This is a genomic window from Phenylobacterium sp. Root700 (assembly GCF_001429025.1).
Taxonomy (GTDB): domain Bacteria; phylum Pseudomonadota; class Alphaproteobacteria; order Caulobacterales; family Caulobacteraceae; genus Phenylobacterium.
In genome coordinates this window covers 6,563-120,689 of record NZ_LMHT01000030.1, presented here as the reverse complement: position 1 = coordinate 120,689, position 114,127 = coordinate 6,563, and the positions used below count along the sequence as shown (strand labels likewise).

Below are 114,127 nucleotides of genomic sequence, written 5' to 3'. Positions count from 1 at the left end.
TCACGTCATAAGGCCAAGTCACATCGACGTCGCTCAACTCGAAGGCGCGGAGAATCAAGTGCTCAAACGCCTTGCCCGCCGCCCAGCCCTTGGTGTTGCGCTCCTGGATCTTAGTCCAAAGGGCTTCGAGGCCGTCCCAATTGAGGCGCCGGACCTTTTTCACGTAGTCGACCGGCGTCTTCGTTTTGGGCTTTGGCCGTTGCGCCATCTGCTGTTTCCAAGCGGCGGGCCCCGGATTCGCTCGCGAGCGAAGATCAATAAGGCCGCGGTTGGCCCCTTTCAATCCAGATGGGCTCCGAATTGCGGAGAGATCTATCGGCTTGGAACGCTGCGCCGCTCGTTTCTTGGCCAGTCGCAATCGGCGCGAGGGTCGGAGCCGGCTTCCCTTTGAGATCACGGAATCGACCCGAGGCGCTCTGGAGGAATGGCTCACCGCCCGCGGCTTCCGAGATGATGATTGGTTGTTCCCGAGCCGTAACCGCCCAGGCTGCCACATCACCACGCGTCAATATGCTCGCTTGGTCGATAGCTGGGTGCGGCTGATCGATCTCGAGGTCGCCGCCTATGGCACCCACAGTCTTCGTCGAACCAAGGTGGCGCTGCTATACAAGAAGACCGGAAACCTCAGGGCCTGCCAGTTGCTTCTTGGCCACCGTAAGCTCGAGAGCACGGTCAGATACCTGGGCATCGAGGTGGACGACGCCCTCTCAATCTCTGAGCAGGTCGAACTCTGAGCGACTTGGCGGGTCCGCTAAGCGGACCTGCCAATTGTCAGCGGAGGGTGGGAAGCAGTTTATCGGTTCGCGGCAAAAAGCCGACGTTGGGCTTCGTTGATGCCCCAAGGATCCGCGTCCAAGACGTCTACTTCTCGCTTCGATGTCGGGAGACATTTACGCCTTTCGGACCAGCCGTAATAGATAGTCCCGTGAATGCCGAGCGCGTCACGTTTGAGGATCGGCCGTTCCCAAATCGGTTCGATGATCGCCCTGGCCTTCGCTTCGCCAAGTCGTTCGAAGAAATCCTCAGCAATTTCCATGTCACTACTATCGGGAAAGATGGCTTCGAACTCCGCGTCCGTAGCTTGGAAAATGCTGAATGTCGCGTTGTCGGCGGAATCTATGATTTGGATATTCTTCACTTTGCAGACTTCCGAGCGAAATTGAACAACCTCATAGCATAGCTGCGTAGGGCGGACGTTCTAAATGTCCGACAAGGGTCGGATTCGGTCGAACGCGATGTACCCGGAAACAAACCTTCTGATGAGTCTGCTTCCTGCTCTGCACCCGAGGTCGGGTAATGGCGCGTAGAGGAATGGCCCGCCTCGACGGGAGCGGGCGAAATCGTTCGGCACAGCGACGGCCCGAGCGACAACGCTCGACAATGCCGCCAGATAAGGTGCAGCTTGGTGTTGTGCGCTGGCTGTTGCGCGTAGCGTTCCCTGGAGCAAATTTGGTGGCTGCAGAAGCCGACTGGGTGGCCTACCGCAAACGATACGGCGAACTAAAGCCGCTCTATCGCCGGTTGGCGAGCGAGGTGGTCGAGATGATGCGCTCGCGGCTGAAGGCTGCTGGCATTGACCTTGTCACCGTCTCCAGCCGGGTGAAGAACACCGACAGCGTTATGGAGAAGATCACCCGCAAGCAGTACCAGGATCCCTTCCTGCAGATGACTGACCTGGCCGGTGTCCGCGTGGTTTGCCCGTATGAGGCCGACCTAGTTCGCATCGGCGAAATCGTCGAGGGTGCCTTTGAGGTACGTGAGCGCATAGACAAGGCTGCCGCCCTGGGCACTGACCGGATGGGCTATCAAGGGCGCGCCTTCGTCGTGGAACTCGGCGCAGCCTATGCCGGTGGGCGGTACGAAGGCATCACGGCGCTTCCCTGCGAAATCCAGGTCCGCACCATCCTCCAGGACGCCTGGGCGGTCATCGACCACCAGCTTGTCTACAAGAGCAAGGATGCAACGCCCACACGAGTACGGCGCGACCTGAACAATGTGGGCTCCCTCCTTGAGATTGCCCAGGGGATCTTTGACTCGATCCGCGAGAAGCGTTCCGACTACATCCGTGAGATTGCACAGGTGGAGGACGAGAGCCGGCGGCGGGGGGACCCGACGCGTTTTCTGTCTCAGCCGGTCGACCTTGATACTGTCTTGGCCTACGCGCGCTGGAAGTTTCCCGAGCTGCCCGCCTCCGAGAAGCTGACGCAGTCACTCCTGCGGGATCTCGACGTGCGGGCCTACCCGACGTTGGAGCACCTCAACGCGGCTGTAGACCGAGCCGCGCCCGCGGTGGCGGTCTACCGGAGCGAAATGCCGGGCTGGTTCAAATCAAGCACGGACTTCCTCACCAAGTCACTGGGCTTCGTCGACCAGGACTTTCGGCGACGCCATGGCTTTGCCCAACCAACGCGGGACGCCTTCCAGCGCTTCGGTCACCTCGTGGTGCCGCTGACCTGAGGCCAGCATCTGGGCCGCGGCGGGGAGTATGAAGGCCACGGTATCCAATTGGCCTGCGGCTGATGTGGACTTGGCTTGGGCGGTGACCCGAAGGTCCGCTCTCCGGCTAGATGCTAAGGTCCGTTGCTGGCGCCAACCGGACGCAGTAGGCAGAGATACGCTCGGCTATCGCAGATCAGAGCGCTGTGGCGAACGTGTAGTTCTCGGCGCCTTCCGAGCCGGCGCGCCACTTACTTTCCCCAAGAACTTCGAATACTTGGCGGGGTCGGGATTTCCCGCCCCGGTGAGCTGGCTGGCTCGATTTACATGTGGGTCGACCTGCTTGGCTATGCCTGCCTGTTGGCGACAACCCACCAGATGCGGAAGGCGCTCGACCTGCGGGCCGAGACGCCCGGCGCCGGCGCGCTGCTGTCGGGACGTTGCTGAGCGACGCCGGCGAGCAGGGCATAGCCTTACCGAAGTTTCACTAGCGATTTTTGGCCTGGGCCCTACGTTCTCTTCAACGAGACAAGTCGAGAGCCCGCCACCCAGAGATACTTTTAGATCAACCGACCCTATGTGGCGGTAAATTCTCTTCGTGTCTCCGCCATCGCTTGGCCTCTGCTTCATAAAATTCAATATTCGCGACCGCGTCGGCGCTTGCGTTCTGCACGACTGGAATTTCTATGATCCGTCCGAACTTCCGCATGGCTGCATGCCTGGCTGTCGTCTGCCTGGCAGCGGCGTCTCCGGCGCTCGCGGCGCAGCCCGCCGCGCGCCCCGACAGGAGCGCCGCCCTGGATACGATGATCGACAAGGCGATGGCGGAGAACCCATGCATTCCGGCGATGGCGGTCCTGGTCATTCGCGACGGCAAGGTGGCCGAACAGGCCGTTCGCGGCGTTCGCGCCAGCGACGCCCCCGACAAGGCGCAGGCGAACGACATCTGGCACATCGGCTCGGACGCCAAGGCCATGACGGCGACGATGATCGCGCGCCTGGTCGATCGCGGCGTGCTGTCCTGGTCAGCGCCTCTGAAGACCATGCTGCCCGGCGTGTCGATGCGCCCTGAGTATGAGAGCGTCACCCTGGCCGACCTGTTGTCGCACCGCGCGGGCCTGCGTGACCTGGACGATACGGCCGACGCGGCCATGATCGAGGCGGCCTTTGTCGACACGCGGCCGCTGCCGCAGCAGCGCCTGGCCTTTGCGGGCGTCGTGCTGAACGAGGCCCCCATCGGCCCGGCGCGCGGAGAGTCGGCCTATTCTAACAGCGACTATCTGCTGGCCGCCGCCGTGGCCGAGCAGGCCACGGGCAAGTCGTTCGAGCAACTGATGCAGGACGAGGTCTTCCACCCGCTGGGCATGAGCGTCGTCTACGCCCCGTCGGAACGGGGGCAGGTCCTGGGGCATCGCGAGGGCAAGCCGCTGACCGGGATTCGCGCCGACAATCCGCCGCTGTTCGCGCCGGCCGGCGCGGTCAAGCTGAGCATGGGCGACTGGGCCCGCTTCGCCATCGATCAGATGGCGGGTGAGAAGGGGCGTGGGGCGCTGCTGCCCGCCGCCGCCTATTCCACCCTGCACACGCCACAGGGCGACACCGCGTCGGCCTTGGGCTGGGGCGTGCGCAACACCTGGCCCGCCAAGGCGCCGATCCGCCTCCTGATGCACGCCGGATCCAACGGCTACTGGGACGCCCTGATCGCGCTGGCTCCAGATAGCGAAGGCGGCGTGTTGATCGTCGCCAATGGGGGCGGCGACGAGGTCGAGGGCGTGCAGACCGGGATCCTCATGACCTTGATGGCCGACGTGGCTGCGTCGGCGGCCCGCTAGTCCCGGTCAGAACCGCCGTCGGTGGATGCGCGCCAGGGCGGCCACCGCGGCGGCGGCGAAGTCGCCGCAGCGCTGGGCGCTTTCGGGATCGCCGGCCTCACCCCCGGCGGTGATCGCGCCGTCTTCGCTGAGCGTCCAGCTCCAGCGTTCGGGCCCCTTCTGGACGACGATCTCGTAGGCGGTCTCGACGCGGCGCTCGGTGGTTTGCATGGTTCTCACCCTGTTGGATGGGGCCATCCTGGCGCCGCCGCGTCCACGGCGGTTGACGGCGCCGTGGAGGGCTCTTGCAGACGCCAAGGAGCTTTGGTGCAGACGCGCCCTACGACCGGTCGCGGCCAAGATCGGCGCGCGGCAGGGTGACCACGAACCGCGCCCCGACCGGGGCGTCGAGCAGCTCGATGGTGGCGTTGTCGGCGGCCAGCAACGAGCGGGCGATGGAGAGGCCAAGGCCGGTCCCGCCCTGGGCGCGCTGGGTGGTGAAGAACGGCTCGAACAGCCGGGCGCGGTCGGGCGCCGGGACGCCGGGGCCGTCGTCGACGACCTCCACGACCACGGCGGCCGGCATGGCGCTGGCGCTGATCGTCGCGCGCCCCGCTCCGGCCTGGCGGCTGTTCTGCAGCAAAACGCTCAGCACGGTGTCCAGGCTGGCGGCCGGGACGCCGACGGCCGGCAGGACCGGCGGGCTTTCGACCTCGACCTGGAAGCGGTCGTTCTGGGCGGCGTCGGCCGCTCGGCGGATCGGGCCTGCGACGTCGACATTGAGGTCCGCGCCGGGCCTGGCCATGTCGGCGCGCGCCAGGTCGAGCAGCCGGGTGACCAGCTGCGATAGCCGGCTGTTGTCGGCGGCGATGTTCTCCAGGAACCGCCGACGTTCTTCGGGCTGCATGGTCTCGCCATGGTCCTGCAACAGCTCCACCGCGCCGCCGATGCCGGCCAGCGGGGTCTTGAACTCGTGGCTGACGGCGGCGGCGAAGTCGCGGAGGTAGCCGGAGCGTCGGTCGATGGCCTGGGCCATGACCCGGAAATCCTCATAGAGGGTCTGGATCTCGATGGCGGCGGTGGACGGGGTTTCCGGGACCAGGCCCTTGCCGGCCGCGACGTCGCGCGAGGCTGCGCTCAGCGCCTCGATCGGCCGGGTGACGCCGCGCGACACCAGGCCCGACAGCAGGATCAGCAGGCCGAAGATCCCCGCCGCGCCCAGGGCGATCTTGCCGCGATCCTCATAGATCCCGCGGAACAGGGCGCGCGGCGAACGCGACAACAGGATCACGCCCATCACCTGGTCGCCGACCTGGACCGGGCGGGCGTGGTGCAAGCGGATCCCCGATGCGCGGCTCAGCCATTCAAGGGAATAGGTCGGGTGATAGTCGCCGTTGCGGCGCAACACGCTTTGCGGCCGCCCGCCCAGCGCCGAGCGAACCTCGGGCAGGTCGGCCAGCGATCCGCCGCGCCCCTCGCCGATCACCACTTGGCCGCGACGGTCGAGGAACACCGCCGAGGCCAAGGTGGTCTGGGTGGTCCGATCGAACACCGGGCCCAAGGCGCGGCCCATGACCACGGCGGCGTTGTCGAGCGGCGCAGCGCCGGGACCGGGCGGCGGCCGTTCGGGAAGGATGGGCGAGCCGCGCAGGTCGATGCTGGTCGGCTCGGGGCGGTAGTAGTCCGGCGCTTGGTGATCGCTCGGCCCGGGCCCCGCCGCTCCGCCGCCGCCCGGCCATTGCACCGCGGCGAGCGCGGCGAGAGCCGCGCCCTGGGCCACCAGTTCGGCCTCGGTCTGGCGGACCAGGGTGTTCTCGTAGACCCGCAGGAAGATCGCGCTGATCCCCGGCATGGCGGCGGCGAACAGCAGGATCGCCAGCAGGATCGTGCGCAGCCGCAGGCGCGGCCAGTGACGCTTGGCCAGGTCCTTGAGGGCGCCGATCACGCCGGCGCGCCGAGACAGGCTCCGAGCCGGTAGCCGACCCCGGCGCGGGTCTCGATGATGTCGTGCGCGCCCAGCGCCGTGAACTTGGTGCGCAGGTTGCGGACGTGGCTATCGATGGTCCGGTCGGTGATGGCGAAGCCGGGGCCGCGCAGCCGGTCGATGATCTCGTCACGGCTGAACACCTTGGCCGGGGTCGCGGCCAGGGCCCGCAGGATGCCGAATTCGGTGACGGTCAGGGGCAGCGGCTGGCCGTCCCACGCCGCGATCCAGGCCTCAGGATCGAGGCTGAGGCGGCCATGCAGCACCAGGCCCTGCGGCGGCGCGGGCGGCGCCCCGGCCCGCGCCCGTCGCAGGATCGCGCTCACCCGGGCGACCACCTCGCGGGGGCTGAAGGGCTTGACCACGTAGTCGTCGGCGCCGAGTTCGATGCCCAGCACCCGGTCAATCTCCTCGTCGCGGGACGAGAGGAACAGGATCGGCAGGTCGCTCTTGGCGCGCATTCGGCGGCAGACCTCCAGGCCGTTCAGCCGTGGCATGTTGATGTCCAGCACCACCAGGTCCGGGGGCGAGGTCTCGATCCGCGCCAGGGCCGCCTCGCCGTCGGCGGCCTCGCAGGTCTCCATCCCGGCTTTTTCCAGGGCGAAGGCCAGCAACTGGCGGATATGCGGGTCGTCGTCGACGATCAGGATGTTTGGCGCCATGGGCTCATGTTCCGTCTTGTGGGGGCGCGGTCAACGGCTGGGGTTTGCTGCGCCAGTCGCAGCTGCGCTGATCGGGGGGCGGAAGCGGCGTTGGAAGCTGGCCAAGGCGGCTGGCGGCGGTGTCCAGCCGGCGCTGTCCGCGCCAGGTCCAGCTGCGCCATTGCGACTGTCGATCGGCAAGCTCAGTCATGTTCTCGGACCTGATCCAGGCGACCTGACGGCGCATGTCGGCCGGCAGGGGGCGTTGTTCCAGGTCGACAAGCGGCACGAGGGCGGCGTCGTTCAGCCCTGCGAGGTAGCAGAGGTCCAGTTCTGCGCCGCCGCCGCCGACCTCCCGCGCATGGCGGACGTTCCAGGCGGCCGAGATCGCGCCGACATCGACGATGCTGGCGAGCGTCAGGGTCAGGCCGAGCGCCAGCGCATTGGCGTTGATCAGCCAGCTCGGGCTCTTGCCGGCCAGCAGCCGCACGCAGATCAGCACCAGGCCCACGGCCACCAGCGCCATCCAGGTCAGGGCTGAAATCCGGAGGCCCGTCAGGCCGTAGGCCTCGACATAGTCCAGGGTCCGCAGAACGCTGGAGGCGACCAGCAGGATGTTCTGGGCCACCCAGGCGATCACCAGCCAGCGGATCAGCGGCCGCTCGGCGCTCGGGGTGCCCGGGTGCAGGAAGGCCAGGACGAAGGCCCCGGCCAGTAGGGCGGTGAAGATCAGCATGTAGGCGCCGCGATGGGCGTACTGCGCGAAGCTGACGCCATCGGGCAGCGCCGCGCCGCTCCACAGGAAGGCCATGTCGAGACCGTTCTGCAGGGCGAACAGGCCGTTGAACACCACCAGCGACAGGACCAGCGAAGTCGCCGAGGTCGTCAGGCCCGGGCGGATCGCCAAGGGCAGCGGCCGCCGCAGGGCGCGCGGGCGCATCGCGGCCCAGACGGCGATCGTGACCAGCAGCCAGAACAGGCCGCGCGCGATGGAAAGCTCGGGCAGTCGGAACGCCGCGAAGCCCGCCTCCAGCACAGGGTTGGCGGCGACGAAGAGGCTGAGGAACAGCGCGCCGCCGATCAGGGGAAGGGCGATCAGGGAGATGGTGCGCCGCAGCCGTCCGGGCGCCGCGCCGCGTCCCAGGACGCGCTTGGCGTCGAGGAACGGAGCCGGGACGCCGGCCAGGCCTGCGAAGACCAGGCGTTGGAACCAGCGCCAGACGTCGTCGTGCGTCCCGGCTCGCGCCGACAGGACCGCCACCGCCAGCGCGGTCCAGAACAGCAGCCAGGCCAGCAGGCCAGGATCCTCGATCATCAGCAGGGCGAAGCCCCCGGCGATGGCTAGCGCCCAGGCTCCTCGGCGGTCGCGGCGCAGCGCGGGATGGACCAGCGCCGCGCCCAGGGCCAGGGCGGTGGTGAAGAGCCCCAGGCTGGCGCCCGGCGTATGGTCGTAGAGCAGGAGGTCGGCGAGGGCGACGAGCGCCGCGGCCAGGCCGACCTTGGTCCAGAGCGCCAAGCGCCAGCGGCCAAGCTTGAATTGCATGTGAGGCTCCCGAAGGTGAGGGCCGGTGATGCAGGGGCCGGGTCGAGCGGTGCGGGACGTCCCGTCGAGGGGCCAAGGCGATATCGTGCAGAAGCTGTGCAGGAGCAGGTTTGCAACCGATGACCTTTTGCGCTGGACTGCCGCTACGGCGGGTAGCTGAGTGTTGCGCCTGAAGGTTCGGCGAGGCGCTGCCCGCTCGAGCCGCGGATCATTGAATAATCAAGGAAAAATTCATGCCCGAAGCTCTCATCATCGACGCCTGCCGCACCCCGCGCGGCATCGGCAAGGTCGGCAAAGGCGCGCTCGCCGATTTCCATCCCCAGCACCTGGCCGCCGCCGTGCTGAAGGCCTTGGCCGAGCGTAACAACCTCGACACCGCCCACGTGGACGACATCATCTGGGGCACCTCCAGCCAGCGCGGCAAGCAGGGCGGCGACCTTGGCCGTATGGCGGCGCTGGACGCCGGCTATGACACCAAGGCCAGCGGCATGACGCTGGACCGCTTCTGCGGCTCGGGCATCACCACGGTGAACCTGGCCGCGGCCCAAATCATGTCGGGCATGGAAGATCTGGTGATCGCTGGCGGCACCGAGATGATGTCCTACACCTCCTCGACGGGCGACCCTTCGGTCCCGCCGATGATGGATAGCGGCAACCTGCGCCTGCGCGCGCGTCACCCGCAGACCCAGCAAGGCGTCTGCGCCGACGCCATCGCCACCCTGGAAGGCATCGACCGCCGCGCCCTGGACGAACTGGCCCTGCTGAGCCAGCAGCGCGCCGACCTCGCGATCAAGGGCGGCCACTTCGACAAGTCGCTGATCCCGGTCTATCGCGAGGACGGCAGCCTGGCCCTCGACCGTGAAGAATTCCCGCGTCCGCAGACCACCATGGAAGGCCTCTCGGGCCTGAAGCCGGCGTTCGAGATGCTGGCCAATGTGGCGGTCGACGATAAGGGCACGACCTATGGCGACCTGATCCGCCAGGTCTATCCGGACCTGAAGATCACCCACATGCACCATGCGGGTAACTCCTCGGGCGTGGTCGACGGCGCCGCCGCCATCCTGCTGGCCTCGCCGGCCTACGCCGCTAAGCACGGTCTCAAGGCCCGCGGCCGCGTCGTGGCCATGGCCAATATGGGCGACAGCCCCACCTTGATGCTGAACGCGCCGGTCCCGGCCGCTCAGAAGGTCTTGGCCAAGGCCGGCCTCACCGTGGACGACATCGACCTGTGGGAGATCAACGAGGCCTTCGCGGTGGTGGCCGAGAAGTTCATCCGCGACCTCAAGCTCGACCGCGCCAAGGTCAATGTGAACGGCGGCGCCATGGCGCTGGGTCACCCGATCGGCGCCACCGGCTCGATCCTGATCGGCACCATCCTGGACGAACTGGAACGCCGCGACCTGAAGCGCGGCCTGGTCACCATGTGCGCCGCCGGCGGCATGGCCCCGGCGATCATCGTCGAGCGGATCTAGCGACGCCCAAAAGCCCCGGCCTCACTGGCCGGGGCGATAGGTCCGCTTCGTGTGGCGGGCCACGTCCTCGGGATAGAAGAACACTTCGCGCAGCTTGCCTTGCGAATAGAGCAGTGCCTGGTCGGCGAAGTGCGGCGAAGCCGGATCGCCGCTCTCGCCCCCGGCCGAGACAGCCACCGCCTTGATCCTCGGACCGAACTCGACGGCCGCGACGAAGCTGTTGCCGCTGGTCCCGTAGTAGCGCTTCGTGCCCTCGTAGCGCTTGGCGCCGAACGAGGCGAGCGAGCCCCACTGGGCCGAGGTGAAGGCCACCGGCAGGCTCGGCTTGGCGTCGTCGAACTTCTGCACGATGTCGCCGTTGTTCCGCTGGTAGCGGTTGATCTGGCCCCACGGCGTGCGCCAGTCGCCGAAGTCGGCGGCCAGGCGATCGGCGGCCTCAGTGAGCGCGGTCAGCTTCTGGTCGGGGGGCGAGGTCGCGGTCATGTAGTCATAGACCGAGACGCTGGCGCGCTTGGCCTTCGGCCCGGCGTCGGCCCAGAGCGCCTCGCCCCAGAACACCGCCAGCGAGGTCGGGACCGAGGTCTCCGACCACTTGTAGTCCCAGCCCCGCAGCGCCTCGATGGGGCCGGCCAACTTAGCCCGGCGCGGGTCGGCGGCGGGCAGGGCGTCGTAGGCGCTGGTCAAGGTCGGCAGCAGCCTGGCGAAGGCCGGCAGGTAGGGATCATAGGCGGCGCTCACCAGGCCAGGCAGAGTGAAGTCTTTGCGGTCCTTCAGCACCAGGGTGGCGTGGGTCCCGCGCGGATTGGGGCCGGCTGAGTCCATGTAGCGCGGATAGTCCTGGCGCTTGGGGCTGTACTCGCCCGCCGCCGAATAGGGCCAGTCATTGGTGTTGAAGATCCAGCCGTTGGTGGGGGTCAACAGGTGCGGCGCTTCGTTCAGCGCATGCAGCCCTTGCCAGTCGGTCGCCGGGTTGGAGCCGTCCACCGGCTTGGTGTAGTCGAACTGGTCGTCGCGCCGCGGAATGAACTGCGGGTGCATGTAGGCGATCTGGCCCTTGGTGTCGGCGAAGATGGTGTTGTTCGAGGAGTTGGCGCGCAGCTCGGCGACCTTCAGGAACGAGGCGTAGTCCTTGGTCTTGGTGCGCAGGAACGACTGGCTGAGCGCCTCGACCGGCTTTTGCATCAGCGCCACAGCGATCCACTTGCCATCGGCCTTGCGGACAATCGGGCCGTGGTGGGTGCGGTAGACGGTGAAGCTCTTGCTGGTCATCTCGCCGCTCTTGGCGCGATAGGGCACGGCGATGGTCGAGACGGCGACCGGGCGCTCCTCAGCCCCGTAGCGGTAGAAGAGCTTGCCGTTCTTTTCGACGATGGTTTCGGCGAACTCGTCGACCACGTCGACGCCGCTGGAAGTGTGCATCCAGCCGGCGTGCTCGTTGAAGCCCTGGTAGATGAAGAACTGGCCCCAGGTGACCGCGCCATAGGCGTTCAGCCCCTCGTCGCTGGTCGCCTGCAGTTCGGAGCGGAAGAAGAACGAGGTGTGCGGGTTGATCAGCAGCAGCGCGTGGCCGTCCTTGGTGTTGGACGGCGCGATGGCGAAGCCGTTGGAGCCGGTCGGCTCCTTGAACCGGACGTCGGCGTCGGGGTCGAGCATCGCGGTCTGCGTCGCGCCATAAAAGGCTTCCAGTTCGGGGAGCGACACCCGCTCGATGTCGCCGCCGATGCTGCCCTCGCTGAAGCTGAGCGCCATCCACGGTTCGAACTTGGTGATGACCCGCGGTTTCACCTGCGGGTGGCTGGCCAGATAGAAGTTCAGGCCGTCGGCCCAGGCGTTCATCAGGGTCTTCAGCCAGGCCGGGCTGGCGGCGTACTTGGCCTTCAGGTCCACCGGATCGATGAACAGCTTCATCCGCAGATCGCGGTAGATCGCCGTCTCGCCCTCGGCTTCGGCCAGGCGTCCCAGCGCATTGATGTAGTTGGTCTCGACGCGGTTGAAGTCGTCCTCGGCCTGGGCGTAGGCCATGCCGAACACCGCGTCGGCGTCGGTCTTGCCGTGGATGTGGGCGACGCCCCAGGTGTCGCGGGCGATGCTGACCTTGGCGGCCTGCTGTTTCAGGCGGCCGATCTCGTTAGCCATGGCCGGCGAGGCGGCGAGGGCTCCGCCGATGAGCAGGGTCAGGGCCAGATTCCGCACGTCGATCTCCGTCATATTGGGGCCGCGCCTGGGCGCGCGCCGTCTGCCCGGCCTCTATAGCCAAGCGGCGCGACTTTGACCGCCCGCCTTTTCTTTGCGTCTTCGGCAACCCCGTCCCATGATGGCCCCGTGCTCGTGTGGCGCAGGGACTGCAGGATTGATCGTGAAGCGAAGTGCGTTGGGTCTGGCTTTTGTTCTGGTGTTGACGGCGTGCGCCAGCCCGCGCGGGCCGCATGTGACCTGCCAAGGCGGCTTGAACGGCGCGGTCGCCCGCTCCTACGCCATGACCCGTATCGGCGACGCGCCCGAGCGGGCGCAGATCGAGGCGGCTATCGTTCGCCAATTGACCGCTGACGGTTTCGCGCGCAGCGACCAGCCGGGCTATCTGGTCGAGGTGCTCTATGGCGAGCGCCCGGCCCAGGTTGGGGCCTATGAGAAGTTGGCGCAGGCGGGCGCGCCCGACTGGCGGGTGGCTCCGGTCAAGACCCCCTGGTGGGGGCGGCGCAAGCCGACCATCGCCAAGATGAGCGTCCGTTTCATCGACGCGAAGACCGGGGCGGAAGTCTATCGCGCCAGCGCGTCGGGACGCTCGGACCTGGACAAGACGGCTGCGGACGCCGCAGCGCGGTTCGACGGGCTGGCGCGGGCGGCGTTGTCGGCTCCGGCCTGCCTTCCCGGCTAGGCGCGCGCCGTTTCGTCGTGATCGGCTGGCGGCAGGGTCACGGTGAAGCACGAGCCTTGGTCCAGCACGCTGTCGCAGGTGATCTGGCCGCCGTGCCGCAACACCACGGTCTGCACGAAGGTGAGGCCTAGGCCCACGCCGCTGACCTGCCGGCCGCCGGCTGGAATCACGCGCTGGAAGCGCTCGAACAGGTGGGCGAGGCTGCTTGGCGACATTCCCCGGCCCTGGTCGCGGACGGTGCAGACCACCTTGGCCTCGGGCCCCTCGCCAAGCGTCGCCACCTGGCAGTCGATCCGGGTCTTGGGCTCGCTGTACTTGATCGCATTGTCGATCAGATTGATCAGGGCGCGGGTCATCAGGGTGCGGTCGGCCATGACCAGATGCTCTTCGTCGCCTCCCTCGGCATGGACCTCGATCGACTTGGCGCGCGACTGCGGCCAGAGGTCGTCGATGGCGTCCAGCAGGATGTCGGAGAGGTTGACGACCTCCAGGGCGTAACGCTCGCTCTCGGCCCGGGCGAGGTTCACGAAATTGTCGGCCAGGGCCAGGGTGCGGCGCGCATAGCCCTCGACCCGCTGAACCGTCGGCTGGGAGATCCCCTGACCTCGATCCTCGGCCAGCAGGGCCAGGATCGAGGCCTGCGGCGAGCGCATGTCATGCGACAGCAGTTCCAACACCTGCTCGCGCTGGCGGGCGGCGGTCTTCATGGCGGTGATGTCGGTGAAGCGGGTGATCCAGCCGGTGAACGCCCCGGTGGAGTCGGAGAAAGCCCGATAGCGCATGTGGTAGGTCGCGCCGTCAGGCGCCGCGACCTCACCGTCGGCGTCGTCGCCGTTCTCGGCCGCCGGGACGTTGAAGACGCCGATCACCTCCTCCATCCGCCGCCCCACGGGGGTGGGCTGACCCAGGCGGGCGAAGAGGCGCTCAGCCGTGTCGTTGGCGATCAGGACGCCGCCGTCGGCGTCGGCGACCAGGGTCGGGTCGGGCAGTCCGTCGAGGGTGTCGGACATGAAGCGGCGCAGGTCGCGCATGTTGCGCACGGCCTGCTGCATCAGCGCCACCTGCCGGCCGATGACGTCGTCGGCGAGCGGCGGGGCCTCGAGCGCCGGTTGGGGCAGGATGTGCGGTTCGCGCGCCAGGGCGTCCAGTTCGTCGACCATGTAGGCGCTGGCCGCCTCCAGCCGTCGCCAGCTCCAGATCGGATAGACCAGGGCCAGGCCGGCGATGGCGGCGGCCGGCGGCGCCCAGACACGCAGGAAGATCAGCAGCGCGGCGCTGAGCGCCAGCGTCGCGGCGATCAGCACCAGGCCAAGCACCATATTGGCGCGGGGCCGCAGCCGCAGCAGGCCCGCCATCAGCACCGCCAGCGGCAGCAGGGCCAGGGCCAGGACCCATGCCGTATGGGCCGGCGAGATCGCCCGGCCAGTGAGCAGGGCGTCGAGGATGTTGGCCTGAAGCTCGACCCCGGACATCACCTCGGTCTCGCTGGTCAGCGGCGTCGGGTAACGGTCGCCAAGTCCCTCGCCGGTGGCGCCGATCAGGACGAGACGATTGTGGAACACCGCCTCTGGAACCTCGCCGCGAACCACGTCGACGAAGGAGACGGTTCGGAAGTGCCCCGGCGGCCCGGCGAACGGGATCAGCATGCGCCCGTCGCGCAGGGCCTCATCGGATCTCAGTTCCGGAACGAGCTCGGCCGCGCTTGGCGGCGCAAGGCCCAGCGCGCCGCGCCGCACCAACTCCATTAGGTGCAGCCAGCGACGTTCGCCGTCGCTCTCGCCGATGAACACGCTGCGCGCCGCGCCGTCGCGGTCGAAGTGGAGGTTGACCTGCCCGACCCCGGCCGCCGCCAGCTTCAGCGGTCCAGCCGGTTCGATGGCCAGGGCGGCCGCGCCATTGGGACCGGGAACGTCGATGAGCAGCGGCAGATAGACCGGCCCGGCGGCCTTCATCGCCGCGGCCAGCTTCAGGTCGGCCTGGGGGTTGGCGTCGGGCTCGACGAACAGCACGTCATAGGCCACGGCCTTCGGCTTGGCCTTGGCCAGGATGTTCAGCAGGTCGCTGTGCAGGACGCGCGGCCAGGGCCAGCGACCCAGGGTCTGTAGGCTGTGGTTGTCGATGGCGATGATGACGATGTCGTCGAGCGGCTCGCGCTGGCCGAGCTGCATCAGCGCGTCGTAGATCGCGGTGTCGGCGCGATCCAGGGTCTCGTTCACCACCATGTAGGTGACGATCGAGGCGGCCAGCGCCGCGGTCAGCGCCCATTCGATAAACACGCGGCGCCGGGAGGGGCCGCGGCCGGAACCTCCAGCGCGTTGGGCGGTCGGGGCGCTCAGCCGCCGATCCTGAACTGCTGGGTGGCGGACCATTTCTCATACCGCTGGCCGTCGCGGGCCACGGTCGATTGGACGCGCCAGTAATAGGTCCCGTCCGGCAGGTCGGTGACGGTCATGCGGCCGTCCGCCAGTCCCGCCTCGTCGACCAGCGGGACGCCGTCTGGCTGCGCGGTCAACTGGAAGCGATAGCTATGCTGACCCTCGCCCTCGGCCTCCCATTGGAACAGCCAGTGGTGATCGGTGGCGGTCGGCGCCTGCAGCCTCAGCCCATGGCGGAAGCGCGAGAAGCCGTAGGTGTTGGGCATGCCCTCCAGCCCATCGGCGTCCAGGGCGCTGACCTGCACGAACAGGGCGCCGTTCTTCACGTCCTGGAAGGCGGCGCGCGGTTGGTCGGTGGTGATCTCGTCGATCACGTCCAGCAGCCCGGCGTCCGCGCCCAGCCGGGCGCGATAACGCGCCGCGCCGGGGACTGGGCTCATGTCGAAGACCACCTCGGATTCGTCCTGCAGCCGCCCGGCCATGGTGAGCGTGGTCTGCGGCAACAGCGGCGCGGGCGTCGTGACGCCTGCGCCGGACGCCTTCACCCCGAACGCCGCCGGCGTGATCGAGGCTGAGCGGTCGACCAAGGAGGCGACGTTCACCTGCCCATGCACGACCTCGGTCCAGGCGCGTTGGGTTTGCGCGTCATAGATCACCCGGAACGCCGTGCCGCGCACGGCGGTGACGGAGAGCGGGGTGCGGATGGTGAAGCCGTCGCGCGGTTGCTTCATCGGCGTCACCACAGCTTCGCTGCGGCCGGCCTCCAGGGAAATCACCCGGTCGATCGACCCGGTCAGCGGCGTCAGGCGCAGCCGCTCGAGCCGGATGCGGCTCTGCGAGGGCAAGGCGACCTGCGAGCCGTCAGGCAGTTCCAGGCGGACCGAGGCGTTGGAGCCGGTGGCCACGACGGCGCCTTCCGGCAGGGCCATGCCCTTGGTGACGGGCGCGGTGCGCCCCTGCACAAGCGCGGTGGCCTCGCCGCGATAGCTCGCGACCCGCGCCTCGATGGGCGAGGTCCGCAGCAACGCCACCGGAATGTCGAGGGTCGAGCCGACCCGCATGCGGCGTGGATTGGTGATGCGGTTGCGCCGTTGAATGATGCTGTAATCGCCGGGGCGCAGCAGATAGTTGCTGCCCAGGTCGTAGAGCGTGTCGCCTCGGCGCACGATGTAGCGGACGCTCTCGGCCTTGGCGGCGGGCTTGGGCGCGGGCCACGCTGCGGCGGGCGCGACGGCGGCCGCCGCACCGAGGCTCGCCGCGACGGCGAGACGGCTCCAGTTGCTCATGTGACCGCGTAACCCTCCGTCTCGTCGACCAGCCGCTCCAGGCGATAACCGTAGCTGTAGACCGGAGACAGCCGGAAGCCGTTTTCGGGCCGCAGGCGGAGCTTGGTGCGTACGCGCGAGACGTGCATGTCGAGGGTTCGGGTGGGCAGGTCGGGGTTGCGGCCCCAGACAGCCTCCAGGATGTGGCTCCGCGAGAGAGCCCTATGGGTGTTGCGGAACAGCAGCAGCGCCAGGGTGAATTCCTTGGCCGTCAGGGCGATGATCTCGCCGTGGACGGTCACGGTCTTGGCCGGGACATTGAAGCTGAAGTCGGCGAACTGTTCGATCGGCCCGGCGCCCTGGGCCGGATAGGTCCTGCGCAGCAGCGCATTGACCCGCGCCACCAGCACGGCGGGCTGGACCGGCTTGACGATGTAGTCGTCGGCCCCTGCGTCCAGGCCGGCGACCACGTCCTCCTCCGCCGACCGCGCGGTCAGCAGCAGCATGGGCGGCGGCGGCTCCAGATTCTGGCGCACCCAGTCGATCACCTCCACCCCGGTCAGATCCGGCAGGTTCCAGTCGAGCACCAGGAGATCGAAGGTTTCCTGACGCAACGCGCTGATCAGCGTGCGCGCCACGCGGTACGACCAGCAGACATGGCCTTCATCGGTCAGAAGTCGGGAGATGGCCTGGGTCTGGGCGTCGTCGTCGTCGAGGGTCGCGATTCTCATGGTCGGGGAGTTTCAATTTTTCACTGTTCTCGAACATCTTAGATGTTGTCGGCCGCGAGAGAATATCCAATCGGCCAAAACGCCGGCCGTCGATGTAAACAAATGCAAACTTTACAGTTTGTGGCGTGATTTCCCAGGTGTTTTGGGGCGCCTGCTCCTTGGCGGCCGGTGTGTTTCGGCCGGGTGCGGACGTCGCCAGCCCCCTAGGGTCGAAGCGTCCGCCGGCCATCAAGAGACACGCTGTCGCGTGAGTATCTTATCGGGGGCGCAGCTTGATGTACGCGATCCTTCCAGGCGTGGCGACGCTGGGTGTGGCGGGACTTGTGTCCTGGCTCGCCGCGCATTCATCGGCCCGGCGCCGTCAGGCCGAGTCCGGATTGGCTGGGCTGAGTCCCGCCATGCCGTGGACCGGAATGTCCTGGGCGGCGAGCGAGGACGCCCGGCCGCGGCCGCGGCTGGTCGTGACCCGCTTCGGGAGCGACGCGGCGATGGGGCCGCCGCCTGCGCCGGCCGAGGGCGTGGCCGTGCGGCTCGATCGTCTGCGCCACGCGCTCGACCAACTCACCGCGCTGTTGCTGGTGGCGACGTCGGGCGACGACGGCCAGGCCAGGTTCGTTGCAAATCTGGGCGATGGCGGCGGGCCGGTTGACCGTGAGGTCGCAGCCTCGGCGATGGCCATGCGGCGGCTGGGAACCCTGATGCTCAGCGCGAGCGGAGGGGAAGCGATCCTCGTGGCGCCGTCGAGCGCCTACGGGAGCGCCGATCTCGATCAGCAAGACAGCCGGGCGATCTGGTCGGATTTCCTGGCGGCGCTCGCCTTCCTCACCGGCGCCTGCCGCCGGCACGGCTCGACGATTCATCTGGGCGAGGTGGAGGCGACGGCGCTCGCCATCGAGCACCTGTGCGTGTCGCTCGCCAAGACCGATCTGCTGATGGGGCGGCTGTGGGATCGGGACGGTTCGGGCGCTGGCGGCGCCGGTCGGCCACGTGGCCGCGCCTGGGATTGAACGTATTATACTGTAAAGTTGCAGTCTTTTACTTGCGATAACGTCGTTCTGGCGTCCAAGATCAAGACAAGTTGAAAAGCTACCCGTCGCCGATCCATCGAGTTCGGGTCGGATACATCCTTCGTCGTGGCCATGCCGCGACGCCAGAGCCCCGAGGGGAAACCGGAGACTCGTCGTCAAAGCCCAGCCCCCAGCGCCAGACGGCGTGGCGGCGGGTCTCCGGCGACCCACCCGACCTGAGGTCAGGGGAATAGACATCCTTAATTCTCCCCAGGGGCGCGAACGGGTTTGCTTGCCCGCTAGGGTCGAGTCATTGGGGTGTGGAAGGCGCTTGGCGCCACCCTAGGTTAACCCAATAGGCATCGAGATGACGGGCTTTCGCTTCGACACCATCACGCCGAGCCAAGCCCTTGGCTTCAACGGCGAGACCGACACCTTGGCGCTGGGGGCCGACAGCCGCCACTTCGTCGTGACCTACGACGCCGCGACAGGTCTGGTGACGCTGACGAACGAACTGTCCGGGAAGACCGTGGTCTTCGGCTCCGGGCTTTATAGCGACGCCCCTGAGGCAGGTTCCGCCGCCGCGCCGGAACACGTCCTCGGCGACGCGGAGAGCGCGGTCATTTCCGGCCGGCTTGGCGCCGATCATGCCGCGGCTGGAGCGGCCGGCGGTGGTGCAAGCGGCCAGATCAGCGGCGACATGGACCAGCTGAGCCTCTCCACGCTCTACGGGGCCGATATCGTCAACGACTCCAAGACCAGCCTTACCCTGCTCGCCAGCGGCGCGCGGTTGGACCTGACGGGCACGGGCTTCACCTACGACGCCAATTTCCAGCTCGTCGCCGGGACGACCAGCTCGATCCATTACCAAGGACAGGGCGTGGTGATGGACATCAATGTCAGCACGCCGGTGGCGAACTTCGGCGCCTGGGTGGCGCAAGGCGCCACCCAGCAGGCGCTGTCGACCATCCTGGCGGGCCATGACGTGATCGAGGGCGGCCGAGGTAATGACCTCATCCGGACCTATGCGGGAAATGACGTCATCTACGGCGCTGGCGGGAACGACCAGTTGTTCGGTGGCGACGGCGATGACGCGATCTATGCGTCTGCCCGGCCCGGCGCTGCGCAGGGGGCGGCCGGCTCGGCCTTGCTGCGCGGGGACAATGGCAATGACACCCTCGTGGGCGGCGATCAGTCCGACGACATTCTCGGGGGCCTGGGCGATGACAACGCCCGCGGCGGACTTGGGAACGACACCGCGTTCGGCGGCGACGGGGCCGACCAGCTGCAGGGCGAGGCGGGCGCTGACTATCTGCACGGCAACCGCGGCGCGGACCACCTGGTGGGCGGGGACGGCGCCGACACCCTGCGCGGCGGTCAGAACGACGACATCGTCGAGGGCGGAGCCGGCGCCGACTGGCTGGCGGGCGACCGTGGCGCCGACACCATCTCCGGCGGCGCGGGCGCCGACGTCTTCCATAGCTTCTCTGGGGCCGGTCTCGATCGGATCACGGACTTCGCCTATGGCGAGGGCGACCGTCTGAACTTGGCGCCAGGCACGACCTACCAGATCGCGCAGGTCGGGGCCGACACCGTCGTCACGCTTGGTGGGGCTGATCAGGTGGTGCTGGTCGGGGTTTCTCAGGTCAGCCTCGGCGCAGGCTGGATCTCGGCGGCTTGAGCCGAGAGCCGTCTTCGGCTTCGAAAGGCGCGGTCTCCTAGATCTTTCCCTCCACCGAGCATTGCGTCGACAAGGGAAATCGCCAATTTCTCCCTGTGGACCGACCGCCCCTGGCGGCTTCGGATGTTGGCGTAGGAGTCCTTGAGATCGACGACCTGACGAGCAGTGTGGCGCAGGACGGTTTTGCGCGCGCCACCGCAGCGCAGATGACCAAGCTGGTGGGCGCCGAGGCGCTCGCCGACTGGGCGGCCTACGCCGACACCTGGAACCATCTGGCGCAGGACGCCTACATGGCCGATGGCGGCCGTTACCGCAGCCGGCGGTTCGCCTGCTTCGAGGTGGTGCCGGGCGCCGTATCGCGCGGGCCCCATCAGCCGCACTTTCAAAGCCTGGACTACAACCGCCTGAACGGCGGGGTGGAGCGGTGGTTCGAGCCGGTCACCGATGCGGTGGCCGACAGCCTGCTGACCCGCCGCCTCCTCGACCTGGCGCTCGGCGTGTTCGGGGGGCGGTCGCCGGAGCCGGGCTTTCCCTGGCGCACCGAGTTCCATCAGTTCCGGATCGAGGCGCGGGCCGGCGAGGACGCCCGTCCGACGCCGGAGGGCGTCCATCGCGACGGCGTCGACTGGGTGATCGTCATGCTGGTCGCGCGCGAGAACGTCGCGGCCGGGGTCACCAGCATCTTCGATCCGGCCGGGACCTCGCTCGGCGACTTCACCCTGACCGAGCCGCTGGACGCGGTGTTCATCGATGACAACCGCGTTTTCCACGGGGTGACGGCGATCACGCCCGTCGATCCAGGCAAGCCCGCCTTCCGCGACGTGCTGGTCGTCACCTTCCGACGCCAGGCGGGGTGATCTACGGCTCCGTCCAGCGTTGCTGTGGCTCGCGCTTCGGATGCGATCTCGGCTAAGGCTAGGCGCAATCCTCTCTCTTGATCCGAGAACGCTCCTTGTCGAACAGCATCGCGCTCTACCATCCGTCCGCGGGCGTGCAGCCCAAGACCAATCCCTTCGGCAAGGACGTCGCCAATGTGGAGCTGTTCCGCGCCGTCCTGCGGTACGGCGATTATGAGCAGATCGACTTCCTGGTCGGCGCCGACGTCACGGCCGAGGCCCTGGTCGGCGGGTTGCTGGGCGCCGAGCCCGCTCGCCCGCGGGTCGTGGTCGCCAGCCTCATGGACCAACGCCCGGCGGTGGCTGGCGGCGCGCTGGTCCGAGGCCACCCCGACCTCGCCGACATGGCCTGGTATCGCCGCGGCGCGGGGCTGGACCACAGCTACAGCATGCTCGGCATGGTCCACACGCTCGCCCCGCCGGCCATGCGCGAGATCATCTCCAAGGCGGCGATCTCCCCCATCCAGCCCTGGGACGCCCTGATCTGCACCTCGCCGACCGTGCAGGACGCGTTGGGGACCATGTTCGACGAGTTTACCGACTACCTGGCCGACCGCTATGGCGGCGACGTGAAGGTCCGGCCGCAGCTGCCGCTGCTGCCGCTAGGGGTGGAGGGCAAGGCCTTCGCGGCCCTGGCCGACCGCCCCGACGCGCGGACCTCGGTGCGCGAGGAGCTGGGCGCCGCGCCTGACGACATCGTCGTGCTGTGGGTCGGGCGGTTGTCGTTCTTCGAGAAGGCCTTCCCGCAGCCGATGTTCCGCGCCGCCGAGGAGGCCGCCCGCGCGACCGGCGTGCGGGTGCATTTCGCCATGGTCGGCTGGTTCCCGAACGATGAGCGCGACCGCGCCTGGTATCAGGAAGCCGCACAGGCCTATGGGCCCTCCATCACCACCCATTTCCTGGACGGCAACGACCGCGATCTGGTTGGCCGCATGTGGGCGGGCGGGGATATCTTCCTGTCGCTGGTCGACAACATCCAGGAAACCTTCGGCATCACGCCGCTGGAAGCCATGGCGGCGGGTCTGCCGGTGGTGGTCAGCGACTGGGACGGCTACCGCTACACCGTGCGCGACGGCGTCGACGGGTTCCTGGTCAGGACGTTGGGCGGCCCGATCGCCACCGGCCAGGGCATGATCAACCGCCACCTGTTCGCCGGCCTGGCCTATCAGGCCTATGTGGGCACCGTGGCCCAGCACACCGCCGTCAATGTCGGCGACGCCGCGGCGCGGATCGCCGACCTGATCCGGTCTCCCGAGCTGCGGGCCAAGATGCGCGAGGCCGGTCGTCGCCGCGTGCGCGAGACCTTCGACTGGCCGGTGGTCGTCCGCGGGCTTCAGGACCTGACCCAGGAACTGGCCGCCATCCGCACGGCCAGCGCCCCGGTCGCCGCCAAGCATCAGTACAACCCGGTCAAGCGCGAGCCCTTCGCGGCCTTCGCGGGCTTCCCGACCTCGGTATTGAACACCTCGACCCGGGTCGGGCTCAGGGACGGGGTTTCGCTCGCCGATCTGGAGGCCACCAAGGGTGTGCACCTCGACCAGTTCGCCAGCGGCTGGCATGCGAGCCACGAGGAGAGCGCCACGGTCATGGCCATGTTGGCCGAGCGGGGGCCGCTGACGGTCGGCCAGTTGATCGAACAGGCCGGAAACGGCCGTCGTCAGCTGGTCGCCTTGTCGATCGTCTGGCTCTGCAAGCTGGGCCTGCTGGACTGGAGCCCGAGCTAGGGACTACTCGGCCGCGGTCTTCAGCCCGGCCGGCGCCCGCGAGCGGTGATAGGGGCGGTCGCCCAGCACCGTGGCGCGGTTCATGATCCGGCGGTGGGGCAGGTAGTCGTTGACCGCATAGTGCTGGGTCACGCGGTTGTCCCAGAAGGCGATGGCGTTGTCCTTCCAGCGCCAGCGGACCAGGAACTCCGGCTTCTGGATATGCTCGAACAGCATGTTCAGGATCGCGTCGCTCTCCTTGCGGCGCAGGCCCTTGATCCGGTCGGTGAAGCCGAAATTGACGAACAGGCCGTCCTCGCCGGTCTCCGGATGGGTGCGGATCACCGGGTGCAGGACCGGTGGATTGGCCGCCACGGCCTTGGCGTGCTTCTCCGCCCCGGCGCCGGCCGCCACGATGCCGCGCTGGGGGAACCCGCGCGCGAAGTCGTGGACCGCGTCGAGACCGGACAGGAACTCGCGGAAGGTCGGCGACAGCGCCTCATAGGCCGCCTTCATGTTCGACCAGATGGTGTCGCCGCCCTCCGGCGGCAGCAGCTTGGCGTAGAGGATCGAGGCCATCGGCGGGGTCTCGATGAAGGTGACGTCGGTGTGCCAGCTGTCGTTGTCGGTCGGGTTGTCCTTGTGGTTGTCGAGGATGAACAGCTCCGGGGCCTCGGGCACGCCGGGATAGAGCGGATGGGTGTGCAGGGCCCCGAACCGGGCGGCGAAGTCGCGGTGCTGGACCGGGGTGATGTGCTGGTCCTCGAAGAAGATCACCTGATGCTTCAGCAGCGCCTGGCGGATCTCCTCGAACTGCTCGTCGTCCAGCGGCCGGGCGAGGTCGACGCCCTCGACCACGGCGCCGATGGTGGGCGTCAACGAGGTCACCTGGAACTTGGCCATGTCTAGTTCTCCGCTTGGGTATCGCATCTAAGCGCGGAAACCGCGCGCCCGCCAAGAGGGCGAACGTCGTTCGCGGCGCGCTTACATAAATTGAGGCCGCCGATCCTCCCGAGCCAGGGAGGAATCATGCGATGGGTGCGCCATGCCTAGCTCGCCCGGATTGCCTGAGTTCGATGTACCGATGATCTTCGGGGACAAGATGGCGGGGCTGGGATACCAGGCCGGCGTCGCGCGCCTCGCGTTCACGGCCAACACCGCCGACGAGGCGGGCAAGGAACACATGGTCAAGTCCGGCTATCTGATCCTGACCCCGGGCTGCATGCTCGAGTTGCGCAGCCAGATCGACCAGATCCTGACCGAGCTGGAACGCCAGGGCGTCATCAGCTTCACGCCCGACAAGCTCGACGGCTAACGCGCGCGGTATTGTTCGTAAAAGCCGTCGCCCAGGCGAATTTGGCCCTGACCGGTCAGGTGGACGCCATCCGCCGCCTGGCGGGGGAACGGGTCGGTGTCGACTAGGTCGACGTCTGGGACTGAGGCGGCCGTCGCGGCCTGGGCTTGCCGGACCTGTTCCCAGCCTCTCGAGCCGGGCGGCCTGTCGATCTGGCCGACATAGACGTCGGTCTGTTCATCGCCCCAGCGCGTGCGGATCCGCATGACCAGGTCGGTCAGGTTCTGGCGATAGGCCGCCGCCTTCTCGTCGTCCTGCGCATCGGTCTCGCCCTGCATCCAGAACACCGCGTCGACCCGAAGCGACAGCCCCTCGGTCTTCAGCGCCGTCTTCGCCGCGTCGATCTCGGAGGTGGCCTTGTCCCAGACGTCTCCAGCCGACGCCGGCGACCAGTCGCGATCATCGGGATCGGCGGCCAGGCCGGTTTCGCCGCGCGCGTACTTCACCAGGCGCAGGCCGCCGCAGGCATGCTCTTGGCTCCAGCGGAAAGCGAGTTGGGCCTCAGGCCCCCAGTTGCGCGGATTATTTGGCGCGCCGGTGTTCACGCCGGGCCGCAGCGGCGCGAACGCGCGAGCGGCGGGGTCCCAGATCTGCACCCTGGCGATCGGCGTGCGCAGATGGGGCGGCAGGTCAGCCGAACCGAGCGTATAGCCAAGGGCGTTCGACTGTCCGGCGATGATCACCAGGACCTGAGCGCAATCGGCCGGGCCGCCGTCGTTCGGACTGTCCAAGACCAACTCCCCCGCCTGCGCACCGAACTCGCGTCAAGCCAAACATCATCGCTGGCGCAGGCGTGCGGCTCCAGGTCAGATGCGGCGCTTAAGTTCGGGGGGAATCATAACATGGCCAAGGCCATCGGGGGGCGGCTCGCCCCAGGCTTCATTGTCGCCATCTGTTTTGGGATCGCGGCGCTGGAAGGCTATGACATCCAGGCCTTTGGCGTGGCCGCGCCGCACATGGCGCCGGAACTGGGCCTGGGTCCGGCCGCGCTGGGCTGGGCGGGAAGCGCGGCGATGTTCGGCCTGGTCATTGGGGCGCTGTCGGGCGGCTGGTTGGCCGACCGGTTCGGCCGCCGGCCGGTGCTGACCGTATCGGTGGCGCTGTTCGGGATCTTCTCTGTGGTCACGGCCCTTTCCAACAGCTTCGAGATGCTGACCCTGGCGCGGCTGGCCACCGGCATCGGCTTTGGCGGCGCCATGCCCAACCTGATCGCCATCGCCACCGAGATCAGCCCGCCCAACCGCCGGGCCATGACCACCACCAGCATGTTCTGCGGCCTGCCGGCCGGCGGCGCCGTCGTCGCCTTGCTGGCCCAGGCCGGGGGCGACGCGCTCGACTGGCGGACCATCTTCATGATCGGCGGGGGCTTGCCGCTGCTGCTGGCGCCGGTGGTGTTCTTTTTCCTGCCCGAGACCCGCCCCGCGCCCAGCGAGGACGTCGATCCCCGCGTCATGCGTGGTCTGTTCACCCAGGGACGAGCGACGGCCACCCTGCTGATCTGGATGATCTTCGCGCTCGACCTGCTGGTCACCTATCTGCTGCTGAACTGGCTGCCGACCCTGGTGGTCGCCAAGGGCTTCACCGCCGCCGATGGGGCCTCGGCCTCGTTCTGGATGAACATCGCCAGCGTTGGCGGCGCGCTGTTGCTGGGGTGGACGGCCGACCGTTTCGGCTATCGCTGGCTGCTGGTCGCCGTCTTCGCAGGGCTCGCCGCCGCGCTTTACGTGCTGGCCCAGGCGACCGGCATGGCCGCCGTCATCGCAGGCTCGGCCGCGGCCGGGCTGACCGTGGTGGGCGGGCTCTACGTGCTCTACGCGCTGGCGCCCACCTACTACCCGCCGCACATCCGCGCGGCCGGGGCCGGCGCGGCCATCGCCTTCGGGCGGCTGGGGTCGATCGGCGGGCCGTTGATCGCCGGCGAGCTACGCGCGGCCGGCTATGGTCCAGGCGAGGTGCTGATGACGCTGATCCCGGCGGTGCTGCTGGCGACGGTGGGCATCTGGGCGCTCACCACCTTTTGCAAGCCTCACCCGGAGGCCTGAGCCCGTCTCGCGGCGCGGGTGGCGGCCATCGCCGCCCGCTGCACGCCGTCCGGCAGGGTGGTGAACCAGGCCTGCGGCGACAGCCGCTCGGCCACGCGCCGGCGTCCGGCTTCGGACAGCTGCGCCGCCAGGGCCGGATCATTGCGCAGGCGCCGCAGGCAGGCGGCGGCGGCCTCGACATCGGGATCAGCCCAGCTCTGGCCGCGATAGATGCCCTGCGGATCGTCGACCGCGATCGGCCTGGACGGCACGACCAGGGCGCAGGTGGCGTCCATGAAGTCCATATTGCCCGACCAACCCGTGGCGATCACCGGCGTACCCAGGGCCATGGCCTCGGCGACGGTCAGGCCGAAACCCTCGGCCCGGTGCAGCGAGATCAGCACGTCGGCCGTGGCGATCAGCGACTTCACCTCGGCATAGGGCCAGACCTCGTCGACCACCGTCACATTGGCGGGCGCGGAGGCCTTCAGCTTGGCCAGCAGGTCGGGGAACAGGTCCCCCCTCTGGGTCTTGATGACCAGCCGGGCGGCGGGATCGGCGGGGAAGGCCTGGGCGAAGGCGGCGATCACCGCCTCGGGGTTCTTGCGCGCCGCCGAGGAGTTGAAGTCGAACAGGGTCACGGCCAGGAAGCCCGGACCGCGCGGCGCCGGAACCACGTCGCGATAGTCCTCGGCGAACAGCGGATGAGGCACGACCCGCACCGGCGCGGCGGCGCCGTCCAGCGCCTTCGCCGTGAAGGCGCTGGGCGCCCAGATCCCGTCTAGCAGGGCCGCGTCCTTCAGCCAGGACTTCGGGGCCTGCGGCAGCTCCCAGGCCCAGTAGCCGTAGCGCGGGCCGCGCACGTTCTTGGGGCCGAGGAAGGCCAGGGCGGCCAGGATCTCCGGGGCGTTGACGTGGAAGATCCACGGGCCAGGCGTACGGGCGGCGTCGGTGGCGCCGATCCAGTCCAGCCGTGCGCCGGAGATGTCGACCTGTTCCACCGGCACGCCGAGCGCCTGGAAGGCGCGGACCGCGAGCTTGGCCGAGGCGGCGATGCCGTAGGAGCCGCCGAAGTCGCCGACCACGCGGATCGGTCCGGAGAAGTCGTCGGCCGCATGGGGCCGGCGCGCCTGATGGCGGACATAGGCCTTCAGCGCGGGGCCAAGGATCGGCTGGGCCAGCCGGCGAACCGGCTCGGGCGTCAGGCCGCGCCACAGGCGGCGGGTGGCGGAAAGCAGACTCATGCGCTGGCCGATCTCCAGGTGACGCCCTGGCTGAGCAGGGCCACGGCGTCGGCCGGAAGCAGGCCCGGGCCGGTGCGGAAGACCAGATTGGCGACCTGGGCCGGGGCTCCGGCCGGTGCGCCCTCGGGCGTGCGGAAGCGGCTGGCCGAGGCGTCGAACACCAGGGCGTCGCCGCCCGCCGCGTCAGGCGTCCAACGCTCCACGACTAGCAGGGTATTCACGGCGCCGGTCGCCGGCTGACGAAGCTGGACGCCCGGCTCGCGCCGCACGCTCAACCGCGCCAGCTCGAACATCGGATGGCTGTCGACGCTGGGCGGCAGGGCGCCGACATCGATGCCGTACTCGGCCAAGCCACCGCCGATCAGCCAGCGCAGGAAGGCGAAGCGCTGCGAGAAACCGCCCAGCGGGAACAGCCGCTGCAGGTCGCCGCGGCTCTCCCAGAGCGACAGGAACAGACGCGGGAAGGGATGGCCGCGCGCCAGCTCCCGCACCGGCGAATCGAAGCCGGACCGCAGGGCGGCGGCTACGTTGCGCGGCCAGTCGGCGCGGTGCGCCAGCCCGTAGGCGGCGAACCGCAGCTTGGCCTCGGACATCTCGCCGTTCACATGACGGGCGGCGCGCAGGGCTAGGTCCGGATCGGCGAAGGCGCCCTCCGGGGCCAGCCGGGCGGAGAATCGGCCCTCGAGCGACTCAGGTCCCAGCAGCCAGGCTTTCAGGCCCGCCTCGTCGCCGCCGAAGCGGTCGCGCAGGTCGCGGCGGGCGGTGAGCAGCGCGGTGACGGCGGGCGCGGTCTGGTCGGCGATCAGCCAGCGGGCGAGCTCGCCCGAACTGGCCAGCCAGGCGCCTTCCGGCGGCTCGACGGGATCGCGGATCACCTCGCCGGGACGCACGTCCGACCAGGCCTCGGCGGCCGGGGTGAGCCCGCCGCCGAAGTCGTCGCCGGCCCGCGCCGCCGCCAGCATCCGCCGCCGGACTTCGTGGGTGATCGGGCGGCCGGAAGGGAAGGCGCGGTGGCCATAGGGAATGGTCGAGGCCTCGGCATGACCGTTGCGCAGCAGCGCGCCGGCATAATCGCGCATCAGGTCGGCCAGGGGCGAGCCGGGCTGCACGCGCACCCGGTCCTGGTGCTTGGACAATAGCTCGGGCCGGCTGGGATCGAAGCCGGAGAAATGGAAGAAGGTTAGCGGCTCGCCATCGACGCTCCATCCATCCTGCGACTTGGCGACCTCGCGGCCCTCCAGGTTCCAGTAGGCCAGGTTGAGGCTAGGGCTGCGCAGCAGCGCCAGGTCGCTGACGAAGCCTGGCGCGAGGTCCATCCACTTCTGGTCGGTGAACAGGCCGTTGGCGAAATCGACCCGGCAGTCGAAGCGCAGCTTCTCGGCCCACCAGTCCAGCAGGGCCATGATCTGCGGCTCGGCGCGGGCGGCCATGAAGCCGAGGTTGTAGGCGCCCGAGGTCAGGATCACGTGGTCGTTGGGATTGGCCTGTCCAAGCAGCGGCCGGGTGGTGTGCGGCGTCAGCGCCAACGGCGCGCGGGCCAGGCCCTCGCGCACCATGTCCAGCGGGCGATAGACCCAGATGTCGGGGTCGAGATAGACGCCCGAGGTCACGCCCTCCTCGGCCAGCAACGCCTTGAAGGCGTGCGGCTTGACCGCGGTGTTCAGCTCCAGGGCGTCGTAATAGGCGCACATGGCCGCGAAGTCGGGGACCAGGGTCGCGGCGTCGATGGTCCGCACGCCGGGGTCCTTGAAGGCGATCGGGCCGTCGGTGGTCACCACCACCCGGCGGACGCCGGGCTCCACGGCGCGGAGGCTCTCCATCAGGCTGGCGGCCTGGGCGCCGTAGTTGCGCGATACGATGGTGAAGATGACGTCCACTGGCGCCCCGGCGCTCCTAGTTTGGCTTAAGTCTCCGACTTGGTTTTCGCCCGGTCAGGCGGCGTCAGCGTCGGAGGCGTCGGCGAGCAGTTCGTCCAGCTTCTTGACGTCCATGATCGGCGAGGCGACCCCGCCCTCCATCCGCATGACCTTGTTGCAGTAGAGGCGGATCAGCTCGACGTCGTGTGAGGCCAGCACGAGGATGCCGGCACGTTCCATGAGCTCCAGGATCCGCTTGTGGGCGATCTTGCGGAAATCGGCGTCACCGACAGCGATCCATTCGTCCATCAGGATGACATCGGCGTGCACGGCGGTGGCGACCGCGAAGGCCAGGCGCGCCTGCATGCCGGCCGAATAGGTCTTCAGCGGCATGGCCAGGAATTGGCCCAGGCCGGTGAACTCGGCGATCTCGTCCAGTCGGTCGTCGATCTCCTTGGCCGAGAGGCCAGCGATGCGGCCGCGCAGCCGAATGTTGTCCAGACCGGTTGCCGAGGGGTCGATCCCAAGGCTGAGATCCAGCATGGCGGCGATCTGGCCATGGACGTCGATGGTGCCTTCGTCGGGTTCGTAGGCGCCGGCCAGAGCGCGCAGCAGGGTTGTCTTGCCTGAGCCGTTGTGGCCGATCAGTCCCAGGCGATCGCCTGAGCGGAGCTCCATATTGACCTTCGACACGGCGGTGACCTCAGTCGCCCCCATGCTGTTGCGGCCAAGTTGTCCGCCCACGGTGATGCGCGCCAGGTGCTTCTTCAGCGACTTGGAATCGACCCCATAGACGGGGAAGCGCAGGGTCAGGTCAGTGACCTTAATCGAAACCTCGGGACCCTTCATAGGTAGTGCACAATCCTGCGGCGAATGAGGGCGAAGGTGGCGAAGGTGGCGGCCCAACCGACGACCGCCAGCACGCTGAGGAAGATGTAGGTCGGGGCGCTGACGGCCTGGCCCAGCAGCGGGGCGCGGACCACTTCGAGCATGTGGAAGAACGGATTGTACAGCAGGACCGCGTGGTCCAGCAGTCTTCCGCCCGGCAGCCAGAAGACCGGGGTCATGAACATCGCGAACTGGATGACGGAGCCGACGATCTGCGGAATGTCGCGGAACCGGGCCGAGGCCATGCCGGCGGCGAGGCTGATCCAGGAGATGTTCAGCATCAGCAGGAACAGGCCGATCAGGCCCATCGGCACGTTGGTTTGGCGCCAGTGGTCGTAGAAGATCAGCACCCCGACGATGATCACCGCGTGGTGCGCCAGGTTGATCACATTGCGCATGATCGTGCGCCACACGAAGGTGAACATCGGCAGCGAGGTCTGGCTGAGGATGCCGGACGCCTGGACGAAGGTGCCGCAGCCCTCGAGGATCACATTGGAGATCAGCCCCCAGAACACGATGCCGAGGGCGACATAGGGGATGAACTCGTTGACCGGGATCTTGAAGAGGTTGGCGTAGAGGAAGCCGATCCCGGCCACCATCAGGCCCATGGACAGGGTGATCCAGAACGGGCCCAGCATCGAGCCGCGGTAGCGCGAAACGATGTCGTGCCAGGCCAGCGACCAGGCCAGGCCGATCCGCTGGAGCGACGCGCCCAGATCGCTGAACGCCATGCTGAATTCGTGCATGGGCCCGCGCCGTCCGGTGCGCACCATGTGTTGTACGGATTGCATCTAGTCTCCCGACCCAGAGCTTGAAGGCGGAAAAAGGCGGTCCCGCCGAAGTCGCTCGCGCCGGTGGGTAACAGGTCGCATTTTACGGCGCAAGCATGGCGCCAGCCCAGTAATCCAAAGGAAAATTGGAGCCAGCGCCGTGATCGGCGTTATCAGAGCGGGCTCTCGTCCTCGAACGGCGGGGCGCTGGTCTTCATGTGCGCGTGGTCGGCCCGGTACTGGTTAAAGTGCCTGCGGTCGGCGGGCGAGGGCTGCACGGTCTCGCGCACCAGGCCGCCGGCGGCCAGTTCGCGCGCGGTCCGCTTGCGGATCACGAACTCGATGCCGCACTCCCCGATCGGGGTCAGGGTCTGGTCGAAACGCGGCAGGTCGTAGCGGAAGGTCGAGTTGAGCAGCGCCACCTTCTCGACGTCGGCCGCGGGGCCGAGGTTCGACAGCAGCTCCAGCACGTTCAGCGAACGCTCGCTCCAGGAGCGGGCCTTCAGCATGGTGAAGGTCCACTTGTGGTCGCGGTTGTGCGTCGAGGGGAAGACGCCCTGCTCGTAGAGGTCCTCGTCCGGCACGGTGACGATCAGGAAGCCGCCGGGCTTGATGGCACCGAACCAGGCGGCCAGCCCTTCGCGCGGATCGACCAGGTGCTCCAGGCAGTGGCTGGAGTGCACGAAGTCCAGGCTCTCGGGCTCAAGTCCCGCTAGTTGCTGGGCGTCGCCGTCCTCCCAGTCCCAGACCCGCACGCTGGCGAGACCCGGGAAGAACGGGATGTAGAGCGACAGCGGATCGGGCTTGCCGCCGATGTCCAGGCCTTCTCCGACGAACCAGCGGCGGGTGAAGTTGGGGTCGGCCATGCGGCGGACGATGGATTTCGAAAGTTCTTTCACGGGCGCGTCCTAGCGGGTTTTGGCGGCTATTTCACGTCCCAGGATTCAGCCCCGGTGTTGGTGAAGCGCGCGGCCTGGGCCGTGCCGCCGAAGGTGGAGAGCAGGCGCTTGAGCCCCTCGCGCCGGGTCGGGTCGACCAGGAACATCATAAAGCCGCCGCCGCCGGCGCCGGAAACCTTGCCGCCGAACACGCCGAACGCCTTGGCCGCCTCGTAGACCTGGTCGATCTGGGTCGAGGAGATGTTGTGGGCGAGCTGCTTCTTCGACGACCATCCGGCGTCCAGCAGCGCGCCGAACCTTTGCAGGTCGCCGGCGACCAGGGCGTCGCGCATCTCGAAGGCGCCGGCCTTCAGGGCGTGCAGTCCCTCAAGCGGCCGGGCCGAATGGCTTTTCATATTGGCGCGCTGCTCGTCGATGATCGCCGCGGACTCGCGGCTGACCCCGGTGAAGTAGAGCACCAGCGAGGCTTCCAGCTCCTTCATCACCCGTTCGGGCACGGTCACCGGATTGACGGTGGCTACGGCGTCGGCCTCGAAGTGCATCATGTTGAGGCCGCCGAACGCCGCGGCGTACTGGTCTTGCGCGCCGCCGGCCAGGCCAAGGTCCCGGCGCTCGATGTCGAAGGCCAGCCGCGCCACGGTCTGGGCGTCCATCTCCAGGCCCATGAACCGGCGCATCGCCTCGACCATGGCGACCACCAGGGCCGAGGACGACCCCAGGCCCGAGCCGGGCGGGCAATCGGCGTAGGACACCAGCGTCAGCGGCAGGGCGCGGCCGCCGGCGTAGTCGGCCATGAAGCGGTTGTAGACGCCCTTCAGCAGCCGCAGCGGCTCGTCGGTCGGCAGCGGCGCGCTCGCGCTCGCCTGCCAGGCCTGATCGCGGTCGGCGGCGACCAAGCGCACCTGATCGTCGTCGCGCTTCTGGACGGTGACATGGGCGAAGAGGTCGATGGCGGCGTTCAGCACCACGCCGCCGTACTCGTCGCAATAGGGCGAGACATCCGTCCCGCCGCCGCCGAAGCCTAGCCGTAGGGGGGCGCGGGCGCGCACCAGCTCATGACGCATTGTGGGCGCAGGGTCCTCGGCCTGGTTTCCGATTTCACGCGGGGTTAGTCGGCGCCGCCGTGGTTGGCAACCTTGATCAGGACCGCGTGGCGATAGTGCGGCCTGATCGTAATTTTCGCCACCGCAACCTAGCGGCGGCGCCTTGGCCTATCTATTTGGCTCAAGCGCCCCGGCTTCCGACAGGGCGTTTTGGCTGTCCGGAGCGTACGTATGTCGGTGGACCTGCTTCGCGTGGGCGTTATCTCGTTGCTATTGACGCTCGCGGCCTGCGACGAGCCGGCCCCCTGGGCGCGCGCGGCTGTCCAGCCCGCCCTGACCCAGGTTCCCGGCGCCCCGCGGCCGCAGTCCATCGCGTGGAACGAGGCCAAGGGCGCCTTCGAGATCGCCGGGGTCCCTCTGAAGGCCGGCCGGCTGTGGACGTTCGACGGCTCGACCGAGGGCTTCGTCGTGACCGGCGGCGCGGCCTTGCCGGGCGCGCCCGTGGGGCTGGAGATTTCCAATGACGGCGCCGATCCGGTGCTGCGCTCGCCCATGGGACTGGCGCTCGACGGCGGCCGCTACTCGCTGGTGCTGGTGCGCATGACCCGCACTCGGGCCGGGGCGGCGTGGGACGGCGCGATCTTCTACCGCACGGCCGCCCACGGCGAGTCCGGCGACTTCCAGGCCCGGCCGATCGACGGCGACGATCCGGCGGTCAACGAGACCGTGGTGGTGGTCTACGACATGGCGCGGCTGAAGAAGGGCGGCGATGACTGGAAGACCTCGCTGATCGACCAGATCCGTCTCGACACCGACAATCAGCCCGGTGGCGGCTTCGTGGTCCACCAGATCGCGGTGACCGAGAACCCCGGCCCCGAGGCGCTGATGACGGCGGCGCTCAGCTCCACCGCCATCGCCGCGCGTTAGTCGGTCGATCAGGCCGCGCGGAAGACGGCCGAACGCCGCCGGATCGTGGCGCCGGCCAGGCCAAAGCCCATGATCATCATCGCCCAGGTGGCCGGTTCGGGAACGCCCGAGGCGACGACTTCGCGGTCGAAGACGCGGAACTCGTCCAGCGTGGCGACGCCGGCGGGGGTGAGCGGGCTCAGGTACAGCTGGATATAGCGATACTTCTCGGCGCCGCTGATCTTGAAGCTCTGGGCGGTGAGGGTCTGCCCGCCGTCGACGCTCATCGTGCCGGTCGTGGGCGTGTTGGTCTGGCCGTTGAGGTGCCAGCTGCCCCAGCCGTTGTAGGCGACGGAGTTGCCGGCCAGGAAGCTGAACCCGCCTAGGCCGCTGGTGAACAGGTCGATCCGTCCCAGGTCGTAGGCCTGACCCAGATCGAAGGTCAGCAGTCCGGTGAAGCCAGGCTTGTAGGTTCCAAGTCCGGTGGCGACCGCGCCGGTCTGTTGGTTGACGACGTTGGCGCCGTTGGCGCCGGCCGAGTTCGTATTGCCGATGATCATGCTCGAATTGAGGATGATCTGGGCCGCTGAAGCCGGCGTGGCGGCGAGGGCGGCGGTCAGGATCGCGCCCGCCAGGGCGGTGGATATCTTCTTCATGGTCTAGGCTTTCTGAACAGCGAAGAGCGCCGTCGGCGCCCGGGATAGGCTGCGCAGGTCGCGCGATCGCTCGCGCTGGGCGAGGCGTTTGTGCTCAAGCCCGCCGTTGTCACGACGAAGTGGGCGGCTATCGCCTAGGCGGCGAGTTCTTCCAGCCGCGAGACGTAGCGCAGGCCGATGGCCCGGGCGCTGAAGTGGGTGCGGATATGGCGGCGCGCGCGGGCGCCGAGCGCCCGGGCCCATTCCGGATCGTCCAGCAGGCCGCCGATCAGTTCGACCGCGTGATCCACCGACGGGTCGGCCCAGACCTGGCCCTCGCCGAACAGATAGGCGCCCTCGGCGACCGGAATGATCTCGCAGTCGACCAGCAGGCTGGTCTCCGGGGTCATGAAGTCGAGGTTGCCCGAATAGTTGGTGGCCACCGCCGCGCGGCCCATGATCATCGCCTCGGCCGGTCCGCGCCCGAAGCCTTCGGACCGGTGCAGCGACACGAAGGCGTCGGCGCAGCGCACCAGGTTCTTGATCTCGTTGTCGGAGAGCTGCCGGGTGATCGCCTGGATCTGGCCGCCCATGGCGCGGATCCGCGCCTCCAGCGCCTTGCGGGCCGGATTGCCGTCGTCGCCGCCCTTGTACTTCACCACCGCATGCAGCGGGGCGTGCGGCCGCTGGGCCACCAGCTTCTCGAACGCCTCCAGCATCGCGAAGGGGTTCTTGCGCTCCGAGTAGGAGGAGAAGTCGAAGAAGAACAGGCAGACGAAGGCGTTCTCGGGGATGCCGAAGTGCCGCCGCCCCAGCAGGGACGAGACGGTCAGCTCCACCGCCAGCGGCATGTGCACCACCGGCCGCTTTGTCGTCGGCGCGACAGCCTTGGCGATGAAGTCGGACGGCGCCCAGACCTCGTCGAACCGGTCGAGGATCTTGGCCCAGGGCTCGGGGTACTTCGCCAGCTCCCAGGCCGGATAGATGATGTTGTAGGCCTTCTGGAAGGCGGGGCCGGAGCCCAGGTGCTCCAGCACGCCCATGGCCTGCTCCACCTCGTCGGCGTTGATGCAGAAGAGGTTGGTCTTCTCGCTCAAGGTCGGAACGATGTGGCCCGCGAACTCGCGTTCGAAGTCGGCGTCGTCGCCGCGATGCATGCCGTAGATGTCGATCAGGCCAGGCGTGGTTCCGGCCGCCTTGAAGGCGCGCCAGGCCGAACGCACGTGCTCGGCCATGCCGATGGCCGAGAACGGATGACCGACGAGGACGAGGTCGGAATTGCTCATGACTTGTCCACCAGGTCGGCGTCGGCGGCGTTCTTCACCGCTTCCAGCCAGGCGTGGCCGAAGCGCTGGTCGGGCTCCAGGTGGGCGCCTTCGCCCCACTCGTTCCAGGCGTTGATGAAGACGATGCGCTCCTCGCCGAAGTTCTGGCGGCGGGTGTCTTCGAACATCGCCTGGGTCCAGGCCTGGAAGGCGCCGGGCGTGGCGTGCTGGTAGACCCAGCCGCCGTCCTGGCGCCGCGCGGTGTTGTCCCACGAGGGCATGACCCCCCGGAACCGCTTGTGGCCCGGCGTCGCGGCGGCGAGGTAGTGGCGGACCATCTGGCGATAGTCGTTCACGCGGCCCTCGAAGCGGGCGTTGTAGAGCGGACCTGGCGGGTGGATCAGCGCGCCGGCGCCGGCTGGCGGGAACTCCACCGAAGCGTCGAAGCCCAGGCTCTGCGGATCGACCTTGCCGCCGGCCTTCTCGAAGCTCTCGACGAAGGCCAGGTAGATCTCGCCGACGCCGGCCTCGCGGCAATGCTTGCGCCAGGCGTCGGCCCAGGCCTTGGCGTCGGGCAGCAGGCCCGGCCGATAGATCACCACCAGCGGCTTGCCGTTGATGCGGATGTAGTTGGGCTGGAGCAGATAGGGCTCCATCTCGGCGATGGAGGCTTCCGCGTCGCCCGGCTCATAGGTCTGGGCCAGCAGCACGTCGCGTTCCTGGCCGTCCCAGGTGCGGGTCCAGTTCTCGTTGGCCCAGCACAGGCAGAACGGGAAGTCGCCCTTGGCGCTGTCCAGCAACGGCTCCAGCGGCTTTTCCAGGATCCGCCGCCCGCCGGTGAACCAGTAGAAGTAATGGCAGAAGCCGCCGATCCCGTAGCGGGCGGCCAGTTCGGCTTGCCGCTTCATCGCCTCGGGATTGGACAGGTCGTAGAAGCCGAGATCGGCCGGCACGTGCGGCTGATAGTGGCCGCGATAATTGGGCAGGGCGCGGCTGACATTGGTCCACTCGGTGAAGCCCGGGCCCCACCAGCGATCGTTCTCCGCCACGGTGTGGAACTGCGGCAGGTGGAAGGCGATGGTCCGCACGGTGTTCAGCGCGTCCAGCCGCTCGCTCCAGCGCTCGACAAAGGCCTGCTGGTTCTTGGTCGCCAGCCGCTGCTTGTAGCCGGCGTTGATCGAGTTGGCGGTGATGCTCAGGTGGTGGACGATCTCCGAGGTCGGCTCGTAGATGATCCGCAGGCCGCGCTCGCGCAGCCGGAAGCACAGATCGGCGTCCTCGCAATAGGCCGGGGCGAAGGCGACATCGAAACCGCCCAGTTCGGCGAACACCTCGCGGCGCACCGCCAGGCAGGCGCCCGAGGCGTAGTCGACCTCGCGCCGCACGTTCCAGCGCGGCAGGCTTGGGTCCTCGAACAGGCCGATCATCTCGGCCGTGCCGTCGACGGCGATCCGCGCGCCGGCTTCCTGCAGCCGTCCATCGGGGAACAGCATCTTCGGCGCGGTGGCCCCCACGTCCTTCTCCTGGGCGAAGGGCGCCAGCAGGGCGGGCAGCCAGCCGGCGCGGACCTGGACGTCGTTGTTCAGGAAGATCAGGAACTCGCCCCGCGCGGCCTGCGCCGCCCGGTTGCAGGTGCGGATGAAGTTCAGGTTCTGCGGGTTGGTGATCAGGGTCAGGCCCGCGATCTTGCCCAGCACCGCGCTGGTGGCGTCGGTCGAGGCGTCGTCGATGACGATGATCTCGGCGTCTTGCAGATCGCCGGCCGCCTTCAGCGCCGCAAGACATTCCAGCGTGAAGGTCAGGTTGTTGAAGGCCGGGATGACGATAGAGACGTTCGGCTTGGCCACGGCCTCGAAGGCGAGCCCGCCCGCGGCCTTCTCGATATCGCGCTCTTCAACCTTGATCAGGTCGAGGGGCTTGACCTTCACCCCGCCGATCTCGCGTTCGCGAATGCGCAGCTTGGCGGCGGTCAGGTCGCGATAGGCCTGGTGGCCATAGGCCCCCGGATCCCTGGCGCGGCCGGCGCTGCGCAACTGTTCGAACAGCCCGGCGTCGCCGGAGGTGCGCGTCCCGGCCGGCGTCGGCTCGGGCTTGGGCGTGCGCGACAGCACCCAATGCTCCAGGGACGAGATCGGCTGCTCGGCGGCGTCCGGATGCTCGACCAGATAGCTCAGCTCGTTGAAGTCCGCCGCCGGCGAGACGCCCTCGAAGGCGCCTTCTGTCAGGTAGTGGATCACCGGATGCACGCCTTCCGGCGCCTCGGCCAGCTGCTCCAGATAGAAGGCGGTGTCGAAGTGGATGCTGGGGTCGCGGCGTTCCTCGGCCCCATAGGCCAGGAAGTGGGACAGCGCCGTCGAGCCGAGCGGGGCCGCGTCGCGATAGCGATCCATGTACCAGCCGGCGTCGAACAGAGGGTGCGGGCTGCGGCCCTCGGCGGCGCCGCTGACGGCGTAGTGCAGCAGGGGCGCGGCGTCGGTGTCGACGACGTCGGGATTGGTCGCCAGATACCAGCGGCCCGAGAACAGCGGATGGGGCTCGTAGCCCTTGCGCCAGCCCTCGCGCAGATAGTGGGTCAGCGGGTTCTCGCCTGAGTCGGCGACTTCCTCGGCCTGGCCGACATAGTAGCGCACGTCGAACAGCGGATGCGGATCGAAGCCCTCGATCGCGCCCTTATGGATGAAGTGCTGCAGGGCCGAGAGGCCGGTCGCGGCGATCTTCACCGCGTGGCGGCCGCGGTAGTCCTTCAGATCAAACAGCGGGTGCGGATCGCGGCCTTCCTTGTCGCCGGCCACTAGGTAGTGGGCCAGCGGCGCCCAGCGGGTCCCGGCCAGGTCGTCGTTCTTTTCCAGATACCAGGCCTGGTCGAACAGCGCCTTGGGATTGGCCGAGCCGTCCGGTCCAGCGCGGACGTAAGAGACAAGGCCCCTGACCCCGCCGCCGTCGCGGCCCACGGCTCGGTTCAGTCGGAAGTCCCAGAGGCCCGAGCGGGCGATCAACGCCGCGCGCCCCGGCCATTTGGCACGGGCCAGCATCAGGTCGAAGCGCTGCTCGGAGGGGCCCTTCTCGGATACGCCGACCCGGCGGGCGGCGGCCTTGCGGAAGCGGTTCCAGCGGTCGTCGGCGACCACGCGGCGGGCGCGGTGCAGGTCGCGCCGTTTCGCCAGCAGGCTGTCGGCGAGCAGGTCCTGCTCGGGAGTTTGGGTGTCGTTTGCCAAGGCTCTAAATCTCGGGGGCGCTGATTAGCGGCCGTCCAGGGCCGTGTCGACCACGGCCTCGATACGCGCGCGTTCCTGACGCAGGAGCGCGAGCTCGCTTTCCAGGGCCGCCATCCGCTTGCGTTCGACCTCGGCGAGCTGGCGCTCATAGAGGAGTTCGGCGCGCGTGGTGTCGAGCGTGCTGGTCACGGGGGAGACGAAGACGCCCATCTGGGCCTTCATCTCGGCGATCTTGGCGGCGGCGCGATCTAGCACCGCCCGGTCAGGCGATTGGCCGGCGGCCGAGGCCGTGAACCAGTCCAGGACGCCCTGCGCCAGCGCCCCGACCAGCGGAACCGAGGCGAGATCGCCCTCGCCGTCGTTGTGGCGCAGGTCCTTGGTCAGGAACCCGTCGATCTTTTCGGCCGCCCGCTCGCTCATGCGCGGCAGCGGCGCGCCGTGGGCCTTCTCGATGGCGGCGACTTGCCCGCGCCAATCGGTCAGCAGCCCGTCATAGGAGACAAAGGCCCGGGGCAGGTCGCGGGTGTGGGCCTCGGCGGCCAGCATGTAGACCGTCCAGAGCAGGACGGATTTTTCGACCGGGAAGGCGTCGCGGCGCGACAGCGATCCGGCGACCGCCAGCGGGCTGCGCACCGGGATCACCACGCGGGCCTTCATCTGGGCGGCCTCCAGCACCTCGCGCCACAGGGGCAGCAGCACCGAGACGCGGGGATCTTTCAGCAGCGGATGCAGCGCCTCGCCGAACTCGGCGCGGAACAGCGCCACCGCGCGCTCGCGCCAGGCGGCTTCGTCGTCGGCCGCCAGCGGGGCGTAGGGCAGGTTGAAGGGGTCGTCCCAGGCGGTCCCGGCGGCGCGCAGGCGCTGGTCGTTGAAGACCGAGATCTTCCAGGGCTCGAAGTAGCCCTTGGCGTTGTGCTCGTCGCCCGGCATCACGTTGTCAGGCAGTTCGGCGCCCGCCAGGGCCAGCAGCTGAGCCGTCGCCGAGGTGCCGGACCGGTGCATGCCCAGCACGAGGTAGGCTGATCGCTCGGAGGTGGTTTGCATCTTCGCTGCTCTCGCCGTCCCGCCCCCGCGGCCCATCCGCGTCCCGCTGTATGGCTGCTCGCGCCCTGCCGCAAGGGCGGCGCCATTGATTGGACGGTTCTTCTGTAGCACACCACGCCACGGGCTTGGCGTCGCACGGGAATATCGCAACATGGCCGCCGTGGCCTCACCAGATCGCCTGAATTACGTGCTGGCCCTCGCGGTCGACGCCGATTTCTACAGGCGAACCAATCCGGGCCTCGGCCTGGCCGACATCGATCCTGTCCTGCATTACGCCGAGACGGGCTGGCGCGAAGGCCGCGATCCGGCGCCCTGGTTCTCGACCTGCGACTATCTGGCGCTGAACCCCGATGTCGCCGCCGCCGAGGTCAATCCGCTCGTTCACTACCTGACGACGGGCGCCCGCGAGGGCCGCGAGATCCTCGCCTCCATCCACGCCGCGGCCTACCACGCGATGACCGACACTGAGCGCCGCGCCATCGAGGCTGGGGTGATCAGCCACAAGGATCGCCTGGAGGCGGCGGAAGCCTTCGATCCGAAATTCTATCTCGCCATGAACCACGACGTCGCCGCCTCCGGCGCCGATCCGCTGGAGCACTTCCTCAGCCACGGCTGGCGTGAAGGCCGCGATCCCAGCAACGACTTCTCGGTCGCCGATTATCTGGAGCTGAACCCGGACGTGGCGGCCAGCGGCGTCCATCCGTTCCTGCACTATGTGCAAACCGGTCGCGGCGAAGGTCGCCAGGCCAAGGCCAGGCTCGGCTTCCGGCACGATGTGCTGGCGACCCTGAAACCGTTCGAGGCCCGCCTGGCCGACTCCACCGCCTGGGCCCGGCCGGTCGAGGCGCTGGCCGCCGACCGGCTGATCGCGGCGATGGCCCAGGCGCGTCCGCGCGGTCTGCACGTGACCTTCAGCCAGGACGACTACAGCCGCTCGGTCGGCGGCTCGCAGCTCTGCGTGCAGCGCGAGGCGGCCGAGTTCGCCGTGCTGGGACGCAATCACTTGCATGTCCACCCGGCCAACGGCTGGCCGACCGTGCGCAGCGGCCCGACGCAGACGCCGATGGGCGTGCTGTGGAACGGCGAAAGCGTCGGGGTCTTCACCCCCGCCGCCATCGTCGAGGCGCTGAAGGCGTTCGAACTGTCGCGTGAGGCCCCGCGCAGCTTTGCGATCCACAACATGCTCGGCCATTCCAGCCGCGACGTGATCGACATCGTCCGCGCCGCCGGCATGAACGCCGGCTTCTTCTGGCTGCACGACATGGGCAGCCTCTGCGCCGGCATCCACCTGCTCCGCAACGACGTCGAGAACTGCGGCGCGCCGCCGGCCGGCAGCCCGGCCTGCTCGATCTGCGTCTATGGCGACTGGCGCCAGGCCCAGGTGCGCGAGCACCAACTGCTGTTCGACCGCCTGGAGCTGACGCTGGCCGCGCCGTCGGCTGTGGCCCTGGGGGCCTGGCGCGCCGGCGGCTCGCTGGACGCTCAGGCGCAGGTGGTGTTGCCGCACGCCGGGCTTGTTCCGGCCGTTCGGGCCAGGCCGCAGGCCGCGCCGGACGCCCCGTTCCGCTTTGCCTTCCCCGGCACGCCGTCGGTCCACAAGGGCTGGCCGATCTTCCGCGACCTGGCGGCCCGGTTCGCCCACGATCCACGCTACGCCTTCATCCATCTGGCCAGCACGCCGGTGGCCGGATCGCTGGCCCAGCACCACGCCGTGACCGTCACCGCCGAGCGGCCCTTCGCCATGCGTGAGGCGATGGAGGAGCTTTCCATCGACGCGGCCATGGTCTGGTCGTTGTGCCTGGAGACCTTCTCGTTCGTGGCCTATGAGGCGGCCTCGGCCGGGGCGGCGGTGGTGACCGGTCCCGACAGCGGCAATGTCGCGGTGTTCGCGGCCGACGATGAACATGGCGTCGTCCTGCCCGACGAGCACCAGTTGCAGGCCTGGTTCGAGAGCGGCGAAATCCTGAAGCTGGCGCGCGCGCGCCGGAACCCGAAGACCTACGACCTGAGCTTCAGCAAACTCACGGCCGAACTTGTGGAGGCCGCGTGAAGGTCACCTGCTTTTCCAGTTTCACCTTCGCCTATCTGAACCGGGCGCGGGTGCTCTATTCCACCCTGCGCAAGTTCCACCCGGACTGGAATCTCGTCGCCCTGATCACTGACGAGCCGCCAGCCGGCTTCCGCTTCGATCCGGCCAACGAGCCGTTCGACCAGGTGGTCTACGCCCAGGATCTCGGCATCCCCGATTTCAAGGCCTGGCTGTTCAAGCACGACGTGGTCGAGGTCTGCACCGCGGTGAAAGGCCCGTTCCTGCATCAGGCCTGCGCCTCGGACGCCGAGGCGGTGATCTATCTCGACCCTGACACCGCGCTGTTCTCCAGCCTGTCGCCGTTGTTGGGTCTGCTGGAAGCGGACGACATCCTGCTGACCCCGCACTTGGTCGACGCCAACACCGAGCGCCAGGCGATCTTCGACAACGACCTGTCGGCGTCGCGGACCGGCATCTTCAACCTCGGTTTCGTCGCGGTGAAGGCGGGCGGGGAGGGCGCGCGCTTCGGCCAGTGGTGGAACGATCGGCTGCTGGAGTACTGCTACGACGACATGCCCCAGGGCCTGTTCGTGGACCAGAAGTGGTGCGACCACGTCCCGGCCCTGTTCAACAAGGTCAAGGTGGTCCGCGACCCGGGCTACAATGTCGCCAGCTGGAACCTCAGCCGGCGCGAGGTCGCCATCGGCCAGGACGGGGCCATCACGGTCAACGGCTCGCCGCTGCGCTTCTGGCACTTCACCAAGCTCGGCCCCACCGGCGATGCGATGACCAAGCGCTACGCCGGCGACAACCACGCGGTCTACGAGATCTGGCGCTGGTACAAGGAACAGGTGAGCGCGGCGAGCGAGCCCGCGATCCCTGAGCGCTACTGGGCCTACGGCGTCTATGGCGACGGCACGCCCATCGCCAAGGCCCATCGGCTGATCTGGCGCGACCGCGCCGACCTGCGCCAGCGCTTCCCCGATCCTTTCTGCGTGGAGGGCGGCGGCTACCTCGGCTGGCTGATGGACGAGGGGCTGACCGAGCGTCCGGCGGCTTGACACCGCCCGGGCCGCGCCCGACACGAGGGGCGTGAAATCACGGAGGGCCCGGCCATCATGGCGGCCGACAACGTCGATCTGGTCGGCAAGCTCGAAGTTCTCGCGCGGCGCTATGGCGCGGCGCGGGGAGCGTTCCAGCGGGCGGAGGTCGATGAGGCCCTGAGCCGGACCCGGCTGGGCGTGGCCCTGGCCGACGCCCTGCGCGCGCGCGCCGATGTCGAGCGTGAGGCGCGCGAGATCGCGCTCACCGGCTATCGCGTCACGGCGGCCAGGTTCATGCGTCCCCGGCGGCGCAACCGCGTGGCCCGGCTGATCGACCGTGGCCTGGACATGCTGCGCTCCTGCGGCCGCGCCCTGGTGATCGCACGGTCCGGCGTCTGGGAGACTGGCGGCCTGCGCGCCATGGCCGCCTATGCGCGGCGCGGCGCCGACCCCGCGGTGCAGCCGGCGGCGCTGTTCGACCAGGCCTGGTACCTCAAGGGCCGTCCCGATCTGGCCGGATCGCGGGCCAGTCCGCTGGTCCACTATCTGCTGCATGGCGGCGCGGAAGGGGCGAGCCCGCATCCGCTGTTCGACTCCGAATTCTACGCCGGCCATAGCGCCGCTGAGCTCGCCGCCGGCGGCCTCACCCCGCTGGAGCACTTCATCCGGGTGGGCGCCGCCCAGGGCCGCGATCCGCACCCGCTGTTCAGCATCGAGCACTATGTCCGCCAGGCGCCCGACCTGATCGCCTCGGGCTCGGACCCGGTCACCCACTACCTGCAGACCGGTTGGCGGCGGGGGCTGAGCCCGCACCCGCTGTTCGCGGCGGATTTCTACGGCGCCCAGGCGCCGGCGGCCGACATCGCGCCGCTGGTCCACTACCTGACCACGGGCGCGGCGGCCGGGCTCAAGCCGCACCCGCTGTTCGATCCCGACTGGTATCGCGGCCAATATCAAGACGTGGTCGACGGTGGCTTCGAACCCTTGAGCCATTACGTCGCTTCGGGCGGGGCTGAGGGACGCCATCCCAGCCCGTGGTTCGATGCGGCGCGCTACATCACGCTACGCGGCGGCGATCTCGCGCCCGGCCGCAATCCGTTGGTCGACTACCTGCAGGGCGGCGCCTGGAGCATCGGCGAGCCGTGGCCGGGAAAGACCACGACGGCCTTCCTGGCCTCAGCCTCGGACCTCGCCGTCAGCGGGATGACGCCGCTGGAGCACTGGGCCCGCCGCGGAGAGCTTCAGACGCCCAGCGCCTGAAGGCCGCGCCACACCTCGCGGTAGTAGTCGTCGACATAGTGGAAGGGGCTCAGGCCCCAGCGATGGCGGCAATCGGCCAGATGCAGCTCCGGCGGCGCGGCCACCCTGGCGGCGTCCGGGACGCGCTGGAGGAAGGCCGGCTGGTAGAGATCCAGCATGGCGTTGTGGTCGGCGATCACGGCCGGCTTGCCCTGGAAGATCTCCACCTCGTCGGCGAAGGCCTGCGTCCGCCCTGCCTCGTCGAGATAGTGCGTCGCCCAGCGGGCCTCATGGACGATCAAGGTCGCATCCCGCAGCGGGGTGGCCTGGAGGAAGGCCGCCATCTCGTCGGCCGCCTGCAGCCACAGCAGGTCGCAGGCCGGCGACGTCCGGCCGATCGTCCGGGCGCCGTCGAAGGCCGGCTGCTCCAGGTATCCGCTGACATCCAGCTCCCAGCTGTGGGTGACGATCGTGTCGCCGACCGCCAGCAGGTCGAGGCGCTCGTCGATGAAGTCGAAGATGATGTGGCTGGGCTGATGGGCGACCAGGGCGGCCAGGGCGCGCTTCTTCAGATCGTTGACCATCGCCCGGTGTGGAAACGCGCCCAGGCTGGGCGGCGGCTCCTCGCCTGGCTGTACGCCGTCCAGCGGCCTGGCGAACAGGCTAGGCAGGCTGGTCCGCGAAATATAGAGCAGGTCGGAGGGCTCGGCGCCCACGATCGGCCACAAGTCTCTGGTTATGCAGCTGCCGATAATGGCGACCTTGGACAAGACGGGTTCCTTGCGGCACGGATCAGGTAGGCTGTCGATGTCTAACACGCGGCGCGCGAATCGGCGCGCTTGCGTGCGCCATTGACATCGTTAAGAGGCCCGATCATGTCTCGCGCGTTTTCGGCGGACATCGCCTCTGACTTCGAGCAGCAACATCGGCGGCGGTCGCTAGGCAGTCGCTATCGAGCATCCACGGAACAGTGCGGCGCATGAAGATCTTTAATCCGCTTGCGGATCAGCCCGACAATCCGCTGACTCGCGCGATCAAGGAGGGGTACACGCCCCTGGCCTTCGCGGGTCTGTTCAGCCTGGTCTCGAACCTGCTGTACCTGGCGTTGCCGATCTACACCTTCCAGATCTACGGCCGGGTTATGACCAGCTACAGCGTGCCGACGCTGCTGGTGATCACCTTCGGGGTGTTGCTCGCCTTCGTCATTTCCGGCGTGATCGACGACTACCGGGCCAAGGTCCTGGTGAACTTCGGCGTGGTCATGGACCAGCGGGTTTCCGGGCGGGTGTTCTCGGCTCTGTTCGACAGCGTCATCCGCGGCAACCCTGCGGCGCGTTCGCAGGCGCTGCGCGACCTGGACGGCTTCCGCCAGATGCTGACCGGGCCGGCCTTCGGCACCTTCTTCGACCTGCCCTGGATGCCGGTCTTCATGGCCGTGCTGTTCGTCATCGATCCGATCATCGGCCTCGTCACCGTCGTCGGCGCCGGCCTGCTGTTTGGGATCGCCATGATCCAGGACCGTGCGACGCGGCCCCCGCTCCAGGAGGCCAACGAGGCGGCGCTCCGCAGCTACGCCTTCACCGATGCGGCGCTCCGCAACGGTGAAGTGGTTCGCGCGATGGGGATGATCGAGCCGCTCGGCGCCCGCTGGGCCACCTTCCGCTCGATCACCATGGAGCGCAGCGCCGCGGCCAGCGAACGCGCCAGCGTGCTCAGCAACATCAGCAAGTTCACCCGCCAGGGCATCCAGGTGTTGATCATCGCGATCGGCGCCTACCTGGTGGTGAAGGGCAAGATCCACTCCGGCCTGCTGTTCGCCAACATGATCCTGGCGGCGCGCGCGCTGCAGCCGATCGAACGGCTCGTCAGCTCCTGGGACTCGCTGACCAACGGCTATCGCGCCTATGAGCGCCTGAATTCGCTCTTCGCCGACTACAAGCCCGCCAAGGCGCTGACCACCCTGCCCAAGCCGCTCGGCCAGCTCTCCGTCGAGGGTGTGAACTTTGCGCCGGTCGGCGCCACCCGGTTCGTGCTGCAAGGCATCAGCCTGAAGATCGAGCCGGGCGAGATGCTTGGCGTCATCGGTCCGTCCGGCGCCGGCAAGTCCTCGCTGGCCCGGCTAATGGTCGGCATCTGGCAGCCCAACAACGGCCACGTCCGCCTCGACGGGGCCGATGTCTACAGCTGGGATCGCAGCGATTTCGGCCGCCATGTCGGCTATCTGCCGCAGGACACCGAACTGTTCTCCGGCAGCATCCGTGACAACATCGCCCGGTTCCGCTCCGACGTGGACGACGAGCAGGTGGTTCGCGCCGCCCAGGTCGCCGGCGTGCACCAGCTGATCCTGCGCCTGCCCAACGGCTACGACACCGAGCTTGGCGAGACCGGCCACGTGCTTTCCGCCGGACAGCGACAGCGGGTCGGCCTGGCGCGCGCCCTGCTGGGCGCCCCGCGGCTGCTGGTGCTCGACGAACCGAACGCGGCCCTGGACGCCGAGGGCGAAGAGGCCCTGGTCACGGCGCTGGACGCCCTGAAGGCCGGCGGTTCGACCATCGTCATCGTCTCCCACAAGCCGAGCGTCTTCCGGTCGGCCGACAAGATGCTGATGCTGCGCGACGGCCGGATCGAGATGTTCGGGCCGCGTGAACAGGTCATGGCCCGGGTCGTTCAACCCGCCACTCCGCGCGTGATCGAGGCCGGCCGATGAAACTGGATTTCAAAGCCCCCAAGCCCTACGAGTCGCCGACCTTTGGCGAGAAGGACCTGGTTCCGCTCGACGGAACCATGGACCGTCGCATCAAGCGGCCGATCATTATCGGCACCGCCGTGGTCGGCGTCTTCGTGGTCGGCCTGACGCTGTTCGCTGCGGTCGCCAGGATCGACAGCGCCGTCGTCGCGCCGGGCATGGTGCGGGTTGAAGACAACCGCAAGACGATTCGCCACCGTGAAGGCGGCACCGTCAGGACGATCCAGGTCCGCGAGGGGCAGCACGTCCGCCTGAACCAGGTGCTGCTGACCTTCGACGAGGTTCAGTCCAAGGCCATGACCGACGTCCTGCAGAGCCAGTACGACGTGTTCCTGGCGCAGGTCTCCAGGTTCCAGGCCGAGGCGACGGGCCAGAAGGCGATGGTGTTCCCGGCTGAGCTGACGGCGCGCGTGAACGATCCTCGGGTGGCGGGCGTCCTTCGCGACCAGGAGTTGTTGTTCTCCTCGCGCCTCCAGTTCTTCGACGGGCAGAGCGCGGTTCTCGCCCAGAAGCTTCAGCAGCTGGAAACCCAGATCAGCGGGGTTCAAGCCCAGGTCGACGCGGTGAAGGAATCCGACGCCCTGACCCGCGAAGAGCTGGCCGGTTATCAGACCCTCTATGAAAAGGGCTACGCGCCCAAGACCTTGATCCTGCGCTACAAGCGCACCCTGGCCGATCTCGCCGGGCGCCGGGGGCAACTGGTCGCCGAGATCACCCGCCTGCATGAGCAGATCGGCGAGACGCGCCTGCAGATCGCGACGCTTCGGGAGCAACGCATCAGCCAGGCCGCCGAAGGGCTGCGCCAGATGCAGAGCGGCTTGGCCGAGGTCACGCCGAAACTTACGGCTGCGAGCCAGACGCTGAGATCGGCCACGGTCAGGTCGCCGGCCGACGGCTACGTGCTTGACCTGACCCAGTTCACGATCGGCGGCATCGTGGCTCCCGGCGAGCGGCTGATGAGCGTGGTTCCGGCCAACGCCCCGTTGATCGTCACCGCCCGAATCAGGCCCCAGGATATCGACAGCGTCCATGATGGGATGAGGGCGCGGGTGCGCCTTTCGGCGCTCAATTCGCGGACCGTGCCGCCGGTCAACGCCGAAGTGGTCACGGTCTCGGCCGACCAGCTCGTCGACGAGAAGACCGGGGTGGGCTACTTCCGCGCTGATCTGCGCATCCCGCCGCCCGAGCTCGCCAAGCTCCCCAAGGGCTCGAAACTGAGCCCTGGCATGCCGGCGGAGGCGATGATCGTAACCGGACGGCGTTCGATTCTGTCCTACATCGTCAGTCCCTTGACCGATACCGTTCGCGACGCGCTGCGCGAAGACTAGATTAACGATTTTCTTACCCTTCAAACCTCCGCGCCAGCCCGTCTTTCCTGCCTTTTTTGCTGTTGCGCATTATCGGCGGTTCCGATACGTCTTCCTCGGGCTCGTTTAACCTTCGCCACGACCCTGTGGTGGTGAGGGATAGGACCGCTGGGACCGCTCCATTGGAAAATGGTGGCCAGGCGTTTCGGGGGTCCATGTGACACAGACTGGAGAGAAACATGGCTAGTTTATATTTTGACACCGTCACCGCGGCGCAGGCGCTTGCCTTCACCGGTGCCGACCAACTGATCTTCACGGCTGCCGGGGCGACTGCCTCTGCGGTCACCACGACGATCAACCCCGCGACCGTGTCGCAGCCGCAAGAAACCGTCTCCATGACGTTCGGCGGCAAGACCGTCGTGTTCGGCGCTGGCATTCTCGGCGCCACCAACACGGCCTTCCCCGATCAATCGAAGCTGTTCGTCGGCACCGCTGGTAACGACGCCGGCATCGTTGGGTCGGATGCTGCTGACGTGCTCATGGGCAACGACGGCGCGGACAACCTCACGGGCGGCAAGGGCAACGATTACCTGCACGGCAACAAGGGTAACGACACCCTCGATGGTGGCGACGGCAATGACACCCTGCTGGGCGGACAAAACGACGACGTCATCAGCGATGTCGGCGGCTCCAACTACATCCATGGCAACATGGGTAACGACAGCATTACTGCCGGTTCGTCCGCCGAACTGATCTATGGCGGCGCGGGCAACGACACCATCCTGGCCGGTTCTGGCGACGATATCGTTTATGCTGACAAGGATAACGACAGCGTCGACGGCGGTTCGGGCAACGACGTGATCTATGGCGGTCAAGGCAACGACACTGTCGACGGCAACGCCGGTAACGACAGCATCGACGGCGGCGACGGCGCCGACAGCCTCGTGGGCGGCGCTGGAAACGACACCATCGTTGGCGGCGAGGGTTCGGACAACGATACGATCACCGGCGGTCTCGGCGACGACTGGCTGCACGGCAACCAGGGCGACGACAACCTGAACGGCGGCGATGGCAACGACACCATTTCCGGCGGCCAAGGCGTCGATACCATCGTGACCGGCGACGGTGTGAACTGGGCCCATGGTAACATGGGCAACGACAACATCACCGGTGGCACCGCCAGCGACACTCTGCTGGGCGGTCAAGGTAACGACACCATCACTGACGCCAATGGCGGCGCCAACTACATCAGCGGTGACCTCGGCAACGACAGCCTGACTGGTGGTTCGGGTAACGACGCGATCTACGGTGGCGAAGGCAACGACACCCTGGTTGGGGCTGCTGGCGACAACACCCTCGACGGCGGCGCTGGCGACGACAACATCTCTGCCACTACCGGCAACAACACCGTGGTTGATAGCGCGGGCGCCAACACCATCAACGTGCTCGGCGCTGGCAACAACACGGTCACCGGCGGCTCGGATGTTGACACGATCACCGTTGGCGACGGTAAGAACGTCGTCGACGGCGGCGCTGGTAATGACGTGATCGGCGCCGGCAGCGGCGCGAACACCATCTTTGGTGGCGCTGGCAACGACGGTATCACCACCGGCAACGGCAACGACACCATCGATGGCGGTGACGGCAACGACACCATTGGTGCTGCTGATGGTGCCAACTCCGTCATCGGCGGCGCTGGTAACGACCAGATCACCACCGGTGCCGGCAACGACACCATCTCTGGCGGTGACGGCAACGACACCCTGGTCGGTGGCGCTGGCAATGACGTGATCGGCGGCGGTCCGGGTGATGACATCATCACCGGCGGCCTTGGCGTTGACACGCTGACGGGCGGTCTCGGTAACGACACCTTCGTGTTCGGTAGCGCGTCGGACTCGGGCCTGGCCCTTGGTTCGGTCGACCAGATCAATGGCTGGGAAGCTGGCGACAAGCTGGACTTCGGCGTCCAGGGCACGAACGTCAACTACACGGAAATCTCGTCGGCGACCTACGCCAGCGCGCTGACCGATGCGAACCTCCAGATCGCGGCTGGTCGTGAGATTGTCGCGGTTCAGGTTGGCGGTGACGTGGTTGTCTTCGTGGATATGGGTAGCGGGGCAGCTGATACGTCCATTGCTCTCGTTGGCGCGAACCTCAGCACGATCGACTTTGGTAACTTCGTCCCCTAAGGTCTTCGGACATTAGGTGATTAGGGCCGCCCTTCGGGGCGGCCCTTTTTATTTGGGCTTTGACCTAGCCGGGGCGGCGAGCACACGCTCCTGCGATGGCCCAGGCCCTGACGGGCAAGGTCCGCCCATGCAAAAACGAACCCGCGCGGGCGTGTCCGGCGATCTCAAGTCAGATGTGATTTTGGGGTGCTGAACGATAATCGGGCGGCGAAGCCGCGAGCTTCGCCGCCCGATCGAAGCGACACAGCCATGGAGAGCAAGGCTGAAATGAAACTGTAGCCGATTGGGAGTTTCGGTCAAAGAAACTCTCGCCCAAACTGGGGGCGCTAACGGTTTTGTGAGGTCAAGCTTTGGGGCCGCTATCCCTTTTTGCGTAACGGCTTGCGGGCTAGAGGGTGATTGAGAAAGTCCGCGTGACCACAGCCTCTCCGGCCCGTCGAACGGTGTAGGTCGCGGAGTAGGCGCCTGGCGCCCATTTCCCCTGCGACGCGCGCTTGCCGGTGAACATCATGTACTGGGCCTTGGCGCGATCCAGCGCCGGTTGGTAGCCTTGGGCCACGACAGATCCGTCGGGTCCCTTCACCACTAACTCCTGCACGTCGCCGCCCTGCAGATTGATGGCGCGGACATAGGCGATCAATGCTGTGGACGTCGTGGTCGGCCCGGCGATCCCGCCAGCCTCGATCGTTTCCATGGTCACGGGAGCGGCGGCGAACCCTGCATTCAGCACCGCTCCGGGCTTGTAGGCCATGGCGCTCGCCGCGTCTGGCCGCCAGAGGCCGTCGCCCGCGCCTCTCGCTGCGCAGGCCCCGGCCGCCAGGTTCGGGGCGAAGGCGTCGACCGTGGTTCCAGCTCGGCGCGTCGTAATGTGCAGATGCGGATACTCGGTATTGCCCGAGAGCCCGACACGGGCGATCGGCTGGCCAGTTGTCGTCGTGTCGCCGACCTTCACCACCACGCTGCCATTGGCTAGGTGGCAGTACTGGGTCTCCCAGCCGCCGCCGTGGTCGATCACCACCCCGTTGCCGCATTCCTGGCCGGAAACCGCGGCGGACCCTACGGTCTTGACGGAGATGTCGGCCACGCCGTCCCGTAGGCGTGACACCCGTCCAGGAGCCGCGGCCAGCACGTTCACGCCGGCCTGCTGAGCCGCCATGTCCAGCAGGCGGATATCGACGCCGCCATGGCTCTCATAGGTCTCGGTTCCGCAGCGATAGTCCTTCGCCCCCGGACCAGGGTCGCGGTCCATATAGTTCTGCACCTCGCAGGTCTTGCCGATCTGGCAGTCGACCGGAAAGGCGAGTGCGAGGCCCGCGGCGGTCGAAGCGGCGGCCGGCGTCCTTGCCGGCGGGGCGGGCGCTCTCGAAGCTTGGGCGCTGGAATCGGCGGCGGGCGCGCATCCTGCGATCAGGCCAACGAGAACCAATGGGGCGAATTTCATCGAGAGCTCCTTACGCGCCAATCCTGCTCAAAACGGTCGCCGGAAATGTGGCCGATCACCAGAAGGCTATGCCGGTGAGCGCCTTGAGGCGCGCCATATCCCGCTCATAGAGGCCCCGCAGAAACCCAATGTCCGCCGCATCGAGATCACCGCCGACATCGCGGCCGACATGGACATCACGATGCTCGACCGCGCCGCGCCTGGGAACGTCCAGGAAGTCGCTGACCCTCCCGAGCGCGCCGCTGGGATCGTCACGCAGAGCGTCGGCCTTCAGGATCAGCACCTGCTCGCGTGGGAAGAGTGCGAAGAGCCGCTCGATCTGCTCGCCATAGAAGCCGCGTTCCACATAGGAGAATTCGCGGTGCACGCCCCAGGGCTTCGCCTCGAACAGCCGCTGGCGGCCTTGCCGGATGCACCACGAGAACGGCCCCGTCTCCACGCCGCGTGAATACTCCATCCGCCAGTGGGACCAGGCGCGTTCCACCGGATCACGCAGCATGACGATCAACCGGACGTCGGGATTGTAGGCCGCGATCCGCTTGAGGCTCCCTGGCCAATAGAGATAGATCGGCGTCGCCTCGCCGCGAATCGCTGGGCCGTCGGCCGCGAACTGCGCGTGATAGGGGCCATAGTCCGGCGCGGACCAGTTCACGCTCTCGTCGTCGAAGAAGTGAACTTCCTTGATCTTCGACAAGCTGAGCGCCGGATCATCGGCCAGATAGTCGTAGAGCGCCGTCGTGCCGGCCTTCTGCGCCCCTGCGACAATGAAATTCACCAGCGGCTGCACCGCGCCCGCTCCATTTTCTGGTGGCTTTACGGCGCCTGGCCGCTTTGCCCACTGGATACGGCTTCATCGCGCAAACAACACGCGATAATAGAGAGGCCAATTCGTCGGCGGGGGCGAGGCGAACGCCGCACCCCGCCGTATCCATCTAAAGGGCGAGATCCTTGATCACCACCATCGACGAAGAGCGCGGCGAAGTCATCGTGCGGGACGGCGAAACCGAAACCCGTCACAGCTTGGCGAGCGCCGAGGGCTTCGCCGCGGCCTCCAAGGCCTGGCTGCGCGCCACCTGGGATTCGAAATACGTCTATTCCTTCGCCTGGATGGGCCGCCCGATCATTCAGCTCCCGGAGGACATGGTCCGCCTGCAGGAGGTGATCTACGCCCTGAAGCCTGACGTTCTGGTCGAAACCGGCGTCGCCCACGGCGGCAGCCTGATCTTCTACGCCTCGCTGTTCGAGGCCATGGGCAAGGGCCGGGTGATCGGCGTCGATATCGAGATCCGCGAACACAACCGCCAGGCCATCGAAGCCCACGAGATGAAGAAGCGCATCGAGCTGATCGTCGGGTCCTCGACCGCGCCGGACGTGCTCGACCAGGTGAAGGCCCAGATCAAGCCGGGGGAGAAGGTGCTGGTGGTGCTGGACTCCAACCACACCCGCGACCACGTGCTGGACGAGCTGCGGGCCTATGGCGAGCTGATCGAGGTCGGGTCCTATGTGGTCGCCACCGACGGCATCATGGCCCAGGTCAAGGGCGGCCCGCGCACCGGCGAGGACTGGGACTGGAATAATCCGCAGCGCGCGGTCCATGATTTCGTGGCCGAGGACAAACGCTTCATCGTCGAAGAGCCGGCCTTCCCGTTCAACGAAGGCGTGGTGAAGGAGCGGGTGACCTACTGGCCTGACGCCTTCGTCAAGCGGATCGCCTAGATGAAGGTCGTCCTGCTCTGCGGCGGTCTCGGCACGCGGATTTCAGAGGAAAGCCATCTGAAGCCCAAGCCGATGATCGAGATCGGCGGACGGCCGATCGTCTGGCACATCATGAAGCTGTTCTCGCACTACGGCTTCAACGACTTCGTCCTGTGCCTTGGCTACAAGGGCTATGTGGTGAAGGAGTACTTCGCCAACTACGTGCTGCACAACGCCGATCTGACCGTCGATCTGGCCAAGGGCGCGGTCGAGTACCACGCCACCAACCACGAGCCGTGGCGCGTGACCCTGGTCGACACCGGCGCCGACAGCATGACCGGCGGGCGGCTGAAGCGGGTCGCACAATATCTCGACCCGAACGAGCCGTTCTTCATGAGCTATGGCGACGGCGTCGCCGACATCGACCTTCAGGCCCTGCTGGAGTTCCACAAGGCCCACGGCAAGCAGGCGACGGTGAGCGCGGTCTCGCCGCCCGGCCGGTTCGGCGCCCTGGACATCGTCGATGGCGCGGTGAAGCGCTTCATCGAGAAACCTCCCGGCGACAATGGCCTGATCAACGGCGGCTTCTTCGTGCTGCAGCCGGACGTGATCGACCGGATCGCCGATGATTCGACCGTCTGGGAACTGGAGCCGCTGGAAGGCCTGGCGCGTGAAGGGCAGCTGATGGCGCGCCCACATGACGGCTTCTGGGCCGCCATGGACACCTTGCGCGACAAGAACGCTCTGGAGGCGCTCTGGGCCTCCGGCGAGGCGCCTTGGCACGTCTGGAAATGAGCCGGCCCGACCCCGCCTTCTGGTCGGGCAAGCGCGTCCTGCTGACCGGGCATACCGGGTTCAAGGGCTCGTGGGCCGCGATCTGGCTGTCGGCCCTGGGCGCCAAGGTGACTGGCCTGGCGCTCGCGCCGGACCAGGCGCCGGCATTGTTCGACCTTGCCGGTGTCGGCGGGGTGGTGCAATCGCGCATCGCCGACCTGCGCGATCAGGCCGCGGTCGAGCGGGCGCTGAAGGGGCAGAGCTTCGACCTGGTCCTGCATATGGCCGCTCAGCCGATCGTGCGGACCTCGATCGAGGACCCGGTCGCGACCTTCGCGGCCAATGTTCTGGGTACGGCGCATCTGTTGCAGACGCTGCGCGGCCAGCCGGCCTTGCAGGCGGTTCTCGTGATCACCTCGGACAAGGTCTACGCCAACAACGAACAGGGCCGCGCCTTCCAGGAAGGCGACGCGCTGGGCGGTAAGGATCCCTATTCGGCCTCCAAGGCCGCCGCCGAGATCGTTACCCAGAGCTTCGCCCGCAGCTTCTTCGACAAGGCCGGCGTGCCGGTCGCCACGGCCCGCGGCGGCAACGTGATCGGGGGCGGCGACTTCTCCCGCGACCGGCTGGTCGCCGACATCGTCCGGGCCGGCAAGGCCCAGGGCGTCACCGTCCTGCGCCATCCCGAGGCGACCCGGCCCTGGCAACACGTGCTCGACTGCGTGGCCGGCTATCTCGTCTATCTCGAACGACTGGCCAGCGATCCAGCCGCGCCGCGCGCGCTGAACTTCGGGCCCAAGCCGGGCGGGGCGGAGGTCACGGTCGGCGAGCTCGCCACCCGCGCCACCCAGGCGCTGGGCGCCAAGCCCTGGTGCCATGAACCCGATCCCAACTCGTTGGAGGCCAAGGCGTTGGGCATCGACGCCAGCCTGGCCCGCCAGGTGCTGGGCTTCGAGAGCCGTCTCGACGCTCCCGCCGCCGTCGAATGGACCATGGATTGGTACCGCGCCCAGGCCGATGGGGACGAGGCCCTGGTCCTCGTCCAAGACCAGATCAAGCGATACGAAAGCCTTTGATGACCGTGCCCGCCTGCCGTTTCTGCCGCGCCCCGCTCACCCAGACTTTCCTGGACCTGGGCGATCAGCCGCTGGCCAACTCGTACCTGACCAAGCCCCAGTTGGACGCCGGGGCGGAGGGCTTCTATCCGCTGCACACCCGGGTCTGCGGAACCTGCTTCCTGGTGCAGGCCGATGATCCGGTGGCGGCCGACGCGATCTTCGACGACGGCTACGCCTATTTCTCGGCCTATTCGGAAAGCTGGGTGGCGCACGCCAAGCGTTACGCCGAAGCCATGGCCGGACGCTTTGGCCTGGGGCCGGACTCGCTGGTGATCGAGGTGGCCTCCAACGACGGCTATCTGCTGCAACACTTCAAGGCGATGGGCGTGCCGGTTCTGGGCATCGAGCCGACCGCTAACACAGCCGAAGTGGCGATCAAGGAGCGGGGGATCCCGACCGAGGTCACCTTCTTCAACGACGCCACCGGCCGCGACCTGGCCGCGCGTGGGATCGCCGCCGACCTGATGGCCGGCAACAACGTCCTGGCCCACGTCCCTGCCATCGGTGACTTCGTGGCCGGCTTCCAGCACGTGCTGAAGCCGCAGGGCGTGCTGACCTTCGAGTTCCCGCACCTGCTGAACCTGATCGAGAAGGTCCAGTTCGACACCATCTATCACGAGCACTATTCGTACCTGTCGCTGCTGGCGGTGGAGAAGGTGCTGCTGGCCAACGGTCTGAGACCGTTCGACGTCGAACTATTGCCGACTCACGGCGGGTCGCTGCGCCTGTTCTGCGCGCACCAGGCCTCCAGCCATCAGGAGACGCCAGCGCTGACGGCCCTGCGCGCCCGCGAGCAGGCCGCCGATCTCGACAAGCTCTCGGGTTATGAGGGCTTCACCGCCCGGGTCGAAGAGGTCCGTCGCGGCTTCCTCGATTTCCTCGCCAAGGCCAAGGCCGACGGCAAGAGCGTCGCGGCCTATGGTGCGGCGGCCAAGGGCAACACCTTCCTGAACTATGCCGGCGTCACGCCGGGCGACATCGTGGCGGTGTTCGACGCCAACCCGCACAAGCAGGACCGGTTCCTGCCCGGCACCCACATCCCGACCTACGCGCCGGCGGCGATCACCCAGTTCAAGCCGGACTATCTGGTCATCCTGCCGTGGAATCTGAAGGACGAGATCATGGGGCAGCTGGCCCATATCGCCGAGTGGGGCGGCCAGTTCGTCACCGCCGCGCCGGACACGAAGGTCGTGCGCTGATGCGGTTCACGGCGACCGACATCGAAGGCGTCGTGATCGTCGACCTGGACGTGATCAGCGACGAGCGCGGCTCGTTCTCGCGCCTGCATTGCCCCGACGAATTCGCCGCGGCCTGCCATCCGTTCACGCCCGTGCAGACCAGCCTGTCGCGCAACGCCAAGGCGCGCACTCTGCGAGGCATGCACTATGAAGCCGCCCCGCACGCCGAGACCAAACTGGTCCGCGTGACCCGCGGCGCGATCTTCGACGTCGCCGTCGACCTGCGGCCAGGCAGCCCGACCTATCTGCGCTGGACCGGAACCGAGCTCTCAGCGGCGAACGGCCGCGCCCTGCTGATCGGCCAGGGCATGGCCCACGGCTTCATCACCCTTGAGGACGACACCGACGTCCTCTACCAAATCGATCGCATGTTCGAGCCCGGTCACGGGCGCGGCGTGCGTTGGAACGACCCGGCCTTCGGGATCACGTGGCCATCGGCGCCCTTGGTCATATCCGAGCGCGATGGCGCCTATCTAGACCACCAAGGCGACGACTAGACATGACGTCATGCTGGACATAGATCCGACTGCGAAAATCTCGAGCCTAGCCGACATCGAGGTGTCGGCGCGGGGAACCCTGATGAAGATCGGGGCGCGGACGATGGTCGACGCCTTTGTGAAGATCAAGCCGGCCGGGGGGATGGGCGCTTTGGTGATTGGCGCCGATTGCGCGATCAACTCCGGGACCGTCATCTATACCGGCAACGGGATTAAGGTGGGCGACGCGGTGCTGATCGCCGCGAACTGCACGCTGGCCCCCACCAACCACGCCTTCGGCGACACCACGCGGCGAATTCGCGACCAAGGCTTCTTGGAGTCCAAGGGCGGGATCGTGATCGGCGACGATGTCTGGCTGGGCGCTAACGTCGTGGTGCTGGATGGCGCGGTGATCGGCCAGGGTTGCGTCGTCGCGGCAGGCTCTGTGGTCCGCGGCGAACTTGAACCCTATTCGGTCTATGCCGGCGTTCCCGCCAAGCGAGTGGGCGCCCGGGGCCAATGAGCCGATACACGGTGATAGGGGCCAGCGGCTTCATCGGTTCGCGGCTGGTCGAGTTGCTTCGCCAGCGTGGCGAAGACGTCTACGCGCCGAGCCGAGGGGAGCCCGATCTCTTCAGTCGCGATCTGGGCCGGGTGTTCTACTGCGCGGGCCTGACCGGCGACTTCATGGTTCGTCCCTTCGATACCGTCGAGGCCCATGTTGGTTTGTTGACGCAGGTGCTGCGCGACGCGCGGTTCGAGCGCCTGATCTATCTTTCGTCGACCCGTCTCTATGACAGTCTTGGCGCGCGCGGCGGTCACGAAAGCGATGTTCTAGAGTTCGACGTCACCGCACCGCGCAATGTCTACGATCTCTCCAAGGCGTTGGGCGAGAACCTTTGCCTGGCGCGGTCGGACGGCCGGGCGGCCGTCGCGCGGCTGGCCAACGTCTTCGACTGGAGCGATGCGGCGGGCGGGTTTCTGTCGGATCTATTGAAGCGCGCACGTCGCGAGCGGGAAATCACCCTGGCCTCGTCGCCGCAGTCGGGCAGGGACTACATCCACGCCGACGACGTGATCGACGGCCTGCTGGCGATGGACGCTCAAGACGCTCCAGGCATCGTCAATCTGGCGCGGGGCGAGGCGGTGTCCAACGCCGAGATCGCCCAGGTGTTCACAAGCGCCGGCTGGACGCTCACCCTGACCGGCGAGCAAGCGCCGCCCCATGGACCGGTCTGCGACATCAGCCGCCTTCGTGCGCTAGGCGTAAGCCCGCGCGACGCTCGCGAGGTCATCGCACGCGTGCTGCGCGCGCCGGACTTCTTTGACGCTTAGGCAGGACCGGCGTTGCCGTTCGACGCCGGCGACGCAATCGCTCCAGGAACGTCTACGCGATGGCCGGGCTCTTGCCGGGGATGGCGGCTCGTGCCACTGCCCCCTCGATCATTTCGTAGAAGTCCGTGGCGAACTGCTTGGTCTGGCCTAGCGGGCTGGCCTTCAGCATATCGCGCAACTCGGTCCGCAGGGCCAGGCGGCGTTCCGGATCGGCGGCGAGCTTGACGGCGATCTGCGTGAACTCTTCCTGGGTCGTGGCGCAGAGATCGCCGAGGCCGGCGTTGGTGAGGATCGAGTAGCTAAGCCGCTCGAACATGGCGTCGCCCACCAGCGTGACGGTGGGCACGCCCATCCAAAGAGATTCACAGGTCGTCGTGCCACCGGTCTGGGGGAAGGTGTCCAGCGAGATGTCGATGTCATTGTAGAACGGCATGTGCGCGCCGCGAATGTCCTCGAAACGTACCCGGTCCTCGGCGATCCCCTCGGCGGCGAACAGCGCCAGAATGTTCTTCTTGAAGGGCGGCGCGCCCCCTTCGGGCCGGACGAACATGAACCTTGCATTGGGAACCGCGGCGGTCGTGCGCGCCCAAGTCCGGATCATGTCACGGCTGTACTTGTACGGGTTGTTCGCGGTGCCGAAGGTCAGGAAGCCATTGCGCTGTTCGGGTGTTCCCTCGGTGATCGGACGATCAGGGAAGGCCATCTCGCCCATGGCGATCCAGCTCTTTGGCATGAGCAGCGCCTTCTCCACGAGGAGTTCGTCGCGCGGCGCCACATAGGGATCGAGGATCAGGTGGTCGATAGTCTCAAGACCGGCCGAGTGCGGATAGCCGAGCCAGCTGGCCTGCAGCAGCGCGGGCCTGAAGGCCATGACCGAGAGCTTGTTCATATGCGTGGAACCGCCCAGCTCGATCAGCATGTCGAGCTGGTCGTCGGCGATCATCTGAGCGGCGTCCTGGCTGCTGATGTCTTTCTTCCAGCGGAAGGCGTCGACCAGTTCGGTGATCCGCAGCTGGGTTGGATCGGCGTTGTCGCCTTCGAAGTAGGAGTAGCAATAGATCTCGAAGCGGCTGCGATCGACGTGCTCGAATAGGGGCATGGCGAAGTAAGCCACCGGATGATTGCGCAAGTCTGACGACATGAAGCCGAGACGGATCTTCCCGTTCGGCGCGCGCGGCGGCGGGCGGCGCAGCGGCCAGCGCTCGGCGCCCTTGACGGCCTTACGCCCCCAGACGCGATGCATCTCGAGGAGGCTCAGCCGGTCCTCCGGTGTCTGCACGCGCGCCAGATGCCCAAGCAAGGCGGTGTGCTTTCCAGCCTCGACCCAGGCGTGGCCAATTTGCGAGAATGACCCCAGGCTGTCGGCCGTGTCGTAGTCGGCCATGCGGATCAGGACCTCCAGCGCCACCTTGAGCGGCGCGGCGTCCAATTTCTGATCGGGCGACAGGGTCTCCATCAGGAGCGTATAGGCGCGCTCCAGATGGGCGGACTCATCGCCGTAGCGCGATCGCCCGAGGCTCTCGATCAGCGCCATTCGATAATCGAGATTGTCGGGGACCAGTTCGATCGCCTTCTCGAGGTGCACGTTGCCGCGCCGACGGTCGTAGTCCCCGATGATCCCGCCGAGCTGATAGTGCAGCCAGCCCTTGTCGCCGTACTCTGGCATGAGTGCGATGAGAAAGGACTCGGCGTCCCGCAGGCGCCCGGAACGGCGTAGCGCCATGGCCTTGGCCTCGTGCAGCCGCATCGAGGGTGGCAGGACGGCGCTGGCCTGGTCGAGAATGGCATGGGTCTCGGAGTAGCCCTTCATCTCCGCCGTCACGGCGGTCAGATCCAGCCAGGCGTCGAGGTAGTCGGCCTGCAGCTTGATGGCCAGGTTCAGGCGCATCACCGCCTTGTCGAGCGCGCCCGAGTACCAGTAGCCGCGGCCGAGGGAGCGCTGGAATTCCGCCGACTTTGGCTGCAGCCGCACCAGCTTGGTGAAGATCTCCACCGAGGCCGGGCCGTTCTTCACGTCGTTGTAGATATTCCCGCGGTTCTGCAGCGCCGAGGTGTTCTTCGGGTTCAGCTTCTCAGCCTGCTTCAGCGACTTGATGGCGCTGTCGAACTTCTTCTGGCGGCGTTGGGCCACGCCCATGACGTTCCAGAGGTCGTAGTCCTTAGGATAGAGCGCCGCGCCGGCGCCGGCCCACTTCTCGGCCTGCACGTAGTCGTCCCGGCGGAACAGCATCGAGGCGAAGTTGCGGTAGATGTGCACAGGAGCCTTGGGATCGCTCTCCAGCTCCGCTGCGATCAGGCGAATTCCTTCGTCGGTGTCACCAGCCTTCAGGGCGGCTTCGGCGGCGGCGAATCTGTCGATCGACATCAAGACATCCTGTCACGCGCCGGGGTTGGGCCGGGCCGTGGTTCCACGCGCGTGGGGTTTATGGGCGCGCGGGGCCGCGCGGATCGGCGGCAATCTAGTGGCGCCCTGCGGCGGCGCCAACTATGCCGCGCTTATCCGTCGCGGAAGCGCCGCTTGAGGCCAAGGATCACGCCGGAAAGCACCAGGCACACGGCGTTGGAGCCGATCACCGGCCAGCTATGGGTGAGCGCGCCATAGGCGATCCAGAGCGTGAAGCCGGTCACCGTCACCACATACATCCGCAGGCTGACGGACGAGGCGTCGCGCTCGCGCCAAATCTTGGCGATCTGCGGCGTGAAACTGGCCATCGAGCACAGGGCCGCCGCCGTCCCCACGATATCGGCCGTCGAAAGGGTCATGGGCCCAAAACGGGTCCTGGCGGCGCAGGTTGCTGCGCTCAAGAAAAAGGGCGCGGAGCCTTAGCTTCGCGCCCTTGGTTCGCCGTGCGCCCTAGAGGACTAGCGCGGCTTGTAGATCCGGTCGAACACTCCGCCGTCGCCGAAGTGATAGGCCTGGGCCTTCTTCCAGCCGCCGAAGGTGTCGTCGATGGTGACCAGCGGGATCTTCGGGAACTTCTTGGCCCATTTGGCCGCCGCCTCGGGATTGCGCGGGCGGTAGTGGTTCTTGCCGATCAGGTCCTGGGCGATAGGGCTGTAGAGGAAGTTGAGATAGCCCTCCGCCACCGTGCGGGTCTTCTTGCGGTCGACGACCTTGTCGACCAGGGCGACGGGCGGTTCGGCCAGGATCGAGACCGACGGATAGACGATGTCGACCTTGCCCGGCCCCAGTTCCTCGATCGCCAGGTGCGCCTCGTTCTCCCAGGACAGCAGGACGTCGCCGATCCCGCGCTGGACGAAGGTGGTGGTCGAGCCGCGCGCGCCGGTGTCGAGCACCGGCACGTGCTTGAAGAGTTCGCCGACGAAGGCCTCGGCCTTGGCCGCGTCGCCGCCCGGCTGGCGCAGCGCCCAGGCCCAGGCCGCCAGATAGTTCCAACGCGCGCCGCCCGAGGTCTTCGGGTTGGGCGTGATCACGTCGATGCCGGGTTTGACCAGGTCGCCCCAGTCCTTGATCTTCCAGGGATTGCCCTTGCGGACCAGGAACACGATGGTCGAGGTGTAGGGCGTCGAATTGTTGGGCAGGCGCGACTGCCAGTTGGCCGGCAGCAGCTTGGCCTTGGCGGCGATCTCGTCGATGTCGCTGGCCAGGGCCAGGGTGACGACATCGGCCTGCAGGCCGTCGATCACCGAGCGGGCCTGTTTGCCCGAGCCGCCATGGCTCTGATTGATCACGATGTCCTGGCCGACCTTTTCCTTCCAGTACTTGGCGTAGGCCAGGTTGATATCCTTGTAGAGCTCCCGCGTCGGGTCATAGCTGACGTTCAACAGGGTCAAGGCCTTGGCCTGGGCGGCGGCCGGGCCGGCCAGAAGCGCCGGCGCGGCCACGGCCGCGGCGCCGGCGGTCCCCGCGGCGAGCACGCCGCGGCGGGACGGGGTCTTCAGGTTCTGGCTCATGGTTCGAGATCCTTGTTCTCAGGCTCGGTTGTCTTGGAAGCTCAGGTCGGGGGAACGCAAAGGGTCGGGGCGGCCGACCGGGGCCGCCCCGCCGTCGTCAGAACGCGTACTGGGTGCGCAACGAGTAGATCTTGAAGTCCTGGCCGACCTGCGCGCCGGCCGGCGGTGTCGCCGTTCCGGTCCCGAAGGCTGTGCCGCCGGGCGACAGGCGGTCGACGGAGACGTCCTGATAGGCCGCCTGGAACCGCAGCACGTTGTTGACGTACCAGTTGAGGCCCACGGTGAAGATCTCCTGCTCGCCGCCGCGGATGGCCGAGGCGACCGGAGCGGTCCCGGCGGCGCCCGCGAGGTAGTTGAGGTCTAGCTTGGAATAACGCAGGCCGAGCTCCCAGGCTCCCCAGGTCCCCTTCTTCAGGTCGAAGGGATGGGCGGGGCGGGGGGCGTCGAAGGTGCCGGCGGTGTAGCGGCGCGCCTCGCCGGTGATCGTCCAACCGGCCTGGGCGTACCAGCCGGTGAAGTCCGGATCGCTGAGCGGCCCCTTACGATTGACGTCGATGTCGAAGTATTCGGTCTGGACGTAGAGGTTGTTCCATTGGGCGCCGAACTCGGCCCCGATGGCGGTCAGGCCGTCGGCGTCGATATTGCCGGTGTCGATCAGGCGCGCGCCGTCGACCCGGATTTCCGGCCGATCACGCAGGCGGATGTTGGTGGCGGCGGTTCCGGCCACGTCGGGGCCGCTGGCGGCGGGATTGAACACGATCGAGGTGTTCACCCCCACATGCACCAGGGCGTTGTCGCGGCGGAACGGCACATAGGTCAGGCGGCCGACGAAGGCGGTCTGCTCGTCGAAGCTCGACGTACCGATGATATTGCCGGTGATGGCGGCGGTGCCGGTCCAGTTGTCGCCGCTGGCCAGCAGGGCGACCGAGGTGCGGCCGTCGCCCGCGGCGATGGCGCGAACCGTCTCGGAGGGCGAGGCGCGCTCGGCGAACAGCGAGCCGTTGGTGGAGACCGCTTCTTCCAGGCCGCTCGGCGGGGAGAAGGCGCCGATCCGCAGCTTCAGATTGGCGACCGGGAAGCCGTACTGCACCCAGGCGGCGCTGATCTTGCCGGCTTCCTCGGTCCCGGACCCGCCGAAATCGTAGAGGAAGTTGTAGTCGAAGGCGCCAAAGGCCTTGCCCTCGATGCCGATGCGGGCGCGGCGGAAATTGGCGCCGTCCGACAGGTCGCGGGCGTGGTCGTTCTCGGCGGCGTCGCCAAGCGAGCCACGGCGGAAGTCGGTTCCCAGCGGCCCGGCCGAGGCCTGATCGTAGTGCGCGGCGTCCAACTGGAACACGCCGCGGAACGAGGCGCTGAATTGTCCGTCATCAGATTCTATGGTCGGGCGACCATTGTTGATCGAGACCTTCGTCGCTGTGGAGTCCTTGCGCACCGCGGCGATGTTGTTGGCGGTCGATTGCTTCAGGTCGGCGATCTGGCCCTGCAGCAGGCCCAGCTGTTCTTCCAGCTGCTTGATCCGCGCATCGGTCGCCTCGTCGGCGGCCGCCAGTCCAGGCCAGGCGAAAGCGATCGCCGCCGCCCCTGTGATGAGTTTGGTTTTCCACGACATGTGGTCTTGCCCCTCGATTTGTTGGAGTTCGCTACAAACTCGACCGCATGAAGACCCGATAAATCCTATCGGGAAAATGGAGATTGACTTCAAGCGGTCGTAGATTTCCTGACAGCGGGCATATTGCGCGGGCTCGCGCTTGGGTCGCTGTCATCCCAGTGACATAAGGGTCGGGCTTGGTCGGAGTTCGTTGTTCAGGATAGATTCGCCTTGGCGCCATGGCAGCCGTCTTCACCGCACAGCCCGCCTGATTGGCTTGGTCACATCGGCCCGGTGCTTGTCGCCGGGGGCGCCGGCGTCGTGGCCATTCTGGGCTTTGGCCTGTTGGGGCAGGCTGATCCGCAGGCGATCTCATGGATGGTGCTCGTCGCGGCCGGGGTGACCGGCCTGGCCGCCTGGCACGTGGCCGAGCGCGCGGGCGTCGCCCTGCCGGCCCTCGAAGCGGCCCGCCCCGCGCACGAGGATGCGCCGCCCTATGCGAGCCTCATCAACGCCTTGCCGGACCCAGTGTTGGTGATCGCCGCCCATGAACTAGATGACCTCACAGGGCGGCGTTTCGTGCTGGTTAATGAGGCCGCCCGGCAGACCCTGAGGATACAATATGACGCAGGGCTGCTGGTCACGGTGATCCGCGATCCCGACGTGCTGGAAGCCGTCGACGAGGCGTTGTTCGGCGGCAAGGAAGCCGAAGCTATCTACGAACTGGGCGGGGCGCAGGAGCGGGTGATGCGCGCCTTCGCCAAGCCCCTGGGCGTCGCGCCGGACGGCGCGCCCCTGGCCCTGCTGGTGCTGCGCGACGAGACCGACATCCGCCGCGCCGAACGCACCCGCGCCGACTTCCTGGCCAACGCCAGCCATGAGTTGCGCACGCCGCTGGCCTCGTTGTCAGGCTTCATCGAGACCCTGCGCGGCCATGCCAAGGACGACGTGAACGCGCGCGAGAAGTTCCTCAGCATCATGGCGACCCAGGCCGAGCGGATGTCGCGTCTGATCGACGATCTGCTGTCGCTCAGCCGCATCGAGCTCAACGAGCATATCGCGCCGGAAGGCGAGGCCGATCTGGTGATGGCGGTCATGGACGTGCTGGACGCGCTGGGCCCGCTGGCCCGCGACCGGTGCGTACGGCTGGAGGCCGAGGATCTGCCCCCGCGTGGTCAGGTGATCGTCGCCGGCGACCGCGACCAGATCATCCAGGTGGTGCAGAACTTGGTCGACAACGCGCTGAAGTACACGCCCAAGGGCGCAGCGGTGAAGATCTCGCTGCGGTCGGGACTGTCGGCCACAGCGGCCGCAGCGCCGGGCGATCCGCGGGCCGCACGGCTGTCGCTGCTGACCCCGGACCGGGCCGCCGATCTCTACGCCGCCCTGCGGGTCACCGACTCAGGCGTGGGCCTAGCCCGCGAACACCTGCCGCGCCTGACCGAGCGGTTCTACCGCGTCGAGGGCCAGAAGAGCGGCGAGCGGTCCGGCACGGGCCTTGGCCTGGCCATCGTGAAGCACATCGTCAACCGCCACCGTGGCGGCCTGGCGGTGGAGAGCGTGCTGGGCGAAGGCGCCACCTTCACCGCCTACTTCCCGCTCGCGCGGGCCGAGGTGTCGGCGGCCGAACCGGCGACGCCCGGCTAGAGCGCTTTCAGACGCCTACGGTTGGGGGACGACGGCGTCGATCACCGTCAGCTTTCGCCCCATCACGTCCTCGCCGACGCTGGACTGTGTGACTAGTATGGTGGCGCCGGGCTGCACCAAGGGGCGGACGGCGCGATAGAAGTCCTTAGGGACGCGCACGCGATTGATCGTCGCCTGGTCCAGCTCGCGGCCGCGATCGTCTTCGTGGCCCGGCAGGCCCATATAGATGAAATGGGGTTCTCCATCCGCGCCACGCGTTACGCTGATGACGTGCGTGCCGGGGTCGTCATCATCGATCTGCGCCACGCTGCGACCGATCTCCACCCCATTGCGCATCACCACGATAGTTTGGTCCAGCTTTGAGATGATGATGCTCAGCGGGCCGGTGGGGGAGAGGCTCGGGGTCCACCGGAAAGGCTCCTTGTCCAGCTTGCGTTGGGCCGCTGCGGCGCCGCGCATATTGACCGGGGCGAGCACGCTCTGGTTGGTCGACTGCACCCGCCCGGCCGCATCTCCGGCGATCACCACGGTGACGCCAAGGCTGGTGACCGCGAAAAGTTCACGGGAGAATTCCAGCGGGAGATGGACGCACCCGTGGCTCTCCGGGAAGCCCGGGAGTCCGCCGGCATGGAGCGCGATTCCGTCCCAGGTCAGCCGCTCCTGAAATGGCATGGGGGCGTTGTTGTAGAGGCTGGAATGGTGGGTCGCATCCTTCTGCAGGATGGTGAACACGCCTGTCGGGGTTTCGTGACCAGACTTGCCGGTCGAGACGGTGCTGACCCCGATCCGCACGCCGTTGCGGTAGACGCTAGCCAGCTGGCGCGACAAGTCGACGTATATCAGGAGCGGTCCAGCTTGGGCCACATTGGGAGCCCAGACCCATTGACCGGGCTTAAGCTGATCGGCCTGACGGGCGAACTCGGCGGCGGAACTGGCCTTGGCCCCTTGGGCGCTTGCATGGTCGGCGTAGAAGGCGAGCGCCAGGCAAAGCGTGAGTGCTGGCAGCGTGGGGCGTCTTGGCATGGTCTCCGAACGCAGCTGGTGGAGTTGGGCGCGCAGGCCCCTGCGCAGAGATTCTAGGAGTCAGGGCTTGGACGCAATGTTTTCCCGGCGGCGGATTTTGACCGCGGCCCTGGTCGGAAGCGCCGGCGCGGTTGCGCCGGGTCTGGCGCGGGCCGGGGCTCCGCCGGCCGGCCCAAGTTCGGCGCTGATGGCGCGCGCCTTGTCGGCGTTCGAACGCCACCCCGGCGCCTTTGCACGGGACCTGATCGCCATCGCCGATTTTGACGCCGCTTCATCGGTTCCGCGCTTTCATTTTGTGAACCTCGTAAGCGGCGGGGTGACCAGCCTGCTTGTCGCGCATGGGCGAGGATCAGATCCCGATCATAGCGGCTGGGTGAAGCGCTTCTCCAATGCTCCCGGCTCCGCCGCCTCGTCAGCAGGCGCCTACCGGACTGGTCCGCTCTATGTCGGCAAACATGGGCCTTCCCGACGCATCGCCGGTCTTGATCCGACCAACAGCAATGCCGAGCCCCGCGCGATCGTCGTCCATGGCGCGTGGTACGTCAGCCAGGACATGGTCAAGGAGCATGGCAAGCTAGGGCGCAGCGAGGGTTGTTTCGCGGTCGCGGAGCGCGCGCTCCCAGAAGTCCTCGCGCGGCTAGGCGAAGGACGCCTCATCTATGCAGATCGACTACACGCCTAACTGACAAACGTGATGGGGAAAGGAGCGGCCGCGCCATCGGCCGCTCCTCCCGTCCAGTCTTAGAAGGTGGTGTTCAGCGAGATACCGACCGAACGGCGGGCGCTCTCGGTCACCATCTGGCTATAGCCGGCCTTGGCGAGCGGGCCGCCGGAGTCGAGGGTGGCTGCGAAGATCCCGTTCGAGAACCGCTGGTCGAGCAGGTTCTTGGCGAAGACGCTGACCTTCCAGCGTTGATCCTGGGTCTGGACGCCGAGGTTCAGGTTCACCAGGCCATAGGCCTTCTGGACGGTCTGGGGATCCTGGCTCAGGCCGAAGTTCACCTTGTCGCGATAGACGTAGCCCAGGTTGAACAGGCCGGTGAAGCCGGTGTCGGCGATCGGCCGCTGGTAGTTGACCCCCAGCGTGTAGGCCCACTCCGGCGCGTTGTTGAGGTTCTTGCCGGCGAGGTCCTGGATGTAGGTCCCGTTCACGTTCCGGCAGGCCGGGTCCACCAGGGCTTGGCCCGGATAGCAGGGGCCGTTCGGGAATTCGCGGAAGGTGGCGTCGGTATAGGCGACGTTGGCCGAGAGGGTCAGGCCGACCACCGGCGAGGCCAGGGCTTCAACCTCGATCCCCTTGCTGCGCAGCTTGCCCGCGGAGGTCAGGATGTTGGCGTTAGCGTTGGGGTCGAAGGCCGTGGTCTGGAAGCCGTCGAAGTCGGTGAGGAACGCGGTCAGGTTAAGCTGTGCGCGCCGCTCGAACAGCGACAGACGCACGCCGGCCTCGTAGTTGGTCGGGATCTCCGGCGGGACGAGATAGCCGCCGCCGGTGACCAGCGACTGGGTCAGCGTGTTGAGCAGGTTGATCGCGCCGCCCTTGAAGCCCTTGGCGTAGCTGGCGTAGGCCATGGCGTCGTCGTTGATGTCGTATTGGACGCCGAGGCGGTAGGAGAGCTTGGCCTCGTCGGACTTGAGATCGTTGGTGTTCAGCGGCGGCCCGCCGACACCGACCGGGGCGCTCGGCAGACCGGGCAGGTTGGTGCGCATGAAGCGGGCGTCCAGCTTCTCGCTGGTGTAGCGGGCGCCGACGATCACCGAGAACTGGTCGGTGACGTGGCCGGTCAGCTGGCCGAACACCGCGGCGTTCTTCGTCTCGATGCCGCGATCGATGACGCTGCCGGCGATCACATTCGACGCCAGGCTGTAGCGGCCTTGCAGCATGGTGACCGTGTCCAGGTCCTGGCCGAAATAGTACAGCCCGACGACGTACTCGATCGGCTTGCCCTGCGGCGAGGTCAGCCGCAGTTCCTGGCTGAACTGGCTCTGCTTCTGGTCGGCGTTGTTCAGGTTGAACAGGTTCACCGGCAGCAGGTCGGGGTCGTTGTTGTCGCGGACCTGGAACTGCCGATAGGCGGTGATCGAGGTCAACGTGTGGTCGCCGATCTCGTGGTCGACCTGCACCGACAGGCCCGAGGTGTCCTGCTTCAGATAGTAGAGGCCGTCGACGTTAATCTGGTTGTTGTCACGGCCGGGAACCACCGGGCCCATCAGCGCCAGGCGCGCGGCCCCGGCCGCCGTGGGTGAAACCGAGATGGAGGTCGGCGCGCAGCAATTGCGGTCGATCTTCGAATAGTCGCCGATGAAGGTGACGCTGGTCGCCTCGGTCGGGGTCCAGAGGATCTTGCCGCGGACGCCCCACTGGTTCTGATCGTTCAGCTTCTTGCCGTTGTAGACATTGGTCACATAGCCGTCGCGCGTCGTGTAGTAGCCGGTCAGCCGGGCGCTCAGGGTGTCCGAGAGCGGGCCGGTGACGCTGCCGCGCAGCTTGGTTTCGTTAAGGCTGGCGTAGCTCGCCTCGAACTTGCCGCCCAGGGTCTGGCGCGGGGCCTCGGTGACGATGTTCAGCACGCCGGCCGAGGAGTTCTTGCCAAACAGCGTGCCCTGCGGCCCGCGCAGGATCTCGACCCGCTCGATGTCGATCAGTTCGAACACCGACATCGCCTGGCGGCCGAGCACGACGCCGTCGATCACGGTGCTGACGCTCGGCTCGACGCCGTCGCTGAAGTTCAGGGTGCCGACGCCGCGGATGCTGAGGCCCTGGCCGCGAGTGTTCGACGAGGCGGTGAACGAAACGTTCGGCGAGACCATCGGCAGCTCGTCCGGGCTGGAGATGTGCAGACGCTCGAGGTTGGTCCCGGACACCACGGCGACCGACAGCGGCACGTCCTGCAGGCGTTCCGACCGCTTCTGGGCCGTGACGACCACTTCCTCCAGCGCTGCGCCCTCCTGGGCGTAGGCGGTGGTGGCCATGCCCATGCAAAGGCCCAACATGCTCGCACCGGCTAACCAGCCTCGTGCGCTCCGTCCGCTCATGATCTGCATTGTAGTTTCCCCGTATCCGACGTTCGTCGTTTTGTTCCGGACCCGGCCACGCCGTGGTCCGCTCTGCACGACCGCCAGGGTGAGCCGCTCGGCTTCACGCGCGGGCAATCGCGAGGTAGAAAAATTTCACATGGAATAATTTTGTCAATGAAATGGTTTTCATCCCGTCAAAAGTGGGGATATTGACTAACTCTCATAAAAGATAATTTCGAAGGACGATCAGGGATGGCGACCGGGAAAATGCGTTGGATGGGCGTGGCCGCGGCGGCGCTGCTGACCAGCACCACGGCCCAGGCGGGGGATGTGACCGGGCGCGTCGTCGCCCCGAACGGCCGTCCGATGGCGGGCGCGCGCGTGGCCATCGATGATCTGATGCGCGGCGCGGTGACCGGCACCGACGGTGGTTTCCGTATCCCCGGCGTGCCTGCCGGAACCTATGAGATCGGCGGCGCCTCGTTCGGGATGTCGACGGCTCACCAGCAGATCACCGTCCCGGAGACGGGGGCCGTCGAGGCGTCCTTCGCCCTGCAGCCGAACATGGCCCTGGCGAAGGCGGCCGCGGCCTATGTCGCCCCGCCGCTCGAGCATCTGTCGGAAAAGGCGGCCTATCTGGACCGTGTCGCGGCGACCAAGCCCGGCGATCGTCCGAACGTCGTGGTCATCCTGTTCGACGACCTCGGCTACGGCGACCTCTCCGGCTACGGCAACCGCCTGATCAAGACCCCCAATATCGACGCCCTGTCGAAGCGGGGCGCGACCCTGTCGCAGTTCTATTCCAGCTCGCCGGTCTGCACCCCCTCGCGCGCGGCGCTGCTCACCGGGCGCTACCCGACCCGGTCCTACGCCGCCAACCACGTCTTCTTCCCGACGGGCCATCCGATCGCCGGCCTGCGCCGGGCGATGGGCTACGCCAACGCGCTGCCGACCGACGAGATCCTGCTGCCGGAGATCCTGTCCAAGGCCGGCTATGCGACCGGCGCGTTCGGCAAGTGGCACCTGGGCGACACGCAGGGCCATCGCCCGACCGAGCGCGGCTTCTCGACCTATTTCGGCGTGCCCTACAGCAACGACATGGCGCCGCTGGCCATGTATCGCGGCACGACCGTCGACACCCCGCCGGACAAGCTTGTGCAGGGGACCCTGACCGAGCGCTTCACCGACGAAGCGGTGAGCTTCATGCGTGACAACGCCAAGCGCCCGTTCTTCCTCTATCTGCCCTACACCGCGCCCCACCTTCCGCATCACCCGAACCCCAAACACTCGGGCGTGTCGGACGGCGGCCCCTACGGCGACGTGATCGAGGACCTGGACGCCAATGTCGGCCGCGTGATGCGCACGCTCGACGAGCTGGGCCTGTCGAAGAACACCATCGTCATCGTCACCAGCGACAACGGCGGCGACTTCGGCGGCAGCGCCGGCGAGCTTCGCGGCCGCAAGGGTGAGACTTTCGAGGGCGGCATGCGCGTGCCGGCCTTCGTGATCTGGCCGGGCAAGGTTCGTCCCGGCTCGAAGTCCGACCAGATGGCGATGAACATCGACCTGCTGCCGACGGTGCTGACGGCCGCTGGCCTGCCGCTGCCGTCCGACCGCCTGATCGATGGTCGCGACATCGCCCCGATGCTGGCGGGCAAGGCTTCCACGCCGCACGACCACCTGTTCTACGTGACGATGTGGACCGGCGAGTACGAGGCGGTGCGCGGCAAGGACTACAAATATCGCGACCGGGTCCAGAAGCCGGCGACCAACCCGTTCTACCCGGCGGCGTCGCCGCTGGGTTCGTTCGCCGAGCCGGCCCTCTATGACCTCAATCGCGACAATGAGAGCCACGACGTGACCCTCAAGCATCCGCAGATCGCCGCCGATCTCAAGGCGACGCTGCAGACCTTCCGCGAGAGCCTAGCCAGCAACCCCCGTGGCTGGCTTCCCGAAGGGCGCTAGGTCTGTCCCTGGTCACCCGCCCTTAGGCGCTGGGTGACCATCTCGGGGATCAGGCGGGCGACCTCGGCGATGATGTCGGTCTGATCGCGCTCGATCGCCGCAATCGCCAGGCCGCGCAGCGTGGCGGCCATGATCGCACGGAGGGCGACGATCTCGCCCTCCGGCAGGCCGGTCTCCCGGACCGCGCGCAGGAAACGATTGTCGGCGCGCTCCTCATAGGCGCGGATCTTGGGGCCGATCGCGCGGCGCAGGTCCGGATCGCCGCGAATAGCCATCTTGAGCTCCAGCATCGCCATGTGCTGGGGCGAGCCGACATTGCTCAGCGAGGCGAGGAACTGCGCTCTCAAGCGTGACTGCAGGTCGCCCTGGTCGGTGATGGCGGCGGCGATGTTCGCCTGGTTCGTCGTGTGGATCTCGTCGACCACGGCGGCGAACAGATCGGCTGGATTAGGGAAATAGTATCGCCGAGGCCCCGCGCTGATTCCCGCCGCCTTGGCGACCCGCGCCATGGTGGTCGCGGCGTAGCCGTGGGTCGCCAGCAGCTCGATCGCGGTCGCCACCAGCTTCTGGCGCGTCTCCAGGCTTCGCGCCTGTTTGCCGATCCTGGCGGGCGTCGATGGGCCGAGCGACATGTCGGGAAAAACCTCCGCACCCGTGATTGGGACGGTCTTTCCTATACATCGCCTTGTCGAGGAGTCGCTCATAACCGGCGTTACGTAGGCGACGTCCAGACGGCCTCGTTTCCGCACATCGTAATGAAAGTGTCACGGAACTGTCGTGGGCCGACAGCATAAGGCGGGCAACTTCCAGCCCGGGCGGGGAGCAGGGCCTTGGCGGCCTTCATCCCCGGCTCGCGCAACGGCATGGACCTCCGATGCTCACCTGGATCGCCCTTACCGCGCTGCTGCTGTTCTCGCTGGCCACCTATATGGCCGGCCGGCGCAAGGCGTTGGCCACCACCGGCGGCAAGTCTGTCCTCCTGCACTCGCTGCCCGGCTACTACGGCAGCTACGCCGCCCTCTGGGTGGGCGTGCCCGCCGCCCTGCTGATCTTGCTGTTCGCCATGTTCGGCGGCCGGCTGGAGGCGGGCCTGCTGCGCGCCGATCCGCCCGCCGCGGTCGCGGCCCTGACCGCCCCCCAGCAGGACGTCTTCTATGACGACGCCCGCGCCATCGCCCACGGCGGCCAGCCCAGCGAGACCATCTACGCCGGCGACCTGAAGACCGCGCTCGACGCCAAGGCCGCCAAGTCCACCCAGCTCGGCGATCTGATCCAATTCGGCTCGCTGGCGCTCGGCGCGGTGCTGGCCCTCGTCGGTATCCTGATCGCCTATCCCCGCATCGGTCCGCAGTTCCGCGCCCGCAACAAGGTCGAGGGTTGGGTCGCGGGCCTGTTTATCGTCTGCTCGGTGACGGCCATCCTGACCACGGCGGGCATCGTCGCCTCGCTGGTCTGGGAAAGCTGGCGCTTCTTCCAGGCGGTGCCGATCCACGAGTTCCTGTTCGGGACCGAGTGGAACCCGCAGATCGCCATGCGCGCCGACCAATATGCCGGCACGGGCGCGTTCGGCGCCGTGCCGCTGTTCATCGGCACCTTCCTGATCATGATGATCGCCATGGTCGTGGCCGCCCCCATCGGCCTCTACTCGGCGATCTACCTCTCGGAATACGCCAACCCGCTGACCCGCTCGGTGGTCAAGCCGCTGCTGGAGATCCTCGCGGGGGTCCCGACCGTGGTCTACGGCTTCTTCGCCGCCCTGACGGTGGGGCCGATCTTCCGCTCGTTCTTCAACTGGATCGGCGCCCAGCTCGCCGGCGGGTCGCTCGACGGCCTCGCCCAGTACCTGATGCAGGTGCAGAACCAGATGGCCCTGGTGGCCGGCGCGGTGATGGGGATCATGCTGATCCCCTTCGTCTCCTCGCTGTCGGACGACATCATCAACGCCGTGCCCCAGTCGCTGCGCGACGGCAGCCTGGCCATGGGCGCGACCCGCTCCGAGACGGTGAAGAAAGTAGTGCTGCCCGCCGCCCTGCCGGGGATTATGGCCGCCATGCTGCTGGCCGTCTCCCGCGCGGTCGGCGAGACCATGATCGTCACCATGGCCGCCGGCCTCCAGGCCAAGACTACGCTCAACCCGCTCGACACCGTCACCACGGTGACCGTTCAGATCGTCACCCTGCTCACCGGCGACCAGGAGTTCGACAGCCCCAAGACGCTGTCGGCCTTCGGCCTGGGCCTCACCCTCTTCGTGGTGACCCTGATGCTCAACATCGTCGCCCTGCGCATCGTGCAGAAATATCGGGAACAGTATGACTGACGCCGCCCTCCCGAACGCCGCCGCCAACCTGCGCCAGGTTGTCGAGGCGCGCCTGAAGAAGCGCCACGCCCAGGAGATGCGCTTCCGCCTCTATGGCCGCATGGCCATCATCGTGGCGCTCAGCTTCCTGGCGCTCCTGCTCGGCCGGATCGTCACCCAGGGCTACTCGACCTTCATCGACTACCAGATCGCCGTGCCGGTCCATCTGGACGCCAGCCGTATCGACAAGGCCGACCCGACCGGCGCGAACTACGACCTGCTGGTCGCCGAGTCGGTCCTCGCCAAGCTGGGCGAGAAGGACGACGAGTTCGGCGAGAAGTCCGGCAAGGTCATGGAGATCATGTCCAACGACCTGGGCTTCCAGCTGCTGAAGATGGTCCGCGAGGACCCGACCCTGATCGGCAAGACCATCACCGTCACCGGCCCGGTCAAGTCGGACGCCGCCCTCTACTTCAAGGGCCAGATCAAGCGCTCGACCCCGCAGGACAGCCGCAAGCTGGACGACCAGCAACTGGACTGGATGGACAAGCTCAAGGCCTCGGGCGCGGTCACCAGCGGCTTCAATGTCAGCTTCCTGACCAACTCAGACTCCACCGAACCAGAGCAGGCCGGCGTGCTCGGCGCCATCGTCGGCTCGGCGATGATGCTGCTGGTCACCGCCTGCCTGGCGGTGCCGATCGGGGTGCTGGCGGCGACCTATCTCGAAGAGTTCGCGCCCAAGAACCGCTGGACCGACATCATCGAGGTCAACATCAACAACCTCGCGGCCGTGCCCTCCATCGTCTATGGCCTGCTGGGCCTGGCGGTGTTCATCAACTGGCTGGCCGTGCCGCGCTCCTCGCCGCTGCTCGGCGGGATGGTGCTGGCGCTGATGGCCCTGCCGACCATCATCATCGCCACCCGCTCGGCCCTGAAGGCGGTGCCGCCCTCGATCCGCGAAGCCGCGCTCGGTGTCGGCGCTTCGCGCACTCAGACGGTGTTCCACCACGTCCTGCCGCTGGCCATGCCCGGCGTGATGACCGGCGCGATCCTGTCGCTGGCCCACGCGCTGGGCGAGACCGCGCCGCTGTTGATGATCGGCATGATCTCCTTCGTGCCCGGCGTGCCGGAAGGCTTCACCGGCGCCGCCACCGTCCTGCCCGTCCAGGTGTTCATCTGGGAGAACGCGTCCGAACGCGGCTTCCACGAGCGCACCGCCGCGGCGATCATCGTGCTGCTGGTCTTCATGATCGTCATGAACCTGGCCGCCATTCTAGTGAGGCGCCGCTTCGAGCGGCGGTGGTAGCGTCCATGCGCCAGACCCCGAGGTTCCCCATGCCCAGCCAGCGAGATGACGCCATGGCGCACGACACCGCCTCCGCTCCGGTCCACATCGCCGTCGACCGCGCGCACGCCAGCCAGCCGGCCGGCGCGATCAAGATCCGCGCCCGGGACGTGAACGTCTTCTACGGCGACAAGCAGGCCCTGTTCGACGTGTCGCTGGACGTGCCGGAAAACTCCGTCACCGCCCTGATCGGCCCGTCCGGCTGCGGCAAGTCCACCTTCCTGCGCTCGATCAACCGGATGAACGACACGATCGCCGGCTGCAAGGTGGTCGGCCGCATCGAGCTGGACGGCGAGGACGTCAACGACCGCTCCATCGACCCGGTGGTGCTGCGCGCCCGGGTCGGCATGGTGTTCCAAAAGCCGAACCCGTTCCCCAAGACGATCTTCGAGAACGTCGCCTACGGTCCGCGCATCCACGGCATCGCCACCGGCAAGGCCGAGTTGGAAGCCATCGTCGAATCCTCGCTGAAGCGCGCCGGCCTCTGGGCCGAGGTCGCCGACCGCCTGCACCAGCCCGGCACCGGCCTCTCCGGCGGCCAGCAGCAGCGCCTGGTCATCGCCCGCGCCATCGCCGTCAGCCCCGAAGTGATCCTGATGGACGAGCCTTGCTCGGCGCTCGACCCGATCGCCACGGCGCGGATCGAGGAACTGATCGACGAACTGCGCAACCAGTACTGCATCGTCATCGTCACCCACTCGATGGCCCAGGCCGCGCGGGTGTCGCAGAAGACCGCGTTCTTCCACCTGGGCAAGCTGGTGGAGGCCGGGCCGACCGGCGAGATCTTCACCAACCCGCGGGACAGCCGCACCCAGGACTACATCACCGGCCGGTTCGGTTAGGGGCGAGCGACATGAACGAGCACATCGTCAAATCCTACGAAGACGAACTGAACGCCCTGACCGCCGACTGCGCGCGGATGGGCGGCCTGACCGAGGCCCAGGTCGGCGACGCCATCGACGCGGTGGTCAAGCGCGACCAGTCCTTGGCCGAGGCCGTGGTCGGCCGCGACGAGCGGCTGGACCTGTTGGAGGCCGACATCGAGCGCAAGGCCATCCGCCTGATCGCCCTGCGCCAGCCGATGGCCAACGACCTGCGCAAGACCGTGGCGGCGATGAAGATCGCCTCGAACCTCGAACGCTGCGGCGACCTGGCCAAGAACATCGCCAAGCGCACCCTGGTGCTCAACGAGGCCGAACCGATCACGCCGCTGACCCGCTCCATCGAGCGCATGGGCCGGCTGGTGCTGGGCCGGCTGAAGGACGTGCTGGACGCCTATACGGGGTCGGATCTCGACCGCGCCCTGGCCGTCTGGTCACGCGACGACGAGGTGGACGAGCACTACAATAGCCTGTTCCGCGAACTGCTGACCTACATGATGGGCGACCCGCGCACGATCACCGCCTGCGCCCACCTGCTGTTCGTGGCCAAGAACCTCGAGCGGATCGGCGATCACGCCACCAACATCGCCGAGATCATCCATTACGAAATCACCGGCGAGGAGATGATCTCCGCTGACCGGCCCAAGACGGATGCGCTGCGCGCATAGTGGCGCGCCCGCCGAAGGAGTGACGATTTGACCCCCCATATCCTGGTGGTCGAGGACGAAGACGCCCTGTCGACCTTGCTGCAATACAACCTCGACAAGGAGGGCTACGACGTCGTCGTCGCCGCCGACGGCGAGGAAGCCCTGACCCTGGTCTCCGAGCGCCTGCCCGACATCATCGTGCTGGACTGGATGCTGCCCAAGATCTCCGGCATCGAGGTTTGCCGGCGCCTGCGCCAGCGCTCCGAGAGCCGCAACGTGCCGATCATCATGCTGACGGCGCGCGGCGAGGAGAGCGACCGGATCCGCGGCCTCGACACCGGCGCCGACGACTACATCGTCAAGCCGTTCGCTATGAGCGAGCTGTCGGCCCGCATCCGCGCGGTGCTGCGCCGCATCCGTCCGGGCCTGGCCGAGGACCGCGTGCACATCGGCGATCTGACCATCGACCGCGTCGCCCACCGGGTGAAGCGGGCGGGCAAGGAGATCCACCTTGGCCCGACCGAGTTCCGCCTGCTGGACTATCTGATGCAGCACCCGGGCCGGGTGTTCTCCCGCGAGCAACTTCTGGACGCGGTCTGGGGCTCGGACGTCTATGTCGAGGCCCGCACCGTCGACGTCCACGTCGGGCGCCTGCGCAAGGCGCTCAACCGCGAAGACGCCATGGCCGACCCGATCCGCACCGTGCGCTCGGCCGGCTACTCGCTGGATATGGACGCCTAGGAGGCCGCCGCGCCTCCACCGCTAGGATCCTCATCCCCGGGCTTGTCCCGGGGATCCATACACACGAGCCGTTCAGGCAAATCCTCACCTGCTCGTCATGGCCGGCACAAGGCCGGCCATGACGAGCAGGTGAGGGGGAGCCCCTAAGCCGCCTCGCGCTTGTAGATCGACCGCTTCGGTGCGGCGAGCACTCGGCGCAGCATCGGCTCGAAGGCCTCCAGCGGCATCGACTCATAGGCCGGGTCGAAGCTGTTCTGGTCGTACAGGTGGCAGAACTGGGCGGTGTATTCGAAGTCCGGATGGTCGCGGAACTGATCGCGCATGTCGCGGTCCAGGCCCAGGTGGTGGAAGAAATAGTACCCCTGGAAGATCCCGTGCTTGTCCATCATCCAGAAGTTCCGCTCTGAGACGTACGGCTTCATGATGATCGCGCCGATCTCGGCGTGGTTGGACGGGCCGAGCAGGTCGCCGACGTCGTGCATCAGCGCGCAGACCACGTATTCCTCGTCCTTGCCGTCCTTGAACGCCCGCGTGGCGGTCTGCAGCGAGTGCTCCAGCCGGTCGACGGGATAGCCGCCGAAATCGCCGCCCAGCATCTTCAGATGGCTGAGCAGCCGGTCGGGCAGTTCGCGGTTGAACGGGCCGGCGGCCCGCACGATGGCCATCCAGTCTTCCTGGGTGCCGTCGGTCATGGCGGTGAATTGCGCCTGCGACTGAACTTCGCCGTCGGCCATGGCGGCCTCCCTCAAACATTTGTTTCGAGCATCGTGCGGGCAAGGCCGGGGGAGGTCAACGCGAGCCGCAAAACAAAAGGGCCCGCCAGCGATGCTGGCGGGCCCGATCGTCAGGTCGGTATCAAGTCCTAGGCGAAGGTCGCCGAGGTTTCGCGACGGCGGCGACGGATCGCCACGCCAGCGCTCGAGAAGCCGATGATCATCATCGCCCAGGTCGCCGGTTCCGGAACCGCCGAGATGCTCACATTGTCGAGCGCGGGGCCGTACGGGGTGTTGGTCTTCGAGTTGAAGGCCAAGGTCGCCGTGGGGTCATAAGCGGTGAAGGTGTAGCTGTATTCCTTCCAGCCCATGTCGCTGTGGGTGTTGCCCGCGCCGACCAGGAACTCGAAGTCGTTGGTTTGGTCGCCGCTCACCGAGGTGGCCACCAGCTTGTTGCCGAGGCCGCCGTCCGGGTTGCCGGCCAGCCAGAAGCTGACCTTGTAGGTCTTGCCGACCGTGACCGCGATGGTCTGTTGGATGGTGCCGCCCAGCAGCGCCGACAGGTCGATGCTGCGAACGCCGCCCTTGGCCTGCCAGTAGGAACCGACGTAGTCGACGCCGGCGCCGCGAACCAGCCAGCCGTCGACGGCCGTGCTGTTGTTACCCAGGGTGGTGAAGACGCCCGGGTTGACGCCGTCTTCAAAGCTGCCGTTGACAACCGTCGCGGCGTTGGCGGCCGAACCGGCCACCAGGATCGAAGCCGCCACGGCGGCTCCGGCGATTAGCTTCTTCATGTCTCACTCCAGTTTGGATGCGCCGCAGCCTGATCTCAAGCCTAGTGACCTGGAGTGCGCCGTTTGGAAGTTGCAATTAAGCTGCGCCTTATTGTTCGTGCAACCATGTTCTCGCATTGGGGGAAACGCGAAATGTAAAATATCTCTAAACGGGCAGGTTGTGGTTAAGAACCGCCCGTGTTGCAGTGCAACTCGACCCTAGGGCGTGGTGTAGCCGACATTGGCCGTTCGTTGATAGGCCGACTCGCCGACGGGGCCTTGAGCGGCCAGTCCAGACCAGCTAATGACCCGCTACTAGGCCTGGAGAGCCCGACCCCGTCGGTCTCTGACTCCACAGGCCCTGTCGCCCTAGGGCGCATGCGGGCGTAGCTCAGGGGTAGAGCGTCAGCTTCCCAAGCTGAATGTCGTGGGTTCGAATCCCATCGCCCGCTCCAATGCCTCTTGGAAAATATAGGCTGCTTCGCGAAGTTCTCTTTGGGGGCGCTGTTCCCGTGTGGATCCGGGGGACCGCCTTCGGCCAGAAGCGGACCTGGTGGTTCTCCAGGCCAGATGACTAGCTTCCCGCGACATGTTGCGCCGCGCTGGAAAAGGCCCGTCCGGACGGGATAAAGCAACTCGACCGTCGCCCGATTTTGGGCGATACGAGGCGGCCTTGCGGGCGCTGAAACGGTGGGACATTAGCCTTGGAATTTAACGAGCTTCGCCAGCTGATGGCTGACGTATTCGAGTGCGATGCGGAAAAAATCACCATCGACTCCACGCCTGACACTCTTGAGGCTTGGGACTCTCTGCGTCTTCTCGATCTGATCCTCGCGATCGAGCAACAAGCCGATATCGAAATTTCCCCCGACCGTCTTGAAGACATGATGAGCGTTCCCGCAATTCTGGGCATTATCAAGGAAACGCAGGCCGGTCGTTAAGACGCTGGCCCGCTGAACCCGGTATGGAAGCCACAGGATACGGACATCTGGATGCGTTGATGGCCGCCGTGATCGGCGCCTGGCCGCAGCACGAGCGATTTCTGCGCAACAGCCTTTCGGACTACGGAAGCCAGGAGCTTGCGATGGTCGACGATCTGGCGCGACGGATCACCGTTCTTGCCGGAGATCGAATGGCTGAAGTCGTCCAAAGCTATCGCTGGATGTGCGGCGAGCTTACGAAGGAAACCTTGTACTTCAAGAAGCACGACGCCTATCGACTTTCGACGTTCGCCGACGCTGACAGGCTGGTCTATTCAAACCGGCCTTACATGAAGCAATACATGGAAGGGCTGCTCTGCTCCCAGGCGCTTTGGCGAAATCATAGCGCCGCCTTCCTGTTCTTCCGCACGAACTTCCTGTCGCGGTTGCGCGAGGGTTTCAGCTACCTGGAGGTGGGGCCGGGGCACGGGCTCTTCCTGTCGGTCGCCGCTGAACAACAAGCCTGCGCGCAGGCCCGGGGCTGGGATGTCAGTGAAGAGAGCCTGCGCCAAACCGCCTTGGCGCTGGAGGCCCTTGGGTCGGCCCACGGGGTCGCCCTCGAGCAGCGAGATGTCCTGGCGTCCGCCGCCGTCGATGGCGAACTCTTCGACGGGATCGCCGTGAGCGAGGTGCTGGAGCATCTTGAGCAACCCCGTGAGGCGTTAGTCTCTCTTCGGAGGCGCTTGGCGCCCGAAGGGCTGATCTTCATCAACGTGCCGCTCAACAGCCCCGCCCCCGACCACATCTACCTGCTCCGCACGGCGCAAGACGCGCGCGCGCTGGTCGAGGCCGCCGGCCTTGAGGTGGTCGACCTGCAATTGGCCCCTATGACCGGCTACAGCGTCGCGGAGGCCGAACGCCAGAAGGCCACCGTCTCATGTCTGATCATCGCGAAATGAGCGACCAGGTCGCACCGCCGGCTGATCCACGAGCCGCTATCGACGCCGCCCTGAAGGCGGAGGATCGGCCCGGCGCCCGGCGCCTGGCGACCGCGTACTGGCGCGACAACTCGAACAGCTCGGTCGCGCGCTATCTGCTCGCTCGCTTGGAGCAGTTCTGGCCCGCTGATCGCGTGGTCGAGCATCGTGTGGCGTTCCTGCGCTCCTACACCGTCGAGCCGGTTCTGCCGCTGCTGCAGGCGACCGCCGCGCTCGCCGGGTGCCGCCTCGTCCCCTGGGTCGGCGAGTTCAACGCCTACGGCCAGGAGATCCTGAGCCCGCAAAGCGGCCTCTACGCCCACAATCCTGACACCGTCGTGATGGCGGTCCAGACCCGCGATATCTCCCCGAGCCTATGGTTCGACTTCGCCGGCCTGAGCGACGATACGGTCGCCGAGGAAGTGACGGCCGCCGCCGCGCGCCTCGGAAAACTCGTGGAGGCGCTACGTGGCCGGACGTCCGCCCATATCATCGTTCACGGACTAGAACCGCCGTTGCACCCCAACGACGGCTTGCTCGGGCAACGTCGCCGCTTGACCCAGGCCGAGGCGATCGCCGCCGCCAACCGTGCATTGCGCGAGCGGCTGGCGGGGCTGCCCGACGTGCACCTGTTGGACTTCGACGCGCTGCAGGCCCGCCATGGCCGGGAACGATTCTACAGCGCAAAGAAATGGGCCGCCGCCAAGCTGCCGTTGTCGGTCGAAGCCCTGGGTTGGCTGGCGGCGGAGTGGTGGCGACACCTCAGCATGCTTGCTCTTCCACAGGCTAAGGTCCTAGTACTGGATCTCGACAACACCCTGTGGGGCGGCACCATCGGCGAGGACGGGATGACCGGGATCGCGTTGAGCGACGAACACCCCGGCGTCTTCCACAAGGATCTGCAGCGGGCGATCCTCGATGTCGCGCGCCGAGGCGTGATCCTGGCGATCGCCAGCAAGAACAATCTCGATGACGCGATGCAGGTGCTCAACGAACACCCCGACATGCTTCTGCGGCGCGAGCACTTCGCCGCCATGCGAGTGAATTGGGACGCCAAATCCACGAACCTCGCATCCATGGCGGCGGAGCTGAACCTGGGTTTGGAGTCCTTCGTCTTCCTGGATGATAACCCGGTCGAGCGCGACGCGGTCCGCCGCAGTTTGCCCGAGGTGATCGTGCCGGAGCTGGGGCGCGACCCGTCGACCTACGCCGGCGTCTTGCGTGACCTGCCCGCTCTGGAAAGGCTGCAGACCTCCGCCGAGGATGCGGAACGGACGCGGTACTACGTCGAGCAACGCGCGCGCCGGGAAGTCGAGACGAGCGCTGAGAGCGTCGAGGACTTCCTCGCCTCGCTCGAGGTCCAGGCCGAGATCACCCCCATCGACGCGATGTCGCTGGGGCGTGCGGCTCAGCTCACTCAGAAGACCAACCAACTCAACCTGACCACCCGCCGCTTCAGCGAAGCCCAGCTTGCCGAGCGATTGGCGACGCCGGGCTGGAACGGCTACGTGCTGCGCGCCTCGGACCGTTTTGGCGACAACGGCATTGTCGGCGTGGCGCTGACCCATTCGGGCGATGAGATCTGCGAGGTCGACGCCCTGCTGCTCAGCTGCCGGGTCATCGGCCGTCAGATCGAGACGGCCTTCCTGTCTTTCCTGGCGGCGACCGCTCGGGCGGGAGGACAGACCACGCTGCGCGGCTGGTACATTCCGACCGCGAAGAATGCGCCGGCTCGCGGCATCTACGAACAGGCGGGGTTCACCCGACTTGAAGCGCGCGACGGCGCGGAGCTGTGGCATGTCGATGTGACCGCGACCGACATCCGTCGACCCGAATGGCTGGCCCTGCGGACCCCGTCCACGGCCAGTGGGAGCTGAGTTGGTGCGCATAGAATTGGAATCGGCGACAGCAGCGCAAACGGCCTATCGATCGGGCAAGCCGGACGACGCCATCGCCGCGGCGAACCGTGTGATCGCCGGCAACCCGTTCGCCGCCGAAGCGCATCTGGTCAAGGCGCTGCTGGCGATACGGCGCAACCAGATTCCTGAAACGATCGAGAGCCTCAAGCACTGCGTCGCCGTGCGGCCCGGCGAGTGGATCGTTGAGCGCATCCGGCAGGACTTCCAGGCTCACGGCATGCCGCCGCTTCAGAAGGACATGGCTTTTCGGCTGGGCGCGTTCTTCCGTTCGCACCTGAGCGCCCTGGGGCCGCCCGTGCCCGTCGCGCATCGGCGCGCATGCGGCGAGTTCATCAATATCGTCGGCAGCAGCTATGTGCGCAGCTTCGGTGGCGACCCGGCGTTCTTCCCGCTATTCATCGGCATGGGCCCGACCATGCTCCTGCTCAATGACGAGCAGGAGGTGGTCACTCGCCGGAAGTTCTTTGAGAACCTCAAGCGGGTCGATCTAAGCCGCGACACCATGCTGATCGCCGGCAGCGACCCCTACTATTATGTCGTGCAGCTTCAGAAGGACGGGGGGCTGCGACCCGACGGGGCGACCGCAGAAGACTATGCGCAGATGGATGCGGTCGCCGAGCGCCATCGGGGCATCCTCGCCGACGCCAAGGCGATGGTCGCCGGCCGATCCATGCTGCTTGGCCTTACGCCGACGTTCAACGATCATATGAACCAACTCTGCCGTCACTTGAACGTGCGGCTGAAAGCAATCTGCGAGGAGGCGGGCGTCCTGTTCCTCGATTGGTGGGACGAGTTGGTCGACCCCGTGACGGGGCATCTGCGGGTCGACTACGGCGCGAACGCCTATCCGGGCGATATCCATTTCTCGCTGGCCTGCACCAAGCGGTTCATGGAGCTTCTGAAAGAGGGCGGCCTGCTGAGCGAGGCGATCACCCCCGGCGCCGATTACCAGTGGAGTCACGTCTTCGAGACGATGGTCGAGGCCACCGAGAAGACGCGCATCTGGTGCGAACCGAGCGTCACCCCGCGGAACGCCTTCCAGTCGAACAAGGTCGCCGCCTCGCATCTCGGCAATCTGATGGCCGACCTACTCATTTCGCTGAGCGTCCGGGCGCACGATCAGTCCTATTTGATGGTCAATGTCCGCGAGGCGTTCTTGCCGGTGGCCATGCCGCCGCAGATCGTCGCCGGATGCCTGGCCTTCACCGACACCCCGGCGAATGTCCAGGTGGGCCAACAGGTGCTGGACTTCTATGGTCGGCTGGACGTGCATCTGAAGTCGAGCGACGAGTTCGCTGTCCTGAACGGGCATAGCTTCGCCAAGCTCGTCCTGCTTATCCACCCCGACACCGTCGAGGCGGACGAGCAACGCTGCAATGCGGTGTTGGGACGGCTCGGTGCCTCGACCTCGGTCATTGTCGGAACGCCGCGCCCAGACCGTATCGGCCTGCTGAATCTCGGCGGTCGCCAGCCCAAGATCCTGAACATCTCCAACCGCCACATCCCCGAGCAGTGGCGCGACTATTCCATCGGTCTCGTCGGGGTCTGATCAAGCCGGGCGCTCGTCCCGCAGCAAGGGCAGCATGGCCGCCGCCGCGTCCAGGGCGCGTACCGGGATCGCCACGGCCGTCTGGTCTGTCAGGACGCGCGGCAGGCGCGGCGTTGAGATCGCCATTCTCGGATAGGCCCGACGCAGATCGGCGCAGAGCAGCTCGGCCGCGGCCTTGCTCATGGCGTACTCGGTCATGCCCTTCGGGCGCGCCGTTATCGCCTCCGACGAGGGGACGAGAACGTTCAGATCCCTATCGCCCGCGATATTGGCGGCCAGGACGCAGAGCGCGTTGAAGCGTTCGACGAAGGTCTTGGTGAAGTCGGCGAAGATCTCGGGATTGAACACGCCCGCGCTTTGGCGGGTGATGCGCGGCGTTGCGAAATAATAGACGTGGGTCGCCCAGGCGAGATGGCCGCAAACCGCGGTGTCGAAGGGTTCCGAAACGTCACAGCGCAACTTGGTCGCGCTCTCCGCTCCCCGAACCGCGCGGATGTCGGCGACCACCGCCTCGGCCTCGGCCTCCGCCGACGCGTAGGTCAGGACCACGTCGGCCCCGCCGGCCGCCAGAAGCTTTGCGCTGGCCGCGCCCAGGCCGCGTGAGCCGCCGATAACCAGCGCCCGGCGGCCCGTGAATTCTCCGGCCTGCACCTGGCTGGCGAGGGTCGCGACGGACGGCGTATCGACGGGGGGCGGGCGCACCAGCGCCCGGATGTCGGCGCGAAGACCAGCTCCCGCCGCGGTCAACTCAACCCGCTTGTAGCGTGGGTCCGGCAGGCGTGCGCTCCAGCCCAGACCCGGCCGGGCGGCGGTCGTCTGCGTCACAATCGCGCTCAGGCTGGAGAAGATGGAGTGGAGGCCTGGGCACGCCATCCCCACGAGCGTCGAGGTCTGGGCCAGGGCGATGACGCGGCGATCTTCCAGAAGCACGCAAAGCGTGGGGAAGAGGCTCGTGGCCGCGTCCGCGCCGTCCGGCAGCGTTAGCCAGCCGGTGGCGCCGTTCATCGCCTCGATTGACGACTCCAACGGCGTCGTTCCGAGGATGGTGTCGGCCCGTTCGAGGCTGGGGAGGGGCGCGGGAGGCTCGGAGGGGCCGATGGCGACGGTCAGGGTGGTGACCGCGAGACCCTCCACGACGAGTTCGGCGGTCACCGACGCTGCAGTTCGCTCGACGAGCCGCAAGTCGACGGGGCGGTCTAGGTAGATGAACTTGTGAAACTGCGCGCGCAGGCTGGCGATCGGCCTAGCTGCAAGCTCGCCGGCCGCCAGGACTTCCAACGCCCACAGCAGCGCATGCACGCCATGTACGACCACGTCGCCGGCCTGGGTTCTCCGCGCGGCCGCGACGTCCAGGTGCATGGGATTGTAGTCGCCGGACATGGCGGCGAACGCGCGTTGTTCGGCCATGGCGAAGCGGCGGCTCGCCAGGACCGCCTTGGTCATGACAGCGCCGGGGCGTTGAGATGCTCGGCCAGCATGCGCCGAACGATGTCCAGGCACGCCGACGGCGCATCGACCAGCAGCAGGTGGCCGCAGTTGGCGATCAACTCGATCTCGGTCTTGCCCGGATAAAGTGTGCGCGCGACAAACTGATCAACGGGATCGAAGAGACATGTGACCCCGGAGAGCTGGCGTGGCGGCAGCAGCGGGATGTCTCCGGTTGCGATGACCGTTGGCACTCGCAGGCCGCCGATCAAGGGGTAATAGATCAGCTCCTCGACCCCGTTCGGGGTGATGCCGAAGGTCTCGCGCCCCAGGCGATCGACAAACGTCTCCTCCGCCGAGTTGCCCATGTGGCGTCTGAACGCGTTGGCCACGGTCCATAGCTTGCCGGTCGTGACGGGAGGATCAGCTGCGAACACCGCCCGGATGGGCCCCAGCTCCGCCATGCCGCCAAGCGACAAGGCGATGGTCCCGCCGAGCGACTCCCCCATTATCAGAACACGGCGCCCCGCCAGCCCGGCGCAAATCGCTTCATGCAAGGTCGCCGCCATCCCGCTGATCGAGGCGGCGCCGGCCGTCGTGCTCCGACCATGGCCTGGCAGATCCATCAGCATGACATCGGCATGCTCGGCGAGCAGGTCTGCCCAATGGGTCAGCACGCCTGAGTGCCGCAACGCGCCGTGAAGAAGGAGCACGACTGGCCGCTGAGGATCGCTCGAATGAGCCGCGGAATAGGAAGCGACGTCGCCGCTCTTTGTCGGCCAGTAACGCACTGTGAACTGCGGCATCGACGAAAGCGGCCTCGATTGGACGGAACCTGGCGGCGTCAGGCGCCGCCCACGCTGTAGTACAATAAGGCGGCGGCGACACAACCGCCTGGAGGCGGCGCGCGCCCTAGGCGAGCGCCCTTCCGTCGTGACGACGCGCCGCCGATCACCGGCCCCCTGGACCGGGAAGATCCGGTCCCAGGCCAAATTGAAGGGCGCGATGACGGCCTCTTCGCCTCAAACGTCATGTTGAACCGCGCGGCGATCCGTCTAGATGGTGTGCAGCCCATGGCGTCCGGCTAAAGCCAGCGGTTCAAGCAAACATCATTCCTGCCCTAGACGCTCCGGCGGCCTGACTGGGGAAGGCGCCCTAGGAGGACAAACCCATTCTCAAGATCCTGCCGCATCCCTCCGCCACAGCGCCGGGCGCCCGCGCCGCCCTGTTGGAAAATCCCGGCTTCGGCAAGGTGTTCACCGACCACATGGTGACCATCCAATGGACAGCCGAGTTGGGCTGGCACGACGCGCGGGTGCGCGCCCGCGAAGCCTTCTCGCTCGATCCGGCCGCCGCGGTGCTGCACTACGCCCAGGAAATCTTCGAGGGCATGAAGGCCTATCGCACGCGGGATGGCGGCGTGGCGCTGTTCCGCCCGCTGGAGAACGCCCGGCGCTTCGCGCGCTCGGCGCAGCGGATGGCCATGCCGGTCCTGCCTGACGAGATGTTCCTGCAGGCGGTGGAGGCCCTGGTCGACATCGACGCCGACTGGATTCCGGGCGGCGAGGGCAGCCTCTATCTGCGGCCGTTCATGTTCGCCAGCGAGGCCTTCCTGGGGGTTCGCCCGGCGGCCGAATACACCTTCTGTGTGATCGCCTGCCCGGTCGGGGCCTATTTCAAGGGCGGCTCGACGGCGGTGACCGTCTGGGTGTCCGACGACTACAGCCGCGCGGCGGCCGGCGGGACCGGCGACGCCAAGTGCGGCGGCAACTACGCGGCCAGCCTGCTGGCCCAGGCCGAGGCGGTTCGCCATGGCTGCGACCAGGTGGTGTTCCTCGACGCGGTGGAGCATCGCTGGATCGAGGAGCTGGGCGGCATGAACATCTTCTTTGTCATGGACGACGACGTGCTGGTGACGCCGCCGCTGGGGGGCACGATCCTGCCGGGCATCACCCGCGACTCGATCATCGCCCTGGCGCGCGACGCGGGCCTGACCGTGCAGGAGGCGCCCTACGCCTTCGATCAATGGCGCGCCGACGCCGCCAGCGGGCGCCTGCGCGAGGTGTTCGCCTGCGGAACCGCCGCCGTGGTGGCCGCGGTCGGCAAGGTTCGCCATACCGGCGGCGAGTTCGTGATCGGATCGGGCGCCGACGGCGCCATCACCGAGCGGCTCCGCGCGCAGCTCACCGGCATCCAACGCGGTGAACGCGCCGATCCGCAGGGCTGGCGACACCCGGTCAGCAGCAAGGCCTGACCTCGCGGGGCGCGGCCTCGGGCATGCGCCTGGGGCTGGCTCGCGTATCACGGGTCGACGCAGCTTCGCGCGGCGGTCATGCTGCCCATGGTCGCGGCCGGCTCCGGTAGGGAGCCGTCGCGCAGGCGCGGGGGCGTGAATGGGTTTGGAGACCTCGACACCATCGGTTCGCTTCCGGCTCCCCGACCCGGCGCTGCGCCGCTTCATCACCGCCTATTATTTCGTCGAGGTGCCGGACGGCCCGATGGGCGCGGTGGCCGATCTGCTGCATCCCGAATGGGCCAACATCAGGTTCGTCCTGGGCGGTCATTGGGCGATGGAGCTCGACGGGACGACCTATGACCCGGCGCCCGGGGCGGCGCTGTTCGGGCCGACCAGCGTCACCGGAACCGTACGCGGCGAGGCCGGGAGCGTGCTGGGGATCGGCCTGTTGCCGCTGGGCTGGGCGCAGTTCTTCACCGAACCGGCGGCGGCGTTCGCCGACCGCGTGACGCCGCTGGTCCAGGTGTTCGGCGACCGCGCCGAGGCGGTCTACGCCGCCTTGAACGCCGCCGGCTCCGACGACGCGCAGGTGGCGATCCTCGATGAGTTTTTCCTAACCCTGGCCGCGGCCGGCGGCGCGCCCGACAGCTTGCTGACCCGGGCCCACGACCTGCTGATCGATCCGGCCATCGGCTCGGTCGAGGCGCTGGCCAAGGCGCTGGGGGTGTCGTCGCGCCACCTAGCCCGCCTGTCGCTGCGGATGTTCGGGTTCGCGCCGAAGCTGCTGCTGCGCCGCCAGCGGTTCCTGCGCACCCTGCAGGAACTTCGCGAGCATCCGGGGGAGGGATCGGCCAGCCTGATCGACGCCTGGTACTATGACCAGTCCCACTTCGTGCGCGACTTCCACCGGTTCATGGGCATGTCGCCCTCGGCCTATTTCGCCCTGCCGCACCAACTGTTGGGTCCGGCCGCACGCGCGCGTATGGCGGCGCTCGGCGCCTCGCTCCAGGGGTTGCACGCCGCCGAGTGAGCCACGTCCGTTTTATCCAATCCGCCGGTTTAATCTTCCCCTAGTCCCAATGGATCGGCGTCATGACCGGCGCCTTCGGGGGAGGGTGACGACATGGGGCTGAAACTTTCGGGCGGCTTGGCCGCGACGTTCCTGGCGCTGCTGCTGGCCTCGGCCGGGACGGGCCAGGCCCACGCCGCCAAGCCGCTCATCAATCTTGGGCCGAAGACCGCGCCGGTGAGCGCCCCAGTGGCCTTCGTGGCCGGGGACGATCTCTCGACCCAGGGCGGCTCGCTGATCTGGCAGAACGAGCGCGAAGCCGCCCGCGGTCTTCGCCAGGTGGTTATCCCGTCCTTCCAGGTGGAGTTCGTCACCAATTCGGGCGCGACCTCGACCGGCGCGGGCCTGTCGCAATCCCAGGTCAGCTACACGCTGAACGGTCCCACGGCCGAGGACATGCAGGCGATCACCGACGCCTACTACGCCAAGTTCGTCGCCGATCTCGAAGCCGCCGGGATCAAGGTCATTCCGCTGGCGGAGGCCCAGGCCCGCAGTCCGGGGCTGGTGCGGTTGATGAACATGGCCAAGCCGACGCCCTATGTTCGCGGCAGGGCCAACCGCAGCGCCTTCTATTCGCCGCCCGGCATGAAGTTCTACTTCACCCCCAATGACGGCCGCGCCAAGGCGTTCGGCGATACCATGACCACCACCGGTTCGCAGGTCCCCGAGGAGATGGCGATGCGCGAGCTCGACGCCGGGGTCATGGGCGTACGGATGGTCGTCGACTTCGCCGAGATCCAGGCCCGCGGCCGCGGCGTGCTGGGCATGCGCACGATGAACGCCAAGGTGACCAGCAAGGCCAATGTCGCCCTGCTGCCCACCGACACTCAGCTGTGGGTGCTCACGCCCAAAGCCAAGTCGACCACCATGGATCTGGGCCACCGGCTCCGCTACGCCCTCACCGGCCCGGTGGTGATGCCCGACAGCGTGGTCTCGGCCAGCGACACCACGACCGGCGCCAGCAAGATGGGCGACGCCTTGGGCAGCGCCATCGGCGTCCTGGCCGGCGCGGGCGGCATGCAGAAGACCCGCACCTACGAGGTGACGGTCGATCCGGTGATCTGGCGCCGAGACGTCTCGGCGGCGATCGAACAGGTCGGGGCTCTGATGATCGCGCGGTTGAAGCAGGACCTCTGACGAGGCCAGCCGCGGAGGTTAAACCCTTCCGCGGCAGCGGCAGGCCGGCCAGTCCCCGCCACCACCCCGGTCGGCCGCCGCGGCCACCCTTCGATGACTAGGCCCACTCAGCCCTTCAGCGTCATCGGCAGCCCGGCGATCACCATGACCACCTGGTCGGCGGCCCTGGCCACGGCCTGGTGCATCCAGCCGGCTTCGTCGCGGAATCGGCGGGCCAGGGCGTTGTCGGGCACGATGCCCTGGCCGACCTCGTTGGAGATGACCACCAGCGCCGCTGGACTTGCGGCGAACGCCTCGACCAGTTCGGCTACGGCGGGCGCGATCTCGGTCTCCGCCAAAATCTGGTTGGTCAGCCACAGGGTCAGGCAGTCGATCACCGCGACATCGCCGGGCCCAAGGTTCCGCACCGCCCCGGCCAGGTCCAGCGGCGCCTCGACCGTGGTCCAGGCCTCGCTCCGCTCGGCCTGATGGCGGGCGATGCGCGCGGCCATCTCGGCGTCCAGCGCCTGGGCCGTGGCGATCATGGTCAGCCGCCCTTGCGAGCGCCTCTCGGCTTGCCCCAGGGCGTAGGCGGTCTTGCCCGATCGGGCGCCGCCCAGGATGAAGGTCAGGCTCATCGGGATTGACGCTCCGCATGGCAAAGCCTAGTCGAGGCCCCGCGACAGGTTCCCCGCAAGGGGATTAATAGGGAACTCAGGTGAAACACCTGGGCTGCCCCCGCAACTGTAAGCGGCGAGCCCGCGCGTCATAAGCCACTGGACGATGGTCGTAAAAGACCGGGTTCTGGGAAGGCGGCGCGCACCGGCTGTGACCCGTGAGCCAGGAGACCTGCCTGACGCAGTCGTCCTTCGGACGGTCGGTGGGACCGGACGAACGGGTATTTTCCCGAGAGACGACGTCCGTCACCTGCGTGCAAGCGCGGGTTCGTCGTCACACGTCTGGGGGATACCCGATGAAGACCGTTCTATACGCCACCACCGCCGTCCTATGCGGCCTCTCCACCCATGCCCTGGCCCAGGGCGCGAGCCCCGTCGCCGTGGCCAGCGTCAGCGAACTGGTGGTCACCGCCAACCGCTCGCCGCAGGAAGCCGACCGCGTCGGCCAAAGCATCACCGTCGTCAGCGGCGAGGCCATCAAGGCCGCCCAGAGCGTCGACGTCTCCACCCTGCTGGCCCAGACGCCTGGCGTCTCCTTCTCCCGCAACGGCGGCGTCGGCGGCTCGACCTCGCTGCGCATCCGCGGCGCCGAGAGCGACCAGACCGTGGTGGTGATCGACGGCGTGAAGCTCAATGACCCCTCGACCTCGGGCGGCGGCTACAACTTCTCCAACCTGCTGTCGGGCGACATCGGCCGCATCGAGATCCTGCGCGGCGCCCAGTCGACCCTGTGGGGCAGCCAGGCCATCGGCGGCGTCGTCAACATCATCACCCAGGAAGCCGAGACCCCCTTCGAGGCAAACCTCACCGCCGAGGGCGGATCGATGGGCACGGGCTATCTGCGCGCGGCGGCCGGCGGCAAGACCGACCGCGTCACCTGGCGCCTGGCCGGCGGCCGTTACGAAACCGACGGCGTCTCCTCCTATCGCCTGGGCAAGGAAAAGGACGGCTACGAGAACACCGGCTTCAGCGGCCGCGCCGTGGTCCGCGCCACCGACGCGATCTCGCTGGACCTGCGCGGCGTCTATTCCAAGGGCAAGAACAACTTCGACGGCTTCCCGCCCCCGAACTTCTCCTTCGGCGACACCCCGGAATACGGCGAGACCGAGGAGTTCGTCGGCTACGCGGCGGTCAATTTCGACCTCTTCGACGGCACCCTGCAAAACCGCGTCGCCTATGGCTACACCCGCACCAACCGCCAGAACTTCAACCCCAACCAGGCGATGACCGACGTCACCTTCGACGCGCGCGGCGAGAACAAGCGCTGGGAGTACCAAGGCGTCTGGACGATCAGCGACGCCTGGACCGCCACCTTCGGCGGGGAGAGCGAGAACTCCGACATGCGGACGGCCTCGCCCAATTCCCTCACCCCCAACCCAAAGCCGACCACCGCCAAGACCGGGATCGACGGCCTCTACGCCCAGGTCCAGGGCGAGGTCCTCACCGGCCTGACCCTGACCGCGGGCCTGCGCCGCGACAGCCACGACACCTTCGGCGACAAGACGCTCGGCCAGCTCGCCGCCGCCTGGTCGCTCAATGACGGGAATACGGTCCTGCGCGCCAGCTTCGGCCAGGGCTTCAAGGCCCCGACCCTCTACCAACTCTACAGCGAGTACGGGAACGCCGCCCTCGCCCCGGAAGAGGCCGACGGCTGGGACGCCGGGATCGAGCAGCATGTCCTCGACCGCTTCATGGTTCGCGCGACCTATTTCGACCGCGACACCACTAACCAGATCGACTTCGTCTCCTGCACCTCCACCACCACCAATCCGCTGTGCTTCGTAAGGGGCGTTCGTCGCTCGGGCGCCTACGCCAACACCGCCAGCACCAAGGCTCATGGGCTGGAGCTGGAAGGCTCGGCCGATCTTGGCCCGCTGCGGGTCCTGGCCAACTACACCTGGACCGACACGACGAACGACTCGGTCGGTAACGCCAATCGCGGCAAGCATCTGACCCGCCGGCCCGAGCATCAGGCCAACATCCAGGCGACCTACACCTGGACCAACGACGCCTCGCTCGGCGCGGCGATCCGTTATGTCGGCGCCAGCTTCGACAACGCCGCGAACTCCTACGTCCTGCAGAGCTACACCCTGGTCGATCTGCGGGCGTCCTATCCGGTCAACGAGACGTTCGAGGTCTATGGCCGTGTCGAGAACGCCTTCGACGATAGCTACGAGACCACCCGCAACTACGGTTCGCCGGGACGTGGGGCCCATGTCGGTGTCCGCGCCAAGTTCTGATCCGAACCTGGAGGACTTCCTCCGTCACGGCGGCCGGCTGGCCGCGGCGCGGCGCGCGTTTCCCGACGCGCCCGCCCCGTGGCTCGACCTGTCGACGGGTATCAACCCGCGTCCCTGGAAAGGGGCGCGGGCCACCGCCGCCAGCCTGACGCGGCTGCCTGATCCGGACGAGATCGCCGCCTTGGAGGCCGCCGCCGCGGCCGCCTTCGGCGTCACCCCCGACCGTGTCGCCGCCGTGCCGGGCGCCGAGGCCGCCCTGCGCGCCTTGCCCCGCCTGCTGGGCGCGCGTTCGGTCGCCATCGCCTCGCCGACCTATGGCGCTCACGCCGAGGCCTGGCGGCTGGCCGGCGCCAAGGTCCAGTGCGTGGCGCCGGGTGAGCTCGCCGGCGTGGCGAGCGAGGCCGTGGTCATGGTCAATCCGAACAATCCCGACGGCGCCCGCCACGATGATCTGGAGCCGGGCGATCGCTGGCTGATCGTCGATGAATCCTTCGTCGAGACCGCGCCCGAACTGAGCGTCGCGGCCCGCGCCGGCCACCGGCTGATCGTGCTGCGCTCGTTCGGCAAATTCTATGGCCTGGCCGGGGTGCGGCTGGGCTTTGTGATCGCCGAGCCTGGGCTGGCCGCGCGGATCGGCGCCCAGTTCGGCGACTGGCCGGTCAGCGCCGAGGCCATCGCCGCCGGCACGGCCGCCTACGCCGACAGCGCCTGGCGCGAGGCCGCCGCCGCGCGACTGACCAAGGACGCCGCGCGCCTGGACGCGATGCTGACGAGGGCCGGCTTCGACATTCTCGGCGGGACCTCGCTGTTCCGCCTGGCCGCCACGCCCGACGCCGCGCGCCGCTTCACCGCCCTGGCGCGAGGCGGCGTGCTGACCAGGCCCTTTCCCGATCAGCCGACCTGGCTCAGGTTCGGCCTGCCGAAACCTAAAGACTGGCCCAGACTGCAAGCCGCCCTGGAGGGCTCCCGCCGATGAGCGATCAAGAAGACGCCAAGAACGCCGAGCACAAGGCCGCCATGCAGGCGCTGAAGGCCGAACGCGACGAGCTGATGGCCACCAAGACCGACGAGGCGCCTGGCCTGCTGCTGGTCCACACCGGCGACGGCAAGGGCAAGTCGACGGCCGCCTTCGGCATGGTCGCCCGCGCCCTGGGCTGGAACCAGAAGGTCGGCATCGTCCAGTACATCAAGGGCAAGTGGATCACTGGCGAGCGGCAGTTCTTCAAGAAGTTCCCCGATCAGGTCCGCTACGAGATCATGGGCCAGGGCTTCACCTGGGACACCCAGGACCGCGCCCAGGACATCGCGGCCGCCGAAGCGGCCTGGGCTACCTCGGTCGAGATGCTGCACGATCCCGAGCTGGACCTGGTGATCCTGGACGAGCTGAACATCGCCCTGCGTTACGACTATCTCGACATCGCCAAGGTGGTCGCTGACCTCAACGCCCGGCCGCGCGACAAGCACGTGGTCATCACCGGCCGCAACGCCAAGCCGGAGCTGCTGGCCATCGCCGATCTCGTCACCGAGATGACCCTGGTCAAGCATCCGTTCGAGCAGGGCATCAAGGCCCAGCGCGGGATCGACTTTTGAGCTGGAGGATCACCCGGCGCTCAGTGCTCGCTTCGGGCGCCGTGGTGGGGCTTGGCGGGGCTGCGGGGAGCGATCCTCACCGCATCGTCTCGCTCAATCCCTGCCTGGACGTGATCCTTGTCCACCTGGCCGACCGCGCCCAGATCGCCGCGCTCAGCCACTATTCGCACGAACCCTCCAGCTCCAGCCTCGGTGAGCTGGGGCGGAGCTTCCCGTTCACCCATGAGAGCGCCGAGGAGGTGCTGGCCCTGCGGCCCGACCTGGTGCTGACCGGCCGCCACTCCTCGCCCGCCACCCGCGCGGCGCTGAAGCGCCTGAACATTCGCGCCGAGCTGTTCGGCGTGCCCAATACGGTCGATGAGAGCCTGGAGCAGGTGCGCCAGGTGGCCCGCGCCGTCCATCGTCCGGCGCGCGGCGAGGCCCTGGTCGCCAGGATCGAGGCCGCAGTCGCCGCCGCCGCGCCGCCGCCGGGGACCCCGAAACTGACCGCATTGATCTACCAGTCCGGCGGTTTCGCCTCGGCCCAGGGAACCCTGATGGACGACATGATGCGCCGCGCCGGGTTCGAGAACGCCGCCTCGCGCTATGGCCTCAAGCGCACCGGCAACGTGCCGTTGGAAAACCTGATCGCCGATCCGCCCGACGTGCTGCTGGCCGGCGAAACCAAGCCCGGCGCGCCCACCTGGGCCGACCGGGTCCTGAACCATCCGGCCCTGTCGCGTGTCGCCCACCGCATGCACCGCGCCAGCTTCCCGCAGCAGCTGACCTTCTGCGGCGGGCCGGTGCTGATCCAGACCGCGCAGATGCTGGTCCGCGCCCGGCAAGGCGCCCTGGCCGTTCGCGCTAAGGAGGCCCGCGCATGAGCCGCCGCCAGACCACCATCGCCGCCCTGATCGGGCTGACGCTCCTGCTGTCGATGGTCAGCATGGCCGCTGGCCGGGTCTGGGCGCCATTCAGCGCGTGGACGGATCACAGCGACCCGCGCTGGGCGATCATCTTCGAACTGCGCCTGCCGCGCACCATCCTGGCCATCGGCGTCGGCGCTGCGCTCGGCATGTCGGGCGCGGCCATGCAGGGCTACACCCGCAACCCGCTGGCCGATCCGGGCGCGCTCGGCGTCTCCTCGATGGCGGCCCTGGGCGCGGTGCTGACCCTTTATCTAGGAGCCGGCGCGGCCGAGCCCTGGGTGATCGCCGGCGCCGCCATGATCGGCGCCCTGATCGCCGTCATGCTGCTGCTGGCCCTGTCGGGCCAGGCCTCCAGCATCGTCACCTTCATCCTGGCCGGCGTGATCCTCCAGACCATGGCCGGGGCGGGCGTCGCCCTGGCGCTCAGCCTCGCGCCCAACCCTTGGGCGGTGAACGAGATCATCAACTGGCTGATGGGCTCGCTGGCCGACCGCAGCCTCGGCGAGGTGCAGATGGCCCTGCCGCTGATCGCGGCGGGCTGCGTGATGCTGATGTTCATCGGCCGGGGCCTGGACGCCCTGACCCTGGGTGAGACCGGCGCCCGCTCGCTCGGCGTCAACATGACCGCCACCCGCTGGACATTGGCGATCGGCGTCGCCCTGACCGCCGGCGCCAGCGTCGCCGTCACCGGGGTTATCGGCTTCGTCGGCCTGATCGTGCCGCACCTGCTGCGCCCGCTGGTCGGCGCCAGGCCGGGCGGCCTGCTGATCCCCAGCGCCATCGGCGGCGCGGTGCTGGTGCTGGCCGCCGACATCGCCGTGCGCCTGACCCCCGCCGCCGGCGAGGTGAAGCTGGGCGTGGCCATGGCCGTGCTCGGTGGGCCGTTCTTCTTCGCCCTGCTGCTGTCGCTTCGCCGGAGGATCGCATGAGCACGCTCAGCGCCCACGACATCCAGGTTCGTCTCGGCGGCAAGCCGGTGGTGGCCGGCGTGGCGGCGACCTTCCAGTCGGGCACGGTCACCGCGATCCTGGGTCCCAACGGCGCCGGCAAGTCGACCCTGCTCGCCTGCCTGGCGGGACTGCGCAAACCCGGCGCCGGCCATGTCCGCCTGGACGCCGTCGACGTGCTGTCGATGCACGCCCGCGCCCGCGCCCGCCGCATCGGCTTCATTCCGCAGACCCCGGAGGTCGCCTGGGCGGTGGAGGCCCGCATCCTCGTGGGTCTTGGCCGCACGCCCTTCATCGGCTCCAGCGGGCTGTCGCTGGAGGACGGCGCGGCCATCGACCGCGCCATGGAGGCGGCGGGCGTCACCGAACTCGCCGACCGCGACGTCACCACGCTGTCGGGCGGCGAGCGCGGCCGGGTGCTGATCGCCCGCGCCCTGGCCGGCGACCCCGAATGGCTGCTGGCCGATGAACCGCTGACCGGCCTCGACCCCGGCCACCAGCTCGACGCCGGAGACCTCTTCCGCGCCATGGCCCATGAGCAGGGCAGGGGGGTGATCGTCACCCTGCACGACCTGTCGCTGGCCGCGCGCATCGCCGACCGGATCATCGTGATGGCGGCCGGCAAGGTGCTGGCCGATGGACCGCCGGCGGAGGCTCTCTCGCCCGAAGTGATGGCGCTCGCCTACGGCGTCCGCGCCCGCGTCATCGAGGGCGCCGGCGGCCCGCTGATCGAGATCGTCGGGCGTGGCGGCTGATCCCTGGCTGGTCCTCGCCGCCGCGGCGGTGGAGGGCGTGGCCGGCTATCCGCGCAGGCTGCACGCCATCGTGCCCCATCCGGTCGCCTGGATCGGCCGGCAGCTGCACGCGCTTGAGCGGCGGTTGAACAACGGTGGCGACCTGCCGCGCCGCATCGCGGGCCTCGCCACCCTGCTGATCGTCGCCGGATCGGCGGCGGGCGCTGGTCTGCTGCTCGACCACCTGCTCGCCGGCCCGGCCGTGATCCTCGCCGCGCTGCTCGGCTCTCTCGGCCTCGCCGCCCGCAGCCTCTACGACCACGTCGCCGCCGTCAGCCGCGCGCTCGGGGCCGCCGATCTCCCCGCCGCCCGCGCCGCCGTCGCTATGATCGTCGGCCGCGACACCGAGACCCTCGACCGCGAGGGCGTCGCCGCCGCCGCCCTGGAGAGCCTGGCCGAGAGCTTCAACGACGGGGTGGTCGCGCCGCTGTTCTGGTTCCTGCTCGGCGGCCTCGCGGGCCTGTTCGCCTACAAGGCCGTCAACACCGCCGACAGCATCATCGGCCACCGCGAAGAGCCCTATCGCTGCTTCGGCTGGGCCGCCGCCCGCACCGACGACCTGATGAACCTGATTCCGGCCCGCATCGCCGGCGCCCTGATCGCCCTGGTCGCCGGACGCGGCTGGGCGACCATGCTGCGCGACGCGGGCAAGCACGCCTCGCCCAACTCCGGCTGGCCCGAGGCCGCCATGGCCGGGGCGCTGCGCGTCCAACTCGGCGGCCCGGCCAGCTATGACGGCGTGGCCCACGACCGCCCCACCTTCGGGGACGGCCCGCGCCCATCGCCTCTGGACCTGCACCAGGGGCTTAGGCTCTATCTGCGCGCCTGCGCGATCCTCGCCGCAGCACTTATCCTGGGAGGCCTGGCATGGCCGCGTTGATGATCCAGGGCTGCGGCTCCGATGTCGGTAAGTCGGTGCTGGTCGCCGGGCTCTGCCGATTGTTCACCAATCGCGGCCTGAGCGTGCGGCCGTTCAAGCCGCAGAACATGTCCAACAACGCCGCCGTCACCATCGATGGGGGCGAGATCGGCCGCGCCCAGGCGCTGCAGGCCATCGCCTGCCGCACGCCGGCCACCGTCCATATGAACCCGGTGCTGCTCAAGCCCCAGAGCGATGTCGGCGCCCAGCTGGTGGTGCGCGGCCAGATGGCCGGGACCTGGAAGGCCGCCGCCTACCAGGACCGCAAGGCCAGCCTGCTGGATGTGGTGGTGGAGAGCTTCCGCATCCTGGAAGCGCAAAGCGACCTGGTCATCGTCGAGGGGGCCGGCAGCCCGGCCGAGATCAATCTGCGGGCCGGCGACATCGCCAATATGGGCTTCGCCCGTGCGGCAGGCGTGCCGGTGGTGCTGGTCGGCGACATTGACCGTGGCCACGTGATCGCGGCCCTAGTCGGCGCCTATGAGGTGCTGGAGCCGGAAGATCGCGACATGATCGCCGGCTTCCTGATCAACAAGTTCCGCGGCGATCCGGCTCTGTTCGACGACGGCCGGACCGAGATCGTGCGCCGCACCGGCTGGCCCGACTGCGGCATGGCCACCTGGCTCGCCGCCGCCCGCCGCCTGCCCGCCGAGGATGCGGTGGTGCTGGACCAGCTTGGCGGCCGTGAGCGGCGCAAGGTGAAGATCGTCGCGCCCTTGCTCTCGCGCATCGCCAATTTCGACGACTTCGATCCGTTGCGGTCAGAGCCGGAGGTCGACTTCGGTTTCGTGCCGCCGGGTACGCCGCTGCCCGGCGACGCCGACCTAGTCATCCTGCCCGGCACCAAGGCGACGCTCGGAGACCTGGCCTTCCTGCGCGCCCAGGGTTGGGACATCGACATCGCCGCCCATGTCCGGCGCGGCGGCCGGGTGCTGGGGATCTGCGGCGGCTTCCAGATGCTGGGCGCCACGATCAGCGATCCTGACGGTGTCGAGGGCCCGCCCGGCCAGGCCGCAGGCCTTGGCCTGCTCGACCTCGCCACCGTGCTGACCGGCGACAAGGTGCTGCGCCCAACTTCGGGTCGCCTCGCCTCGGGCGGCGCCTTCGAAGGCTACGAGATCCATGTCGGCCGCACCGAAGGTCCCGCCCTGCAACGCCCGCTGCTGATCCGTGACGACGGGGCCGGCGAGGGCGCGATATCCGCCGACGGGCGGGTGTCGGGCGCCTATGTCCACGGCCTGTTTGGCCTGGCCTCGGCGCGCGCCGCTTTCCTCGCTGAACTCGGCGCGGCCTCCGACGGCGTCGACGAGGCGGTCCGCGTCGATGCGGCGCTGGACGAGATCGCCGAACGGCTGGAACAGCAATTCGACATCCCCCTCCTGGCGTCGATCGCCGGTCTGGAGCCACGACCATGACGTCGCGACCTGCCATCGCTCCGCTCGACCGTACCGACGAGGCCGCCTACCGCGCCCTGGTCGACGGCAAGGCCAAGCCGCTCGGCGCGCTGGGCCGCATTGAGGACCTCGCCGTCCGTCTGGCCCTGATCGCCGGCCGCCCGAACCCCAGCTACGAGCGCGCCCTGCTGCTGGTCTTCGCCGGCGATCACGGCCTGACGGAGTCCGGGGTCTCGGCCTATCCCTCGGCCGTCACCACCGCCATGGTCGCCACCCTGCTGGCCGGCCGGGCCAGCGCCAACGCCTTCGCCCGCGCGGTCGGGGCCGAGGTCAAGGTCGTGGACGCCGGCGTCGCCGCCGACCTCGCCCCCCATCCGCTGCTGATCGACGCCAAGGTGCGCAAGGGCACGCGCAACGCCGCCCTCGGCCCGGCCATGACCGCGCAAGAAGTGGAGTCCGCCCTGGCTCGCGGCGCGGCTGTCGCCCGCCGCGCCCAGGACGACGGCTTTGACATCCTGGCGCTGGGCGAGATGGGCATCGGCAACAGCGCCTCGGCCGCCTTGCTGCTGCATCGCCTCGGCCCCGCGCCGCTCGCTGAGAGCATCGGGGCCGGCGCCGGTCATGACGCCGAAGGCATGGCCCGCAAACGCGCGGTGCTGGAAACCGCCGCCGCCCGCACGCCGGTTACCGATCCCCTGGAGGTCCTGGCGCAGTTCGGCGGGCTGGAGATCGCCATGATCGCCGGCGCCATCCTCGGCGCGGCCGCCGCGCGCCTGCCGGTCCTGGTCGACGGTTTCATCGTCAGCGCCGCGGCCCTGGTCGCCATCCGCCTCGACCCCGCCTGCGCCGACTACTGCATCTTCGCGCACCGCTCGGCCGAGCGCGGCCACGAGGTGATGCTGGCGGCGCTCGGCGCCGAGCCCCTGCTCGACCTCTCCCTGCGCCTGGGCGAGGGGACCGGCGCGCTGCTGGCCCTGCCGTTGGTCCGCGCCGCCGCCGGCCTGCTCACCGAGGTGGCCAGTCTCGACGACGTCCTGGCCGGACGGCTCTGATGCTGCGCCAGCTCCAGCTCTTCCTCTGCGCGGTCCAGTTCCTGACCCGCATCCCCACCCCGGCCCTGAACGGGTTCGAACCGGACTGGATTTCGCGCAGCGCCCGCTACTTCCCGCTGGTCGGCCTGTTGGTCGGCGGCGCCTGCGCGGCGGTGTTCTGGGCCGCCTCGCAGATCTGGAGCGGTTGGCTCCCGGCCCTGCTGGCCATCGCCGCCGGCGTGCTGATCACCGGCGCCTTCCATGAGGACGGCCTGGCCGACACCGCCGACGGCCTGGGCGGCGGCACGACCGTGGCCAAGCGCCTGACCATCATGAAGGACAGCCGGATCGGGACCTACGGCGCCCTGGCGCTGGGCCTGACGCTCGCCGTCAAGGCTGCGGCGCTCGCCACCCTGCCGGCTGGGCTCGGCGCCTGGGCCCTGGTCGCCGCCCACGGCGCCGGGCGCGGCGCCTCGGTGCTGGCCATGCGGGCCTTGCCCTATGTCGGCGACGCCAAGACCGGCAAGTGGAAGCCCTCGCCTAGCGATCTCAGCCTGGCCGAGGTGCTGACCGCGCTGGCTGTCGCCGGCCTGCCGCTGGCCCTCTCGCCCGATGGCGTGGTGATCTTGGCGGTGCTGGTCGGCGCGGTCCTGGCCGTGGCCCTGGCGCTGACCGCGCGGCGCCTGCTCGGCGGCTACACCGGCGACGTGCTGGGCGGGGTCGAGCAAGTCTTCGAGCTGGGCTTCATCCTCGGGGTGGCCGCCAGCCTCGCGCTCGCCGCCCCCAAGGGCGCATGAGCGTAAGCGGCGGCGCGATGTGGGTTAAGTCGTTCATCTTAAAAGAGTAGTATTCAACTTTCGCGGCGCGAATTCGCCGCCTACTGTGTGAATTCCTGAGACATCTGTTGTGTCTCCGACCGACGGTGAGCGTTGGCGGCGATCTACTTGATCTCAGTGTGCGTGGCGTGGGGCGGCTACAGCGATGACGGACGATTGCCGGGACGATGCGCGCGCCGAGGAGCTGCGCCACCGCACCGCCAACACCTTTCAGCTCATGTCGGCCCTGGCGCGGATGCGCAGCCAGCGCGCCGGCGAACCTGAAGCCCGCCGTCAACTGGTGTGGATGGCCGACGCGATCGGCTCGCTCGGCGCGCTCGAGCGCCACCGCCGCGACGGCGGCGTCGATTTCTGCAGCTATCTGGACGAGATGACCCCGGTCTGGCGGCGCCGCGCCGGCGCCGAGCAGGCCGAAATCTCCATTGAGGTCGCCCCCATCCTGGCGCCCGATCAGTCCGCCTCGACGCTAGCCTTGATCATTCAGGAACTGGTCGGCAACGCCCTGGCCCACGGCTATGTCGGCGGCCGTCAGGGCGTGGTGCGCATCTGCCTGGCCGTAGCCGAGGCCGGGCGCTACGAGCTGGCGGTGATCGACGACGGGCATGGGTTCGACCCGGCCTCGCCCGCCGCCCGCGAGCGTTTCGGCCTATGGTTCGTCCGCAGCCTGGCCGCCCAGGTGCGCGGCGACTTCAAGCTCGACACCAGCTCCGGCGTCACCGCGCGGCTCACCTTCTCGCTTTAAGGCGCGCCCCCGATGTCATCCCGGACAAGCCCTGCGGCGTTCCGGGATGACATCGGCGGGGGGTGTCGCGCCGCCTCAGCCCGCCTCGGGCAGCAGGCGCTCATAGTGTCGGCGCACGACCTCGTAACACTCGCAGCTCAGCGTCTTCAGGCCGTCGCGGTCGACGATGTCCACCACCCCGCGCCGATAGCGGATCAGGCCGCGCTTCTGCAGGGTGCGGGCCACGGCGGTGACGGTGGTGCGCTGCACCCCCAGCATGTCGGCCAGGAACTCCTGGGTCAGGGCCACGGTGTTGGTGGAGATTCGGTCCTGGCAGGTCAGCAGCCAGCGGCAGAACCGCGCCTCCACCGAATGCAGGGCGTTGCAGGCGACCGACTGGTTGGCGTGGCTGAACAGGGCCTCGGTGTGCAAGTCGATCAGTTCGCGAATACGCGGGCTCCTGGCCCAGGCTTCATGCAGCTGGCTGGCGCCGATCCGCGCGCAGCGGCACGGCGTCTGCACGATCGCCCGCGACAGCGATTGCCGAGGGGCCACCGCGGCGCGGAGTCCCAGCGCGCCCTCGCGGCCGATGGTGGCGCTCTCGATCGCCGCGCCGTTCTCCATCAAGGTCATCAGCGAGATCACGCCGTCGTGCGGGAAGTACACGACATCGACCCGGTCGCCCGGTTCGTACAACATCCTCCCCCGCTCTAGGTCGATGTGTGTCAGGTGCGGCGCGACCAGCCCGTAATCTTCGGGGGGGAGCGCCGCCAGTAAGCGATTTTGCACCGAACGACCGGGCCTTTGCATCGGGGAATCGAAACGTCGCCTTATGGGCTTCCCATCCAACCTATCGGCGCTCGCCCTCCAAGACTGTCGAGAAGACGACACATCTTCGCGAGGTCAGTCGCAAAATAAAAATCGGGCGATGAACAACGCGTGATGACTGGCGTCAGGCCGCTTCGGTTCTGCGGTTTAACCAATCGAATGAAGTATAGGCTTTGCGAATCCCAGCGGCCTTGCAGCCGACTCCAATCCCATCACCGGGTTCCCTGGCGGCGACCGGCCACAGGGGCGCGGTCAGTGGAAGTGCAGGTTCGCCTTCCCGCCGATGTGGGGCTGATGCTTGGTCGCGTTGGCCTTGGCGATCTCCCAGGCGAAGCGCGCCGGTCCGACCTGCGAGATCCAGACCTCGGCGTCCGTGCAGTTCAGCCGCATCATGGTCAGGCTGGGATCGTCCTTGCCCTGCGGGTACCAGGCGGCGACCACGGCGTTCCAGTATTTGGCGATCCGCAGCACATCGTGCTGCAGCGACAGCTCGCCGGCGATGCAGGCCTGCAATTCCCTTTGCTGGAAGACGAACATCGCCGGATGGCCATCGCCCGCCTGCCGGGCCAGATCGGCGCCGACGCGGGTGAAGAACCAGATCTGTTCGCGGTCGGGCTCGACGAAGGCGGTCATCGGCTGGGTGTGATGTTCGGGCCCGCCGACCACGCCCAGCATGCCGACCTGATGGCGTTCGATCTCGTCCCACAGTCGCCGTTCGACGGCGGTTCGGTCGCTCATATCGATATTCATCACGGCCTCCCGGGTTAGGGTGCTGTGGTTTCAACCCCGGACAAGCGTGGCGGTTCCACGGTGAAGGCAGGTCTTTCCCCTGCGTCACGCTTCCCTCACGGCCCGTGCTTGGGCCATGATGNCCCCGCCAATTTCGCGGGCCTCCTTTCACCGCCAATGGCGGCTATATCTGCGGCGTGTTGTCCAACGCCGTCGGCGGACGTGGCGTGGCCATGCTCCGCTCGGGCGTCCCGCTCGACACCGCCGTGACCCTGCAACCGGGCGAGGACGGCGCGGTGACGCTGGTCAACGCCGAGGGCGTGGTCATGGGCTCGGCCCGTCCGGCCGACGACAGCCAGATCCCGACCCCGCCGCCCGCGACGCCGAGCATCGAGGAGGCCCGGGCCTTCGCCGCCGCCGGCCAGTTCGCGGCGAAGTCCCTGCATCGCGGCTGCTTCTCCTGCTGCATCGAACGTGAGGCCGGCGAGGGGCTGGGCGTTCATGTGGGCCAGATCGACGGCGCGCCGCTCGGCCACTGCGCCGGGATCTGGACCCCGCACGCCAATTTCGCCGACGCCGACGGGACCATTCCCGACGAGATCACCTGGGGCGCGCTCGACTGCTCGGGCTCGATGGCCTGGTGGATCAAGGCCGGGGCGCCGGTGGGCCTGCTGGGCACCATGGCCGGCGAGGTCCTGAAAAAGCCGAAGGCCGGCGAGACCTATGTCGTCGTCGCCTGGGCGCGTGAGGTCGAGGGCCGCAAGCACTTCGCCGGCGTCGCCCTGTTCGACGGTGCGGGGCAGGTCATGGCCCGCTCCGGCCAGATCTGGATCGGCCGCCCCCCGGGCTCGCCGATGCCGATGCCGGCCTCCGCCGCGACCACCGCCTAGGGCCACGTCGCCGTCCGCCGTCTGATCGCAGGGCTTTCGCCTGCGCGTCAGACGGGCAGGGCGCGCACGTTTCTCAAGCTATAGAGACTGATCAACGAACGTTGTTCAGCTAACTCGGTATATTTTAAGGTCTCGCTAACTATCGAGGGCCACCCTGTGCGTACGGGATCGTACGGAAGGGCCGGCGATGTTCAGAGTGGAACACCATTATCTAGGGGCGGGGCTTTGGAACCGAGGCGCGCCGCCCATGACGGAGCAGGGCGCGACCTTCTACGCCCAGGCCCTGCGGGACACCGGGCTCGCCGACGACGCCCGTGTCGTGCTCTCGCAGCCGCTCGACGGCGACCCCGGCCCAGGCGTCGATCTTCGGGTCTGATCGGCCCAGATAGTTAACACCCCGCTGCCAATTGTTGTGTAAAGCGAGGACTGCGCCGCAGTAGAGCGGTTTCAGGGGATTTGTACGCGTGGCGCGGGACCGTTCGTATCGCAGTCTCGAGTTCCTGAAGAAGAGCGCCGCCACCTCCCGCGTGCTGAACCTCTGGCAGATTTCCCTGCGCGAGGCGGGCAAGCAGGAATACGAAGCCAACCCCTTCTTCAAGAACGCGCTGCTGAACCGCTGCATCGTGGTCAAGCACCGGATCCGCGGCGGCGAGGCCGACCTCTTCGACTATCCGGTCCAGAACGCCACCAAGATCCTGTTGCCGATCGCCGAGCGCGAACTGCGCTACGGCGCCCGCTTCGTGTTTGTCGGTCAGAAGAACTTCGAGGAGGTGGTCTCCGTCTCGTTCGGCGACGACCTGCAGGTCGGCCGGCGCGACCGCAACGTCCTGGAGGTCATCGACCGCCTGCCATCGCTGGACCCGTTCCTGATGCGCGAAATCCTGAAGACCAACGGATTTACGCCGGCGTCCTGCTACTTCAACGTCTCCGACGCCGACCTGCAGCGGATGTTCGAATCCGCTCGCGCCGAGTTGGAGCCGCTGGTCCAGATGTCCTTCGGCACCGACCTGGCCTTCTCCACCCACGCCGCGACCTTTCTCAACAAGATCCTGTCGGACTCCAACAGCGTCGAGTTGGAGCCCCTGCGCCGGGTGATGAGCATGGACGCCCGCCAGTTCCAGGAGGGCGTCTTCTGCTGGAAGGCGTTCCTCTATTACAAATGGCAGCTGCGCGACCTGCTTCCGCGTATCCGCGAGGTGCTGAACGAGATCGCGGTCATCCGGCCAATGGGCAATGTCGACTATGAGGACAAGGCCTATATCGCCAAGATCAAGGTCGACCTGCGCGGCTGGATCTTCAACGCCGTCGAGAGCGTGACCGAGTCGCTGGCCGTTTACGACAAGGCCTATGCGTCGATGACCATGCAGAGCGAGGCGGCCGCTTTCCGCGAGTTCCTGCTGCGCGCGCCGGCCATGTTCTACAGCCTGGGCGAACGGCTCAGCGGCATCGAGCATGTGGCCAGCTTCTGGCGCTACCGCTTCCCGCCCCAGCAGCTCCAGCGCGTGCCGGTGGACGAACTGGTCGACATCTTCATGGACTTCGAACAGAGCCTGAACTCGACGGTCGTGCAGAACGTCTGACGCCGCGCGGCCGGGCCGCGCCATAGGCGCTTGTCGCCTCGCCAATATCGCCGTCCTATAGCCCAGGTTGTGTCTTGGGGATCAGGATGTCGCACGAACAACAAGGCTCGCGCCTTATTCAAAGCCGCCGCACGCTGCTGACCACGGGCGCCGCCGCGGCCACCCTCTTCAGCCCGGGCCTGGCCTTCGCCGCCAGCGGCGACATGAGCGCCATCCGCAAGGCGGCCGAGCAGGGCTACGGCGCCTCGGTCAAGCGCATCCAGGACTGGATCGCCCTGCCGTCCATCGCCGCCGAGGACCGCGACATGGACAAGGGCGCCGACTACATGATGGCCCTGGCCCGCGACGCCGGTTTCCAGCAGATCGAGAAGGTCCCCACCGACGGCTATCCCGGCGTGTTCGCCACCCTCGACGTCGGCGCCAAGCGCTGGATGGGCATCTACTTCATGTACGACGTGAAGCAGTACGACCCGGCCGAATGGAGCTCGCCGCCGCTGGAGGCGCAGGTCGTCGACAAGCCAGGCTTCGGCAAGGTGATCGTCGGCCGCGGCGCGGTGAACCAGAAGGGACCGGAAGCCACCTTCCTGGCCGCCCTGCACGCCATTCGCGCGGCGGGCCGCAAGCTGCCGGTGAACCTGGTGCTGATCTGCGAAGGCGAGGAGGAGATCGGCAGTCCCCATTTCCGTCAGATCGTCACCCGGCCGAACGTGCTGGCCGCCCTGAAGAAATGCGAAGGCGTAGTCATTCCGGCCGGCTGGCAGAGCCCCAGCGACGGCGGCGTCACCGTCAACCTGGGCGCCAAGGGGGTGATCGAGTTCGAGCTGATCGCCAGCGGCGCCAAGTGGGGCCGTGGTCCCAAGACCGACATTCACTCCAGCGAGAAGGCGCGGGTCGACAGTCCCGCGTGGCGCCTGGTCCAGGCCCTCCAGAGCCTGGTCTCGCCGGATGGCAACACGCCCGTCGTCGACGGCTATTTCGAAAAGGTCCGGCCGCTGACCGCCCGCGAGAAGGAACTTCTGGCGCTCGCCGGCCGGCAGTTGAGCGAGGCCGACGCCAAGAAGGCGCTGGGGGTCGAGCACTGGATCGACGACCTCTCCTGGGACAAGGCCCTGGAGCGACTCGCCTCGCAGCCGACGATGAATATCGAGGGGCTGGTCGCCGGCTATACCGGGCCGGGCGGCAAGACCGTCTTGCCGGGCCGCGCGGTGGCCAAGATCGACAGCCGCCTGGTGCCCAACCAGACCATGGAGGACTCGGTCGCCAAGATCCGCGCCCATCTCGACAAGCGCGGTTTCCAGGACGTCGAGGTCAAGGTCAGCGGCGGCTATGACCCCACCGAGACCGACGAGAACAGCCGCCTGATCAAGGCCGAGCTCAACACCTATAAGCGGCTGGGCGCCAAGACGACGATCTATCCGCGTCTGGCCGGGTCGTGGCCCGGCGCGGTGTTCACCTCCGCCCCGGTCAACCTGCCGGCCGGCCAGTTCGGCCTCGGCCACGGCAGCGGCGCCCATGCGCCGAACGAGTACTACGTGATCGAGTCCTCCAACCCCAAGGTCGAGGGGCTGGTCGGCGCGACCATGAGCTATGTGGACTTCCTCTACGAGATCGCCGCGATCCGCTAGCGCTCCCTAGATCCTCCCCCGTTGGGGGAGGTGGCGCGCCAAGCGCGACNATGCTGAAGGAGTCAAAGTCCCCCTCACCCGGCCAAAGAGGCCAGGAGCTCCCCCAGCGGGGGAGCATCTGAGGCCCTAAGCCTTCTTCACGAATTCGGTCTTTAGGACCAGGTCGCGGACCTTCTCGACCCGGCACTCGATCTCGCCCTCGTCGCCGGTCAGGCGGATGTTCTTGACCATGGTCCCGCGCTTCAGGGTGACCGAGGTGCCCTTCACCTTCAGGTCCTTGATCAGGGTGACGGAGTCGCCGTCGGCCAGGAGCGCGCCGTTGCTGTCTCTGACGTCCATCTTGCTCTCCTGATCGCCAATCTAGAGGGGGCGGGGTGTAGGCCCCACGGCCTTTCGCGGCAAGTGGGCACGAAAAAGCGCCCCCGGCCGGAAAGCCGGGGGCGCTCTTGTCGATCTAGACGATCAGACGGACGTTCTTAGAACGCGCCGACCGCGGCGATCACGCCTTGGCCCAGCGAACCGCCGAACAGGTTCGAGGCCGAGCCGAGCGAGGCGCCCGACTGGTCGCGATCACGCAGGGTGCCGCCGAAGGTGTAGCGCAGGCCGACGCGGAAGGTGTCGGACTTCAGGTCGAGGTCGTCGATCTCGCCGTGCTCGTAGCCGCCGGTGATGCTCCACGGGGTGCTGGCGAACTGGTATTCGGCGTCGGCGCCGATGTTCCAGATGTCGAAGTCGGCGCCCTTGGTGTCGGCCTTCGTGTAGCCGGCGGCGCCTTGAACCTTGAAGTTGTCGGTGAAGAAGTGACGCACTTCACCCTTCACAGCCCACAGGTCGGCGTCGGCAAGGTCTTCGGCTTGGCCGTAGCCAACTTGACCGTACAGGGTGGTCGAGGGGGCGACGTTGAATTGAGCTTCGGCGCCGACGGCCCACAGGGTCACGTCGTCGCTGGTGCTCACGCCGGCGAAGCCGCCGATCAGGCCGCCGTCGAGCTTCTTGTTCAGGTGGCCCGTGGCCGACCAGACGGTGGCGTCGCCGCCATCGGCGTCGAAGTTCTGGACCGAACCGTCGACTTGCGCGCCGAGCGAGCCGGCGTCGAAGCGCACGGCGCCTTCGAGTTGCAGGGCGTCAGCGTCGGTGTCGCCCAGGGCGCCGGCGTCGAGTTCAACGCGGCCGTAGTTGGCGCCGACGTGGCCGACGGTTTGGGCTTGGGCGGCGCCGGCGACGGCGAACAGGGCGACGGCGGCGGCCGAAGCGATCAGTTGAGTTCTCATTTTCTTGTCCTTGGGTACTGAAGAGGCAGCGGACCTATGCCTGTCGCGCCACTGTCACAATGGTTTGGGCCTTCGCATTTCGCCGGTCGGCGAAAGGGTGTGACCGGTCAGTCACACCTCGTCTTAGTGGCCTTGAAAAAGCCTCGCGGTGGCCTAAAGGCGCCGGCGAATCGCAAGATCCGGCCTTCGAGGCGCTGCATTTCAACGGTTTTGGGCAAGTTCGGCCATCGCGGCGACGCGATTGGCGGCGGTCGCCAGGGCCATTTGTCATCGCCTGATGACAAAAGTCATCGCCCGATGACAAAATTCGACACCGGCGTGATTTGGCGCCTTTCACCCCTTGAATGCGCCCAACCGGGTGTCCGGAGCCGTCGCCCTTCTCCCGGCCTTAGCCAAGGACTATCTAGGCGGCATGTCTGTTGAAGCGCCCGCCCTCACCCCCGCCTCGATCCGTGAGCTGGTCGGCCGGTTCTACGCCCGCGCTCGGCAGGACGCCGAGCTTGGCCCTGTGTTCGAGGCGGCCGTTCAGGACTGGGACCACCACCTCGACCATATCGCCCTGTTCTGGTCGAGCGCCCTGCTGGGCGTTGGGCGGTTCACCGGCAGTCCGATGATCGCCCACCGCCGCAACCCGATCACCCCGTCGATGTTCGACCGCTGGCTGGTCCTGTGGGGCCAGACCACCGACGAGATGTTCCCCGGCGAGATCGCCCAGGCGCTTCAGGCCCGCGCCGCGCGTATCGGCGAGAGCCTGAAGCTGGGTCTCTTCTACAATCCCGCCGACCACGCGACGCCGGCGGTAGGGCGCGCCTAGGCCGAAGCCTTGGCCTTGGCCGCCATCTTGGCGATCAGCTCGCGCCGCTCCACCAGGCCCCGATGCAGTTCGACCAGCACCTTGGCGGCGTGCTCGTTCTGCTGGATAGCCGCCCAATAGGCGGCGACCTTGGGCGAGTTCGGGATCGGGTTCTCGACGCCCACCGTCGGCAGCACGTTCTCGATCAGGAACAGCGCCGGGACCAGGGTGCAGTCGGCCATGGTCAGCCGTCCCGACACGGCGAAGCCATCGACGCCGATATAGTGCTCCAGCGCCTTAACCCCGCGGATCACCTGGCCGCTCAGCAGGGCGACGACGGCGGCGTCGCGGGTCGATTTGCGCGTCTGGCCGCCGAGCATGAACATGTTGTTCATCAGGTAGATGTCGGCGATCCGCGACACCGTGCGGATCTGCGCGGTCTCCCTGGGGCTGGCCCCCAGCAGGCGCGGCTGCGGATAGAGCTCTTCCAGATATTCCGAGATCACCTCGGACTCCGGGATGATGTCGCCGCCCAGGTCCAGCACCGGGATGCGGGCCAGGGGCGAGGTCTTGTGGAACTCGCCGGTCAGGAAGCCCTGCGGCAGTTCGATATCGATGTCAGAAATGGCCTTGGCGTAGATCTGCATCCGCACCTTGGCGGAGTAGGGGCTGAGGTCGCCCGAATAGAGTTTCATCTTGAAATCCGTCCCTTTGAAAATGGGCAGGTCCGCGACGACTCTCGCCGCCGCGGCCGGCTCTGGGACGATGACGCGCAGATTTAGGCGTAGTTCGCCAGCGCATTGCCCGAGGCGTCGCCCGCCCCGCTGCCGCCGTCGACGGGCACGATCGCGCCGTTGACGTAGGCGGCCTGGTCCGACGACAGGAACAGCGCCATGTCGGCGATCTCGTCCTTGGTGCCGTAGCGGCGCATGGGGTTGCGCTCCTTCACCCGCGCCTCGGCCTCCGGCGTGGTGGCCAGCCGCGCCATGCCCTCGGTGTCGGCGATGGGGCCCGGCGAGATGGCGTTGACCCGCACCCCGGCCGGTCCCCACTCCAGCGCCAGGCACTTGGTCAGCATGTTGATCCCGGCCTTGGCGGCGCAGACATGGGCCTGGAACAGCGAGGCGCGCTCGGCCTGGCCGGCGGTGATCGAGATCAGCGAGGCGCCCGGCCGGCGCAGGAACTCGAACGAGGCGCGCAGCACGTTGAAGGTGCCGATCAGGTCGATGTCGACCACGGTCTTGAAGCCGTTGGCGCTCATGCCCAGCGCCGGGGCCACGAAGTTGCCCGCCGCGCCCGACAGCACGATGTCGATGGGGCCGAACTCGTCGAAGGTCCGCTTCAGCGCGGCCTCGACGGCGGCGTAGTCGCGCACGTCGGCGGCGATGCCGATGGCCGGCTTGCCGAAGGTGGAGACCTCCTTGGCCGCCGCCTCGATCTTCTCTTGGCTACGGCTGATCAGCACGACATTGGCGCCCGCCGCGGCGAACCGCTTGGCGATGCCCAGGTTGATGCCGCTGGAGCCGCCGGCCACGAACGCGGTCTTGCCGGCCAGCTGGGTGTCTTGAGCCATGATGTTCTCTCCCTGTTGTTGCCCATAGTCTTAGACCTCGCGGCCCAGGCAGAGGAAGATTGACCCAGCGTCGCCCTCTAGACGGACGCGCCAAGCCGGGCGGCCTTCAGGTTGAGGTAGTTCCGTTCCGGCAGGCTGGTCGTGCGCCCCGCCGCCGTCAGGTAGTGGGCGACAGCCGCCTCCCGCTCCCCGGCCATCTCCAGCAGGTGAGCGCGGACGGCGGCCAGCCGGTGGTGCCCCGCCAGCGCCCCGTCCAGGGCGGCCAGCTGCTCCAGCCCGGCGCGCGGACCCTCCACCATCGCCACGGCGACGGCGTGGTTGAGCGCCGCCATCGGATTGTCCGACATCTGCGTGAGGAGGCCGTAGAGCGCCAGGATCTGCGGCCAGTCGGTGTCCTGCGCCCTGGCCGCCTCGTCGTGCACGGCGGCGATCGCCGCCTGGATCTGATAGGGACCGACCATCCCGCGCGGCAGGGTTTCGGAGATCAGCGCCACCCCCTCGGCGACAGCCCGCCCGTCCCACAGCGTCCGGTCCTGTTCGGCCAGCGGGACCAGCGCGCCCTCGGGCGTGGTCCGGGCCGGCCGCCGCGCGTCGGTCAGCAGCATCAGCGCCAGCAGGCCCGCCGCCTCGCCGTCATCGGGCGCCAGGCGGCGCACCGCGCGGGCCAGCCGGATCGCCTCATTGGCCAGGTCGCTGCGCTGCAGGTCCGGGCCGATGCTGGAGGCGTAGCCCTCGTTGAAGATCAGGTAGAGTACCTGCAGCACCGACCCCATCCGCTGGTCGCGGTCCCGCGCATCGGGGGTATCGAACGGCGTGCCGGAGGCCTTCAGCGCCTGCTTCGCGCGGCTGATCCGCTGGGCCATCGTCGCCTCGGGAACCAGGAAGGCGTTGGCGATCTCGGCGGTGGTCAGGCCGCCCACCGCGCGCAGGGTCAGGGCGATGGCCGAGGATGGGGTCAGGGCCGGATGGCAGCACATGAACAGCAGGACCAGGGTGTCGTCCTGGTTCGGGTCGGTCTCGTCCTGCATGACCTGCTGGTCGCTCTCCTGCGCGACCGCCGCCTCGCGACGGCGCCGCGCGGTCTCGCTGCGCAGGTGATCTTTCATGCGGCGGCAGGCGACCTGGATCAGCCAGCCGCGCGGGTTCTGCGGCGTCCCGTCCCTCGGCCACTGTCCGGCCGCGGCCAGCAGCGCTTCCTGCACCGCGTCCTCGCAGGCCGCGAAGTCGCGATAGCGCCGCATCACCGCGCCCAGCACCTGGGGCGCTAGTTCGCGCAGCAGGCTGGTCACATCTCCTCACCCGGCGCGCCCATCACCGGCCGCACCTCGATCGGCATGTTCATCGGCGCGCCGTCGGGGCCGGGCGCAGTCGAGGCGACAGCCGCGATCTGCAGGGCGCGTTCGTGGCTGTCGACGTCGACGATCCAGTAGCCGGCCAGGAACTCCTTGGCCTCCGGGAACGGCCCATCGGTGATCGCCGGCTGGCCGCCTGGCCCGGCGCGCACGATCCGGGAGTCCTCGGGACTGGTCAGGGCCACGACCGAGGCCAGTTCGCCGCTCTCGGTCAGCGTCTTGTTGAGGGAGATCAGGAAATCGATATGGGCCTGGAAGGCGCCCGGCGGCCAGGTCGTGCTGTTCTGGGCCTTCCAGTCGGCGATCTTGCCCTGCATCATCAGGATGTACTTCATGGTCCTGGTTCCTTCGCTGCGGCGCGCGAAATGCGCGCCTTCAGGGTTAGGTCGGAACAGGCGGCGCGTTCTCGACATCGGGCCAGAAAATTTCCGACCTGGCGAGGCTGGATAAACGCCGGCGCTCGCCGTCTAGTCGGGGGGCTCCAGAGTTCGAGGTTCTCCATGCGCCGCGCCACAACCGCCCTAAAGACCGCAAAAGCCTCGGCGGTCCAGGCGCCCGGCAGTTGTGTCTGCGGCCAGGTGCGGTTGGAGATCGACGTCCCGGCCCGCTGGGCCTGGCACGACCATTCCGCCGCCAGCCGCCACGCCCAGGGCAGCGCCTACGCCACCTATGTCGGCAGCTGGCGCAGCCGCTTTCGCGTCGTGCAGGGGGCCGAGCACATCACCCGGTTCGAGGATGTCGAGGCCGGGACCACCCGCAGCTTCTGCGCCCGCTGCGGAACCCCGCTGTTCTACGAACGCGCCCGCTCGCCGCAGATGGTCAACATCCCCCGCGCCCTGTTCAGCGCGCGCACCGGCCGCGAGCCGCGCTATCACATGTCGATCCACGAGCAGGCCGACTGGACCTATGACGGCGCGCCGCTCGCGCCCCTGAAGGGCTATCCCGGCGTCATGTGGGAACGCCCCCGCCGCAAGCCGCGCCGCGAACCTGACGACATGTTCTGACCGCCTCAGCGGCAGCGCGTCACCGTATCGGTCTGGCCCTTCGAGCGGATCGCGCCGCCGCGCAGCACCAGCGTCTGCTCGGTGTTCGCGCAGACCTTCCGCGTCCGCCCGCCGGTCTGGATGGTGGAGATCTCGCGGCCGGTGAGCTTGGCGCTGGCGCCGCCGGGCGCGATCGCCACCGTGTCGACCACCCCGCGCTCGACCGAGGTCGCGGTCGCCAGGAACTTGCGGGTCTGGGCCTTGGCCTTGGCCAGGTCGGACTGGCCATAGGGGATCAACTCGCCCTTCGGCGTCCGCGTCTGGTCGATGAACACCGCGTCGGGCGTGAACATCGCGAAGAAGCTCGTCAGGTCGCGGGCGTTCCAGGCGTTCTCCTGACGCCGGGCGAAGTCCCGCGCCTGAGTCTCCGTCAGCCCCGCCGCATAGGCCGGCGAGGCGGCGAGCCACCCGGCCAGCAGCAAGTATCCCCAGATGC

101 protein-coding genes, 1 tRNA gene, 1 pseudogene and 1 riboswitch (1 of these 104 only partly in view) are annotated in these 114,127 nt (G+C 67.8%); of the genes and pseudogenes, 58 read left to right on the top strand and 45 right to left on the bottom strand.

All coding sequences use genetic code 11. From position 1 onward, the window contains the following. A protein-coding gene (locus ASE02_RS15490; protein ID WP_056735441.1) for a restriction endonuclease crosses the window boundary here: on the bottom strand, positions 1–208 show its 5' end (the start). 368 nt of this gene lie to the left of the window's left edge; 208 of the gene's 576 nt are visible here — the first part of the coding sequence; the start codon lies at positions 206–208; the stop codon falls past the left edge of the window. A gap of 172 nt (positions 209–380) precedes the next feature. On the opposite strand from ASE02_RS15490, the pseudogene ASE02_RS22690 reads away from it, so the two are divergent. Next, positions 381–734 (top strand): annotated as a pseudogene (locus ASE02_RS22690) (tyrosine-type recombinase/integrase); the annotation flags it as partial. Positions 735–793: 59 nt separating this feature from the next. Here the strand turns inward: ASE02_RS22690 and ASE02_RS15480 are convergent. Beyond that, positions 794–1,138 carry a hypothetical protein gene (locus tag ASE02_RS15480; RefSeq protein ID WP_056735440.1) on the bottom strand — a complete coding sequence of 115 codons (345 nt, stop codon included), beginning with the start codon at positions 1,136–1,138 and terminating at the stop codon, positions 794–796. Positions 1,139–1,452: 314 nt separating this feature from the next. Between ASE02_RS15480 and ASE02_RS15475 the strand changes: the two genes are divergently transcribed. Both ASE02_RS15475 and ASE02_RS15470 read left to right on the top strand, forming a co-directional pair. Further along, complete coding sequence (locus ASE02_RS15475) at positions 1,453–2,457, top strand: GTP pyrophosphokinase family protein (protein WP_162257187.1); 1,005 nt, start codon at positions 1,453–1,455, stop codon at positions 2,455–2,457. Between the two features lie 665 nt (positions 2,458–3,122). Then, entirely contained in the window at positions 3,123–4,268 is a 1,146-nt protein-coding gene (locus ASE02_RS15470) for a serine hydrolase (RefSeq protein WP_082602130.1), read from the top strand. Positions 4,269–4,274: 6 nt separating this feature from the next. Here the strand turns inward: ASE02_RS15470 and ASE02_RS15465 are convergent, their stop codons facing one another. From ASE02_RS15465 to ASE02_RS15450, 4 genes are all read right to left on the bottom strand, one after another. Further along, the gene (locus ASE02_RS15465) at positions 4,275–4,478 is read right to left on the bottom strand and encodes a hypothetical protein (protein WP_056735437.1); all 204 of its coding nucleotides are present in this window, start codon (positions 4,476–4,478) and stop codon (positions 4,275–4,277) included. Positions 4,479–4,587: 109 nt separating this feature from the next. Next, positions 4,588–6,192, bottom strand: coding sequence for a HAMP domain-containing sensor histidine kinase (locus ASE02_RS15460; protein WP_056735436.1), 1,605 nt, complete (start codon positions 6,190–6,192; stop codon positions 4,588–4,590). Beyond that, positions 6,189–6,893 carry a response regulator transcription factor gene (locus ASE02_RS15455; protein WP_056735435.1) on the bottom strand — a complete coding sequence of 235 codons (705 nt, stop codon included), beginning with the start codon at positions 6,891–6,893 and terminating at the stop codon, positions 6,189–6,191. Before ASE02_RS15455 ends, ASE02_RS15460 begins: the two co-directional genes overlap by 4 nt. 4 nt (positions 6,894–6,897) lie before the next feature. Further along, positions 6,898–8,415 (bottom strand): DUF4173 domain-containing protein, encoded by a 1,518-nt coding sequence (locus ASE02_RS15450; RefSeq protein ID WP_056735434.1) that lies wholly within the window; start codon positions 8,413–8,415, stop codon positions 6,898–6,900. A 233-nt stretch (positions 8,416–8,648) separates the two neighbouring features. On the opposite strand from ASE02_RS15450, the gene ASE02_RS15445 reads away from it, so the two are divergent. After that, positions 8,649–9,887, top strand: coding sequence for an acetyl-CoA C-acetyltransferase (locus ASE02_RS15445; protein WP_056735433.1), 1,239 nt, complete (start codon positions 8,649–8,651; stop codon positions 9,885–9,887). A 21-nt stretch (positions 9,888–9,908) separates the two neighbouring features. Here ASE02_RS15445 and ASE02_RS15440 read toward each other — a convergent pair whose 3' ends face one another. Further along, complete coding sequence (locus tag ASE02_RS15440) at positions 9,909–12,095, bottom strand: penicillin acylase family protein (protein WP_056735432.1); 2,187 nt, start codon at positions 12,093–12,095, stop codon at positions 9,909–9,911. 184 nt (positions 12,096–12,279) lie between these two features. On the opposite strand from ASE02_RS15440, the gene ASE02_RS15435 reads away from it, so the two are divergent. Continuing rightward, positions 12,280–12,762, top strand: coding sequence for a DUF4136 domain-containing protein (locus ASE02_RS15435; protein ID WP_162257186.1), 483 nt, complete (start codon positions 12,280–12,282; stop codon positions 12,760–12,762). Here the strand turns inward: ASE02_RS15435 and ASE02_RS15430 are convergent. From ASE02_RS15430 to ASE02_RS15420, 3 genes are read right to left on the bottom strand one after another with little or no spacing between them, the layout of a single operon-like run. After that, the gene (locus tag ASE02_RS15430) at positions 12,759–15,038 is read right to left on the bottom strand and encodes a CHASE2 domain-containing protein (RefSeq protein WP_056735430.1); all 2,280 of its coding nucleotides are present in this window, start codon (positions 15,036–15,038) and stop codon (positions 12,759–12,761) included. The genes ASE02_RS15435 and ASE02_RS15430 overlap by 4 nt on opposite strands. A gap of 56 nt (positions 15,039–15,094) precedes the next feature. Next, complete coding sequence (locus tag ASE02_RS15425) at positions 15,095–16,423, bottom strand: FecR domain-containing protein (protein WP_056735429.1); 1,329 nt, start codon at positions 16,421–16,423, stop codon at positions 15,095–15,097. Then, positions 16,420–17,133, bottom strand: a complete 714-nt coding sequence (locus ASE02_RS15420; RefSeq protein WP_056735428.1) for a response regulator transcription factor — start codon at positions 17,131–17,133, stop codon at positions 16,420–16,422. Before ASE02_RS15420 ends, ASE02_RS15425 begins: the two co-directional genes overlap by 4 nt. Positions 17,134–17,408: 275 nt before the next feature. Between ASE02_RS15420 and ASE02_RS15415 the strand changes: the two genes are divergently transcribed. From ASE02_RS15415 to ASE02_RS15400, 4 genes are all read left to right on the top strand, one after another. Further along, positions 17,409–18,140 carry a hypothetical protein gene (locus tag ASE02_RS15415; RefSeq protein ID WP_056735427.1) on the top strand — a complete coding sequence of 244 codons (732 nt, stop codon included), beginning with the start codon at positions 17,409–17,411 and terminating at the stop codon, positions 18,138–18,140. A 367-nt stretch (positions 18,141–18,507) separates the two neighbouring features. Beyond that, on the top strand, positions 18,508–19,821 hold the full coding sequence (locus ASE02_RS15410; protein WP_056735426.1) for a calcium-binding protein: 1,314 nt from the start codon (positions 18,508–18,510) through the stop codon (positions 19,819–19,821). 167 nt (positions 19,822–19,988) lie between these two features. Then, the gene (locus ASE02_RS15405) at positions 19,989–20,678 is read left to right on the top strand and encodes a 2OG-Fe dioxygenase family protein (protein ID WP_369818569.1); all 690 of its coding nucleotides are present in this window, start codon (positions 19,989–19,991) and stop codon (positions 20,676–20,678) included. Between the two features lie 95 nt (positions 20,679–20,773). Beyond that, the gene (locus ASE02_RS15400) at positions 20,774–22,441 is read left to right on the top strand and encodes a glycosyltransferase family 4 protein (protein ID WP_056735425.1); all 1,668 of its coding nucleotides are present in this window, start codon (positions 20,774–20,776) and stop codon (positions 22,439–22,441) included. 3 nt (positions 22,442–22,444) lie between these two features. Here ASE02_RS15400 and tauD read toward each other — a convergent pair whose 3' ends face one another. Continuing rightward, positions 22,445–23,323 (bottom strand): taurine dioxygenase, encoded by an 879-nt coding sequence (tauD, locus tag ASE02_RS15395; RefSeq protein WP_056735424.1) that lies wholly within the window; start codon positions 23,321–23,323, stop codon positions 22,445–22,447. Positions 23,324–23,504: 181 nt separating this feature from the next. Here tauD and ASE02_RS15390 point away from each other — a divergent pair, with 181 nt between their 5' ends. Further along, a complete protein-coding gene (locus ASE02_RS15390; protein WP_162257185.1) occupies positions 23,505–23,735 on the top strand; it encodes a hypothetical protein in 231 nt (76 codons plus the stop codon). Here ASE02_RS15390 and ASE02_RS15385 read toward each other — a convergent pair. Beyond that, the gene (locus ASE02_RS15385; RefSeq protein WP_162257184.1) at positions 23,732–24,505 is read right to left on the bottom strand and encodes a sialate O-acetylesterase; all 774 of its coding nucleotides are present in this window, start codon (positions 24,503–24,505) and stop codon (positions 23,732–23,734) included. The genes ASE02_RS15390 and ASE02_RS15385 overlap by 4 nt on opposite strands. 111 nt (positions 24,506–24,616) lie before the next feature. Between ASE02_RS15385 and ASE02_RS15380 the strand changes: the two genes are divergently transcribed. Beyond that, the gene (locus tag ASE02_RS15380; protein ID WP_056735421.1) at positions 24,617–25,816 is read left to right on the top strand and encodes an MFS transporter; all 1,200 of its coding nucleotides are present in this window, start codon (positions 24,617–24,619) and stop codon (positions 25,814–25,816) included. Here the strand turns inward: ASE02_RS15380 and ASE02_RS15375 are convergent. The 6 genes from ASE02_RS15375 to ASE02_RS15350 form a co-directional block, all read right to left on the bottom strand. Beyond that, positions 25,801–27,039 carry a glycosyltransferase family 4 protein gene (locus tag ASE02_RS15375; protein WP_056735420.1) on the bottom strand — a complete coding sequence of 413 codons (1,239 nt, stop codon included), beginning with the start codon at positions 27,037–27,039 and terminating at the stop codon, positions 25,801–25,803. The two genes, ASE02_RS15380 and ASE02_RS15375, sit on opposite strands and share 16 nt — an antisense overlap. Then, positions 27,036–28,916, bottom strand: coding sequence for a hypothetical protein (locus tag ASE02_RS15370; protein WP_056735419.1), 1,881 nt, complete (start codon positions 28,914–28,916; stop codon positions 27,036–27,038). Before ASE02_RS15370 ends, ASE02_RS15375 begins: the two co-directional genes overlap by 4 nt. A 54-nt stretch (positions 28,917–28,970) precedes the next feature. Then, positions 28,971–29,744 carry an ABC transporter ATP-binding protein gene (locus tag ASE02_RS15365; RefSeq protein ID WP_056735418.1) on the bottom strand — a complete coding sequence of 258 codons (774 nt, stop codon included), beginning with the start codon at positions 29,742–29,744 and terminating at the stop codon, positions 28,971–28,973. Next, on the bottom strand, positions 29,741–30,574 hold the full coding sequence (locus tag ASE02_RS15360; protein WP_082602126.1) for an ABC transporter permease: 834 nt from the start codon (positions 30,572–30,574) through the stop codon (positions 29,741–29,743). The genes ASE02_RS15365 and ASE02_RS15360 overlap by 4 nt, the downstream gene beginning before the upstream one ends. A 152-nt stretch (positions 30,575–30,726) precedes the next feature. Next, entirely contained in the window at positions 30,727–31,452 is a 726-nt protein-coding gene (locus tag ASE02_RS15355) for a methyltransferase domain-containing protein (RefSeq protein ID WP_056735416.1), read from the bottom strand. Positions 31,453–31,478: 26 nt separating this feature from the next. Next, the gene (locus ASE02_RS15350) at positions 31,479–32,516 is read right to left on the bottom strand and encodes a dehydrogenase (RefSeq protein ID WP_056735415.1); all 1,038 of its coding nucleotides are present in this window, start codon (positions 32,514–32,516) and stop codon (positions 31,479–31,481) included. Positions 32,517–32,726: 210 nt separating this feature from the next. Between ASE02_RS15350 and ASE02_RS15345 the strand changes: the two genes are divergently transcribed. Beyond that, a complete protein-coding gene (locus ASE02_RS15345; protein WP_056735414.1) occupies positions 32,727–33,422 on the top strand; it encodes a hypothetical protein in 696 nt (231 codons plus the stop codon). 8 nt (positions 33,423–33,430) lie between these two features. Here the strand turns inward: ASE02_RS15345 and ASE02_RS15340 are convergent, their stop codons facing one another. From ASE02_RS15340 to ASE02_RS15325, 4 genes are all read right to left on the bottom strand, one after another. Next, positions 33,431–34,057 (bottom strand): PEPxxWA-CTERM sorting domain-containing protein, encoded by a 627-nt coding sequence (locus ASE02_RS15340; RefSeq protein ID WP_056735413.1) that lies wholly within the window; start codon positions 34,055–34,057, stop codon positions 33,431–33,433. A gap of 134 nt (positions 34,058–34,191) precedes the next feature. After that, positions 34,192–35,322, bottom strand: a complete 1,131-nt coding sequence (locus ASE02_RS15335) for a glycosyltransferase family 4 protein (RefSeq protein ID WP_056735412.1) — start codon at positions 35,320–35,322, stop codon at positions 34,192–34,194. Continuing rightward, positions 35,319–38,516: a glycoside hydrolase family 99-like domain-containing protein gene (locus tag ASE02_RS15330; protein WP_056735411.1), complete on the bottom strand. Its 3,198-nt coding sequence runs from the start codon at positions 38,514–38,516 to the stop codon at positions 35,319–35,321. The genes ASE02_RS15335 and ASE02_RS15330 overlap by 4 nt, the downstream gene beginning before the upstream one ends. Before the next feature lie 24 nt (positions 38,517–38,540). After that, positions 38,541–39,560: a sulfotransferase family protein gene (locus ASE02_RS15325; RefSeq protein WP_056735410.1), complete on the bottom strand. Its 1,020-nt coding sequence runs from the start codon at positions 39,558–39,560 to the stop codon at positions 38,541–38,543. A gap of 151 nt (positions 39,561–39,711) precedes the next feature. On the opposite strand from ASE02_RS15325, the gene ASE02_RS15320 reads away from it, so the two are divergent. Genes ASE02_RS15320 through ASE02_RS15310 form a run of 3 tightly spaced genes read left to right on the top strand, consistent with a single transcriptional unit; the run spans position 39,712 to position 43,892 of the window. Beyond that, a complete protein-coding gene (locus ASE02_RS15320) occupies positions 39,712–41,610 on the top strand; it encodes a hypothetical protein (protein ID WP_056735409.1) in 1,899 nt (632 codons plus the stop codon). Beyond that, entirely contained in the window at positions 41,607–42,650 is a 1,044-nt protein-coding gene (locus ASE02_RS15315) for a hypothetical protein (RefSeq protein ID WP_056735408.1), read from the top strand. The genes ASE02_RS15320 and ASE02_RS15315 overlap by 4 nt, the downstream gene beginning before the upstream one ends. 57 nt (positions 42,651–42,707) lie before the next feature. Next, a complete protein-coding gene (locus tag ASE02_RS15310; protein ID WP_056735407.1) occupies positions 42,708–43,892 on the top strand; it encodes a hypothetical protein in 1,185 nt (394 codons plus the stop codon). Here the strand turns inward: ASE02_RS15310 and ASE02_RS15305 are convergent. Beyond that, on the bottom strand, positions 43,874–44,689 hold the full coding sequence (locus ASE02_RS15305) for a DUF6270 domain-containing protein (RefSeq protein WP_255354052.1): 816 nt from the start codon (positions 44,687–44,689) through the stop codon (positions 43,874–43,876). The genes ASE02_RS15310 and ASE02_RS15305 overlap by 19 nt on opposite strands. A gap of 161 nt (positions 44,690–44,850) precedes the next feature. Between ASE02_RS15305 and ASE02_RS15300 the strand changes: the two genes are divergently transcribed. The 3 genes from ASE02_RS15300 to ASE02_RS15290 all read left to right on the top strand — a co-directional run bounded on the left by ASE02_RS15300 (position 44,851) and on the right by ASE02_RS15290 (position 50,113). Beyond that, complete coding sequence (locus ASE02_RS15300; RefSeq protein WP_200957697.1) at positions 44,851–46,578, top strand: type I secretion system permease/ATPase; 1,728 nt, start codon at positions 44,851–44,853, stop codon at positions 46,576–46,578. Next, positions 46,575–47,945, top strand: coding sequence for an HlyD family type I secretion periplasmic adaptor subunit (locus tag ASE02_RS15295; protein WP_235536717.1), 1,371 nt, complete (start codon positions 46,575–46,577; stop codon positions 47,943–47,945). The genes ASE02_RS15300 and ASE02_RS15295 overlap by 4 nt, the downstream gene beginning before the upstream one ends. 218 nt (positions 47,946–48,163) lie before the next feature. Next, positions 48,164–50,113: a calcium-binding protein gene (locus ASE02_RS15290; protein ID WP_056735405.1), complete on the top strand. Its 1,950-nt coding sequence runs from the start codon at positions 48,164–48,166 to the stop codon at positions 50,111–50,113. Positions 50,114–50,501: 388 nt separating this feature from the next. On the opposite strand, the gene ASE02_RS15285 is transcribed toward ASE02_RS15290, so the two are convergent. Both ASE02_RS15285 and ASE02_RS15280 read right to left on the bottom strand, forming a co-directional pair. Next, complete coding sequence (locus ASE02_RS15285) at positions 50,502–51,554, bottom strand: M23 family metallopeptidase (RefSeq protein ID WP_056735404.1); 1,053 nt, start codon at positions 51,552–51,554, stop codon at positions 50,502–50,504. Between the two features lie 55 nt (positions 51,555–51,609). After that, a complete protein-coding gene (locus ASE02_RS15280; protein ID WP_056735403.1) occupies positions 51,610–52,341 on the bottom strand; it encodes a sulfotransferase domain-containing protein in 732 nt (243 codons plus the stop codon). A gap of 161 nt (positions 52,342–52,502) precedes the next feature. Here ASE02_RS15280 and ASE02_RS22420 point away from each other — a divergent pair, with 161 nt between their 5' ends. The 7 genes from ASE02_RS22420 to ASE02_RS15245 are packed head-to-tail and all read left to right on the top strand — an operon-like array spanning position 52,503 to position 58,190. Continuing rightward, positions 52,503–53,270, top strand: a complete 768-nt coding sequence (locus ASE02_RS22420) for a cephalosporin hydroxylase family protein (RefSeq protein WP_200957696.1) — start codon at positions 52,503–52,505, stop codon at positions 53,268–53,270. Further along, on the top strand, positions 53,271–54,044 hold the full coding sequence (gene rfbF / locus ASE02_RS22415) for a glucose-1-phosphate cytidylyltransferase (RefSeq protein WP_056735402.1): 774 nt from the start codon (positions 53,271–53,273) through the stop codon (positions 54,042–54,044). Further along, positions 54,041–55,099, top strand: coding sequence for a CDP-glucose 4,6-dehydratase (gene rfbG / locus ASE02_RS15265; protein ID WP_056735401.1), 1,059 nt, complete (start codon positions 54,041–54,043; stop codon positions 55,097–55,099). Before rfbF ends, rfbG begins: the two co-directional genes overlap by 4 nt. Further along, on the top strand, positions 55,099–56,340 hold the full coding sequence (locus ASE02_RS15260; RefSeq protein ID WP_056735400.1) for a class I SAM-dependent methyltransferase: 1,242 nt from the start codon (positions 55,099–55,101) through the stop codon (positions 56,338–56,340). Before rfbG ends, ASE02_RS15260 begins: the two co-directional genes overlap by 1 nt. Further along, a complete protein-coding gene (gene rfbC, locus ASE02_RS15255) occupies positions 56,340–56,876 on the top strand; it encodes a dTDP-4-dehydrorhamnose 3,5-epimerase (protein WP_056735399.1) in 537 nt (178 codons plus the stop codon). The genes ASE02_RS15260 and rfbC overlap by 1 nt, the downstream gene beginning before the upstream one ends. A 10-nt stretch (positions 56,877–56,886) precedes the next feature. Continuing rightward, the gene (locus tag ASE02_RS15250) at positions 56,887–57,378 is read left to right on the top strand and encodes a DapH/DapD/GlmU-related protein (protein WP_056735398.1); all 492 of its coding nucleotides are present in this window, start codon (positions 56,887–56,889) and stop codon (positions 57,376–57,378) included. After that, entirely contained in the window at positions 57,375–58,190 is an 816-nt protein-coding gene (locus tag ASE02_RS15245) for an NAD(P)-dependent oxidoreductase (protein WP_056735397.1), read from the top strand. Before ASE02_RS15250 ends, ASE02_RS15245 begins: the two co-directional genes overlap by 4 nt. A 52-nt stretch (positions 58,191–58,242) precedes the next feature. Here the strand turns inward: ASE02_RS15245 and ASE02_RS15240 are convergent, their stop codons facing one another. The 4 genes from ASE02_RS15240 to ASE02_RS15225 form a co-directional block, all read right to left on the bottom strand. After that, positions 58,243–60,555, bottom strand: a complete 2,313-nt coding sequence (locus tag ASE02_RS15240; protein ID WP_056735396.1) for a tetratricopeptide repeat protein — start codon at positions 60,553–60,555, stop codon at positions 58,243–58,245. Between the two features lie 131 nt (positions 60,556–60,686). Next, complete coding sequence (locus ASE02_RS15235) at positions 60,687–60,953, bottom strand: SemiSWEET family sugar transporter (RefSeq protein WP_056735395.1); 267 nt, start codon at positions 60,951–60,953, stop codon at positions 60,687–60,689. 99 nt (positions 60,954–61,052) lie between these two features. Further along, positions 61,053–62,105, bottom strand: coding sequence for a sulfate ABC transporter substrate-binding protein (locus tag ASE02_RS15230; protein ID WP_056735394.1), 1,053 nt, complete (start codon positions 62,103–62,105; stop codon positions 61,053–61,055). A 97-nt stretch (positions 62,106–62,202) separates the two neighbouring features. Further along, on the bottom strand, positions 62,203–63,714 hold the full coding sequence (locus ASE02_RS15225) for an OprO/OprP family phosphate-selective porin (protein ID WP_056735393.1): 1,512 nt from the start codon (positions 63,712–63,714) through the stop codon (positions 62,203–62,205). Positions 63,715–63,987: 273 nt separating this feature from the next. On the opposite strand from ASE02_RS15225, the gene ASE02_RS15220 reads away from it, so the two are divergent. Beyond that, complete coding sequence (locus ASE02_RS15220; protein WP_369818570.1) at positions 63,988–65,340, top strand: ATP-binding protein; 1,353 nt, start codon at positions 63,988–63,990, stop codon at positions 65,338–65,340. Between the two features lie 15 nt (positions 65,341–65,355). On the opposite strand, the gene ASE02_RS15215 is transcribed toward ASE02_RS15220, so the two are convergent. After that, positions 65,356–66,363: a L,D-transpeptidase gene (locus ASE02_RS15215; RefSeq protein WP_056735391.1), complete on the bottom strand. Its 1,008-nt coding sequence runs from the start codon at positions 66,361–66,363 to the stop codon at positions 65,356–65,358. A gap of 187 nt (positions 66,364–66,550) precedes the next feature. On the opposite strand from ASE02_RS15215, the gene ASE02_RS15210 reads away from it, so the two are divergent. Next, positions 66,551–67,045: a murein L,D-transpeptidase catalytic domain family protein gene (locus tag ASE02_RS15210; protein WP_200957694.1), complete on the top strand. Its 495-nt coding sequence runs from the start codon at positions 66,551–66,553 to the stop codon at positions 67,043–67,045. 59 nt (positions 67,046–67,104) lie between these two features. On the opposite strand, the gene ASE02_RS15205 is transcribed toward ASE02_RS15210, so the two are convergent. Next, a complete protein-coding gene (locus ASE02_RS15205; protein WP_162257183.1) occupies positions 67,105–69,354 on the bottom strand; it encodes a TonB-dependent receptor in 2,250 nt (749 codons plus the stop codon). 276 nt (positions 69,355–69,630) lie between these two features. On the opposite strand from ASE02_RS15205, the gene ASE02_RS15200 reads away from it, so the two are divergent. Further along, positions 69,631–71,343 carry a sulfatase-like hydrolase/transferase gene (locus ASE02_RS15200; protein ID WP_235536716.1) on the top strand — a complete coding sequence of 571 codons (1,713 nt, stop codon included), beginning with the start codon at positions 69,631–69,633 and terminating at the stop codon, positions 71,341–71,343. Here the strand turns inward: ASE02_RS15200 and ASE02_RS15195 are convergent. Next, complete coding sequence (locus tag ASE02_RS15195; RefSeq protein ID WP_056735387.1) at positions 71,340–71,975, bottom strand: TetR/AcrR family transcriptional regulator; 636 nt, start codon at positions 71,973–71,975, stop codon at positions 71,340–71,342. The genes ASE02_RS15200 and ASE02_RS15195 overlap by 4 nt on opposite strands. A 242-nt stretch (positions 71,976–72,217) precedes the next feature. Here ASE02_RS15195 and pstC point away from each other — a divergent pair, with 242 nt between their 5' ends. Genes pstC through phoB form a run of 5 tightly spaced genes read left to right on the top strand, consistent with a single transcriptional unit; the run spans position 72,218 to position 77,253 of the window. After that, entirely contained in the window at positions 72,218–73,660 is a 1,443-nt protein-coding gene (gene pstC, locus ASE02_RS15190; protein WP_056735386.1) for a phosphate ABC transporter permease subunit PstC, read from the top strand. Continuing rightward, a complete protein-coding gene (pstA, locus tag ASE02_RS15185) occupies positions 73,653–74,945 on the top strand; it encodes a phosphate ABC transporter permease PstA (protein WP_056735385.1) in 1,293 nt (430 codons plus the stop codon). The genes pstC and pstA overlap by 8 nt, the downstream gene beginning before the upstream one ends. Before the next feature lie 53 nt (positions 74,946–74,998). Further along, positions 74,999–75,826 (top strand): phosphate ABC transporter ATP-binding protein PstB, encoded by an 828-nt coding sequence (gene pstB, locus ASE02_RS15180; protein ID WP_056735384.1) that lies wholly within the window; start codon positions 74,999–75,001, stop codon positions 75,824–75,826. Between the two features lie 11 nt (positions 75,827–75,837). Next, on the top strand, positions 75,838–76,533 hold the full coding sequence (gene phoU / locus ASE02_RS15175) for a phosphate signaling complex protein PhoU (protein ID WP_056735383.1): 696 nt from the start codon (positions 75,838–75,840) through the stop codon (positions 76,531–76,533). 27 nt (positions 76,534–76,560) lie between these two features. Next, positions 76,561–77,253, top strand: coding sequence for a phosphate regulon transcriptional regulator PhoB (gene phoB / locus ASE02_RS15170; RefSeq protein WP_056735382.1), 693 nt, complete (start codon positions 76,561–76,563; stop codon positions 77,251–77,253). Positions 77,254–77,396: 143 nt separating this feature from the next. Here phoB and ASE02_RS15165 read toward each other — a convergent pair whose 3' ends face one another. Then, positions 77,397–77,987 (bottom strand): HD domain-containing protein, encoded by a 591-nt coding sequence (locus tag ASE02_RS15165; RefSeq protein WP_056735381.1) that lies wholly within the window; start codon positions 77,985–77,987, stop codon positions 77,397–77,399. 128 nt (positions 77,988–78,115) lie between these two features. Then, complete coding sequence (locus tag ASE02_RS22685) at positions 78,116–78,760, bottom strand: choice-of-anchor C family PEP-CTERM protein (RefSeq protein WP_056735380.1); 645 nt, start codon at positions 78,758–78,760, stop codon at positions 78,116–78,118. A 359-nt stretch (positions 78,761–79,119) separates the two neighbouring features. Here ASE02_RS22685 and ASE02_RS15155 point away from each other — a divergent pair. From ASE02_RS15155 to ASE02_RS15135, 5 genes are all read left to right on the top strand, one after another. Next, positions 79,120–79,194: transfer RNA gene (locus tag ASE02_RS15155), tRNA-Gly, on the top strand. A 249-nt stretch (positions 79,195–79,443) separates the two neighbouring features. Then, on the top strand, positions 79,444–79,680 hold the full coding sequence (locus ASE02_RS15150; RefSeq protein ID WP_056735379.1) for an acyl carrier protein: 237 nt from the start codon (positions 79,444–79,446) through the stop codon (positions 79,678–79,680). A 59-nt stretch (positions 79,681–79,739) separates the two neighbouring features. Continuing rightward, positions 79,740–80,618 (top strand): bifunctional 2-polyprenyl-6-hydroxyphenol methylase/3-demethylubiquinol 3-O-methyltransferase UbiG, encoded by an 879-nt coding sequence (locus ASE02_RS15145; RefSeq protein WP_056735378.1) that lies wholly within the window; start codon positions 79,740–79,742, stop codon positions 80,616–80,618. Continuing rightward, positions 80,615–82,513, top strand: a complete 1,899-nt coding sequence (locus ASE02_RS15140) for an HAD family hydrolase (protein ID WP_056735377.1) — start codon at positions 80,615–80,617, stop codon at positions 82,511–82,513. Before ASE02_RS15145 ends, ASE02_RS15140 begins: the two co-directional genes overlap by 4 nt. 4 nt (positions 82,514–82,517) lie before the next feature. Next, positions 82,518–84,104, top strand: a complete 1,587-nt coding sequence (locus ASE02_RS15135; protein ID WP_156406081.1) for a M48 family metallopeptidase — start codon at positions 82,518–82,520, stop codon at positions 84,102–84,104. On the opposite strand, the gene ASE02_RS15130 is transcribed toward ASE02_RS15135, so the two are convergent. Both ASE02_RS15130 and ASE02_RS15125 read right to left on the bottom strand, forming a co-directional pair. Continuing rightward, the gene (locus ASE02_RS15130; protein ID WP_056735375.1) at positions 84,105–85,547 is read right to left on the bottom strand and encodes an SDR family NAD(P)-dependent oxidoreductase; all 1,443 of its coding nucleotides are present in this window, start codon (positions 85,545–85,547) and stop codon (positions 84,105–84,107) included. Next, positions 85,544–86,335, bottom strand: a complete 792-nt coding sequence (locus ASE02_RS15125; RefSeq protein WP_082602120.1) for an alpha/beta fold hydrolase — start codon at positions 86,333–86,335, stop codon at positions 85,544–85,546. The genes ASE02_RS15130 and ASE02_RS15125 overlap by 4 nt, the downstream gene beginning before the upstream one ends. 365 nt (positions 86,336–86,700) lie before the next feature. Between ASE02_RS15125 and ASE02_RS15120 the strand changes: the two genes are divergently transcribed. The 3 genes from ASE02_RS15120 (at position 86,701) to ASE02_RS15110 (ending at position 89,971) form a co-directional block, all read left to right on the top strand. Further along, entirely contained in the window at positions 86,701–87,783 is a 1,083-nt protein-coding gene (locus ASE02_RS15120; protein ID WP_056735373.1) for a branched-chain amino acid aminotransferase, read from the top strand. 139 nt (positions 87,784–87,922) lie between these two features. After that, positions 87,923–88,795, top strand: a complete 873-nt coding sequence (locus tag ASE02_RS15115; RefSeq protein ID WP_056735372.1) for a helix-turn-helix domain-containing protein — start codon at positions 87,923–87,925, stop codon at positions 88,793–88,795. A gap of 93 nt (positions 88,796–88,888) precedes the next feature. Further along, entirely contained in the window at positions 88,889–89,971 is a 1,083-nt protein-coding gene (locus tag ASE02_RS15110) for a hypothetical protein (protein ID WP_056735371.1), read from the top strand. A gap of 107 nt (positions 89,972–90,078) precedes the next feature. On the opposite strand, the gene cobU is transcribed toward ASE02_RS15110, so the two are convergent. Next, entirely contained in the window at positions 90,079–90,588 is a 510-nt protein-coding gene (cobU, locus tag ASE02_RS15105; RefSeq protein ID WP_056735370.1) for a bifunctional adenosylcobinamide kinase/adenosylcobinamide-phosphate guanylyltransferase, read from the bottom strand. Positions 90,589–90,617: 29 nt separating this feature from the next. Further along, positions 90,618–90,822: riboswitch (cobalamin riboswitch) on the top strand. A 101-nt stretch (positions 90,823–90,923) separates the two neighbouring features. Between cobU and ASE02_RS15100 the strand changes: the two genes are divergently transcribed. The 11 genes from ASE02_RS15100 (at position 90,924) to ASE02_RS15050 (ending at position 102,028) form a co-directional block, all read left to right on the top strand. Continuing rightward, the gene (locus tag ASE02_RS15100; protein WP_056735369.1) at positions 90,924–92,867 is read left to right on the top strand and encodes a TonB-dependent siderophore receptor; all 1,944 of its coding nucleotides are present in this window, start codon (positions 90,924–90,926) and stop codon (positions 92,865–92,867) included. After that, on the top strand, positions 92,842–93,843 hold the full coding sequence (gene cobD / locus ASE02_RS15095) for a threonine-phosphate decarboxylase CobD (protein ID WP_056735463.1): 1,002 nt from the start codon (positions 92,842–92,844) through the stop codon (positions 93,841–93,843). The genes ASE02_RS15100 and cobD overlap by 26 nt, the downstream gene beginning before the upstream one ends. Further along, entirely contained in the window at positions 93,840–94,457 is a 618-nt protein-coding gene (gene cobO / locus ASE02_RS15090) for a cob(I)yrinic acid a,c-diamide adenosyltransferase (protein WP_056735368.1), read from the top strand. The genes cobD and cobO overlap by 4 nt, the downstream gene beginning before the upstream one ends. After that, positions 94,454–95,320, top strand: a complete 867-nt coding sequence (locus ASE02_RS15085) for an ABC transporter substrate-binding protein (RefSeq protein ID WP_235536714.1) — start codon at positions 94,454–94,456, stop codon at positions 95,318–95,320. The genes cobO and ASE02_RS15085 overlap by 4 nt, the downstream gene beginning before the upstream one ends. Continuing rightward, positions 95,317–96,294 (top strand): iron ABC transporter permease, encoded by a 978-nt coding sequence (locus ASE02_RS15080; protein ID WP_056735367.1) that lies wholly within the window; start codon positions 95,317–95,319, stop codon positions 96,292–96,294. Before ASE02_RS15085 ends, ASE02_RS15080 begins: the two co-directional genes overlap by 4 nt. Next, positions 96,291–97,067 carry an ABC transporter ATP-binding protein gene (locus tag ASE02_RS15075; protein WP_056735366.1) on the top strand — a complete coding sequence of 259 codons (777 nt, stop codon included), beginning with the start codon at positions 96,291–96,293 and terminating at the stop codon, positions 97,065–97,067. The genes ASE02_RS15080 and ASE02_RS15075 overlap by 4 nt, the downstream gene beginning before the upstream one ends. Next, entirely contained in the window at positions 97,057–97,986 is a 930-nt protein-coding gene (gene cbiB / locus ASE02_RS15070) for an adenosylcobinamide-phosphate synthase CbiB (RefSeq protein ID WP_056735365.1), read from the top strand. The genes ASE02_RS15075 and cbiB overlap by 11 nt, the downstream gene beginning before the upstream one ends. Next, positions 97,974–99,440, top strand: a complete 1,467-nt coding sequence (locus ASE02_RS15065) for a cobyric acid synthase (RefSeq protein ID WP_056735364.1) — start codon at positions 97,974–97,976, stop codon at positions 99,438–99,440. The genes cbiB and ASE02_RS15065 overlap by 13 nt, the downstream gene beginning before the upstream one ends. After that, complete coding sequence (gene cobT, locus ASE02_RS15060) at positions 99,437–100,471, top strand: nicotinate-nucleotide--dimethylbenzimidazole phosphoribosyltransferase (protein ID WP_056735363.1); 1,035 nt, start codon at positions 99,437–99,439, stop codon at positions 100,469–100,471. The genes ASE02_RS15065 and cobT overlap by 4 nt, the downstream gene beginning before the upstream one ends. After that, the gene (gene cobS / locus ASE02_RS15055) at positions 100,471–101,247 is read left to right on the top strand and encodes an adenosylcobinamide-GDP ribazoletransferase (RefSeq protein ID WP_056735362.1); all 777 of its coding nucleotides are present in this window, start codon (positions 100,471–100,473) and stop codon (positions 101,245–101,247) included. The genes cobT and cobS overlap by 1 nt, the downstream gene beginning before the upstream one ends. A gap of 184 nt (positions 101,248–101,431) precedes the next feature. After that, a complete protein-coding gene (locus ASE02_RS15050) occupies positions 101,432–102,028 on the top strand; it encodes a sensor histidine kinase (protein ID WP_056735361.1) in 597 nt (198 codons plus the stop codon). A gap of 75 nt (positions 102,029–102,103) precedes the next feature. Here ASE02_RS15050 and ASE02_RS15045 read toward each other — a convergent pair whose 3' ends face one another. After that, on the bottom strand, positions 102,104–102,817 hold the full coding sequence (locus tag ASE02_RS15045; RefSeq protein ID WP_056735360.1) for a Crp/Fnr family transcriptional regulator: 714 nt from the start codon (positions 102,815–102,817) through the stop codon (positions 102,104–102,106). A gap of 270 nt (positions 102,818–103,087) precedes the next feature. Next, positions 103,088–103,573 carry a pyridoxamine 5'-phosphate oxidase family protein gene (locus ASE02_RS15040; RefSeq protein ID WP_162257182.1) on the bottom strand — a complete coding sequence of 162 codons (486 nt, stop codon included), beginning with the start codon at positions 103,571–103,573 and terminating at the stop codon, positions 103,088–103,090. A 134-nt stretch (positions 103,574–103,707) separates the two neighbouring features. Between ASE02_RS15040 and ASE02_RS15035 the strand changes: the two genes are divergently transcribed. The 4 genes from ASE02_RS15035 to ASE02_RS15025 all read left to right on the top strand — a co-directional run. Beyond that, positions 103,708–104,454: hypothetical protein (locus tag ASE02_RS15035; RefSeq protein WP_235536712.1), on the top strand; the 747-nt coding region annotated here is incomplete at its 5' end. Positions 104,455–104,701: 247 nt separating this feature from the next. Further along, a complete protein-coding gene (locus tag ASE02_RS23185; protein WP_255354047.1) occupies positions 104,702–104,830 on the top strand; it encodes a hypothetical protein in 129 nt (42 codons plus the stop codon). Positions 104,831–104,918: 88 nt separating this feature from the next. Continuing rightward, positions 104,919–106,034 carry a hypothetical protein gene (locus ASE02_RS15030; RefSeq protein WP_056735357.1) on the top strand — a complete coding sequence of 372 codons (1,116 nt, stop codon included), beginning with the start codon at positions 104,919–104,921 and terminating at the stop codon, positions 106,032–106,034. 86 nt (positions 106,035–106,120) lie between these two features. Beyond that, positions 106,121–107,659, top strand: a complete 1,539-nt coding sequence (locus ASE02_RS15025) for a M20/M25/M40 family metallo-hydrolase (RefSeq protein WP_056735356.1) — start codon at positions 106,121–106,123, stop codon at positions 107,657–107,659. Between the two features lie 126 nt (positions 107,660–107,785). Here ASE02_RS15025 and ASE02_RS15020 read toward each other — a convergent pair whose 3' ends face one another. Both ASE02_RS15020 and ASE02_RS15015 read right to left on the bottom strand, forming a co-directional pair. Next, positions 107,786–108,019 (bottom strand): zinc ribbon domain-containing protein YjdM, encoded by a 234-nt coding sequence (locus tag ASE02_RS15020; protein WP_304438362.1) that lies wholly within the window; start codon positions 108,017–108,019, stop codon positions 107,786–107,788. A gap of 116 nt (positions 108,020–108,135) precedes the next feature. Next, positions 108,136–108,930: an outer membrane protein gene (locus ASE02_RS15015; protein ID WP_056735354.1), complete on the bottom strand. Its 795-nt coding sequence runs from the start codon at positions 108,928–108,930 to the stop codon at positions 108,136–108,138. 412 nt (positions 108,931–109,342) lie between these two features. Here ASE02_RS15015 and ASE02_RS22680 point away from each other — a divergent pair, with 412 nt between their 5' ends. After that, on the top strand, positions 109,343–109,744 hold the full coding sequence (locus ASE02_RS22680) for a group III truncated hemoglobin (RefSeq protein ID WP_056735353.1): 402 nt from the start codon (positions 109,343–109,345) through the stop codon (positions 109,742–109,744). Here the strand turns inward: ASE02_RS22680 and ASE02_RS22675 are convergent. The 4 genes from ASE02_RS22675 to ASE02_RS14990 form a co-directional block, all read right to left on the bottom strand. Continuing rightward, complete coding sequence (locus ASE02_RS22675) at positions 109,741–110,418, bottom strand: glutathione S-transferase family protein (protein ID WP_056735352.1); 678 nt, start codon at positions 110,416–110,418, stop codon at positions 109,741–109,743. The genes ASE02_RS22680 and ASE02_RS22675 overlap by 4 nt on opposite strands. An 83-nt stretch (positions 110,419–110,501) precedes the next feature. Next, on the bottom strand, positions 110,502–111,296 hold the full coding sequence (locus ASE02_RS15000; protein ID WP_056735351.1) for an SDR family oxidoreductase: 795 nt from the start codon (positions 111,294–111,296) through the stop codon (positions 110,502–110,504). Positions 111,297–111,373: 77 nt separating this feature from the next. Beyond that, on the bottom strand, positions 111,374–112,585 hold the full coding sequence (locus tag ASE02_RS14995; RefSeq protein ID WP_056735350.1) for an RNA polymerase sigma factor: 1,212 nt from the start codon (positions 112,583–112,585) through the stop codon (positions 111,374–111,376). Beyond that, on the bottom strand, positions 112,582–112,983 hold the full coding sequence (locus ASE02_RS14990) for a YciI family protein (protein ID WP_056735349.1): 402 nt from the start codon (positions 112,981–112,983) through the stop codon (positions 112,582–112,584). The genes ASE02_RS14995 and ASE02_RS14990 overlap by 4 nt, the downstream gene beginning before the upstream one ends. Before the next feature lie 165 nt (positions 112,984–113,148). On the opposite strand from ASE02_RS14990, the gene ASE02_RS14985 reads away from it, so the two are divergent. After that, complete coding sequence (locus tag ASE02_RS14985; RefSeq protein ID WP_056735348.1) at positions 113,149–113,652, top strand: GFA family protein; 504 nt, start codon at positions 113,149–113,151, stop codon at positions 113,650–113,652. Positions 113,653–114,127: the final 475 nt, after the last annotated feature.

Coding starts and splice junctions, on each gene's coding strand:
- ASE02_RS15420 (WP_056735428.1), bottom strand. CDS start 17,133: ATGAGAATCGCGACCCTCGACGACGACGACGCCCAGACCCAGGCCATC.
- cobD (WP_056735463.1), top strand. CDS start 92,842: ATGTCGGTGTCCGCGCCAAGTTCTGATCCGAACCTGGAGGACTTCCTC.
- pstC (WP_056735386.1), top strand. CDS start 72,218: ATGCTCACCTGGATCGCCCTTACCGCGCTGCTGCTGTTCTCGCTGGCC.
- ASE02_RS22680 (WP_056735353.1), top strand. CDS start 109,343: ATGTCTGTTGAAGCGCCCGCCCTCACCCCCGCCTCGATCCGTGAGCTG.
- ASE02_RS15065 (WP_056735364.1), top strand. CDS start 97,974: ATGGCCGCGTTGATGATCCAGGGCTGCGGCTCCGATGTCGGTAAGTCG.
- ASE02_RS15025 (WP_056735356.1), top strand. CDS start 106,121: ATGTCGCACGAACAACAAGGCTCGCGCCTTATTCAAAGCCGCCGCACG.
- ASE02_RS15365 (WP_056735418.1), bottom strand. CDS start 29,744: ATGAAGGGTCCCGAGGTTTCGATTAAGGTCACTGACCTGACCCTGCGC.
- ASE02_RS15450 (WP_056735434.1), bottom strand. CDS start 8,415: ATGCAATTCAAGCTTGGCCGCTGGCGCTTGGCGCTCTGGACCAAGGTC.
- ASE02_RS15125 (WP_082602120.1), bottom strand. CDS start 86,335: ATGCCGCAGTTCACAGTGCGTTACTGGCCGACAAAGAGCGGCGACGTC.
- ASE02_RS15340 (WP_056735413.1), bottom strand. CDS start 34,057: ATGAAGAAGATATCCACCGCCCTGGCGGGCGCGATCCTGACCGCCGCC.
- ASE02_RS15015 (WP_056735354.1), bottom strand. CDS start 108,930: ATGAGAACTCAACTGATCGCTTCGGCCGCCGCCGTCGCCCTGTTCGCC.
- ASE02_RS15215 (WP_056735391.1), bottom strand. CDS start 66,363: ATGCCAAGACGCCCCACGCTGCCAGCACTCACGCTTTGCCTGGCGCTC.
- ASE02_RS15145 (WP_056735378.1), top strand. CDS start 79,740: ATGGCCGCCGTGATCGGCGCCTGGCCGCAGCACGAGCGATTTCTGCGC.
- ASE02_RS15465 (WP_056735437.1), bottom strand. CDS start 4,478: ATGCAAACCACCGAGCGCCGCGTCGAGACCGCCTACGAGATCGTCGTC.
- ASE02_RS15345 (WP_056735414.1), top strand. CDS start 32,727: ATGTCGGTGGACCTGCTTCGCGTGGGCGTTATCTCGTTGCTATTGACG.
- ASE02_RS15115 (WP_056735372.1), top strand. CDS start 87,923: ATGGGTTTGGAGACCTCGACACCATCGGTTCGCTTCCGGCTCCCCGAC.
- rfbF (WP_056735402.1), top strand. CDS start 53,271: ATGAAGGTCGTCCTGCTCTGCGGCGGTCTCGGCACGCGGATTTCAGAG.
- ASE02_RS15195 (WP_056735387.1), bottom strand. CDS start 71,975: ATGTCGCTCGGCCCATCGACGCCCGCCAGGATCGGCAAACAGGCGCGA.
- rfbC (WP_056735399.1), top strand. CDS start 56,340: ATGCGGTTCACGGCGACCGACATCGAAGGCGTCGTGATCGTCGACCTG.
- ASE02_RS15235 (WP_056735395.1), bottom strand. CDS start 60,953: ATGACCCTTTCGACGGCCGATATCGTGGGGACGGCGGCGGCCCTGTGC.
- ASE02_RS15445 (WP_056735433.1), top strand. CDS start 8,649: ATGCCCGAAGCTCTCATCATCGACGCCTGCCGCACCCCGCGCGGCATC.
- ASE02_RS15290 (WP_056735405.1), top strand. CDS start 48,164: ATGGCTAGTTTATATTTTGACACCGTCACCGCGGCGCAGGCGCTTGCC.
- ASE02_RS15360 (WP_082602126.1), bottom strand. CDS start 30,574: ATGCAATCCGTACAACACATGGTGCGCACCGGACGGCGCGGGCCCATG.
- ASE02_RS15110 (WP_056735371.1), top strand. CDS start 88,889: ATGGGGCTGAAACTTTCGGGCGGCTTGGCCGCGACGTTCCTGGCGCTG.
- ASE02_RS15225 (WP_056735393.1), bottom strand. CDS start 63,714: ATGTCGTGGAAAACCAAACTCATCACAGGGGCGGCGGCGATCGCTTTC.
- ASE02_RS15440 (WP_056735432.1), bottom strand. CDS start 12,095: ATGACGGAGATCGACGTGCGGAATCTGGCCCTGACCCTGCTCATCGGC.
- ASE02_RS15210 (WP_200957694.1), top strand. CDS start 66,551: ATGGCGCGCGCCTTGTCGGCGTTCGAACGCCACCCCGGCGCCTTTGCA.
- ASE02_RS15230 (WP_056735394.1), bottom strand. CDS start 62,105: ATGAGCCAGAACCTGAAGACCCCGTCCCGCCGCGGCGTGCTCGCCGCG.
- ASE02_RS15300 (WP_200957697.1), top strand. CDS start 44,851: ATGAAGATCTTTAATCCGCTTGCGGATCAGCCCGACAATCCGCTGACT.
- ASE02_RS15250 (WP_056735398.1), top strand. CDS start 56,887: ATGCTGGACATAGATCCGACTGCGAAAATCTCGAGCCTAGCCGACATC.
- ASE02_RS15080 (WP_056735367.1), top strand. CDS start 95,317: ATGAGCCGCCGCCAGACCACCATCGCCGCCCTGATCGGGCTGACGCTC.
- ASE02_RS15130 (WP_056735375.1), bottom strand. CDS start 85,547: ATGACCAAGGCGGTCCTGGCGAGCCGCCGCTTCGCCATGGCCGAACAA.
- ASE02_RS14985 (WP_056735348.1), top strand. CDS start 113,149: ATGCGCCGCGCCACAACCGCCCTAAAGACCGCAAAAGCCTCGGCGGTC.
- ASE02_RS15390 (WP_162257185.1), top strand. CDS start 23,505: ATGATCTTCGGGGACAAGATGGCGGGGCTGGGATACCAGGCCGGCGTC.
- phoU (WP_056735383.1), top strand. CDS start 75,838: ATGAACGAGCACATCGTCAAATCCTACGAAGACGAACTGAACGCCCTG.
- ASE02_RS15415 (WP_056735427.1), top strand. CDS start 17,409: ATGTACGCGATCCTTCCAGGCGTGGCGACGCTGGGTGTGGCGGGACTT.
- ASE02_RS15455 (WP_056735435.1), bottom strand. CDS start 6,893: ATGGCGCCAAACATCCTGATCGTCGACGACGACCCGCATATCCGCCAG.
- rfbG (WP_056735401.1), top strand. CDS start 54,041: ATGAGCCGGCCCGACCCCGCCTTCTGGTCGGGCAAGCGCGTCCTGCTG.
- ASE02_RS15470 (WP_082602130.1), top strand. CDS start 3,123: ATGATCCGTCCGAACTTCCGCATGGCTGCATGCCTGGCTGTCGTCTGC.
- pstB (WP_056735384.1), top strand. CDS start 74,999: ATGGCGCACGACACCGCCTCCGCTCCGGTCCACATCGCCGTCGACCGC.
- ASE02_RS15240 (WP_056735396.1), bottom strand. CDS start 60,555: ATGTCGATCGACAGATTCGCCGCCGCCGAAGCCGCCCTGAAGGCTGGT.
- ASE02_RS15040 (WP_162257182.1), bottom strand. CDS start 103,573: ATGAGCGACCGAACCGCCGTCGAACGGCGACTGTGGGACGAGATCGAA.
- ASE02_RS15350 (WP_056735415.1), bottom strand. CDS start 32,516: ATGCGTCATGAGCTGGTGCGCGCCCGCGCCCCCCTACGGCTAGGCTTC.
- cobT (WP_056735363.1), top strand. CDS start 99,437: ATGACGTCGCGACCTGCCATCGCTCCGCTCGACCGTACCGACGAGGCC.
- ASE02_RS15075 (WP_056735366.1), top strand. CDS start 96,291: ATGAGCACGCTCAGCGCCCACGACATCCAGGTTCGTCTCGGCGGCAAG.
- cobS (WP_056735362.1), top strand. CDS start 100,471: ATGCTGCGCCAGCTCCAGCTCTTCCTCTGCGCGGTCCAGTTCCTGACC.
- ASE02_RS15100 (WP_056735369.1), top strand. CDS start 90,924: ATGAAGACCGTTCTATACGCCACCACCGCCGTCCTATGCGGCCTCTCC.
- ASE02_RS15050 (WP_056735361.1), top strand. CDS start 101,432: ATGACGGACGATTGCCGGGACGATGCGCGCGCCGAGGAGCTGCGCCAC.
- ASE02_RS15310 (WP_056735407.1), top strand. CDS start 42,708: ATGGCGGCCGACAACGTCGATCTGGTCGGCAAGCTCGAAGTTCTCGCG.
- ASE02_RS15380 (WP_056735421.1), top strand. CDS start 24,617: ATGGCCAAGGCCATCGGGGGGCGGCTCGCCCCAGGCTTCATTGTCGCC.
- ASE02_RS15045 (WP_056735360.1), bottom strand. CDS start 102,817: ATGCAAAGGCCCGGTCGTTCGGTGCAAAATCGCTTACTGGCGGCGCTC.
- ASE02_RS15295 (WP_235536717.1), top strand. CDS start 46,575: ATGAAACTGGATTTCAAAGCCCCCAAGCCCTACGAGTCGCCGACCTTT.
- tauD (WP_056735424.1), bottom strand. CDS start 23,323: ATGGCCAAGTTCCAGGTGACCTCGTTGACGCCCACCATCGGCGCCGTG.
- ASE02_RS15140 (WP_056735377.1), top strand. CDS start 80,615: ATGAGCGACCAGGTCGCACCGCCGGCTGATCCACGAGCCGCTATCGAC.
- ASE02_RS22685 (WP_056735380.1), bottom strand. CDS start 78,760: ATGAAGAAGCTAATCGCCGGAGCCGCCGTGGCGGCTTCGATCCTGGTG.
- ASE02_RS14990 (WP_056735349.1), bottom strand. CDS start 112,983: ATGAAGTACATCCTGATGATGCAGGGCAAGATCGCCGACTGGAAGGCC.
- ASE02_RS23185 (WP_255354047.1), top strand. CDS start 104,702: ATGACGGAGCAGGGCGCGACCTTCTACGCCCAGGCCCTGCGGGACACC.
- ASE02_RS22675 (WP_056735352.1), bottom strand. CDS start 110,418: ATGAAACTCTATTCGGGCGACCTCAGCCCCTACTCCGCCAAGGTGCGG.
- ASE02_RS15285 (WP_056735404.1), bottom strand. CDS start 51,554: ATGAAATTCGCCCCATTGGTTCTCGTTGGCCTGATCGCAGGATGCGCG.
- ASE02_RS15165 (WP_056735381.1), bottom strand. CDS start 77,987: ATGGCCGACGGCGAAGTTCAGTCGCAGGCGCAATTCACCGCCATGACC.
- ASE02_RS15335 (WP_056735412.1), bottom strand. CDS start 35,322: ATGAGCAATTCCGACCTCGTCCTCGTCGGTCATCCGTTCTCGGCCATC.
- ASE02_RS15260 (WP_056735400.1), top strand. CDS start 55,099: ATGACCGTGCCCGCCTGCCGTTTCTGCCGCGCCCCGCTCACCCAGACT.
- cobU (WP_056735370.1), bottom strand. CDS start 90,588: ATGAGCCTGACCTTCATCCTGGGCGGCGCCCGATCGGGCAAGACCGCC.
- ASE02_RS15000 (WP_056735351.1), bottom strand. CDS start 111,296: ATGGCTCAAGACACCCAGCTGGCCGGCAAGACCGCGTTCGTGGCCGGC.
- ASE02_RS15410 (WP_056735426.1), top strand. CDS start 18,508: ATGACGGGCTTTCGCTTCGACACCATCACGCCGAGCCAAGCCCTTGGC.
- ASE02_RS15375 (WP_056735420.1), bottom strand. CDS start 27,039: ATGAGTCTGCTTTCCGCCACCCGCCGCCTGTGGCGCGGCCTGACGCCC.
- ASE02_RS15320 (WP_056735409.1), top strand. CDS start 39,712: ATGGCCGCCGTGGCCTCACCAGATCGCCTGAATTACGTGCTGGCCCTC.
- ASE02_RS15425 (WP_056735429.1), bottom strand. CDS start 16,423: ATGAGCAACTGGAGCCGTCTCGCCGTCGCGGCGAGCCTCGGTGCGGCG.
- ASE02_RS15205 (WP_162257183.1), bottom strand. CDS start 69,354: ATGTTGGGCCTTTGCATGGGCATGGCCACCACCGCCTACGCCCAGGAG.
- ASE02_RS15325 (WP_056735410.1), bottom strand. CDS start 39,560: ATGCAAACCACCTCCGAGCGATCAGCCTACCTCGTGCTGGGCATGCAC.
- ASE02_RS15200 (WP_235536716.1), top strand. CDS start 69,631: ATGGCGACCGGGAAAATGCGTTGGATGGGCGTGGCCGCGGCGGCGCTG.
- cobO (WP_056735368.1), top strand. CDS start 93,840: ATGAGCGATCAAGAAGACGCCAAGAACGCCGAGCACAAGGCCGCCATG.
- ASE02_RS15245 (WP_056735397.1), top strand. CDS start 57,375: ATGAGCCGATACACGGTGATAGGGGCCAGCGGCTTCATCGGTTCGCGG.
- pstA (WP_056735385.1), top strand. CDS start 73,653: ATGACTGACGCCGCCCTCCCGAACGCCGCCGCCAACCTGCGCCAGGTT.